We start from the raw sequence: 93,584 nt of genomic DNA, 5'->3' as shown, positions 1-93,584 counted from the left end.
CGTACACGGCCACGCTCGCGATCCCGGCGTCACGGCAGGCCCGGGCGACACGGACAGCGATTTCGCCACGGTTGGCGATCAACACCTTGCGCACGATGATTCACTCCCGATTCCGCTAGAGGTCATAAGCGTGTTCGACCACGCGTGCCGCCAGCAATGCGCACCGGTGCAGGACTGGGTCCGAATCGGTAGTCGGACGGCAACGGTTTCCGGCCCCGGAAAGCGGGAGGTCAGGAAAGCGTCAAGTAGAGGGGGGCCACCGGGCCCGGAGAGGGTGGGGCGAGTGCCTCGTCTCCGGGCCCGGGGGCGGTCGATTCAAGCCGCCGGAGTCTGTGTCCGCAGGGTCGTGCGATACCACTGCTCGGCGTGGCGGAACCCGGCGTGGAAACCGTCGCCCGGTGCCTGCCGCAGAGCGGACCACAGGGCGGCGCCCTCGAAGACGTGGTCCGTCGTCAGCAGGTCGAGCGCGGAGGCGGGGACGCCGTTCTCGGCCAGGATCGCCCTGGCCTCCTCGACGGTGAGGTCCGCCTCCCCCGGCGGGTGGATGCCCGCGCAGTCGGCGACGGTGCGCAGGACGTCGGCCACCCGGACGGGCTCCGGGTGGACGGCGTGGTGGGCGGGCGCGGGCAGGGCGGAGCGCGGCGCCAGCGAGGCCGAGACCAGCAGCCGGGCCAGGTCCGGCGCCGAGATCATCGACATCCGTGAGGTCCAGCCCGCCACCGTGCCCGGCAGGACGCGCAGGATCCGAGCGAGGCCCGCCCCCACCCACCGGTCGCCCTCCCCGTAGACCAGGTGGGGCCGCAGCACCACACCGCCGGCCGAGGTGACGGCGTCCTCGGCGGCGGCGCGGGTGCGGGAGGTGGCGGAACCGGGTCGGCGGCGGAGATCCTCGGGCCTGCTGCCGCGGAAGGTGCCCCGCCCGTACACGGACGCGGTGCTCAACTGGACGATGCGGCGCACTCCGGCGCGTTCGGCCTCGGCGACCAGGGCCCGCGTACCGCGTGCGTTCACGGCTTCGTTGGCCTCGTCGCCGCCTCCGATCCGCGACGCGCAGTGGATCAGTACGTCGATGCCGTCGCACACCCCGCGCAGGGTGTCGGGGTCGGCCAGGTCGGCGTGGACGCGGTGGGTGCCGGGGGCGGTGGCGGACGGCGGGCGTCGCAGGTGCGTCATGAGGCTGAGCTCGGCCCCGCGCTGACGGGCCTCGCGGACGACGTGTCCGCCGATGAACCCGGACGCGCCGGTGATCAGGATGGTGGGCGTGGGCACGGGGCACTCTCCCGACGGGCGGACGGCCGGCTCAACGGACGTGGGGGCGCAGGACGAGTTCACTGGTGAAGACGGTGTCCCCGCGCTGGGTTCCGCGCACCGCCACGGTCACGTCGCCCGAGGGCGAGTGCGGCAGCGTCCGGGCCTCGATGAAGCAGGGGGCGTCGAACTCGGCGTAGCGCTCGAAGCCGCTCGACAGGCTGAGCAGCAGGGCGCCGGGCAGTCCGGTGGCGGCGTGGGCGGCCTGGCGTGCCGCCTCCAGCAGGACCATGCCGGGTATGTGGTCGACGGGATGGTCGAAGTAGGTGGGGTGGGCGACGTCGACCCGCAGTTCCCAGCGGTTGTGCACGCCGGGCGCCGGTGCGCCGAGAACGACGTGCCGGGTGCTGCCGCAGCGCACGGCGGCGGGGTCGAGGGCCGGGGGCGGGGTGCGGTCGGTGGTGGTGGGGCGTTCGCCCCGCAGCCGCCGGTACACGTCCGGCTTCATGCACCGGAAGGCGGCCGTCGCCGTCGCGCGGGCCCTGCCCTCGCGCACCACGCTGACGTCGTAGCGCATCTCCTGGAGCGCGCCGCCCCGCCGGACGATGTCCCGGCAGACCGTACGCATCTCGACGTCGGTGGGGACGGTGTCCGCGACGAGCATGTCCGGCTCGGCGTGGAAGGAGATGTCCGACATCAGGAACTGGTGGCCGAAGGGCACGTCGAACTCGGCGTGGGCGAGCAGGGAGCCGATCTGGCGGACGGACTCGATCAGCAGCATGGGGTCCTGGTAGCCGTAGTCCGGGACGAACGACGCGTGGCTGCGCGGCCACTGGGCTCTGACCTCGAACTCGGGCCGCTCGTCGCCACCGGAGGCGGAGCCGGCGACATCCCGTCGGGGGCCGCCGAGGAACTCCCAGCCGGTGAGGAGGACCTCCGAGACCGCCGCGCGGTGGACGTACTCCCGCGGAACCGTGGTGGTCAGTTTGGTCGACGGTGCCGGACGCAGTGCGTGCGGAGAAGGATCCCGGTCGATGAGGTGTGGCATATGTGCTCTCCTGTCAGTTTCCGGGCAGGGGGCAGCAAGCCAGGTGTCGCCCGGCCACCCCCCGCGGCCGACGATCTGCTCCGCCACAACCTACAGACAGGTCGGTCCGCTTTTTCAAGGGGCACAACGGATTTCGCAGCTTGGCGTGGTGGACGCCCGGCGGCTCCCGGCGGAGGCCGGACCCGTGATCCCGTCGGGGCCTCGACCCGGCGGACGGGGCGGCGTTGCGGGTGCTCGGGTCGCGACCGTGGTGGCGCCGGGGCCCCGGTGTGCGGTCGGTGCAGGTCAGGCAGGCGAACCCCGCGGCCGGGCGGTGAGGTCGCGGTGGTCGCCGTTAGCGATGGCGACGCGCTCCGCGGTCCTGCCGCGCGGTCTCGGTCCGGCCCATGAAAAGGGTGTCCGTCGGGCGAGGGCAAGCCCGACACACCCTCGCCTTTGATTGCTTCGCCTGCGCCTTCTGACTGCCCCGTAACGGACGCCCACTCCGTACGTGGGCGTACAGGATGTCCAGGATTGAGTAAGGGGAGAGCGTGATCAGGCCGGAACGGGTCGGCCGCGGGGGCGGCCGGGGCCGGCCGGGGTGCGGCGTTCCCTCCGGGCACGCCGAGGCGACTTGCCCGGATTGTCCCCACCCGGGAGCGAGAAGTGGACCCACATGTATGGTTTCGCGTGGCTCGATGGTCCTCGACCGAGGGGCTCTCGGGATGCTGGTGGAGTGAGGACTCGGGGGGTGAACCCCTCAAAAAGGTTCAAAACCGACGAAGATGACACCTGACACGGGTATGACGGTGCGATTGCCGGGACGTGTCCGAGTCCGCACTCCATTGACAATCAGACAAGTCTGTTTGATACCGTCCGGGACGCGAGCCTTCAACAGTCCGAATGGCGTTGTTGTGTATCAGGGGGAGCAATGAACCGGCACCACGCAGATCTCCTCGAAAACCCGCCGGGGCGTCGACTCCCACACGCCGCCCCGGCGCGCCCCGCCGGCGCCTCACCGGGCGCGACCCCGGAGGGGGCGTTGAACGTCCTGGTCGTCGAGAACGACCAGCGGGCCGCCGAGACCCTCCTGCAGGGCCTGGCCCGACAGGGCTACCTGACCCGCAGTGTCGCCACCGGCGCCCAGGCGCTGCGCTGCCACCGCGACGTCGATCTCATACTGCTCGACCTGGACCTGCCCGACCTCGACGGCCTGGAGGTGTGCCGGGGCATCCGTGCGGTCGCCGACACGCCGATCATCACCGTCACCGCGCGCAGCTCCGAGCTCGACCGCGTGCTCGGCCTCCAGGCCGGCTCCGACGACTATCTGGTCAAGCCGTACGGCTTCCGTGAGTTGCTGGCCCGCATCGAGGCGGTGATGCGGCGGGTGCGCTCGCAGCCGGCCGTCGCCCGGGTCATCACCCACGGGGCCCTGGCCATCGACGCGGGCGCCCGGGTGGCCACCCTGGACGGGGAGCCGCTGGATCTGACCCGCAAGGAGTTCGACCTGCTGTACCTGCTGGCCTCGCAGCCCGGCACCGTCATCCCGCGGCGCCAGATCATGGCGCAGGTGTGGGACGATGCGTGGTCGCCGCGGGGCCGTACCGTCGACACGCATGTCGGCACCCTGCGCAGCAAGCTCGGCTCCGGCGAGTGGATCATCACCGTCCGCGGCATCGGCTTCCGGCTCGGGCATCCGTAGCGGCAGCGCCCGCAGAACCGGTTCCGTCGCCTTCCGCAGTACTCGCGTCACGCCCCGTCCGCGTTGTGACAACACCCCCAACTTGACGTTACGGTACAGACAAGTCTGTTGAATTCTATGGGCGGGGTACGAGCGGGCATGGCGCAGCAGGAACGCGGCAAACGGTCACGGCGGTCGATCCTGGAGGCCGCCGCCCAGGTCTTCGACGAGCGGGGCTACGACGCCGCGAGCACCAACGAGATCCTCGCGCGCACCGGCCTCACCCGGGGGTCGCTGTACCACCACTTCCCGTCCAAGGAAGCCATCGCCCTTGCCCTCGTGCAGGCACACGCCGAGGCCCTGGAGGCTCCGGAGCACCCGGTGCGCCTGCAGTCCGTGATCGACCTGACGCTGATGTTCGCCCGGCGCCTCCAGCACGACCCGGTGCTGCGCGCGAGCGTGCGCCTGAGCATCGAGCAGACCTCCTTCGCCTACCCGCCGCAGGCCGCGTACGAGCAGTCCAGCGAGACCATCCTGGCCCTGTTCCAGGAGGCCGAGAAGAGGGACGAGCTGTTGCCGGGCGTGGACGTGCACGAGGCCACGGCGACGGTCGTCGGCTCCTTCACGGGGCTGCAGATCATGTCCCAGGTGTACTCGGCGCGTGTGGACCTGCCCGAGCGCATCAGCGTCTTCTGGAAGTTCCTCCTGCCGGGTCTCGCCACGCCCGGCCTGATCAGCCGCCTGCGCACCACGCCTATGCCCGCCGAGTGAGCGCGGCCCCCTCAACAGGGGGCCGCGCGACCGCCGCCCCGTCCCGGGCAGGCCTGGGCGTCCTGCGCGAACAGGGGGCCTATCAGTTCCCACAGGCGGTGTGAGGTCTCCCCGTCCCACCAGCCGGAGGTGGAGCGGCCCAGGGACTCGATGCCCGCGGCCACCACCATGGCCAGGTCCGCGAGGTCTCCCGCCGGTCGGGCGCCCTCCTTCTGGGTGTCGCGGACGCGTTGGCGCAGCAGGGTCAGCACGTCGTCGCGCAGGCGAGGGGGGCCCGGCGATCCGTCGGCCGCCAGTTGCATGCCCGCGCGGACGACCGGTTCCGTGCGCAGGGCCTCGCCGAGGGCGAGGAGGAACCGCTCGGGCGCGTCCTGCGCCGGCCCCGCGAACGCCTCTTCGGTGAGTGCCTGGACGCGCAGCCGGGCCTGGTCGTACACGGCCGCCGTCAGGGCGGAGGTCGAGGGGAAGTGGTGGTAGAGCGCCCCGCGGCTCACTCCGGCGCGGCGGCAGATGTTGACCAGCCCCGCGTCGGAGACCCGGCCGTCCGCGATGAGTTCGGCGGTGGCACGGACGAGTGCTTGCCGGGTGTGCTCGGACCGTGCCTGCATCGGTGCGCCCCTGCCCTCTCGCTCGTCTGCGCGGCCCGCTCGTTCCTGGCCGCGTGCTCTCCGGAACCGGCCCGGAGAGGGGTCCTTCGCCTGTGCCGTGCTCTCCGGCGAGGCGCATGCGGGTGCGGGGGGCACCCTGGCCCGGGAGGGCGGCATGAATCATACAATCATGCCTGTTTTAAGGGGACCCCCGTGATCGATGATTCCTTCATGTGATCTTCGCGTGGCGGTGGATGCCGCTTCTGGCTGGGATGTTCCCCGGGAAAATGCTCGATGGACGAACGTTCGGTCGTCAAGGCAATCAGACAGGATTGTTTGATAAACCGGCTGTCCGACCGGTACGGGAACCCGTGCACCCCACGGGTTCCGGCACCGACGGCCGTCCACCGTGCCGCACTTGTCCACAGCCCCCTGACACCCCGGACCGCGCCCGCTGTACGGTCTCCGCAGTCGATGTACGTACGACCGTGAGAACGACGGGGGAGGCGGTCGCCATGACCGAGAACGACGCGGTGAACGGCCCGGGAGTGAACGGCACGACGGTGAACGGCACGACGGTGCCGGGGCAGGCGGCCAGGATCTCCGGGGTGCGGGGCTTCGGTCGCTGGCCGGTCCAGGGCTCCCCCAAGGAGGAGGGCAAGGCGCTCCGCGCACGGGTGCGGCGCCGCGCCCATGCCGAACTGCCCCTGGACACCGACCGCCCGGACGCCGTCACCGCAGTCGAGGAGTCCAGCCGGGGCCGCATCCCCGAGCTCACCCCCCTGCGCGTGGGCAGGATGGCCGCCACCCCCTTCGCGTTCCTGCGCGGCTCCGCGGGCCTCATGGCCCACGACCTCGCACGCACCCCGACCACCGGCATCGACGCGCAGATCTGCGGCGACGCCCACGCGGCCAACTTCGGCCTGTACGCCGACGCGCGAGGCGGCCTGATCATCGACCTGAACGACTTCGACGAGACCGTCCACGGCCCGTGGGAGTGGGACCTCAAGCGCCTGGCCGCGTCCCTGGTGCTCGCCGGCCGGGAGGCGGGCGCCGACGAGGACGTGTGCCGGCAGGCGGCCCACGACGCGGCCGGCGCCTACCGGCGCACGATGCGGCTGCTGGCCACACTGCCCGTCCTGGACGCGTGGAACGCGATCACCGACGAGGAACTCGTCTCCCACACCGACGCCCACGACCTCCTCGGCACGCTGGAGCGGGTCTCGGAGAAGGCACGGAACAACACCAGCGGACGGTTCGCGGCGAAGTCCACGCAGGCGCACGAGGACGGCGGCCGCCGCTTCGTGGAGGCGCACCCGGTGCTGCGCCGCATACCGGACGCCGAGGCGGCGGCCGTCGCGGCATCGCTGGAGCACTATCTGACGACCCTGTCCGAGGACTACCACCCGCTGCTCGCCCGGTACGCCGTGCACGACGTGGCGTTCCGCGTGGTCGGCACGGGAAGCGTGGGCACGCGCTCCTATGTGGTGCTGCTCCTCGACCACCGCGGCGAACCCCTGGTCCTCCAGGTCAAGGAGGCCCGCCCCTCGGCCCTGCTCCCCCACCTGGCCGCCATCGGCCGCCCGGTTCCGCAGGCCGGTCACGAGGGCCGCCGTGTCGTCCTCGGCCAGAAGCGCATGCAGGTCGTCAGCGACATCCTGCTGGGCTGGACGTCCGTGGCGGGCCGCCCCTACCAGGTGCGCCAGTTCCGCAACCGCAAGGGCAGCGTCGACCCCGCCGCGCTGGCCGCCGACCAGCTGGACGACTACGCCCGCATGACCGGCGCGCTCCTGGCCCGCGCCCACTCCCACAGCGTGGACCCCCGCCTGATCGCGGGCTACTGCGGCAAGAGCGAGGCACTGGACGAGGCCGTCGCCGCCTTCTCCCTGGCCTACGCCGACCGCACGGAGGCCGACCACGCCGACCTGGTGACGGCGGTGCGCAACGGACGGGTGGCCGCCGAGGCGGGGGTGTGAGGGCCCGGTGCACCCCGAGGAAGGCGCCGGGGGCGTGGCATACGCTGGGCCCGTGACGCCCGAAGCCGAGCAGAGTGAGTCCCAGTCCGCCGCCGAGGAACCGGTCGCCGAGCGCGCCGGGTCCCGTGACGGCGCGGACGCCGAGAAGACGGCCGAGGGCGGTCCCCGCCCCGAGGAGCGGCTGGAGCGGTCCGTACGGGCCGCCGAGCAGGCGCTCATCGAGTACGAGATCGCCGTGGAGACCTTCCGCGTCGAGGTGGAGAACTTCTCCCGGCTGCACCACCAGAGGCTGGGGCCGATGTACACGCGCCTGGACGAGCTGGAGGCGGAGATCGCCGAGCTGCGCGCCGCCCGCAGCGGGGATCCCGAGGACCTCCGCCGTGCCCACGAGGCCCGGGCCCGGGTCATGCCGATGCCGGGCGTCGAGGAGCTGTTCCACGGCTGGATGGACTCCGAGGAGGGCCTGTTCCCGGAGGCGCAGGCGATGCTGACGGACCGGCCCGTACGGACCCCGCAGCGCGTCCGCCCCAGCGAGGAGGCCCGCAAGCTCTACCGCGACCTCGCCCGCAAGGCGCACCCCGACCTCGCTCAGGACGAGAGCGAGCGACTGCGCCGCGAGGAGTTCATCACCCGGGTCAACGCCGCCTATGCCCGAGGCGACGAGAACCTGCTGCGGCAGCTGTCCGAGGAGTGGGCGGCCGGGCCCCGGCCCGAGGAGCGCGGGCCGAGCCGCAGCGAGGAGCTGTACGCCCGCCTGGAGTGGCTCGCCCAGCGCAAGGACATGCTCACCGCTCTGGCACGGGAGCTGGAGGAGAGCGCCATCGGCTCCATGCTCCGGCTCGCCCCCGACGATCCCGACCGCCTTCTGGAGGAGATCGCGGAGCAACTGCTGGCGCAGGTCTCGCAGAAGGAGGCCGAACTGGCGGAGCTGCGCGGCTGAACCGCTCCGGGCGCCGGTCGGGTAGCGTCGGGGGTATGCATTTCGGAGCTGGTGTGCCCACGGTGGAGGTCGCGGACCTCAAGGACGGCGACTTCCTGCTGGACGTCCGTGAGGACGACGAGTGGCAGGCAGGTCACGCGGAGAAGGCGCTGCACATTCCCCTCAGCGAGTTCGTGGCCCGGTACGGCGAGTTCACCGAGGCGGCGCCGCAGGACGGCCGGGTCCATGTGATCTGCCGCTCCGGTGGCCGTTCGGCCCAGGTGGCGATGTACCTCGCCCAGCAGGGCGTCGACGCGGTGAACGTCGACGGCGGCATGCAGGTCTGGGCCGCCCAGGGCCGCCCTGTCGTGGACACCACGGGCGGCCCCGGCTTCGTGCTCTAGACGCACCGCGCGGGGTGGGTCACCCCAGGGGGTGTGCCGCCAGCAGGTCGCCCAGGGCTTCCTCGTGCGCCGCCGCCGGGCCGAGCGAGAGCTCCAGGTGCTTGGCCCAGGCGTGGTAGCGGTGCAGCGGGTAGTCGGTGTCGGCGCCGAAGCCCCCGTGCAGATGCTGTGCCGTCTGCACCACGCGGCGCACGCCCTCCGACGCCCAGATCTTCGCCACGGCCACGTCCGCGGCGGCCGGCAGCGCCCCGGTGGTGCGGGAGCCGATCCGCCACGCGGCCTGCCAGAGCGTGGCCGCCATGGCCCGCAGGTCGATGTACCGGTCGGCGGCCTGGACGGCGACGGCCTGGAAGGTCGCGATGGGATGGCCGAACTGCTCCCGCTTGCCGGTGTAGTCGCTCGTCATGGCGAGCACGGCCTCGCCCAGGCCGAGCGCGAGCGCGCACGTCCCGGTGGTGAGCAGAAGGCGCGCCTGCTCCCAGGCCCCCTCGGCCTCGATCAGGCGGTGGGGCGCGACGCGCACGGACTCCAGGCGCAGCTCGCCGAGCCGCTCCCCGGCGGTGGAGAACTGCTCGGCCAGGGCCACTCCCTCCTGCGCGGGGGAGACCAGCGCGAGGACGGACCGGCCCGTGCCGCCGATGTGCGCCGGCACGAGGACGCCGTCGGCGGTGTGGGCCCAGGGCACCGCCGTCTGGGCTCCGTCCAGCACCCAGGTGCCGTCCGTGTCCTGCCGTGCGGACACCGCGAGCTCGGCCGGGTCGTGCCCGCTGCGGCCGTGCGCGGCGAAGGCCAGGACGTACTCCCCGCGCCCCGAGCGCGCGAGCAGCTCCTCCTTCAGCTCCGGGCTGCCGTGGGCCTGTACGGCGACCACCGCGGCGGTGTTCTCCAGCAGGGGCACCCGGGCGAGCACCTTCGCCGACTCCCGCAGTACCAGGCACAGGGCGATGGCGTCCAGGCCCGCGCCGCCGTACCCCTCCTCCAGCAGCAGGCTCAGCAGGTCGGCGCGCGCGAGCCGGGCCCAAAGGGGACGGTCGAAGTCGTCGGCGACGGCGCCCGTGGTCAGGGCGGGGCTGGGCACCGCGTCGGGCGCGGTCCCGGCGAACACGGCCCTCGCCGCTTCGAGCGCCGCCTGCTGCTCCTCGCTGAAGGTGAAGTCCACGGCCTGTCCTCCTGGCGGATCCACTGATCTGACGGAGCGTCAAGATAGAACAGGTTCTAGGAGAAGGGAACGGCCGCACCGTGTGCGTGTCAGCGGCCGGCCGGCCGTCCCGCTCACCGGTCGAAGTCCAGCTCCACCGCCTCGGTGACCGGATGCGACTGGCAGGCCAGCACATATCCCGCGTCCGTCTCCTCCGGTTCCAGCGCGAAGTTGCGGTCCATGCGCACCTCGCCCGATACCAGGAACGCCCGGCAGGTTCCGCACACCCCGCCCTTGCAGGCGTAGGGCGCGTCCGCACGGTTGCGCAGCACCGTCTCCAGCAGGGACTCGCCGTCCTGGACGGGCCAGGTGCCGCTGCGCCCGTCGAGCCGTGCCGTCACCGCGCTGTGCGCGGGGGCCGCGGCGGACGGTCCCGCCGCGGTGCCGTCGTCCACATGGAAGATCTCCTCGTGGATGCGGGCGCGGGACACGGCCAGGCCGCGCAACGCCCGCTCGGCGGACTGCACCAGCCCGAGCGGCCCGCACAGGAACCAGCCCGCCACGGCCTCGACCGGGAGCAGCGCCGGCAGCAGACCGGACAGCCGCTCCTCGTCCAGTCGCCCGGTCGGCAGCCCCGCCTGCTGCTCCTCCCGTGAGAGCGCCGTGACCAGCTGGAACCGCTCGGGGAAGCGGTCCTTGAGGTCGGCGACCTCCTCCAGGAACATCGTCGACGCGGTCGTCCGGTCGCTGCGGACGAGGCAGAACCGGGCCCGGGGCTCCCGCGCGAGCAACGTCGTCGCCATCGACAGCACCGGGGTGATGCCGCTGCCGCCGACGACGGCCGCGTACAGCCCGGGCGCGGGCTCCAGGGTGAAGCGGCCCGCCGGTGCCATGACGTCCAGCTCGTCCCCGACCGCTATCTCCTTGAGTGCGTACGTGGAGAACGCGCCGCCCTCGACCAGCCGCACGCCGACCCGCAGGGTGCGGGGGCCGTCCCCGTCCGGCGCGGGCGCCGGGGAGCAGATGGAGTACGTGCGCCGGACCTCCGTGCCGTCGACGGTGCGGCGCAGGGCCAGGTGCTGGCCGGGCGCGTGCCGGTAGTCCTCGCGCAGTGCGGGGGGCACGGCGAGGGTCAGGGCCACGGAGTCGTCGGTGAGCCGGTCGACCGCGGCCACCTGGAGCGGGTGGAAACGGGCCATCACAGCTCCTTGAAGTGGTCGAACGGTTCGCGGCAGGCCAGGCAGCGGCGCAGCGCCTTGCACGCGGTGGACGAGAAGCGGCTCAGCAGCTCGGTCTCGGCCGATCCGCAGTGCGGGCAGTGCACGGGATCGTCCGGCGGTGGCGAGCCGGCGGCGCGGCGGGTCGGGCCCAGGTCGACCGCGACGGGGCCGGGCGCCGGCCGGCGCTGTTCGCGTGGTGGCGCTATTCCGAACTCCCGCAGCTTGCGGCGCCCCTCGGCGGAGATGTCGTCCGTGGACCAGGCGGGGCTGAGCACGGTGCGCACGACGACGTCGCGCACGCCGTGTTCGCGCAGCACCCGCGCGATGTCCATGGACATCGCCTCGATCGCGGGGCAGCCCGTGTAGGTGGGGGTCAGCTCGACCTCCACGGCGTTCGGCCCGTGCACATGGACCGCGCGCAGCACGCCCAGTTCTTGAAGGGTGAGCACGGGCAGCTCCGGGTCGGGGACGGAGCCGGCGAGCCGGCGCAGCTCCTCCTCCAGGGCGGTGGCCCGGTCCGCGGTCGTCACCATGACGCCCCCGGGTGGCTGCGGTGCAGATGCTGCATCTCGGCGAGCATCCGGCCGAAGGGCTCGGTGTGCAGTCCCTGTCGCCCCGCGCCGGCGGTCCACGCGCCGTGCCGCGGTCCGTCGGGGACGTCCAGGGTGGCTCGGCGCAGGACGTCGCCCACCGACGCCTGCCAGGCCTCCTCCAGCGCGGTCCAGTCCACGTCCAGGCCCACGACCGGCTGGAACATCTCCCCGGTGAACCGCCACAGCGCCTCGCACCCGCGCCGCATCCGGTCATGGCTGACGTCCGTGCCGTCGCCGAGGCGGAGCGTCCACTGCTCGGCGTGGTCCTGGTGGTAGGCGACCTCCTTGACCGCCTTGGCGGCGAGGGGGGCGAACGGGCCGTCGCCGACCGCGACCCGGTCGTAGAGGAGCCGCTGGTAGGTGGAGAAGTACAGCTGGCGGGCGATGGTGTGCGCGAAGTCCCCGCCCGGCTGCTCGACCAGCTGCAGATTGCGGAAGGCGCGCTCCTCGCGCAGATAGGCGAGCTCGTCCTCGTCGCCCACCATGGACAGCAATACCCTGGCCTGACCGAGCAGGTCGAGGGCGATGTTGGCGAGGGCGACCTCCTCCTCCAGGACGGGCGCGTGGCCCGCCCACTCCCCGAGCCGGTGCGAGAGCACCAGCGCGTCGTCACCGAGGGCCAGGGCCGCCGCGGTGTGCGTGGTGACGGTCACAGGTGCTTCACCCCTTCCGGGATCTCGTAGAACGTCGGGTGCCGGTAGGGCTTGTCGGCGGCCGGTTCGAAGAACGGGTCCTTCTCGTCGGGCGAGGAGGCGGTGATCGCCGCGGACGGCACGACCCAGATCGAGACGCCCTCGCCGCGGCGGGTGTACAGATCGCGCGCGTTGCGCAGGGCGAGCTCGGCGTCCGGAGCGTGCAGGCTGCCGGCGTGGGTGTGCGAGAGGCCGCGGCGGGAGCGCACGAAGACCTCCCACAAGGGCCATTCGGTGTTCGTCATGCTGATGCCGCTCCCGTTCCACTGTGCTTCGCCGCGTGGGCCGCGGCGGCTTCCCTTACCCACGCGCCCTCTTCGTGGGCTCGTCTGCGCTGGGTGATCCGCTGCTCGTTGCAGGGGCCGTTGCCCTTGAGGACGTCCCAGAACTCCGTCCAGTCGATGGGGCCGAAGTCGTGGTGCCCCCGCTCCTCGTTCCACCGCAGTCGGGAGTCGGGAAGGGTCAGGCCCAGCGATCGGGCCTGGGGGACGCAGATGTCCACGAAGCGCTGGCGCAGCTCGTCGTTGGAGTGCCGCTTGATCTTCCAGGCCATCGACTGCGCCGAGTGCCCGGACTCGTCGTCGGGCGGGCCGAACATCATCAGAGAGGGCCACCACCAGCGGTCCACGGCGTCCTGGGCCATCGCGTGCTGCTCGGGGGTTCCCTGGCTGAGGGCGAGGAGCAGTTCGTACCCCTGGCGCTGGTGGAAGGACTCCTCCTTGCAGACGCGGACCATCGCCCGGGCGTAGGGGCCGTAGGAGCAGCGGCACAGGGGGACCTGGTTGGTGATCGCCGCACCGTCCACCAGCCAGCCGATGGCGCCGACGTCCGCCCAGGTCAGCGTGGGGTAGTTGAAGATCGAGGAGTACTTCTGGCGGCCCGTGTGCAGCTTGTCGAGCAGCTCGTCGCGGCTGGTGCCGAGCGTCTCGGCCGCGCTGTACAGATACAGCCCGTGGCCCGCCTCGTCCTGGACCTTGGCCATCAGGATGGCCTTGCGGCGCAGCGAGGGTGCGCGCGTGATCCAGTTGGCCTCCGGCTGCATGCCGATGATCTCGGAGTGCGCGTGCTGGGCGATCTGCCGGACCAGGGAGGCGCGGTAGGCGTCCGGCATCCAGTCCCGCGGTTCGATGCGCTCGTCGGCCGCCAGGGTGGCGTCGAACAGGGCCTCGTGCGCCGCTGTGTCCGCCGGTGCCGTCCCGTCCGCGCGGGCCGTGCGGTGCGCTGCTGCTGTCGCCATGCGGTCCCCCTCGATCTGACTCGGTCCTCGTCTCCCGACCGATCGTTCGGTTCGGAGGATTCAATGGTGGGGCGCGGCGCCGTAGGGTGTCAACCGCTGTGGATGACCTCCGGACCGCCGCCGGGGCCGCCGTGCCCGGTGGGGCTGTGCGGTACGGGCGGGCATGAGTACCGTTCCGGTGCACATGCGGTGCCGTGCTGCGAACGGGTGACGCGCCCGCGGCGAGGCCGGCGCACGCCGGAGCGTGCCGGGCGCGGGACGGCACCGGAGCGCGCGAAGCTCGGGAGACGGGGCGGAATGGACACATACGGCAAGGGCCCGGACGCCCGGCGTGCACAGCCGGGCGGATCCGAGGACCCGGCCTCGCGCCCGCCCGAGGGCGGCCCGGACGCGGTGGAGGAGCCGCCCCCGCCCGTCGCCGGGGCAGGAGATCCGCCGCCCCTCGCTCCCCGCGGCGGCGTGGGTGACCTCTCCCCGCGCTACCGGTTCGGCGCCGCGCTCACCCTCGCGGTGGTCGCCGTCGCCGCGTGCGCGCATCTCGCCATGGTGTTCCTGCACGTCGCCCCGGCGAACACGCTCACCAGGAAGCACGGCACGCTGATAGACGCCTGGATCTATCCCGAGTTCGAGCAGAACTGGAAGCTGTTCGCTCCCAACCCCCTGCAGCAGAACATCGACGTCGAGGTCCGCGCGGAGGTCAGCACGGCGGACGGCGGTGTGCGGACCACCGGCTGGTACGACCTCTCCGCCCTCGACGGCGCCGCCATCGACGGCAACCCGCTCCCCAGCCACACCCAGCAGAACGAACTGCGCCGCGCCTGGGACTTCTACACCGCCTGGCACGACGGCCGCAATCGCCCGACGGCCGCGCGCGGCTCCCTCGCCGAGGACTACCTGCGCCGCCTGGTCGCGCTGCGCCTGCACCGCGAGCACGCGGCGGCCGCGGGCGAGAGACTCGACCGCGTCCAGGTCCGCTCCCGTGTCACCGACGTGCCGCCTCCCGCGTGGAGCGGCCAGAAGGCGAGCACCACCCCCGTCTACCGCATGCTGCCCTGGTGGTCGCTGCGGGACGGGGACACGGGGGCGGGCGCATGAGGGGCCGCGTCGTCCCGCGCGCCGCGCACGCCGTCGCCCGTGTCACGGACGCCGCCCTCGGCCCGTACCAGACCGCGGTCGTCCGCATCGGGTTCGCCGCCACCTGGCTGCTGTTCCTGCTGCGCGAGTTCCCGCACCGCCAGGAGCTCTACGGGCCCGACGGTCCGTGGAGCTGGAGCCTGGCCCGGCGCCTCGTCACGGACAACCACGCCTTCACCGTCCTGATGTGGTCCGACAGCCAGGCGTGGTTCGAGACCGTGTACGCCCTCGCCGTGCTCTCCAGCGCTCTGCTGCTGCTGGGCTGGCGCACCCGCACCATGTCCGTGCTGTTCATGATCGGTGTGCTCTCGCTGCAGAACCGCAGCGTCTTCGTCGGCGACGGCGGGGACAACGTCGTCCACCTGATGTCGATCTACCTGGTGTTCACGCGCTGCGGACAGGTGTGGTCGCTGGACGAGCGACGCGCCGTCCGCGCCGCTCGGGCAGCCCGGGCGCCCGGCGGACCCGCGGCGGCCGACCGGTCGGGGCCCGTCCTGTGGGCCGTGCTCGGCCTGGCGCTCGCCCTGGCGACGGGCGCGGGACGGCTGGACGCCGGCTGGCTCGTGGTGTTCTGGGTGCTGTGGGCCGTGCAGGGGCTGTGGTGGTACGTCGGCAGGCGGGCCCCGCGCTCGGAGTTCCGTGTTCTGCTGGACGCGATCGCGAACGTCGTCCACAACGCGGCCCTGCTCGTGATCATGGCCGAGGCGTGCCTGATCTACTCGACCGCCGGCTGGTACAAGATCCAGGGGTCCGCCTGGCAGGACGGGACCGCGGTCTACTACCCGCTCCACCTGGACGCGTTCTCGCCCTGGCCGGCCCTGTCCGATCTGCTGTCCTCGCACGGGGTGCTGGTGCTGCTGGTGACCTATGGGACGGTCGTCGCGCAGGTCGCGTTCCCCTTCACCCTGCTCAACCGGCGTGCGAAGAACGTCCTGCTCGCGTTCATGATGGTCGAGCACGTGGTGATCGCCGTGGTCCTCGGGCTGCCCTTCTTCTCGCTCGCGATGATCGCCGCCGACTCCGTGTTCCTGCCGACGTCCTTTCTGCGGTGGACGGGCCGGTGGGCGGCCCGCGCGCGCGGACGGCTGCTTCCCGGGGGTGTCCGGCTCGCGCTGCCGGGCCCGCGCACGGAGCGGCCGCCGGCCGGCGCCGGGCAGCTCCCGCCTCCCGGCGAGGAGTCGCTCCCGCCCTTCGGCGAGGAGCACGCGGGCGAGGAACCGGCCCCGCACACGCCGGCCCGCCCTGCGGAGCCGGGGCGCCCACGCCCGTGACGGCTCGGTGGGGCCGGGGTCTCGGTGTTCGTGGCGGCCTGGTGGGGCCGGGGCGCTCACGCCCGTGATGGCTTGGTGGGGCCGGGCCCAGGGTGTTTGTGACGGCCCGGTGGGTCAGAGGTCCGGGCGTTTGTGATGGCTTGGTGGGTCAGGGGCAGAGGTTCCCGCGTCGGTGATGGCCTGGTGGGGTCAGGGGTCCCCACGTCTGGCATGGCCTGGTGGGGCAGGGTGTCCGGGCCCTGGCCGGTCGGGCGGGCACCTGGCGTCGCGGCCCACGTAGGCTGCACGACATGACGGTTCCGCCCCCCGCCGCCGACCCGCTGAGTGTCTGGCACCGGCTCGCCGGTTCCTGTGTGCTGCTCGACGGGTTCCACGCGCTCAAGCACGCGGTGCGCTTCCGGGCGTGCGTGCCGGTGGCCGTCACCACCAGCCGCCGGGCGGCGCTCGATCTGGCCGGTGAACTGGCCCCCGACGTACGGGACGCCCTGGAGGGGCTCCTGACGGAGGTGCCCGAGGAGGCCTACCGGTCCCTCGTGCCGCGCCCGCATCCCACCGGCGTCGCCGCGCTCGCCGAACGCCCCGCGCGCGAGGCCAACCTCGAGGCCCTGGGGCGCACCCCGCGCCGTGCTCCCGTGGTCGTCCTCGACAATCCGCGCAATCTGGGGAACGCCGGGGCGGTGATCCGTCTCGCGGCGGGCTTCGGCGCCACCGGAGTGGTCACGACGGGCACGCTCGACCCCTGGCACCCCACGGTGGTGCGCGGCGGGGCCGGACTGCATTTCGCGACCGCGGTGGAGCGTCTGTCCGAGGCGGAGCTGCCCGCGGGCCCGCTGTTCGCGCTGGACCCGGAGGGGGACGACATCCGCGGACTGAAGATCCCGGACGACGCCGTACTCGCGTTCGGCTCGGAGCGCACCGGGCTGTCCGCGGAGCTGCGCGCCCGCACGGACCACCTGGTGTCCCTGCCGATGCGCCCCCAGGTCTCCAGCTACAACCTCGCCACCAGTGTGGCCATGACGCTGTACCACTGGAGTGCCACCGGGGGCGCACCCGCCTGAGCCGTCCTACGCCTCCCGGCGCACTTCCACCACACGGAACCGGTTCGCCACGAACGCCCCGTCGCACAGGGCGGCGTTGGCGGCCGCGTTGCCGCCCGAGCCGTGGAAGTCGGAGAAGGCGGCCGTCTGGTTGACGTACACCCCGCCCGTCAGGTTGAGCGAGAGCTGGGCGCACTCCTCCAGGCAGGCCTCCTCCACCGCCCGCTCGACCTCCTCGCTGGTGGTGTACGCGCCGACGGTCATGGCGCCCTTGTCCCTGACGGTGCGGCGCAGCAGCTCCACCGCCTCGGACGCCGAGTCGACGGCGACGGCGAAGGAGACCGGGCCGAAGCACTCGCTCATGTAGGCGGCCTCCGCGTCCGGCTTGGCGCCGTCGAGCTTGACGATGACCGGCGTACGCACGGTCGCGCCCGGGAAGTCGGGGTTGGTGATCTCCCTGGACGCCAGGGCGACCTCGCCGAGCCCGGCGGCCGCTTCCAGCCGGGCCTTGACGTCGGGGTTCACGATCGCGCCGAGCAGCGCGTTCGCCCGGGCGTCGTCGCCGAGCAGGCCGTCGACCGCGCGCGCGAGATCGGCGACCACCTCGTCGTACGACTTCGGGCCCTCGTCGGTGGTGATGCCGTCCCGCGGGATCAGCAGGTTCTGCGGGGTGGTGCACATCTGGCCGCTGTACAGCGACAGGGAGAACGCGAGGTTGGAGAGCATCCCCTTGTAGTCGCCCGTCGACTCCACGATCACCGTGTTGACGCCGGCCTTCTCCGTGTACACCTGCGCCTGGCGGGCGTTGGTCTCCAGCCAGTCGCCGAACGCCGTGGAGCCCGTGTAGTCGATGATCCGGATCTCCGGCCGCACCGCCAGCGTCTTGGCGATGCCCTCGCCCGGGCGCTCGGCGGCCAGCGCCACCAGGTCGGGGTCGAAGCCCGCCTCGGCGAGCACCTGGCGGGCGACCTGCACCGTGAGCGCGAGCGGCAGCACGGCGCGCGGGTGGGGCTTGACCAGCACGGCGTTTCCGGTGGCCAGGGAAGCGAACAGGCCCGGGTATCCGTTCCACGTGGGGAAGGTGTTGCAGCCGATGACCAGCGCGATGCCGCGCGGGACGGGCTTGAACGTCTTGGTGAGCGCCAGCGGGTCGCGCTTGCCCTGGGGCTTGCTCCACTCCGCGGTGTCCGGGGTGCGGACCTGCTCCACGTACGCGTACGCCACCGCCTCCAGGCCGCGGTCCTGCGCGTGCGGGCCGCCGGCCTGGAACGCCATCATGAAGGCCTGGCCGCTGGTGTGCATGACGGCGTGCGCGAACTCGTGCGTGCGGTCGCTGATGCGCTTGAGGATCTCCAGGCACACCACGGCGCGCATCTCCGCGCCCGCGTCGCGCCACGCCCGCAGGCCCGCGCGCATGGCCGGCAGCAGCACGTCGAGATCGGCGTGGGGGTAGCTGACGCCCAGCTCCACGCCGTACGGCGACGTCTCGCCGCCCGTCCAGTCGTCCGTGCCGGGCTGGCCGAGGTCGAGGCGGGTGCCGAGGAGGGCGTCGAAGGCGGCCTTGCCCGCCGCGGCGTCCAGGCTTCCGTTCTCTCCGTAGGCCTTGGGGTGCTCGGGGTGCGGGGACCAGTACGCGCGCGTGCGGATCGCTTCCAGCGCCTGGTCGAGGGTGGGCCGGTGCTGGGCGATCAGCTGGTGCGCGGTGAGTTCGGCGGCCATGCGGGAACCAACTCCTCGTCTGACGAGCTCTTCGTTGAACTCATGACCTGGGCAGGAACAGGCGGACAGGGCTAGAGTAACCGAACGATCGGTCGGGACAAGGGGGCCTGCCGCATCTGTGGAAATCCCCGTGCGGGAGGATCGCGCACATGACAGCACTCGACCTCAGCAGTCCCGTGGCCGTCGTCGGCACCGGCACCATGGGCCAGGGCATCGCCCAGGTCGCGCTGGTGGCGGGACACCCCGTGCGGCTGTACGACGCCGCGCCCGGGCGCGCCCGTGAGGCGGCGACCGCGATCGGGGCCCGGCTCGACCGGCTCGTCGAGAAGGACCGGCTCACCGGCGCCGAGCGCGACGCGGCCCGCGCCCGGCTGCTGCCCGCCGAGGACCTGGCCGAGCTCGCGGACTGCTCGCTGGTCGTCGAGGCGGTCCTGGAGCGCCTGGACGTCAAGCAGCAGCTCTTCAGGGAGCTGGAGGAACTCGTCGACGACGACTGCCTCCTGGCCACCAACACCTCCTCCCTGTCCGTGACCGCCGTCGGCGGTGCCCTGCGCAACCCGGGCCGCTTCGTCGGCCTGCACTTCTTCAACCCCGCACCGCTGATGCCGCTCGTGGAGGTCGTCTCCGGGTTCGCCACCGACGTCTCGTCGGCCACGCGCGCGTACGAGACGGCCCGCGCCTGGGGCAAGACGCCGGTCGCCTGCGCGGACACCCCCGGCTTCATCGTCAACCGCATCGCACGCCCCTTCTACGCGGAGGCCCTGGCCGTCTACGAGGCGCAGGCCGCCGACCCGGCCACCCTCGACGCGATCCTGCGCGAGTGCGGCGGCTTCAGGATGGGCGCCTTCGAGCTCACCGATCTCATCGGGCAGGACGTCAACGAGTCGGTCACCCACTCCGTGTGGGAGTCCTTCTTCCGCGACGTGCGCTTCACGCCCTCGCTCGCCCAGCGGCGGCTGGTCGAGTCCGGCCGGCTCGGCCGCAAGAGCGGACAGGGCTGGTACGACTACGCGGACGGCGCCGAGCCGTCCGAGCCGCACACCGCCGAGAAGGCGCGGCCGCCCGCGTACGTCGTCGCCGAGGGCGACCTGGGGCCCGCGTGCGACCTGCTCGCGCTGATCCGCGAGGCGGGCATCACCGTCCGCGAGGACGAGGAGGACCACGGCACACGGCTGGTGCTGCCCGGCGGCGGGCAGCTGGCCCTCGCCGACGGCCAGACGGCCGTGGAACTGCGCGACGTCGTCTACTTCGACCTGGCGCTCGACTATCGCAAGGCGACCCGTGTCGCGCTGTCCACCTCCCAGGAGACCTCGCACGCGACTCTCGAGGAGGCCGTCGGTCTCTTCCAGGCGCTCGGCAAGGACGTCAGCGTCATCGGGGACGTGCCGGGCATGGTCGTGGCCCGCACGGTGGCCCGGATCATCGACCTGGCGCACGACGCGGTCGCCAAGGGCGTGGCCACCGAGGAGGACATCGACACCGCCATGCGGCTCGGCGTCAACTACCCCCTCGGCCCCTTCGAGTGGAGCCGGGTCCTCGGCCGCAACTGGGCCTACGACCTTCTGGACGACCTGCACCTGCGCGACCCGTCCGGACGGTACGCGCCGTCCCTCGCGCTCTACCGCCACGCGTACGCATCCGAGAAGCGGGAGGGCACCCCATGACCACGGCCAAGCGCGACACCTACACGCCGGAGAGCCTGCTCTCGGTCGCCGTCCGCGTCTTCAACGAGCGCGGCTACGACGGCACCTCCATGGAGCACCTCTCCAAGGCCGCCGGCATCTCCAAGTCGTCGATCTACCACCACGTCACGGGCAAGGAGGAACTGCTGCGCCGCGCCGTCAGCAGGGCACTGGACGCCCTGTTCGGCATCCTGGACGAGGCGCACGCGCGCGAGGGGCGTGCCGTGGAACGGCTGGAACACGTCGTGCGGCGCATGGTCGAGGTGCTGACCGCCGAGCTGCCCTACGTGACGCTGCTGCTGCGGGTGCGCGGCAACACCGGCACCGAACGGTGGGCGCTGGAGCGGCGCCGCGAGTTCGACCACCGGGTCGCCGACCTCCTCAAGGCGGCGGCGGCCGAGGGCGACGTGCGCCAGGACGTGGAGGTGCGGCTGGCGACGCGTCTCGTCTTCGGAATGATCAACTCGATCGTGGAGTGGTACCGACCGGACGGGCGCGGCGCGGGCGCGCCGGAGGTGGCCGACGCGGTCGTGCGGGTGGCCTTCGCGGGCCTGCGCAACGACGGCTGAGACCGCCGCTCACCCGTCCGGCTCCAGGTCCTCCTCCTCGAACACCAGCAGGGTGCGTGTGCTGAGCACCTCGGGGATCGCCTGGAGCCTGGTGAGGACCAGTTCGCGCAGCGCCCTGTTGTCCGGCGTGTGCACCAGCAGGAGCACGTCGAAGTCACCGCCCACGAGCGCGATGTGGGAGGCGCCGGGGAGCAGTCGCAGTTGTTCGCGGACCGTGCGCCAGGAGTTCTGGACGATCTTCAGGGTGACGTAGGCGGACGTGCTCTGACCGGCGCGTTCGTGGTTCACCCGGGCCCCGAAGCCGCGGATCACCCCGTCCTCGACGAGCCGGTTGATGCGCGCGTAGGCGTTGGCGCGGGAGACGTGTACGCGCTCGGCGACCGCCCGTATGGAGGCGCGGCCGTCCGACTGGAGTATCTGCAGGATGTCGCGGTCTATGGCGTCCAGGCGGCGTGGCGGCGGCGTCGCGGGGTCCTGCTCGGCCGATTCAGCCATTTGTTCAGGTGCCATGCTCCCCCGCCTCCCTACCATGGACGTACTGCGTACATCTCAGGTTGTGGAGAACCGTTTGTCCACAGCCTTGAGCCGCCTGTAGCCAAAATGTGCCGACGACCGAACAATCGGTAGGTGAGGCGCATCACTCCCGTGGCGCGTCCGAAGCCGCTCCCACGAGGAGGTGCCGTCATGACGGTCATGGAGCAGCGGGGCGCCTACCGGCCCACACCGCCGCCCGCCTGGCAACCCCGTACCGACCCCGCCCCGCTGCTGCCCGACGCACTGCCGTATCGCGTGCTCGGCACCGAGGCCGCCGCGAAGGCGGATCCCGAGCTGCTGCGCCGGCTGTACGCGCAGGTGGTGCGCGGCCGCCGGTACAACACGCAGGCGACAGCGCTCACCAAGCAGGGCCGACTGGCCGTCTACCCCTCCAGCACCGGGCAGGAGGCCTGCCAGGTCGCCGCCGCGCTCGTGCTCGAAGAACGCGACTGGCTCTTCCCCAGCTACCGGGACACGCTGGCCACCGTCGCCCGCGGAGTCGACCCGGTCCACGCCCTCACCCTGCTGCGCGGCGACTGGCACACCGGCTACGACCCGCACACCCACCGGGTGGCCCCCCTGTGCACCCCGCTCGCCACCCAGCTCCCGCACGCCGTCGGCCTCGCGCACGCGGCGCGTCTGAAGGGCGACGACGTGGTCGTGCTGGCCCTGGTCGGAGACGGCGGCACCAGCGAGGGCGACTTCCACGAGGCCATGAACTTCGCGGCCGTCTGGCAGGCGCCGGTCGTCTTCCTCGTCCAGAACAACGGCTTCGCGATCTCCGTCCCGCTCGACAAGCAGACCGCGGCGCCCTCCCTCGCCCACAAGGCCGTCGGCTACGGCATGCCGGGCCGCCTGGTCGACGGCAACGACGCGGCGGCCGTGCACGAGGTCCTCGCCGACGCCGTACGGCACGCGCGCGCGGGCGGTGGCCCCACGCTGGTGGAGGCGGTGACGTACCGCATCGAGGCACACACCAACGCCGACGACGCGACCCGGTACCGGGGCGATGCCGAGGTCGAGGCCTGGCGCGACCACGACCCGGTCCTGCTGCTCGAACGCGAGCTCACGGAGCGCGGCCTGCTGGACGAGGACGGGATGCGGGCGGTGCGCGACGACGCCGAGACGATGGCGGCCGACCTGCGGGCCCGCATGAACCAGGACCCCGAGCTCGACCCGATGGATCTCTTCGCCCACGTGTACGACCGGCCCACCACCCAGCTGCTGGAGCAGGAGACCCACCTGCAGGCGGAACTGGACGCCGAGGCGGCCGGACCGGAAGGAGCCGGCCGATGACGACCGTTGCCCTCAAGCCGGCCACCATGGCGCAGGCCCTCACCCGTGCCCTGCGCGACGCCATGGCGGCCGACCCGTCCGTGCACGTCCTGGGCGAGGACGTCGGCACGCTCGGGGGCGTCTTCCGGGTCACCGACGGGCTCGCCAAGGAGTTCGGCGACGACCGCTGCACGGACACCCCGCTGGCCGAGGCGGGCATCCTCGGCGCGGCCGTGGGCATGGCCATGTACGGCCTGCGGCCGGTGGTCGAGATGCAGTTCGACGCGTTCGCCTACCCCGCGTTCGAACAGCTGATCAGTCATGTCGCGCGCATGCGCAACCGCACCCGGGGCACGATGCCCCTGCCGATCACCGTCCGCATCCCCTACGGCGGCGGCATCGGCGGGGTCGAGCACCACAGCGACTCCTCCGAGGCGTACTACATGGCGACTCCGGGGCTCCATGTCGTCACGCCCGCGACCGTCGCCGACGCCTACGGGTTGCTGCGCGCCTCCATCGCCTCGGACGACCCGGTGGTCTTCCTGGAGCCCAAGAGGCTCTACTGGTCGAAGGACACCTGGAACCCGGAGGAGCCCGACACGGTCGACCCCATAGGCCGCGCGGTCGTACGCCGTTCCGGCCGCACCGCCACGCTTCTGACGTACGGCCCGTCGGTGCCCGTGTGCCTGGAGGCGGCCGAGGCGGCGCGCGCCGAGGGCTGGGACCTCGAAGTGGTCGACCTGCGCTCGCTGGTGCCCTTCGACGACGAGACGGTGACCGCGTCCGTGCGCCGCACGGGCCGCGCGGTCGTCGTGCACGAGTCGACCGGGTTCGGCGGCCCCGGCGGAGAGATCGCCGCGCGGGTGACCGAGCGCTGCTTCCACCATCTGGAGGCGCCGGTGCTCAGGGTGGCCGGGTTCGACACCCCGTACCCGCCGCCGATGCTGGAGCGCCACCACCTGCCGGGCGTCGACCGGATCCTGGACGCGGTCGGGCGCCTGCAGTGGGAGGCGGAGAGCTGATGGCCCAGGTACTGGAGTTCAGGCTGCCCGACCTCGGCGAGGGGCTGACCGAGGCGGAGATCGTGCGCTGGCTGGTGCAGGTGGGCGATGTCGTCGCCGTCGACCAGCCTGTCGTGGAGGTGGAGACGGCCAAGGCCATGGTCGAGGTGCCGTGCCCCTACGGAGGCGTGGTCACGGCCCGCTTCGGCGACGAGGGCACGGAACTTCCGGTGGGTGCCCCGCTTCTGACGGTCGCGGTCGGCACCCCGGAGGAACCGGCGGCCGAGTCCTCGGGGAACGTCCTGGTCGGATACGGCACATCGGCGGCCCCCGCCCGGCGCCGCCGGGTACGCGCGCCTCGATCCGGCGTGCCGGCCGCGGACGGGGTCGCGCTCGTCGCGGACGGGGTCGCGCGGACCGCTCCGGCCCCCGGCGCGGCCGGGGAACTTCCCGAGGGTCCCGTACCCGTGATCTCCCCGCTGGTCCGCCGGCTCGCCCGCGAGAACGGCGTGGATCTGCGGCGGTTGGCGGGTTCCGGGCCCGACGGTCTGATCCTCCGGGCAGACGTGGAGAGCGCCCTCAGGGACACGGTGACCGTCGCCACCGCGCCCGCCCTCACCCAGGCGCCGGGCCGCACGGACCGGGTGGCCGGGGCTTCGGCCCGGGACGGCGCGGCCGGGACGGTGTCCTCCTTCGCTCGCGGGGCGGCCGACGGAACGCGGATCCCCCTCAAAGGAGTGCGCGGTGCCGTCGCCGACAAGCTCTCCCGCAGCCGCAGGGAGATTCCCGACGCGACCTGCTGGGTGGACGCCGACGCCACGGAACTCATGCGCGCGCGAGTGGCCATGAACGCGGCCGGGGGACCGAAGATCTCCCTGATCGCGTTGCTGGCCCGGATCTGCGCCGCGGCTCTCGCCCGGTTCCCGGAACTCAACTCCACCGTGGACACGGAGGCCCGGGAGATCGTCCGGCTCGACCAGGTGCACCTCGGGTTCGCCGCCCAGACCGAACGGGGACTCGTCGTGCCCGTCGTACGGGACGCGCACGCGCGGGACGCCGAAGGGCTGAGCGCGGAGTTCGCCCGGCTGACCGAGTCCGCGCGGAACGGAACGCTCACCCCCGGGGAACTCACCGGCGGGACCTTCACGTTGAACAACTACGGGGTCTTCGGTGTCGACGGCTCCACGCCGATCATCAACCACCCCGAGGCGGCCATGCTCGGCGTCGGCCGTATCGTCCCCAGGCCCTGGGTGCACGAGGGCGAGCTGGCGGTGCGACAGGTCGTGCAGCTCTCGCTCACCTTCGACCACCGGGTGTGCGACGGCGGCACGGCGGGCGGCTTCCTGCGCTACGTGGCGGACTGCGTCGAGCAGCCGGCGGTGCTGCTGCGCACGCTGTGAGCCGGACCGCGACCGGCCGTGGGTGATCACGGCCCGTGACGACGGCTCGCGACCCGGCGGTGGCCGTCGCGGCGCCCATACTCGGGGCATGACCGAGTACGAGAGCCCCGGCGGCCCGGGCGCCGATCAGCCTGGTGCCGATCAGTACGACGCCGTCGTGCTCGCCGGAGGTACGGCCCGGCGGCTGGGCGGAGCCGACAAGCCCGGAGTGCGGGTCGGCGGACGCACCCTGCTCGACCGGGTGTTGTCCGCCTGCTCCGGCGCGGCCACCACCGTGGTCGTCGCCGACCCCCGGCCCACCGCGCGCCCGGTGCTCTGGACGCGCGAGGACCCGGTCGGCGCCGGCCCCGTCGCCGCGCTCGACGCGGGGCTGAGGCGGAGCACGGCCGGGCGGGTCGTCGTGCTCTGCGCCGACCTGCCGTTCCTGGAGGAGAAGACGGTGCGCCGGCTGCTGGGCGCCCTGGGCGCGGGCCGCGCCGAAGGAGTCGTGCTCACCGACCCCGAGGGCCGCGACCAGCCGCTCGTCGCCGCCTATCGCAGCGCGCCCCTGCGCCGCGAACTGGCACGGCTGGCGTGTGACCACGACGGTCTGACGGGCCTTCCGCTGCGGCGTCTGGTCGCCGGACTGGACCTCACCCGCGTCCCCGACCCCCTCGCGTCCTTCGACTGCGACACCTGGGAGGACATCGCCGCCGCCCGGTCACGCATCAGGGAGCATGGGCATGTGCTGGATGAATGGATTTCCGCAGTCAAGAACGAACTGGGCATCGGCCTCGACGTCGACACCGCCGCGCTTCTCGACCTCGCGCGCGACGCCGCGCACGGAGTCGCCCGCCCCGCGGCCCCCCTGACGACGTTCCTCGTCGGCTATGCCGCCGGGCAGGCGGGTGGCGGGCCCGAGGCGGTCGCCGAGGCCGCGCGCAAGGCCCTCGCGCTCGCCCTGCGCTGGGCGGACGAGGACGCCGGGAACACCGAGAACGCCGAGAGCTCCGCTGGCACCGAGCCGGGCGCCGGATGAACGGCAGAGGAACCCGGGGACACCTGGACCCCGGTCATCCGGACGTCGGCCTCTTGGACGACACCGAAGGCAGGGAGCACGACCACCCGGACGCGGACGCGAGCCACCCGGACGCGAGCCGCCCGGGCATGAGCCGCGTAGATCCGGGAAGTGCCCGTCCTGGCGGGGCCGGGACAGGCATCGTGTGCCCGGAAGCCGAGGAGCGTGAACTGGAGGAGGCGCTGGCCGTGGCCAACGACAGCGGGGACCCGCGCCATCCACGTGAGGCCGGCCCCGCCCGTCCGCCCCAGGACCAGCACGATCTCGATCTGGAAGAGGCCCTCGCCCTGGTCCGGGCCCCCGAGCACCGTGTGCCGCCGGGGTCGCAGGGCCGCTCCGGGGAGCGGGACGGCGACCAGGGGGACCGTGCGGATGACGCCCCCGGCACCGCACCCACCGCCACCGCCCCCGCGGCGGACCCTCGTGGTCACCGCGACGCCACGTCCTGGCCCCGGGCCCGCGCCCTCGCCGAACGTGCCGCTCACGATGCGCCGTACCGGCGCCCCATGGCCGTCCCCCTCGACGCCGCCCTCGGCCTGGTCCTGGCCGCCCCGCTCAAGGCCCTCTCCGACCTGCCCTCCTTCGACACCTCGGCCATGGACGGCTGGGCGGTCGCGGGCCCCGGCCCGTGGGACGTACAGGAGGACGGGGTCCTCGCCGGCCACGCCGAGCCGGCACCGCTCGCGGACGGGGAGGCGGTGCGGATCGCCACCGGCGCGCGCGTCCCGCCGGGCGCCACCGCCGTGCTGCGCAGCGAGCACGGGCGCCGTGACGACACGGGGCGACTGCACGCCGCGCCGGCCCGGACTCCCGGTTCCGCCCGTCCGGGTGGCACCCCCAGGGTCGTGCACGGACAGGACATCCGGCCGCGCGGCCAGGAGTGCCATGCCGGTGACCAGCTGCTTCCGCCCGGCACCATGGTCACCCCGGCCGTGCTCGGGCTGTCCGCAGCCGCCGGGTACGACACGCTCTCGGTCCTCCCCCGCCCGTCCGTCGACGTGCTCGTCCTGGGTGACGAGCTGCTCACCGAAGGCATGCCGAGGAACGGTCTGATCCGGGACGCGCTCGGCCCGATGCTGCCGCCCTGGCTGCGCGCCCTGGGCGCGGACGTGCGGGCCGTCCGAGGACTGGGCGACGATGCCGAGGCCCTCTTCCAGGCGGTCACGTCCTCGACGGCCGACCTGATCGTCACCACCGGCGGAACGGCCTCGGGACCGGTCGACCATGTCCACCCCACCCTGCGACGCGTGGGAGCCGAACTCCTCGTGGACGGGGTGCAGGTGCGCCCTGGACACCCGATGCTGCTCGCGCGCGTCCGGGAGGACCAGCACCTCGTCGGGCTGCCCGGCAATCCGCTCGCGGCCGTCTCCGGCCTGCTCACCCTCGCCGAGCCGCTGCTGCGGGCCCTCGCGGGCCGGTCGGCGCCGGAGCCCTGCGCGCTGCCCGTGCGGGACGCGGTGCACGGCCACCCCCACGACACCCGGCTCGTCCCCGTCGCGGTCCATGACGACCTGGTGGTGCCTCTGCACTACCACGGCCCGGCGATGCTGCGGGGCATCGCCGCCGCGGACGCCCTGGCCGTCGTACCACCGGGCGGAGCGGGGCCCGGACAGGAGCTGGAACTGCTGGATCTTCCGGGGGTGTTGGCGGGGTGAGCCGGAACGGGGTGTGTTTCACGTGAAACTTCCGCGGCGGGACGCGATCGCCCGCCAACCGGACGAGCACCTCGTCACCCAGCGCGTCCATCTTCCGAGGAGGGCCGTCCAGCGTCCGATGCGGCAGGTCGGCACACGGTTGGGACTGGCCCTCCTGGTCCTGGTCGTCACCGCCCTCGTCGTCTGGGCCGACCGCGGCGGCTACCACGACGACGCGGGGGGCGCTCTGAGCCTGCTCGGCTCCTTCTACTACGCGACCGTCACCCTCTCCACGACCGGATACGGCGACATCACCCCGGTCAGTGACTCCGCTCGGCTCACCAACATCCTCGTCGTCACGCCTCTGCGCGTGCTGTTCCTGATCATCCTGGTCGGCACCACTCTCGAGGTCCTCACCGAACGCACCCGTGAGGAGTGGCGCACACATCGCTGGAGGGCGGCTTTGAGGGATCACACCGTGGTGGTCGGTTTCGGGACCAAGGGACACTCCGCGATCCAGACCGTGTGCGCGACCGGTCTGAGAAAGGAGCAGGTCGTGGTGGTCGACGCGAGCCCCCGGGCCGTCGACGCGGCGACCGCCGAGGGATACGCGGGCATCGTCGGCGACGCGACCCGCAGCGAGGTGCTCCACCAGGCGGAGGTGCGCCGGGCCCGGCAGGTCATCATCGCCACGCAGCGCGACGACACCGCGGTGCTGGTCGCGCTGACCGCCCGCCAGCTCAACCGCACGGCCAAGATCGTGGCGGCCGTGCGGGAGGAGGAGAACGCGCCGCTGCTGCGTCAGTCCGGTGCCGACGCGGTGATCACCAGTGCCAGCGCGGCCGGACGGCTCCTGGGCCTGTCCGTGCTCAGTCCCGCCGCCGCCAAGGTGATGGAGGACCTGATCCATCAGGGCACCGGGCTCGACCTGGTCGAGCGGCCTGTCACCCGGGACGAGGCCGGCCTGGGGGTGCGGGAGACCGAGGGCCTGGTGGTGAGTGTGGTGCGGGGGCACCGGGTGCTCGGCTACGACGATCCGGCCGTCGGCCCGCTCCAGCTGACGGACCGGCTGATCACGATCGTACGATCCTCGCCGGACGGCCCGGGAACGCCGGACACCCGTCCCGTGGCCCTGGACTGACTGGGCGTACGGCCCCTGCGCGGGCGGGCTCGGTTCCCCGGCACCGGTCCCGTGAGGAGTAGCGTCGCTCCCATGTACGCGATCACAATTCCTGAACCCGGTGGGCCCGAGGCGCTGGTGTGGGCCGAGGTCCCCGATCCCGTCCCCGGCGAGGGCGAGGTGCTGGTGGACGTCGTGGCCGGTGCCGTCAACCGTGCGGACGTCCTCCAGCGGCAGGGCTTCTACAACCCGCCCGCGGGCGCGTCGCCGTACCCGGGGCTGGAGTGCTCGGGGCGGATCGCCGCGCTGGGTCCCGGTGTGTCCGGCTGGGCCGTGGGCGACGCGGTGTGCGCGCTGTTGGCGGGCGGCGGGTACGCCCAGAAGGTCGCCGTCCCGGTGGGGCAGCTGCTGCCCGTCCCCGAGGGCGTCGACCTGCGGCAGGCGGCCGGGCTTCCCGAGGTGACCTGCACGGTCTGGTCGAACGTGTTCATGGTCGCCCAGCTGCGTCCTGACGAGACACTGCTGGTGCACGGCGGCTCCAGCGGTATCGGCACGATGGCGATCCAGCTGGCCAAGGCCCTGGGGGCCAGGGTCGCGGTCACCGCCGGCAGCAAGGAGAAGCTGGACCGGTGCGCGGAACTGGGCGCGGATGTGCTGATCAACTACCGCGAGCAGGACTTCGTGGAGGAGATCCGCGAGGCCACCGCTGGGCAGGGCGCCGACGTCATCCTCGACAACATGGGTGCGAAGTACCTGGAGCGCAACATCCAGGCGCTCGCGGTGAAGGGCCGCCTCGCGATCATCGGGATGCAGGGCGGGACGAAGGGCGAGCTGGACATCAACCTGCTGCTGCGCAAGCAGGCGGCGATCACCGCGACCTCGCTGCGGGCGCGTCCCATCGAGGAAAAGGCGGTCATCGTGGCTGCGGTGCGTGAGCACGTCTGGCCGCTGGTGCCCTCCGGCGCGGTCCGCCCGGTCGTCGACCGCGAGGTCCCGATGGACGACGCGGCCACGGCCCACCGCCTGATGGAGGAGAGCGGGCACATCGGCAAGCTCCTGCTGGTGGCGCCGTAGCGCGGAGCGGGGCCTGCGAGCGGGTCACTCCCGGCGCAGGCGCAGGGCCAGCAACGCCAGAGCCAGACCGGTACCGACGAGGATCAGACCGCTGCCGAGGGGCAGGATCTCCACCATGGGCCCCGAGGCGGCGGGCTCCCGGGCGAGCTGGGCGGGGCCCCCGGAGGGGGCGGAGGACGCCGCCGGGTCGACCGCCGGCGCGGACGTGCCGCCGCTGGTGTCCGGCATCGGGGCGCCGGTCAGGGGCATCGACGGGCTGGGCGGGTCCTGGTTCGGGTAGGTCGGCTCGTCCGAGGCGTCGTCCTGTGCCTCGGGTTCGTGCCGCCCGGGCCGCAGCCGTCCCTCGCCCGCCCAGCTGCCGGCCCGTGAGGGCGGCGCCGCGTCCGGGGAGGCCGTGCGCAGGGACGCCGTAAGCAGGGACACCGTGCGCGGGAGCGTCGTCAGCCGATGAGTGGCTGTCAGCTGAGAGGCGGTCACCGGCACCGAGGCGGACACCGGCCGGGAGGCGGATGTCCGGGAAGCGGATATGGGGACGGACGCGCTGGATATGCCCGCGCCCAGGACGGCCGTCGTCGTGAGGACCGGCGGTAGAACGGCCACGCGGAGTATGCGGACCGCGGACGGCGTACACAGCCTGGGGAACATGCGCGGGACGACCTCCTCCCGTCAGCGGGCGGCAAGATCAACGGCTTCAGCCTCACACGGACCGAGGCGTCCGGCATCTCGGCGTACGGCCGGGCAGGCGCGGGTGAGCCCGACCGGTGGACCCCGGCAGGGTGGATCACGCCCTGCCGGGGGCACATGGCAGGTGTGATGGACCGGTGCGAGAGAATGGCGGCATGGAGATGCCGAGGAACGACAGGTCGTCGGAGAACGCCCAGAAGATCCTGGTCGTGGGCCAGGACGGAATGGCGCTCGGCGCCGGGGACGATGACTCCCGCGAGATCCCGGTGACGGAGCAGGTGGAGCAGCCCGCGAAGGTCATGCGCATCGGCAGCATGATCAAGCAGTTGCTGGAGGAGGTGCGGGTCGCCCCCCTGGACGAGGCGAGCCGGCAGCGCCTGAAGGAGATCCACGCCAGCTCGGTGAAGGAGCTGGAGGACGGTCTCGCCACCGAGCTCGTCGAGGAACTCGAACGGCTCTCCCTGCCCTTCACGGACGAGGCGATCCCGAGCGACGCGGAACTGCGGATCGCGCAGGCGCAGTTGGTGGGCTGGCTGGAGGGGCTCTTCCACGGCATCCAGACCACGCTGTTCGCCCAGCAGATGGCGGCGCGGGCCCAGCTGGAACAGATGCGCCGCGCCCTGCCGCCGGGCGTCGGGATGCCCGACGGCGAGGAGGACCCGCGCACGGGCGGCCGCTCGGGCGGTCCGTACCTGTAGATCGCCCCGTGGATCCGCGGAGCCCCGCGCACGGGTGGGGCCCCGAAGGCGTACGGCGACGGCCCGGCACCGCGAAGGTGCCGGGCCGTCGCCGTAGTACGTCAGACGTGTCGGGCGCGGGTCACGACGGGTTGCCCGTCGACACGTTGAGCACGATCTCCGGCATGTTCTTGGGGTCGACGTCCGTGTCGGCGGCCGGGAACTGGTCCATGACCGTGCCCTCGCCGTAGGTGTTCTCGTCGACGTACTTGATCTTCAACAGCCAACCGGCGGCCTGGAAGCACGATTTGACGGACTTGATGTACTTGAAGCTGAAGTCCGGCAGCTCGATCTTCTTGGGGTCGTTGTACGACTCCTCGGGCTCGGTGCACTTCGTCGACTCGATGGTCTTCGTCGGGTCCGGGCCCTTGTGGGCGGCGGCCGCGGCGGAGGCCGTGGTGGTCTCGGCCGCGTTCGGCCGATCGCCGCCCGAGCCGTTCAGCGACAGGGCCGTGATCAGCCCCGCGACGGCGACCAGGGCGACCACGACCGAGCCGATGACCACCGCGCGATTGCTCTTCTGCCCGCTCGCCGCGGCCGGGGCGGGCTGGGCGCCGAGGTGGTAGGGCGGCGGGGTCTGCGCCGACTGGTGCCCGTACCCGGCCGGCTGCGCCGCCGGGTAGCCGCCCTGCTGCGGGTAGCCGTACGCCTGGGGGGCGGCGGCCGGGCTCCCGTACGGACCCGGCTGGTACGGGGTCTGCACCGGGCCCGCGGGGGTCGGTGAGGACTGGCCGACCGGCGGGAAGACCGCGGAGCTCACCCCGGCACCGCTGGACGTCTGCGCGTCCGCCACGATGCTCGGCGCGGCCGGAGTGACGGACGCGGCCACGCGCAGGCACTCGTCGCGCATCGCCTCCGCACTGGGGAAGCGTTCGTTGGGGTTCTTCTTCAGCGCGCGGGCGACCAGGGCGTCGACCGCGGGCGGCAGCGCGCGGTTGACCGAGGAGGGAGCGACCGGCTCCTCCTGCACATGCGCGTACGCGATCGCGAGCGGCGAGTCCGCGTCGAACGGAAGCCGCCCGGTGACCAGTTGGAAGAGCATGATGCCGACCGAGTACAGGTCGCTGCGCGCGTCCACGCCCCGGCCGAGCGCCTGCTCCGGCGACAGGTACTGGGGCGTGCCGACCACCATGCCGGTCTGGGTCATGGACGTGACCCCGGACTGCATGGCGCGGGCGATGCCGAAGTCCATGACCTTCACGACGTCGCGCCTGGTCATCATCACGTTGCCCGGCTTGATGTCCCGGTGGACCAGGCCCATCTCGTGGCTGATCTCCAGGGCGGCCAGCACGTCCGCGGTGACCTTCAGCGCCTTGTCCACCGGCATCGCGCCGTGCTGCCGGATGTCCGCGCCGAGGACCGAGCCGAGCGGCTTGCCCTCTATGTACTCCATGACGATGTAGGGGGTCGTCAGCCCGTCGATCACGTCCTCGCCGGTGTCGAAGACCGAGACGATGTTCGTGTGCGTGAGTTTCGCCACGGACTGGGCCTCGCGACGGAACCGCTCGCGGAAGGCCTGTTCGCGACCGAGCTCGGTGTGAAGCGTCTTGATCGCGACCTGGCGGTCGAGGACGGTGTCGTACGCGAGGTACACCGAGGCCATGCCGCCCTCGCCGAGCAAGTCGCGCAGCTGGTAGCGGCCGCCGGCGACCGATCGCCCCGCAAGCCGACCCTGCGCGCCGTCCTGGCTCATGTTCTGCGTCCCCCATCGGCGCCGTGGCAGCGGCTGTTGATGCTCCGGCGGTCCGTGATCGATATGCGTGTCTACGGTGATGCTTCGGCGAGGGGAGTGCTCTGCGCGACCGCTCCGTGATCGACTGGTGCATCACCGGCCAAGTCTGCCGCAGGGCACCGACACGTCAAGCGCGGTGCCCGATCCGTGACCGTACGCGAAGGAAGCGTCGCGGAAGCGTTATCGGGGGCGTACCGGCGTTCCACGGGATTTGCACATGGAACCTGGCCCGGGGTTTGATGTCCGGTCCATCTCGATTCCATCTCGGACCGGTGGCGTGCGCGGAGCCTGTAGCGTGGCCCGAGGGAGACCGTAACAACCACCGCGCGGACCGCGGGCAGAAACGACGGCGAGGACCGATGGCACAGACGCAGAGCGCCCAGGGCCCGTCCGACCCCGAGTCGACTGGCGGCGGCGGGATGTCGGACGCTCCTGAGCTGTGGGGCAACGGCGGGTTGGTCGGCGACGGCCGGTACCGGCTGACCCACAGACTCGGCCGGGGCGGCATGGCCGAGGTCTTCGCGGCCGAGGACGTGCGCCTCGGGCGCACGGTCGCGGTCAAGCTGCTCCGCTCCGACCTCGCCGAGGACCCGGTCTCCAAGGCCCGCTTCACGCGCGAGGCCCAGTCGGTCGCCGGGCTCAACCACCACGCGATCGTCGCCGTGTACGACTCCGGCGAGGACTTCGTGGGCGGCCAGTCGGTGCCGTACATCGTGATGGAGCTGGTCGAGGGCCGCACGATCCGCGATCTGCTGCTCAACGCCGAGGCCCCCGGACCCGAGCAGGCCCTGATCATCACCTCCGGTGTCCTGGAGGCGCTCGCCTACTCGCACCAGCACGGCATCGTGCACCGCGACATCAAGCCCGCGAACGTCATCATCACCCACAACGGCGCGGTCAAGGTCATGGACTTCGGCATCGCGCGCGCCCTGCACGGGGCGTCCACGACGATGACGCAGACCGGCATGGTCATGGGCACCCCGCAGTACCTCTCGCCGGAGCAGGCGCTCGGCAAGGCCGTCGACCACCGCTCCGACCTGTACGCGACGGGCTGCCTGCTGTACGAACTGCTCGCGCTGCGGCCCCCGTTCGTCGGTGAGACGCCGCTGTCCGTCGTCTACCAGCATGTCCAGGACATTCCGGTGCCCCCGTCGGCGACCTCGGACGGGGTGGCGCCGCCGGAGCTGGACGGGCTGGTGATGCGCTCGCTCGCGAAGGAGCCCGACGACCGGTTCCAGACCGCCGAGGAGATGCGCGGGCTGGTCCAGTACGCCCTGCAGATGCTCTACGACCAGGGTGCCCACACGGGCACCTGGAACACCGGGCCGGTGCAGACGCAGAGCGGCCGCCAGGCCTCGGTGGGGGGCTTCGCGGGCACCACGGCGATGTCGCACTCCGGTGCGCTCGGCACCGCGCAGATCCCGCAGCCGATCCTGCCCCAGGGATACGGGGGCGGCGACGACGGAGGTTTCGAGGGGAACGGCAACCGGGGCAGCGGCCGGGGCAAGCTGTGGATCCTCGCGGTCCTCGCGGTGATCGCCATCGCCGCGGGCGTGGCGCTGGCGCTGAACACCACGGGCGGGCACAGCGGCGGGCCCGGCACGTCGACCTCGCCCCCGGCCAAGCAGTCCCACAAGGACACGACGCCCAGCGACACCCCGTCGGACGAGCCGAGCGACACCACGACGGACGACGGCACGGACTCGGGCAGCGGCGACCCCGCGTACTCGCCCTCGGACGAGCCGAGCCAGAGCTACAGCCAGCAGCCGCAGCCCGAGGAGTCGACGCCCTCGGACGAGCCGAGCGAGCAGCCCTCGGAGCCGACCCCGTCCGACGACGCCTCCGCCTCGGTGCCCGCCGGCGGCGGCACCTCGGACCCGTCGCCGCCCGCGGGCGGCGACGGCGGCGACAGCGCGGGCGGCACGCCGGGGCTCTGACCGGACGGCCAGCGGTGCGCGGCTCGCGCCGCGCGCCACGCCGTGCCCACCCTTGCTCGGAATCGTCCGGTTCTGCCCACTTGAGGGAGTCCGGCGACCGATCGTGGTCGGCGCTGGCCTGATCGCGGTCCATGTCCGGCGCCCTTCCGGTCCGGACATGGTCAGGTCCTGTCGCGGTCAGGTTCGGATCCGGATCGTTCCCGGCCGTTTCGGCGGCGGCTCCGGCCGTCACGGGGTCCCTCCCGCCCGCCTGCGAGCTGGGATTCCTCACAGACAGTGGCAATCCATCACATTTAGTGCACCCTTCGTCGCCCGGCATTCCCGGGGGCGCCGCAAAAGTCATGTCTTCCCGTGCTCCAGGTGAGCGGGATAACGTGCCGTTGTTCCGGCCCCCTGCAAGGCTGTGACCAGCATCTGTGCCCGACTTACTCGATTTACTTGGATATCCAAGCAAAATCCCAGGTCAGGAGGGGTTTCACAGAAATGTCGCGCACTGGGTAACGTGCTTTCTGCAGGGTGCTCGCCGGGGCACCTGTCACGTCTGTCTCGGACGAGCCGCACCCCACCCCGTGCGCCCGTGCGCTGCAGGCGAGCCGCTCTCGACGGCCCCCAGTGGGCCGAGGGACCCCCAGGCACCCGGCGAACCCGGGGGCCGGACCGACGGAGGAGCACACGTGACCGTGGAGAGCACTGCCGCGCGCAAGCCGCGACGCAGCGCCGGGAGCAAGGCCGGCAGCGCCGGCCCCAAGCGGAGCCGCACCGCGCCCACGAAGGGCGCCGAGACGGATCTCGTCCAGCTGCTGACGCCCGAGGGCGAGCGGGTCGAGAACGCCGAGTACGACCGGTACGTCGAGGCCATCACGCCCGAACGGCTGCGCGGTCTGTACCGGGACATGGTGCTGACCCGCCGCTTCGACGCCGAGGCGACCGCCCTGCAGCGCCAGGGCGAGCTGGGTCTGTGGGCCTCCCTGCTCGGTCAGGAGGCCGCCCAGATCGGCTCCGGCCGCGCCCTGCGCGACGACGACTACGTCTTCCCGACCTACCGTGAGCACGGGGTCGCCTGGTGCCGGGGCGTCGACCCCACCAACCTGCTCGGCATGTTCCGCGGCGTGAACAACGGCGGCTGGGACCCGAACAGCAACAACTTCCAGCTCTACACGATCGTCATCGGCTCCCAGACGCTGCACGCCACGGGCTACGCCATGGGCATCACCAAGGACGGCGCGGACTCGGCCGTCATCGCGTACTTCGGTGACGGCGCCTCCAGCCAGGGCGACGTGGCGGAGTCGTTCACGTTCGCCGCGGTCTACAACGCGCCCGTGGTGTTCTTCTGCCAGAACAACCAGTGGGCGATCTCCGAGCCCACCGAGAAGCAGACCCGGGTGCCGCTCTACCAGCGCGCCCAGGGCTTCGGCTTCCCCGGCGTGCGGGTCGACGGCAACGACGTGCTGGCCTGCCTCGCGGTCACCCAGCAGGCCCTGGAGCGGGCGCGCAACGGCGAGGGCCCGACCCTGGTCGAGGCGTTCACGTACCGCATGGGCGCGCACACGACCTCCGACGACCCCACCCGCTACCGCGGCGACGAGGAGCGGCAGGCCTGGGAGGCGAAGGACCCGATCCTGCGCCTGCGCCGGTACCTGGAGGCCTCGAACCACGCGGACGAGGGATTCTTCGCGGAACTCGAGGCCGAGTCCGAGACGTTGGGCAGGCGGGTGCGCGAGGCGGTCCGTGCCATGCCCGACCCGGACCACTTCGCCATCTTCGAGAACGTGTACGCGGACGGGCACGCGCTCGTCGACGAGGAGCGGGCCCAGTTCGCCGCCTACCAGGCGTCGTTCGCGGACGCTGAAGGGGGACGGTGACCATGGCCGAGAAGATGGCACTCGCCAAGGCGATCACCGAGTCGCTGCGCAAGGCCCTGGAGTCGGACCCCAAGGTCCTGATCATGGGCGAGGACGTCGGCAAGCTGGGCGGCGTCTTCCGGGTCACCGACGGACTGCAGAAGGACTTCGGTGAGGAGCGGGTCATCGACACCCCGCTCGCCGAGTCGGGCATCGTCGGCACCGCGATCGGCCTCGCCCTGCGCGGCTACCGCCCGGTCGTCGAGATCCAGTTCGACGGCTTCGTCTTCCCGGCGTACGACCAGATCGTCACGCAGCTGGCGAAGATGCACGCCCGCTCCCTGGGCAAGGTCAAGCTGCCGGTCGTCGTCCGTATCCCCTACGGCGGTGGCATCGGTGCGGTCGAGCACCACAGCGAGTCCCCCGAGGCGCTGTTCGCGCATGTCGCCGGCCTGAAGATCGTCTCCCCGTCGAACGCGTCGGACGCCTACTGGATGATGCAGCAGGCCATCCAGAGCGACGACCCGGTGATCTTCTTCGAGCCGAAGCGGCGCTACTGGGACAAGGGCGAGGTGGACGCCGAGGCGTTCCCCGGCCCCCTGCACAAGGCGCGCGTGGTGCGCGAGGGCACGGACCTGACGCTCGCCGCCTACGGCCCGATGGTGAAGCTGTGCCAGGAGGTCGCCGCCGCCGCCGAGGAGGAGGGCAAGTCCCTGGAGGTGCTCGACCTGCGGTCGGTCTCCCCGCTGGACTTCGACTCCGTCCAGGCGTCCGTGGAGAAGACCCGCCGCCTGGTGGTGGTGCACGAGGCCCCGGTGTTCTTCGGCTCGGGTGCGGAGATCGCCGCCCGGATCACGGAGCGGTGCTTCTACCACCTGGAGGCCCCCGTGCTCCGGGTCGGCGGCTACCACGCCCCGTACCCGCCGGCGCGGCTGGAGGAGGAGTACCTCCCGGGCCTCGACCGGGTGCTCGACGCCGTCGACCGCGCCCTGGCGTACTGAGGAGAGGGTCGTGACGACGATGACTGAGGCGTCCGTGCGCGAGTTCAAGATGCCCGACGTGGGCGAGGGACTCACCGAGGCCGAGATCCTCAAGTGGTACGTGCAGGTGGGCGACCGGGTCACGGACGGCCAGGTGGTCTGCGAGGTGGAGACGGCCAAGGCCGCCGTCGAGCTGCCGATCCCGTACGACGGGGTGGTCCGCGAGCTCCGCTTCCCCGAGGGCACCACGGTGGACGTCGGCACCGCGATCATCGCGGTCGACGTGGCCGGCGACGCCCCCGCGCAGGCGGACCCGGTCCCCGCCCAGGCGGCCGCAGCGCCCGCCGAGGCCGCTCCTCAGGCTCCCGAGGAGCCGAAGAACCAGGGCCGCAAGCCCGTCCTCGTCGGGTACGGCGTCGCCGAGACGTCCACCCGGCGCCGCCCCCGCAAGACCGCCGAGGCGGTCGCCGAGGACACCCGGGCGGCCGCCGCGCTCCAGAGCGAGCTGAACGGGCACGGGCCGCAGCAGCCCCGCCCGCTGGCGAAGCCTCCGGTGCGCAAGCTCGCCAAGGACCTCGGCGTCGATCTGGCGACGGTGATCCCCTCGGGCCCGGGCGGGATCATCACCCGTGAGGACGTGCACGCCGCGGTGGCGACCACGACCGCGGCGCCGTCGGCCCCCGCGGTCGCGGCCGCCGAGTCCGCCGCCGCCCCGGTGGTGGTGTACGACGGCGCGCGGGAGACGCGTGTCCCCGTCAAGGGCGTCCGCAAGGCCACCGCGCAGGCGATGGTCGGCTCGGCGTTCACCGCGCCGCATGTCACCGAGTTCGTGACGGTCGACGTGACGCGCACCATGCGGCTCGTGGAGGAGCTCAAGCAGGACAAGGACCTCCAGGGCCTGCGCGTCAATCCGCTGCTCCTGGTCGCCAAGGCGCTGCTGGTCGCGATCAAGCGGAACCCGGACGTCAACGCGTCGTGGGACGAGGCGAACCAGGAGATCGTGCGCAAGCACTACGTGAACCTGGGCATCGCGGCGGCCACCCCGCGCGGTCTGATCGTGCCGAACATCAAGGACGCGCACGACAAGACGCTGCCGCAGCTGGCCGAGTCGCTCGGCGAGCTGGTCGCCACCGCGCGCGAGGGCAGGACGTCCCCGGCGGCGATGCAGGGGGGCACGGTCACCATCACCAACGTGGGTGTGTTCGGCGTCGACACCGGTACGCCGATCCTCAACCCGGGGGAGTCGGCGATCCTCGCGGTCGGCGCGATCAAGCTCCAGCCGTGGGTCCACAAGGGCAAGGTCAAGCCCCGTCAGGTCACCACCCTGGCACTCAGCTTCGACCACCGCCTGGTCGACGGTGAGCTGGGCTCGAAGGTGCTCGCGGACGTGGCGGCCGTCCTGGAGCAGCCCAAGCGGCTGATCACCTGGGCCTGATCACACAAGTCCGCACATGACGAAGGGGCCGGCCGCCCGAGAGCGGCCGGCCCCTTCGTGCCGTGCGGGGGTTGTGCCCGCGTCAGACGGCGAAGCCGTAGTTCAGCAGCTTCTTCGCGTCGGCGGTGCGGTTGTCGACCGAGGACGAGGCCAGGACCGTACCGATGATCGTCTTGCCGTTGCGGGTCGCGGCGAAGACCAGGCAGTACTTGGCCTCCGGACCCGAGCCCGTCTTCACGCCCATCGCGCCGCTGTAGGTGCCGAGCAGCGGGTTGGTGTTGGTCCAGGTGTAGTAGCGGTAGCCGTTGCTCTTGGTGGTGACCTTCTGCTTCGTGGACCGCGTGTTCACGACCGAGCGGAAGGTGGAGCTCTTCATCGCGCTGCTGGCGATCTTCGTCAGGTCGCGCGGCGTCGAGTAGTTGCCGCCCTTGCCGATTCCGTCGAAGGAGTCGAAGTGCGTGTTCTTCAGGCCGAGGCTCTTGGCGGCGCTGTTCATCTTGCCGATGAACGACTTCACCCGGAGGTCGCGCGACGAGCCGGAACCGAACTTGTCCGCGAGCGCGTAGGCGGCGTCGCAGCCGGAGGGCAGCATCAGCCCGTACAGCAGCTGGCGGACGGTGACCTTGTCGCCCACGATCAGGTGGGCCTGGGAGGCGTTGTTGGCGACGACGTAGTCGCTGTACGCCTTCTGGATCGTGACCTTGGAGTCCAGGTTCAGGTTCGCCTGGGCCAGCACGACCTTTGCGGTCATGATCTTCGTGGTCGAGCCGGTGGACAGCCGGCCGTCCATGTTCTTGTCGAAGAGGGTCTTGCCCGTGCTGTTGTTCATCACGAACCCGCCCCTGGCGGTGATCGAGGGCTTCGTGACGGCCTGGGCGGGCGCCGCGGTGAGGGCTCCGGTGGTGAGCACGGCACCGGTGGTGACCACTGCCGCCACGGCCCTGCGAACTCGCGCGCCCTTAATGCCGGTAATCAAATTGAACGCTCCGATTGCGTATCTGATGCACGGTTATGCATCCACATGCCCCTGGAGAACGGCCTATTGGAACGGCCGCCTTCTCGTCAGACTTGTAAGTAGCACAAAAGGATGTGCTGTTGCTGAGGGGAATTTTTCCCACCGTGCGGACCGGTCCGCATGATGGACGCCCGCCCCGGTTGCGTGCGTGTTGTATCTATGATGTGCGCATGCCCTCGCCGTCATCCGCCGTGACCCTGCCCGCCGTCGCCGCCTCAGCCCGCTCCGACTCCGACCCGCAGAGGCCGCCGGGCAAGCAGCCGGCTGCCGCCGACCGCGTGTACACGCATGTCAAACAGGGTGTGCTGGAGCGCCGGTACGAGGGCGGGACGCTGCTCACCGAGGGCGAGCTGGCCGAGGCGGTCGGCGTGTCGCGGACACCTGTACGCGAGGCGCTGCTGCGGCTGGAGGTCGAGGGGCTGATCAGGCTCTACCCGAAGAAGGGCGCCCTCGTCCTGCCCGTGTCCGCCCAGGAGATCGCCGACGTGGTGGAGACGCGTCAGCTTGTCGAGGAACATGCCGCCCGTAAGGCGGTACCGGCCCCGCCCGGCCTGATCACCCGTCTCGAAGAACTGCTGCAGCGGCAGAGGGAGGAGGCGGCCGCCGGCGACCTGGCCGCGGCGGCGGTCACGGACCGCGCCTTCCACGCCGAGATCGTGCGCAGCGGCGGCAACGCCATCCTCTCCCGCCTCTACGACCAGCTGCGCGACCGCCAGCTGCGGATGGGGGTCGCGGTCATGCACTCGCACCCCGACCGGATCGCCAAGACGCTCACCGAGCACGAGGAGATCCTCCAGGCGCTGCGGTCGGGGGACGCCGAGGCGGCCGTCGCGGTCGTCCACCGGCACGTCAGCTGGTTCTCCCACCTGGCGCGGGGAGAGGTGCGATGAGTTCCCGTTCCCTGAACCCCCGCACCGTGTCGCTGCCCGGCGACCCGCCGGGAGGCCGGCGCGCGGTGGCCGTGTGGGGCATCGGAGTGTCCGTCTACTTCGTCGCCGTCATCTTCCGCACGTCCCTCGGCGTGGCCGGGCTCGACGCGGCGGAACGCTTCCACGTGGGCGCCTCCGCCCTGTCCACCTTCTCCATCCTCCAGCTCCTCGTGTACGCGGGCATGCAGATACCCGTCGGCCTGCTGGTGGACCGGCTCGGCACCAAGAAGGTGCTGGCCATGGGCGTCGTCCTGTTCACCGCCGGCCAACTCGGCTTCGCGTTCTCCACGTCCTACGCCGCGGCGCTCGCCTCGCGGGCGCTGCTCGGCTGCGGCGACGCGATGACGTTCATCAGCGTCCTCAGGCTCGGCACACGCTGGTTCCCGGCCCGGCGCGGCCCCCTGGTCGCGCAACTCGCCGGTCTGGTGGGGATGGCGGGCAACCTCATCTCGACCCTCGTGCTGTCCCGACTGCTGCACGACCTCGGCTGGACGGCCGCGTTCGCCGGCAGCGCGCTCGCCGGAGCCGTCGTCCTCGTACTGCTGCTCCTGTTCCTCAAGGACCACCCCGAGGGGTACGAGCCGGAGCTGCTCCCGCACCATGGCTCGGCCTATGTGCGGCGGCAGATCCTGGCCTCATGGCGTGAGCCGGGGACGCGGCTCGGCATGTGGGTGCACTTCACGACACAGTTCCCGGCCATGGTGTTCCTGCTGCTGTGGGGGCTTCCCTTCCTGGTCCAGGCCCAGGGCCTGACCCGGGGCACGGCCGGTGAACTGCTCACGCTGGTGGTGCTGTCGAACATGGTCGTCGGCCTGGTCTACGGGCAGGTCGTCGCCCGGCACCACGCGGCGCGGCTGCCGCTCGCGCTCGGCACGGTCGGGGCGACGGCGGCGGCGTGGGCGGCCACGGTGGCCTACCCGGGCGACCATGCGCCGATGTGGCTGCTGGTCGTGCTGTGCACGGTGCTCGGCGCCTGCGGTCCGGCCTCGATGCTCGGTTTCGACTTCGCCCGCCCGGCGAACCCGCCGGAACGCCAGGGGACCGCCTCCGGCATCACCAACATGGGCGGCTTCGTCGCCTCCATGACCACGCTGCTGGCGATCGGCGTGCTGCTGGACGCGACCGGTGACGACTACTCGATCGCGTTCTGTGCGGTGTTCGTGCTCCAGGCGCTGGGGCTGAGCCAGATCCTCCGGCTGCGCGGGCAGGCGGCGCGCAGGGAACGCGAACGGCTGGTGGCGAGCCGCGTGGAGACGGTGCACGTTCCGGCGTAGACGGGCCGGACGAAGCACCGCCCGGGGCGGGGCCCGTCCCGGGTCGGGACGGGCTTCGGCGAGGTCCGGGGTGCGGCCGCGGGGCCTAGGCGGGTCGGGACGCGGTACCGGGGCGGAGTTCGCCGGTCCGGTGGGCCGGGGCGCCGGTCCGTCCCGTTCTGGGCCGGGCCGGGTCGGGACCGGCTTCGGTGAGGCGTGGGGCGCGACAGGCGTCGGGGCCGGAACCCGCGCCTTGCCGCCGACGCGGGCCCGGCGCCGACGGGGGTCCTGTGGAGGCCGGACCGTGCGGGGCCGGGGCCCGGGTGTCAGCGGCGCGGGGGGGCCAGGCCCAGCATCCGGTCCTTGAGGGCCGGGAACTGCTCACGCGTCGCCGCGACCTTCCCCGGGTCGAACTCCACCGTGAGCACCTCCTCGCCCGCGCCGGCCTCGGCGAGGACCTCGCCCCACGGATCCACCACGATCGAGTGACCCGCCTGGGGAACCCCCGCGTGCGTCCCGGCCGTTCCACACGCAAGGACGTACGCCTGGTTCTCGACCGCCCGCGCCCGGGCCAGGAGCGTCCAGTGGGACCGGCGGCGCTCCGGCCAGCCCGCCGGGATCACGAGAGTCTGCGCCCCCGCGTCCACGAGCGAGCGGAACAACTCGGGGAAGCGGAGGTCGTAGCAGGTGGCCACGCCGATGGTCGTCTCCGGCAGACGCACGGTCACCAGCTCACCGCCCGCACCCATCAGCACGGCCTCGCCCTGGTCGAAGCCGAAGCGATGGATCTTTCGGTAGACAGCCGCCAACTCACCGGAGGGGGAGAAGACGAGAGACGTGTTGTAGAGACGGCCGTCGCCCGAGGCACCGTCACCGGACGGTGCCCGCTCGGGAATCGACCCGGCGTGCAGCCACACGCCCGCGTCGCTCGCGGCCTTGGACATCGCCTCGCACGTGGGCCCGTCGACCGGTTCCGCCTCGACCTCGAACCGCTCGTAGGCGAACGCTCCGGTCGTCCACAGCTCGGGCAGGACCACCAGATCGGCTCCGGCCTGATCCCGCACGAGCGCGGCGGCCCGACGGCGGCGTGAGGCGACCGATTCGTCGTCGTCCACCCGGAATTGAAGGAGAGAGGCGCGCACAGTACCACCGTCCTGGCATTCGAGTCGTCCCTACCGGCCTACGATCGTCACACGAAAGCACTGCCGGGGTGCCTCACAGCAGCGTAACTTGGGGGTCCCGTCACCGCTGTCACCACCGCCCGTGCACCAACCGCCCGAGGGGTCCCGTTCCGTGAGTCTCCATCCCACCCTCCAGCCCTACGCCGACGCCTGGACCCACTCGATCGACGCGATATCCGAACTGGTGCAGCCGCTCGCGGAGGGTGAGTGGAACCGGCGGACCCCCTGCCCCGGCTGGTCGGTGCGCGACGTGGTCTCCCATGTCATCGGGATGGACTGCGAGATGCTCGGTGACCCCCGGCCCATCCACACGCTGCCGCGCGACCTGTTCCACGTCACGACCGAGCACCAGCGCTACATGGAGATGCAGGTCGACGTCCGCCGCCATCACACGGCGCCGGAGATGACCTCCGAGCTGGAGTACACGGTCATCCGCCGCAACCGGCAGCTGCGGAACGAGACCCGCGACCCGGGCGCCACGATGCGCGGCCCGCTCGGCAGTGCGCCGACGCTCGAGGAGGCCATGCGCTACCGGGCGTTCGACGTGTGGGTGCACGAGCAGGACCTGCGTGCGGCGCTGGGCCGGCCGGGCGGCCTGGACGCGCCGGGCGCGCACGTGGCGCGGGACGAACTGCTCGCCGCGCTTCCCCGGGTCGTCGCCGAGGACGCGAAGGCACCCGCCGGTTCGGCCGTGGTCATCGACGTGCACGGGCCCGTCGAGTTCCTGCGGACGGTCCGCGTCGACGCCGAGGGCCACGCCACGATAGACGGCACACCGTCGCTCGGCCCGAGGGTGTCCCTCGCGCTCGACTGGGAGACCTACGTCCGCCTCGCCTGCGGCCGGGTCACTGCGGACGCCGTGGCCGACCGCGTCAAGACGGAGGGCGACCCCGACCTGACGGCGGCGATCCTGCGGGCGTTCGCGGTGACCAGATAGCGGCCTACGGCCCACGGCACCGGTCGGGCCGCGCCCGCAGGCGCTCAGTCCTCCTCCCGCTCCTTGTCCGCCAGATGGATCACGCACACCGCCACCGCGATCAGCAGGGCCGGGTCCGCCTCGTCGCGCACGATGTCGACGCCGTACGTCTCCCGGATGTGCAGCCAGCGGCGGGAGACCTGCGCGAGCAGCTCCCCGTCGAAGTCGACGGCGAACTCGCGGTCGAGGATCTTGCCGCTGACGTCGAGCTCCGTGCCGTCCACCAGGGAGACGCGGTAGTGGTTGCGCAGCAGCGAAAGCCGCTTGCGCTTGATCGTCGCCAGGGTCTCGCCGTCGCGCTCGATGATCATCGTGTCGCGCAGGGCGAACATCTTCTGGTGGATGTCGATCAGGACCCGCCCCCGGGCGTCCTTCAACTCGAAGGTGTCCCGCAGGCGCATCGCCTTGCCGTCGACCAGGAACACCTTGTTGCCGTCCTGGTCCTCGATCCAGTAGTCCTCACCGAAGCCGAGGAGCCTGTCGCGTACGAGGAATCTCATACGACGAGAGATTCCCCTCGAACCGGCCTGAAACGCCGCCGATAGGCCGACGGGCTGAGTCCCGTCTCCCGTCGGCCACGCCGGGTGGGTCTGCGGAGGGGAGGCGCGGGCGGGTCAGCGGTAGCCCTCGCGCCGGTCCCGCTCCTCCTCCCACACCGACGAGCGCCCCGAGCCGGGCTCGCGGTGGGCCCTGGGCCCCAGCCGACCGGGTTCCACCAGGTCGGGACCGTCCAGGTCGGGATCGATCGCCTCGTCGTTGAAGATCTCGCCGTGGGCGCGTGCGCGGCCCGCACCCTCGATCCGGCCGTCGGTGTCTCGTGGCATGGAACTGCTCCTCGCGATCGCCCCCCTGTACGCCTCCGATGTACGCCTCCGAGCATCTCCCCGGGACGACGCGAACGCATCCGGTGGCGACCCGCACACGCGGCGCCACGAGGTTGTCCACAGGCTCCGATGCTTCCGCGCCACGGATGGCACTCTTGAGCCATGAACGACTCCACACCGCGCCGCGTCCGTGTCCGCGCCCCCGAGCTGATCGGCAAGGGCGGCTGGCTGAACACCGGCGGACAGCAGTACAACCTGGCCGACCTGCGAGGACGCATTGTGATCCTCGATTTCTGGACGTTCTGCTGCATCAACTGCCTGCATGTGCTGGACGAGCTGCGCGAGCTGGAGGAGAAGCACCGCGACACCGTGGTGATCATCGGGGTCCACTCGCCGAAGTTCGTCCATGAGGCGGAGCACCAGGCGGTGGTCGACGCGGTGGAGCGGTACGGGGTGGAGCACCCGGTCCTGGACGACCCCGAGCTGGCCACCTGGAAGCAGTACGCCGTCCGCGCCTGGCCGACCCTCGTGGTCATCGACCCGGAGGGCTACGTGGTCGCCCAGCACGCGGGCGAGGGCCACGCGCACGCGATAGCGCGGCTGGTGGAGGAACTGGAGCAGGAGCACTCGGCGAAGGGGACGCTGCGCCGCGGCGACGGCCCGTACGTGGCGCCGGAACCGCAGCCCACGGTCCTGCGCTTCCCGGGCAAGGCGCTCCTGCTGCCGTCCGGGACCTTCCTGGTCAGCGACACCACCCGGCACCAGCTGGTGGAGCTGGCGGCGGACGGTGAGACGGTCGTACGGCGGATCGGCTCGGGCGTGCGGGGCTTCACCGACGGCCCGGCGGACACGGCGGCCTTCAGCGAACCGCAGGGCCTGGCGCTGCTGGACGAGCACACGGTGGTCGTCGCCGACACCGTGAACCACGCCCTGCGCCGCCTGGACCTGGCGACCGGTGAGGTCGGCACGCTCGCGGGCACCGGCAAGCAGTGGATGCAGGGTTCGCCGACGTCCGGCCCCGCGCGGGAGGTGGCCCTGTCCTCGCCGTGGGACGTGGCGTTGTTCGGCGGCAGGGTCTGGATCGCGATGGCGGGCGTGCACCAGCTGTGGGCCTACGACCCGCAGGCGGAGTCGGTCGCGGTGACGGCGGGCACCACCAACGAGGGTCTGGTGGACGGGCCGGGGCCCGAGGCGTGGTTCGCGCAGCCGTCCGGGCTCGCCGTGTCGGCCGACGGGGAGAGGCTGTGGCTGGCGGACTCCGAGACGAGCGCCCTGCGCCGGGTCGACCTGGACGGCGTGGTGCACACGGCGGTCGGCACGGGACTGTTCGACTTCGGGCACCGGGACGGCGAGGCCGGCCAGGCGCTCCTCCAGCACCCGCTGGGTGTGACGGCCCTGCCCGACGGCTCGGTGGCGGTCAGTGACACCTACAACCACGCCGTGCGGCGCTACGATCCGGCGACGGGCGAGGTGACCACCCTCGCCACGGACCTGCGGGAGCCGTCGGACGCGGTGCTCGTCGGCACGGACCTCGTGGTCGTGGAGTCGGCCCGCCATCGGCTGACCCGGCTGCGGCTGCCCGAGGAAGCGGTCCAGGTCACCTCGGTCGCCCACCGCACTCAGCGTGCCGCCACCGAGGTGGGTCCGGGCGGGCTCCGGCTCGACGTGATCTTCCAGGCCCCGGCCGGCCAGAAGCTGGACCTTCGCTACGGGCCCTCGACGCGCCTGCTGGTCTCCGCGACCCCGCCCGAGCTGCTTCTGCGGGGCGAGGGCGCGGGGACGGACCTCGCGCGTGAGCTGGAGCTGAACCCCTCCATACCGGAAGGCGTTCTGCATGTCTCGGCCATGGCGGCGTCCTGCGACGACGATCCGGCCAACGAGTACCCGGCGTGTCATGTGCACCAGCAGGACTGGGGCGTCCCGGTCCGCCTCGCGGAGGGTGGTGCGAGCCGCCTTCCGCTGGTGCTGGCGGGCATGGACACGGGCGCGGAGGCGGGCTCGGACGCCGAGTAGCCCGAGAGGGCCTGCCTCCACCTGCCTACAGGGCGGGCGGTCCTAGGCGCCGTAGCCGTTGTATCCGTCGCGGTGGTGGTGCCGCTCCTCCTCGACCACGGGGGTGGGCGGTACCACGACCCGCCTGCGGCGGGCGATGCTGCTGAAGGTGGCGACCCCGATCAGCCCGGCGACCATGAAGATCACGCCGACCAGATGGAGGTCGACGCCGTTCATGTGCCAGTCGGTCGCGAACGCGAGGATGGCCCCCACGGCTATGAGGATGATGCATCCACCCAGGCCCATGAGCCCTGCCCTCCCTGTGGGCCCGGTCCTTCCGGCGCCCGGGATCCGGATACCCGCAAGCACGGCGGGCATGCCGGCCCCTCGCGTCGCTCGCCCCCGGTTCAGCCCTCCAGGAACGCCGTCAGGGCGTTCGCCAGGAGGAACGGGTCGTTCGCACCGCACAGTTCACGGGCGCTGTGCATGGAGAGGATCGCCGCGCCGATGTCGACCGTCTTGATGCCGTGGCGGGCCGCCGTGATGGGGCCGATGGTGGTGCCGCAGGGCATCGAGTTGTTGGAGACGAAGGTCTGGAAGGGGACGTCGGCCTTCTCGCACGCGGCGGCGAAGATCGCGCGGCCCGAACCGTCCGTGGCGTAGCGGTTGTTGACGTTGACCTTGAGGATGGGCCCGCCGCCCGCGCGGGGGTGGTGCGTCGGGTCGTGCCGTTCCGCGTAGTTGGGGTGGACGGCGTGCCCGGTGTCGGAGGAGAGGCAGACCGAACCGGCGAAGGCGCGTGCCCGGTCCTCGTACGAGCCGCCCCGCGCGAACACCGAGCGCTCCAGTGCGGTGCCGAGGAGCGGGCCCTCGGCACCGGTGTCCGACTGGGAGCCGTTCTCCTCGTGGTCGAAGGCGGCGAGCACCGGAATGAAGGACAGGGCGCTCTCGTGGGCCGCGGCGGCGGCCAGGGCCGCGGCGGCGGCGTGCACGGACAGCAGGTTGTCCATGCGGGGGCCCGCCATGAGCTCCTTGTCCCGGCCGAGGTAGGCCGGTGCCTCGACGGAGTGGGTCATCAGGTCCCAGCCCGTCACCTCACCGGTGGCCAGGCCCAGTTCGTCCTCGAGGAAGGAGATCAGTTCGCCGTCCCGCACCTCGTCGCCCAGGCCCCAGACGGGCTGGAGGTGACGCTGCTTGTCCAGCTTCAGTCCCTCACTGGTGACCGAGCGGTCCAGGTGGATGGAGAGCTGCGGTACGCGCATCAGGGGTCTGTCGACGTTGACCAGGCGGGTCGAGCCGTCCCGCAGCGACAGCCGGCCCGCGATGCCGAGGTCGCGGTCGAGCCAGGAGTTGAGCAGGGGGCCGCCGTAGATCTCCATCGCGATCTGCCGCCAGCCGTGGGCCGCGCTGTCGGGCCGCGGCTTGACCCGCAGGTTGGGGGAGTCGGTGTGCGCGCCCACGATGCGGAAGGGGGTGTGCGCCTCGCAGCCCTCGGGGACGTACCAGGCGATGATCGCGCCCCCGCGCAGCAGGTACTTGCCGCCGCTCGTGCCGTCCCACGCGGCCGTCTCGTCGACCTGGTGGAAGCCGGCCTCCTTCAGCCGCTCCGCGACGTTCGCCGCGGCGTGGTAGGGCGAGGGGCTCGCCGCCAGGAAGGACATGAGGTCGTCGGTGTGGCCGCGGTCGAAGCGGGCGCTGATGCTCATGTGTTCACCTTAACGGCGGACGAGGGCCCGCTTCCGGGCATGGGAAACGGGCCCTCGTGGGGAGATGGTGGATCCTCGGGGCCGCCGGGGACCGGTGGGCCCTCCCGGGTGTCGTGGCCGGCCGACGCTGTCCCGAGAGCCGTCCGAAGCGTGCCCCGGGAGCCCTCGACGGAGTGCCCTCGGGACCGGCCGACCGGCTGCGGCACGCCCCCACCGGTCGTGATTCGCCCGGGCATGCCCGGAGTCCGGGGCAGGTGTCCTGGGGTCGGGCGGCTCGGCCTGAGGTGTGGTCCCGCTGGCTCGGAGCGTCCGGGAGTCGCCCGGCATGCCCTGGGCTCTCGGCAGGTGCCTCAAGGCCGGGCGACCCGGCCTCGGGTGTGGTCCCCCGGTTCGGAGTGCCCCGAGGTGGGGCGACCCGGCCCACGTGCGGTCCCGCCGATCCCACTGGTCCCACCGGTCCGTGGCGGCCGGAGTTCCCGGGAGTCGCCCGGAGCCCCCGGGCGTCCCGAGCCTGCCGGCAGTGCCGGAAAGACGGAAGGTCCCGGGTCCTCGGAGTCACTCGCGGAGTGCTCCGAGGGCCCGGGACCGGGGACCGGGGGCCGTGGGCCCGTGGAAACTCAGGACCGTGGGGGCCTGTGGGACCCGAGGGCCTCGTAGGGCCTGTGGGTCCCGCAGGACCTGTGGGTCCCGTAGGGCCGCAGGTTCTAGAACGCGGCCTCGTCGAGCTCCATGAGGTCCAGGTCGACGCCCTCGGACAGCTTGCGGGCCAGGGTCACGCCGGGCAGGACGTTGGCGGCGAAGAAGCGCGCCGCGGCGATCTTGCCCTGGTAGAACGCCTTGTCCTTGGCGGAGGCGGTCGGGAGCTTCTCGGCGGCGACGGCGGCACCCTTGAGCAGCAGGTAGCCGACGACCACGTCACCGGAGGCCAGCAGCAGGCGGGAGGTGTTCAGGCCCACCTTGTAGATGTTCTTGGTGTCCTGCTCGGTGGCGGCGAGGTCGGTCAGCATCAGGCCGACGATCGCCTCCAGCTCGACGGCGGCCTTGGCGAGCTGCTCGCGGGCCGTGGCCAGCTCCTCGCCGCCGGTGCCGATCGCGAGGAACTTCTTGATGTCCTCGGCGAGGGAGTTCAGCGCGGCGCCCTGGTTGCGGACGATCTTCCGGAAGAAGTAGTCCTGGCCCTGGATCGCGGTGGTGCCCTCGTAGAGGGTGTCGATCTTGGCGTCGCGGATGTACTGCTCGATCGGGTACTCCTGCAGGAACCCGGAGCCGCCGAAGGTCTGCAGCGACTGGGCGAGCTGCTCGTAGCCCTTCTCGGAGCCGTAGCCCTTGACGATCGGCAGGAGCAGGTCGTTGAGCGCGCTCTCGGCGGAGGCGTCCTCGCCGCTGGCCTCCTTGAACGCGATCGTGTCCTGGACGGCCGCGGTGTGCAGGACCAGGGCGCGCATGCCCTCCGCGTACGCCTTCTGCAGCATCAGCGAGCGGCGCACGTCCGGGTGGTGCGTGATGGTGACCTTGGGCGCGGTCTTGTCCATGAACTGCGCGAGGTCGGGGCCCTGGACGCGCTCCTTGGCGTACTCCAGCGCGTTCAGGTAGCCGGTGGAGAGCGTGGAGATGGCCTTCGTGCCGACCATCATGCGGGCGAACTCGATGATGCGGAACATCTGGCGGATGCCGTCGTGCTTGTCGCCGATCAGCCAGCCCTTGGCGGGGTGGCGGTCGCCGAAGGTCATCTCGCAGGTGTTGGACGCCTTCAGGCCCATCTTGTGCTCGACGTTGGTGGCGTACACGCCGTTGCGCTCGCCCAGCTCACCGGTCTCGAAGTCGAAGAGGTACTTCGGGACGAGGAAGAGGGACAGGCCCTTGGTGCCGGCGCCGGCGCCCTCGGGGCGGGCGAGGACGTAGTGGAGGATGTTCTCCTCCATGTCGTGCTCACCGGAGGTGATGAAGCGCTTGACGCCCTCGATGTGCCAGGAGCCGTCCTGCTGCTGCACGGCCTTGGTGCGGCCGGCGCCCACGTCCGAGCCGGCGTCCGGCTCGGTGAGCACCATGGTGGAGCCCCAGGTCCTGTCGACGGCTATCTTGGCGAGCTTCTGCTGCTCCTCGGTGCCCTCCTCGAAGAGGATGCGGGCGAAGGCCGGGCCGGAGGAGTACATCCAGATGGCCGGGTTGGCGCCGAGGATCAGCTCCGCGTAGGCCCAGATCAGGGACGGCGGGGCGGTGGTGCCGCCGATCTCCTCGGGCAGGCCCAGGCGCCAGTACTCGGAGTCCATGAAGGCCTTGTAGCTCTTCTTGAAGGACGCCGGGACCGGTGCGGTGTTCGTCTCGGGGTCGAAGACCGGAGGGTTGCGGTCGGCGTCGGTGAAGGACTCGGCCAGCTCGTTCTCCGAGAGGCGGGTGAGCTCCTCCAGGATGCTCTTCGCGGTGTCCGTGTCCATCTCCGCGAACGGGCCGGTGCCGTACAGCTTGTCGCGGCCGAGCACCTCGAAGAGGTTGAACTCGATGTCGCGGAGATTCGACTTGTAGTGCCCCATGGCGACGGCTCCGTAGCGGGATCGGCGAGGCACTGACTCCTCGCGTCTGGTTCACGTACCACCTGGTCGGCGCCTGGTGGTACCGACCGGTAACGACTAGTGGCTCCGATGATGCTACCCGTCGGTAATAAGAATCAACCCCTGGTGGCTCTTATGTGGCCTACTACTCTTTGGGGCATGTACGGCTACCAGGACGCGGGCGCGCAGTACACCCCGCCGCAGCAGCAGATGCCCGGGGCGATGCCGGGCGGGCAGATGCCCGGCGGGTACGGCCAGCAGGCTCCGCTCTACCCCGAGCCGTCGCCGCCGTCGCTCGCGGACGCGGTCCGCGCGTTCACCACCGGGTCGATGGCGGCCGAGGACTTCCAGCAGATCTTCGCCACCTCCAAGGTCTACTGCCCGCGCGGTGACAACCCGGGCTTCCTCGCCCTGCACAACACCCAGCAGCCGGTGATCCCGATGTTCACCACGCTCAAGGAGCTGCGGCGCTACGCGGGCAAGGAGTCCAAGTACTTCGTGATCACGGGCGCGGAGGTGATCGACCTGCTGCCGACCGGGTACGGGTTCGTCCTCGACATGGAGGGGGAGCACCGGATGGTCTTCGACGCGAAGGCCGTGGAGCAGATGGTGGAGTTCGCGATGCGCCGGATGTACGGCTGACCGCGCGCCGGTGCGACCGGATCGCGCGCACGGCGAAGGCCCGGAGGGAATGCCCTCCGGGCCTTTCGTGTTGAGGCTGGCAGAAAGTTCAATCGTCAACTAAAGTGGGACCACAAGGAGGTCACGAACATGCCTGCAGTGACTGTCGAGAACCCGCTGACCCTGCCCCGTGTGGTCGCACCCGCGGACGCGTCGGCCCGCCCCGTCCTCGGTGTCACCACGGCGCCCAGCGGCTTCGAGGGCGAGGGCTTCCCGGTCCGCCGCGCGTTCGCCGGGATCCACTACCGCCACCTCGACCCGTTCATCATGATGGACCAGATGGGCGAGGTGGAGTACGCGCCGGGCGAGCCCAAGGGCACGCCCTGGCATCCGCACCGCGGCTTCGAGACCGTGACCTACATCATCGACGGGATCTTCGACCACCAGGACTCCCACGGCGGCGGCGGCACGATCACCAACGGTGACACCCAGTGGATGACCGCGGGCTCGGGCCTGCTGCACATCGAGGCGCCGCCGGAGTCGCTCGTCCTGTCCGGCGGCCTGTTCCACGGCATCCAGCTGTGGGTCAACCTGCCGGCCAAGGACAAGATGATGGCCCCGCGCTACCAGGACATCCGCGGCGGCCAGGTCCAGCTCCTGACGACCCCCGACGGCGGCGCGCTGCTGCGTGTCATCGCCGGTGAGCTCGACGGTCACCAGGGCCCCGGTGTCACCCACACCCCGATCACCCTGGTCCACGCCACCGTGGCGCCGGGCGCGGAGGTCACCCTGCCCTGGCGGGAGGACTTCAACGGCCTCGCCTACCTCCTCGCCGGCCGCGGCAGCGTGGGCACGGAGCGGCGTCCGATCCACCTCGGCCAGACCGCCGTGTTCGGCGCGGGGTCCTCGATCACCGTCCGCGCGGACGAGCGGCAGGACGCCCACACGCCGGACCTGGAGGTCGTCCTGCTCGGCGGGCAGCCCATCCGCGAGCCGATGGCGCACTACGGCCCGTTCGTCATGAACAGCAAGGAAGAACTCCAGCAGGCGTTCGAGGACTTCCAGAAGGGCCGCCTCGGGACGGTTCCCGCGGTGCACGGCATGACGGAGAAGGGCCCCCAGGGCGCCTGACCCGGGACCCGGTCCCTCGCCCGAGGGGCCCGTCGTCCGCGGCGCCGTCGTGGCCGGTCGCGCGGTTCCCCTCGCCCCTTCGGGGGCGCCCGATCCGCAAGGGCCCCCGAGGGTCACCCGGGCGGGTTGTCCGCGCAGGACAGGCCGCCCGGCGCGTGGTCGGCTGGGAAGGTGCATCTCCTCCCCGGCCCCGTGCGCCGGCTCGCCGCCTGGTGCGTCGTGGCGCTGCTGGTCAGCGGGGTCGGCTGGGTCGTGGTCGAGCTGTGCGCCGTGCTGCGTACGGCGGTCGTGCCCGTGCTGCTCGCCCTGCTCGGCACCGCGCTGCTCGGGCCGCTGTACCGGCGGCTCGTCCAGGCCGGCATCCCCCGTTCACCGGCCGCCGTCGTCACCTGTGTGGCGGTGGTGGCCGTGGTGGGCGGGGCGGTGTACATCGTGGTCGCCGCGCTCATGGACAGCGGCGATCAGATCATCGAATCGGTGCGGCACGCGGCCCAGTCCGTCGCCCGGCACTTCGGGGCGGCCGGGACCTCGCTCGACGACCTGGCCGCCCACTCCAAGGAACTGCTCACCAAGTTCGGCGGGACCGCCGCCTCCAACGTCATCAGCGGCGTCAGCGTCGTCGGCGAGACCATCGCCATGGCCGTCCTCGCCCTGCTGCTGGTCTTCTTCTTCCTGCGCGACTCCCACCGGGCCGCGCCCCTGCTGCGCTCCCTGGCGCCGCGGGGCAGCGGCGACACCGTGGAGGCCATGGCGCGGCGCGCCTTCGAGGCGGTCGAGGGGTTCATGCGCGGGACGACGGTCATCGCGCTGATCGACGCGGTCTGCATCACCGTGGGCCTGCTGATCCTCCGCGTCCCGGGCGCGGTCGGGCTGGGGGCCCTGGTGTTCGTCGGCGCGTACATCCCCTACCTCGGGGCGTTCCTGTCCGGTGCGCTCGCGATCCTGGTCGCCTTCGCCGACCGCGGCTTCGTCATCGCGCTGTGGGCCTTCGGCGTGGTCCTCGCCGTGCAGCTGCTGGAGGGGCACGTGCTCCAGCCCCTGATCCAGAGCCGGACGGTGCGGATGCACCCGGCGGCGGTGCTGCTGGCGATCACCGCGGGGGCCTCGGTCGCCGGAATCCTGGGGATGCTGCTGGCGGTGCCGCTGACGGCGGCGGCGTTCGGCGTCGCCCATGAGCTGCGCGGACGGTACGCGGAGGGGGACGGCGGGCCGGCGTCGGGCGCCGGCCCGCGGGGCGGGGCGGACACGGGCGGGCACCCCGGGCCCTGACCCGGAGGTCACCCGCTCGCGCGCCCTCACCCGACCGGCAGGTCCTCCCGGAATGCCGCCCCGGTCGCGGGCACCCGTCGCGGGCTCTCCGTCCCGCCGGTCGCGGGCTCCTCGCGCGGCTCGAACCAGAGCGTCCTGCCCTCGCCCCGGGGACCTGCCCCCCAGGCGTCGGCCAGGAGCTCCACGAGGATCGGACCGCGGCCCCCCGACCACGAGGGGGAGGTGATCGCGGGGCGGCCGGTACCCTTGACGGGTCCGGGCCGTGCCTGCCCGGAGGCGCCGGGGCGAGCGACCACCCCGGACCGACCCCGATCCGCGAAGACTGGATGAACGACGATGCATCGGTACAGGTCCCACACCTGCGGCGAGCTCCGCGCCTCTGACGTCGGCGGCGACGTCCGGCTGAGCGGCTGGCTGCACAATCGGCGCGACCTGGGCGGCATCCTCTTCATCGATCTGCGCGACCACTACGGCATCACGCAGCTCGTGGCCCGCCCCGGCACGCCCGCCTACGAGACGCTGGACAAGCTGTCCAAGGAGACGGTGGTCCGCGCCGACGGCAAGGTCGTCTCCCGTGGCGCGGAGAACGTGAACGCGGACCTGCCGACCGGTGAGATCGAGATCGAGGTCGGCGAGGTGGAGGTGCTCGGCGAGGCCGCGCCGCTCCCCTTCACGATCAACGCCGAGGACGGGGTCAACGAGGAGCGGCGCCTGGAGTACCGCTTCCTGGACCTGCGCCGCGAGCGCATGCACCGCAACATCATGCTGCGTACGGCGGTGATCTCCGCGATCCGCCACAAGATGACCGCGCTCGGCTTCAACGAGATGGCGACGCCGATCCTGTCCGCCACCTCCCCCGAGGGCGCCCGCGACTTCGTCGTGCCCTCCCGGCTGCACCCGGGCCGGTTCTACGCCCTGCCGCAGGCCCCCCAGCAGTTCAAGCAGCTGCTGATGATCTCCGGCTTCGACCGCTACTTCCAGATCGCGCCCTGCTTCCGCGACGAGGACGCCCGCGCGGACCGCTCGCCGGGCGAGTTCTACCAGCTCGACGTCGAGATGAGCTTCGTCGAGCAGGAGGACGTCTTCCAGCCGATCGAGAAGCTCATGACGGAGCTGTTCGAGGAGTTCGGCGGCGGCCGCCATGTCACCTCGCCGTTCCCGAGGATCCCGTTCCGCGAGGCGATGCTGAAGTACGGCTCGGACAAGCCGGACCTGCGCGCCAAGCTGGAGCTGGTGGACATCTCCGACGTCTTCGCGGGCTCGGGCTTCAAGGCGTTCGCGGGCAAGCACGTGCGCGCGCTGGCCGTGCCGGACGTCTCCGCCCAGCCCCGCAGGTTCTTCGACCAGCTCGGTGAGTACGCCGTCTCGCAGGGCGCGCAGGGCCTGGCCTGGGTGCGGGTCGGCGAGGACGGTTCGCTGACCGGCCCGATCGCCAAGTTCCTGACCGAGGACGACGTCGCGGAGCTGACCAAGCGGCTCCAGCTGGCCGCCGGTCACGCCGTGTTCTTCGGCGCGGGCGAGTTCGAGGACGTCTCGAAGATCATGGGCGCGGTGCGGGTCGAGGCCGCCAAGCGTGCCGGGCACTTCGAGGAGGGCGTCTTCCGCTTCTGCTGGATCGTCGACTTCCCGATGTACGAGAAGGACGAGGAGACCGGCGCGATCGACTTCTCGCACAACCCCTTCTCGATGCCGCAGGGCGGCCTTGAGGCCCTGGAGACCCAGGACCCGCTGGACATCCTGGGCTGGCAGTACGACATCGTCTGCAACGGCGTCGAGCTGTCCTCCGGCGCCATCCGGAACCACGAGCCGGAGATCATGCTCAAGGCGTTCGAGATCGCGGGCTACGACCGCGAGACCGTCGAGGAGAAGTTCGCGGGCATGCTCCGCGCCTTCCGCTTCGGCGCCCCGCCGCACGGCGGCATCGCCCCGGGCGTGGACCGCATCGTCATGCTCCTGGCGGACGAGCCGAACATCCGCGAGACCATCGCCTTCCCGCTCAACGGGAACGCGCTGGACCTGATGATGGGCGCGCCGACGGAGCTGGACGAGAGCCGGCTGCGCGAGCTGCACCTGGACATCCGCAAGCCGCAGCCCAAGTAACGGGCGGGACCCGCGTCCACCGAACGGGGGGCGGTCGCCGACGACCACGCGACGTCGGCGACCGCCCCCCTTCGCCGTGTCCGGAGTGCGGCCCGGCGTGCCCGTGGCGCGGCACTAGGCTGGCGGGCATGTTCATCCTCGAACTCACCTACATCGCCCCCCTCGAACGCGTCGACGCCGCCCTGGCGGACCATGTCGCCTGGCTGGAGGAGCAGTACGAGGCCGGGGTCTTCATCGCCTCGGGCCGCAAGGTGCCGCGCGACGGCGGGGTGATCGTCGCCGTCGGCGAGGACCGCGCGGCCGTCGAGGCCCTCGCGGCCGGCGACCCGTTCGTGCGGGAGAAGGTCGCCGACTACCGGATCGTGGAGTTCGTCGCGACCAAGACGGCCCCGGGCCTGGCCGCCTTCCGTCAGTAGTCGTCGCCGTCCGGGTCGGGGCGGGCGCCGTCCTCCAGGAGCCGCTCCGCGATGTCGTCGCACCAGTGCTGGGCCCACGCGCGCAGCGCGCCGACCTCCAGCTCGTCCAGGCCGTACCGGGTGAAGTCCCGGTCGGCGTAGAAGTCCGTGCCGGTCAGGCGGGACTGGAGGGTGGGCAGGTCGAAGGGGTCCAGGGCGTGGCGGCGGCCCAGTTCCTCCAGGTCGGGCAGGGAGAAGCGGTGTGCCGCCGCCCGTGCGTCGATCAGGTCGACGGCCGCGCCCCGGTCGTACAGGGCGCGGATCTTCGTGCCGACGGCGTCCTGGAGGGCGAGCGTGAGGCCGTACCCGGTCAGCTCCGGGGGCTGCCAGAACGTCTCCTTGTGCAGGACGAGGGCGCAGGACTCGCCGGTCGGCGGGTCGCCGACGGTCAGCTGCGCGGTGAGCGCGGTGACGGCGCCCGCCCGCACCCCGCGCCCCCGCGTCCGCAGGGCCCGGGCGAGCGCGTCCGCGATCCGCTCCATGGGGGCGGGGCTCTCGGTGGCGAAGTCGACGTCGCCGTGCGGGCGCCGGAGCAGGCCGTGGGCGTGGAGGGCGTAGCCGCCGGCGAGGACCAGCGGGTACGGGATGCTCGCGCCGGCGACGTCCGAGACCAGCCGCCGGTGGGGGTCGGGGAACGTCACCCCCCGAGTATGGCGGCGCCCCGGGCCGCACGGGTCCGGGGCGCCGCCGTAGGGGTGAGGGGCCGTCAGGACAGCGCCCGGTAGCCGCCCCATCCCGTGGCGATCCGGGTGCGCGCGCCGAACGAGCCCTTGCCGTCGCCGTCGTTGCGGTAGAGGGAGCCGTTCGTGTCCCGGACGACGATGCCGGCCGCGGGCATGCCGCTGCCGGAGGCGAGGGTGACGGCCGCGGGGACGACCGGGAGCGCGGACACGGAGGCGATCAGGCCGCTGTCTCTTCGGGCGTGTCCGCCCACGTGTGGCCGCGGGTGCGCCGCCGCCGGGTCCGTGGACGCGAAGGAGCCCGGGAGGCGGTCCGCCTCCCGGGCTCCTCGACCGGCCGCCGCGACGGCCGGGTGCGCTGTGCCTACGCGGCGCTCTCGCCGCCGAAGCGCTCCTTGTACGTCTGCAGGTCCTCGTCCGTGAGCTTCGCGAACAGGACCGGCGGGACCGTGAACGGCGTGCCGGCCGGCACCGAGGTCAGGGACCGCGCCTCGTCGGCCGTGACCCACGCCGCCGTGTCGTCCGGGAGTGTGAAGGCGCCGCGCATCGCCGCCGCCGTGCCGGGGATGAGGGGCTCGGAGACCACCGCGTACAGGTGGATCAGGTTCATCGCCGTGCGCAGGGTGAGGGCCGCGCCGTCCTGGTCCGTCTTGATCTGGAGCCAGGGAGCCTTCTCCTCCAGGTAGGAGTTGCCCGCCGACCACAGCGCGCGCAGCGCCGCCGCCGCCTTGCGGAACTGGAGGGCCTCCATGTGCTCCTCGTACTCCGCGAGGAGACGCGCGATCTCCTCGCCCAGGCGCGCCTCCGCCTCACCCGGCTCGCCGCCTGCCGGGACGCCGTCGCCGAAGCGCTTGCGGGAGAAGGACAGCACCCGGTTGACGAAGTTGCCGAGGGTGTCGGCGAGGTCCTTGTTGACCGTGGCGGTGAAGTGCTCCCAGGTGAACGACGAGTCGTCGGACTCCGGGGCGTTGGCGATCAGGAAGTAACGCCAGTAGTCGGCGGGCAGGATCTCCAGCGCCTGGTCGGTGAAGACGCCCCGCTTCTGCGAGGTGGAGAACTTCCCGCCGTAGTACGTCAGCCAGTTGAACGCCTTGACGTAGTCGACCTTCTTCCACGGCTCGCGCACGCCCAGCTCCGTGGCCGGGAACATCACCGTGTGGAAGGGGACGTTGTCCTTCGCCATGAACTGGGTGTAGCGGACGTCCGCGTCGGCCTCGTACCACCACGACTTCCAGTCGCCGCCGGTGGCGTCGGCCCACTCCTTCGTCGCGCCGATGTACTCGATCGGGGCGTCGAACCAGACGTAGAAGACCTTGCCCTCGGCCGCCAGCTCCGGCCAGGTGTCGGCCGGCACCGGGACGCCCCAGTCCAGGTCACGGGTGATGGCGCGGTCGTGCAGGCCCTCGGTCAGCCACTTGCGGGCGATGGAGGAGGCGAGCTGCGGCCAGTCCTTCTCGTGGCGGGCCACCCACTCCTCGACCTCGTGCTGGAGCTTGGACTGGAGCAGGAACAGGTGCTTGGTCTCGCGGACCTCCAGGTCGGTGGAGCCGGAGATCGCGGAGCGCGGGTCGATCAGGTCGGTGGGGTCCAGGACCCGGGTGCAGTTCTCGCACTGGTCGCCGCGCGCCTTGTCGTAGCCGCAGTGCGGGCAGGTGCCCTCGACGTAGCGGTCCGGCAGGAAGCGGCCGTCGGCGGGCGAGTAGACCTGGCGGATCGACCGCTCCTCGATGAACCCGTTCTCGTTCAGCCGGCGCGCGAAGTGCTGGGTGATCTCCGTGTTCTCGGCGCTGGAGCTGCGGCCGAAGTGGTCGAAGGCCAGGTGGAAGCCGTCGTACACGGCCTTCTGCGCGTGGTGCGCCTGGGCGCAGAACTCGGCCACCGGGAGGCCCAGCTCCTTGGCCGCGAGTTCGGCCGGGGTGCCGTGCTCGTCGGTCGCGCAGATGTACAGGACGTCGTGACCGCGGCGGCGGAGGTACCGGGAGTACACGTCCGCCGGGAGCATGGACCCCACCATGTTGCCCAGGTGCTTGATCCCGTTGATGTACGGAAGGGCGCTGGTGATGAGGTGTCGAGCCATCGCGGGCTGCTCCCAAGTCGCTGCGTCGGGTGACGATACGTCCCTTTTCGGGCCGTCTGCATCGTCTACGAACCTTTACGAACCTTGAAATCGTAGCCGACATGGGTGGGCCGCCCGCTTCCCGTTCTGAAGGGTGGGAAGGGGCGGCCTCCGCGGGATGTCCGGGCCTACGGGCGCCAGGACGCGAGCACGCCCTCGTAGACCTCGGCGTCGGTGAGCTCGCGCGGGGTCTCGCCCGCCAGGAAGGCGGACGTGTTGTCCGTCCTGAGCTTGCGGATGTAGTCGAACGCCTTGTTCTCCGGGGTGCCGAAGGCGACGAAGGAGAAGAAGACGCCCGGGTGCTTCGCGGCGGCGTCGGTGAGCGCCTGGGTGGCGGGGGTCTTGGCGTCCGGGGCGCCGTCCGTCTGGAAGACGACCAGGGCGGGCAGGCTCGGGTCCGCCGACCGTGCGTGGTGGGCGGTCACGGCCTCCACCGCCACGTGGTAGCTCGTGCGGCCCATGCGGCCGAGCCCTGCGTGCAGGTCGTCGATCTTGTTCTCGTGCTCGGTGAGGGTCAGCTCGCCGGTGCCGTCGAGTTCGGTGGAGAAGAAGACGACGTGGACCGTGGCCTCGGGGTCCAGATGGGCCGCGAGGGCGAGGGTCTGCTCGCCGAGGGCCTGGGCGGAGCCGTCCTTGTAGTACGGGCGCATGGAGGCCGAGCGGTCCAGGACGAGGTAGACCCTGGCGCGGGTGCCGGTGAGGCCGTGCTGGTCGAGCGCGGCGGCCGCGGCGTCGTGAGCGGCCCCGAGCCCCGGCGCAAGCACGTGCAGCCCACCGTCGCCACCCGCCACCACCGAGGCAGCCTCCGGCTCGGGGTCCGGGGTGGCGTCGGCTGCGGGTTCGGGGGACGCGGTGGGCTCCGGCTGGGCGTCCGGGGTCGCCTCGGCCGTGGGCTCGGCGGTTGCCTCGGGCTCGGTCTCTGCCGGGGTGGCTTCGGCTTCCGGCTCGGGGTCCGGGGTCGCCTCGGGCGCGGGGCCGGCGGTCGCTTCGGGCTCGGGCTCGGGGTCCGGGACGGCGGCGGCTGCGGGCTCGGCGGCTGCCGCCGCCTCCGGCTCGGGCTCTGCGGTCGCCTCGGCCGCGGGCTCGGTTTCTGCTGGGGTGGATTCGGTTTCCGGCTCGGTGTCCGGGACGGCGGTGGCCTCGGGCTCGGGAGATGCGGTGGGCTCCGGCGCGGCGTCCGGGGTCACCTCGACTGCGGGTGCGGCGGTCGCCTCGGGCTCGGTCTCTGCCGGGGTGACTTCGGCCTCCGGCTCGAGGGGTGCGGTGGGCTCCGGCTGGGTGTCCGGGGTCGCCTCGGCTGCGGGCTCGGGGGCTGCTTCGGCTTCCGGCTCGGCGGTCGGGGCTGCGCCGGCCTCGGTGGTGGCCTCGGTCGTCGGCTCCGTGTGCGCCGTGGCGGCTTCAACCTCCGGCTCGGGGAGCGGGGTTACGTCGGCCTCCGGCTCGGGGGCGGGAGCTGCGACGGCTGCCTCGGCTTCCGGCTCGGGCTCGGCGGTCACCTCGGCCTCGGTGTCTGCCGTGGTGGCTTCGGCTTCCGGCTCGGGGTCCGGGGTTGCGGCGGGCTCCGGCTGGGTGTCCGGGGTCACCTCGGCCTCGGGCTCGGCGGCCGGGGTTGCGGTGGGCTCCGGGGCTGCCTCGGTCGGCCGTTCCGCTTCCGTCGGGCTCGTCGACGTCGCCTGCCTCGGTACCGTCACGTTGCTGAACGCCGCGGACACCAGGTCGTGTTCGTCGGAGCGGTCCGACGACTGCTGTGCCGGGATGCCGGCCGCCTCCGTGCCCTGCGGCGTCGCCTGTCCCGAAGCCGTCGGCGTCTCGTGCGAGGGCTCCCCCTCGGCGGAGCGACCCTTGCGTGAGCGGCCGAATGCGTTCCGCAGGAGAGTGAGAATGCCCATGTGCGCAACCCTTCGCGTGAGTTGGTGCCCGTAGATCCCTGGCCAGGACGGACACGTAAGGTTAGCGGTCACGGGTGGCGATCCTGGGCAGGGTCCAGCTGTCGCAAGCACCTCATGTCGAGACCGCAATCACGCTGTTACCAGGCGCGCCGACAAAAGGGGAATCACCCCTTCCGCCGTCCGCCAACCGGCGGACAGCCCTCAGGGCGTGCGGCCGTCGCGTTCCGTCATCACCAGGGACCAGATGACGAACAGCCCGATCGCGATGGCGATGACCGACCAGACCGGGGCGTACGGCAGGAACATGAAGTAGAGGATCACGTACAGGGCCGCGAGGGCCACGCCCACCCAGCGCGCCCAGCGCATGCCCTGGATCACGCCCCAGCCGGTGAGGGCGACCAGCGCGCCGACCACCAGGTGGATCCAGCCCCAGGCGGTGAGGCTGAACTGGTACACGTAGGCGCCGACATGGACGTACACGTCGTTGGTGGCGATGCCCGCGATGCCGTTCAGCACGCCGATGACTCCGCCGACCAGCATCAGGACCCCGGCGAACGCCGTGCCTCCGGTGGCCCACGCCGACTGCTCGGGCTGAGGGGTGCGGGTGGTCTGCTGGACCATGGGGATCGCCTCCTGGGGTCGGATCGGTGGGGGTGTCAGGCCTGGACGCGGGTCGGCTGTTCCGTGGGGGACTGGGAGGTGGCCGCGGACGCGCGCCGGCGCCGTACCCAGGCGCCGCCCAGCCACGAGGTGAGCGCGACCGTGAGGCCGAGCGCCATCAACAGCCAGGAGGCCGTGCGCAGGGTCTTGGTGAGCGCGTCGTAGACCGCGCCGGCGGCCGCGTGCGAGACGTCCGCCGGCAGGTCCTCCAGCGTCATCCGGCGCCCCACCGCGACGGCCACGACCAGCAGGGCGGCGCCCAGCGCCGTGCCGAGCCCGGTCGCGCACACGGCCCGGCGCCGGCACACGGCCACCAGGATGCCGGTCAGGGCGAACCCGACCGCGGCGACGGGCAGCCAGAAACCGGCGACTTCGAGCACGTGGAACCCCTTCCTGAGCCTCGCCAGATCCGCCGACCGCAGCAGGGTGACCTCCGTGTGCGCGACCGGGATCCGGCCCGCGAACGGCACGTGCTCGGCGGTGAGCTGCCGTTTCATGCGCTCGGCGGCGGGGGCGAGGTCGATGGTGACCGGGCGGTCCCCGTTGTCGCGCAGCGCGCGCATCACGGCGTCGTGGGCCGTGAGGTTCGCCGTGTCCCAGGCGGTGCGGAAGGCGGGGGTGCCGGTGAACGAGTGGACCGCGTCATGGACGAAGGCGTGCACCGAACCGCGCAGGGGCGGGCCGACGTGCATCTCGCGCATGATCCCGTCGGTGACCGCGGACGCGACCGCCTCCCGCACCTGGGCGTCGGACGCCAGGGGGGCGGTGGTCGCGGCGTAGCGGGCACCGTCCTCGATGCCGTACGTCGCCCACGCGGCGAGCACGCCCAGCGGCGCGAGCAGGCACGCGAGGCCGACCAGCAGCGAGGAGAGCACGCTCCTGAGACGTCGGGACACGTCCTCAAGCGAACCGCGCCCTCGCGCGGTCGGCGCGGTAAGGACGTAAGAAATACGTGCATATGAGTGGATGTGACCATCGGATGGCGCAAGGAGGTGGTGCGCGCGGTGGCGGATCCGTCCGGCGTGCGGAAGGGCGACGCGCGAGGCCCCGGCGTCGGCGCGGCCGACGACCGGGGCCTCGGGTGTGAGGGGGGCGGGGAAGGGCGCCTCGCGGCGTCAGACCATGCGCCAGTGCTCGTCGCCCGGATCCTCGTGCGTGTAGTACCGGTAGTAGTCGAACAGGAACACCGCCACGGCCACCGCCAGGGAGATGCCGCAACTGCGCAGCACGCTGTGGCCGGTCTGGCTGTAGAGGAAGCCGAAGGCGACGCCCGCGAACACGGCCCACAGCGCCGCGCGCCGCTCGCGTCGCAGGCCCGGTGTCCTTCTCAGCAGCGCGTGGCACAGCACGGCGAAGACGACCGCGCAGACGAAGCCGAACAGCAGGTTCCAGCCGGTGATGGGGCCGGCGTCGCGCCGATTGGCCGCGGCCCAGTAGCCGTAGACGAGCCCGAGGGCGACGGGGACGGCGAGCCGCGCCATCCCGTGGGTGCGGGTGCCGAGGATGTCCGGCGGGCGGTGCGGTTCGATCCCGGCGCCCCGGCGGGTGGCGGGCGCGTGGGTGGTCCTGGGCACGGGTGCCGCGTGAGCCATGGAACGCTCCTCTCTCCTCGCCCCCCGCTCCCCCCGCATCCAGCGCACACCCGGCCCGGGCACCCGGCAAGTCGGGATGCGGGGGCGTCGGGGGCGTGTTTCGCTGGGCCTCATGAGGATCGTGCTGTTCGGGGCCACGGGCATGGTGGGCCGCCGGATCGCGGCGGAGGCGGTGCGGCGCGGCCACCGGGTCACGACCGTGAGCCGCTCCGGGCAGTCGCCCGTGCCCGGTGTGACGGCCGCGGCGGCCGATGCCTCGGACCCGGCCGGCGTCGCCGCGCTGGTGGCGGGGGCGGACGCGGTGGTCAGCGCGTGCGCGCCACCGCGGGACGGCACGGAGCCGGGGGAGCCGTTCCTCGCGCTGAACCGCTCCCTGCTGCGGGGCACACGGGAGGCCGGGGTGCCTCGGATGGTCGTGGTCGGGGGCGCGGGCAGCCTGGAGGTGGCGCCCGGCCAGGAGCTGGTGGACCAGCCGGACTTCCCGGGGGAACTGCTGGCCGAGGCGCGCGCCCACCGCGACGTCCTGCGGCTCTACCGCGAGGTGGACGACCTGGACTGGACGTACGTCTCGCCCGCCGCCGAGCTCGCCCCCGGTGAGCGCACGGGGATTTTTCGCACGGACGGCGACCGGCTGCTCACCGACGAGAACGGAGCCAGCAGGATCAGCGCCGAGGACTACGCGGTCGCGTGCGTGGACGAACTGGAGCGTGACGCGCATCCACGGGCCCGCATGTCGGTGGCCTACTGAGACGGCGGCAGCCTCGGTGCCCAGGCGACCGCCCCACGACCCGCCGCCGCAGGAGGGCCGGGGAGAGCGGCACCCGCCCAGGGATCCGGGCGGCGCTCCCGCGGGCGGGCATCGCTTCCCGCGGCCGCTCCCGCGGCGCGCCCCCGGCGGCGCCCATCCCGCCCTCGGAGTCTCGCTCCCCGACCGGCAGGGCGACGACCCGCTGCCCGCCGTCTCCGTGCCCGACGAGTCGGTGCTGGACGGCCCCGCCCAGGACGCGGGGGCTCCGGCCCCGCGCGTGCGGCGCCCCGGAGCCGTGCGCGACCCCGCCGGCGCCGACGCCCTGTCGACCACCCACTCGCTGCTGCGGGTGCGCGGACGCAGCGCGGCCTGGCTGCCGCCCGTCCTGCTGCTCGCAGCCATTCCCGCGGTCGACTGGCTGACCCGCGGCGACTTCCGGACCATCTCGTGGGTCGTGCTGGTCCCCGGTATCGCCGCCGCGCTGTGCGGGCTGCGCGGCACCGTGGTCATCGCCCTGCTGGCCGTCCTCACCTACGAGTTGGAGGACCGCGCCTGGCCGCCCCAGTACCGGTCCGGGCTGCCCGACTTCATCCTGGTGGTGGTGGGCGGCGCGTTCGCGGTGGTGGCGTGCGGGGTCCGGCTGCGCGGCGAGCGGCGCATGCTGCACATGCAGGACGTCGCCGACACCACGCGGCGTGCGGTGCTGCGCCCGCTGCCCGCCGGGTTCGGCGGCCTCGACCACGCGGCCGTCTACCTTCCCGCGGACAGTGTGGCCCGGGTCGGCGGCGACTTCTACGACATCCAGCCGGGGCCGCGCGGCACCCGGGTCCTGCTCGGCGACGTGCAGGGCAAGGGGCTCGGCGCGGTCGCGGCGGCCTCGGGACTGCTGGGCACGTTCCGTGAGGCCGGGTACCACGAACCCCGCCTCGCCTCGGTGGCCGCGCGGCTGGAGGCGAGGATGCGGCGGCACGTGATGTACTGCGCGGCCATCGGCCGCGACGACGACGAACGCTTCGCCACCGCCGTCCTGGTCGGCTTCCCGCGGCGCGCGGCGCGGGAGGAGCCGCCGGGCGGGTCGGCGGCGGCGCAGCCCGGCGGATCGTCGTACGTGGAGGTCGTGAACTTCGGCCACGAGCCCCCGCTGGTGGTCTCCGCCGACGGCGTACGGGCGCTGCCCCTCGGGCAGGGGCTCCCGGTCGGCCTGGCCGCGCTGGGCGAGGGCCTGCCGCCGCCGATGCGGCTGCCCCTCGCGGACGGCGAGACGCTGCTGCTGTTCACGGACGGGGTGAGCGAGGCGCGGGACGCGGCCGGGGAGTTCTTCCCGCTGCGGGAGACGGTGGCCCGGGCCCTGGCCGAGGATCCGCGTGCGGCCGAGCCCGGGAACCTGGTCCGCCTGGTGCGGGACTGCACGCTGCGGCACAGCGGCGGGCACCTGGAGGACGACACGACGATCTTCGCCGTCCGCAGACGCCCGCCCCGCGTGCCTACGCGTAGCAGCCGTTGACGGTCGCCGCGAGGCCGTCCAGGGCGTCCTTGGTGGCGTCCGGGTCGGCCGTGGCGCCGTTCTCCACGAAGGAGAAGACCTTCCACCTGCCGTCCTTGCCCTGTGTCAGGCCGCTCAGCGCGAGAGCGCCGGTGAGCGTGCCGGTCTTCGCGCGCACCTTGCCCACGGCGCACCGGGAGTCGGCGTCGTCGAAGCGGCCGTAGTCCGGCCCGAGCGTGCCGTCCGCGTCGCCGGCCACGGGCAGGCCGTCGAGGACGGCGGCGAGGGTCTGCGCGTACTGGTGCCGCGTGGGAAGTTCGAGGACCTGGGCGAGGGTGGCGGCCGGGATGCGGTCGGACCGGGACAGTCCGCTGCCGTCGTGGAGCTCGAAGTGGGCGAGCGAGACGCCGTACACCGTGCTGAGCACATGGCGCACGGCCTCGGTGCCGCCCTCGAACGTGGCCGGGTGGCCGGCGGCCAGGGCCGTCATGCGCAGCAGGGTCTCGGCGATGTCGTTGTCGCTGTGCTTGAGCATCGTGCGGACGATGCCCGACAGCGGCCCCGACGTGTGCTGCGCCACCGGTACGTCCGTCGTGCGGGCGGTGGCGCGGGTGACGTCGCCGGTGACCGCGACCCCGCTCGCGGCGAGCTGCCGGGCGAAGACCTGGCCGGCGTCGACGGAGGTGTCCTGGACGCCGTGCCCGTCCACGACCAGCGCGCGGACCGGGGCGACGGTGTCGGGGTAGTAGCCGTCGTTCCAGCCCGTGGCCAGGGTGGGCGCCGGGAACAGGCTGTCGTCGACGGCGACCTTCACGGAGGACAGCCCGGCGGCCTTGAGCCCGGCGACCGCGGTCCTCGCCAGCTCGGTGAGGTCGGCGGTGGTCAGCGTGCGGTCGCCGCCGCCGACGAGGGTCAGGGTGCCGTCCCCGTAGACGACCTTCGTGGTGAAGCGGTGGTCGGGGCCGAGCACGGTCAGCGCGGCGGTCGACGTGACGAGCTTGGCGTTGGACGCCGGCATCAGCGCCGTGGAGGCGTTGTGGCCCCAGAGCGTCTTGCCCGAGGCGGCGTCGAGGACCACGCCGCTCACGTGGGAGCCCAGCCGCTGGTCCAGGACGCGGCTCGCCAGGTTCTTGGCCATCCGCTGGTCGGCGGGGTCCGGTCGGTCGGGCTTGGCCGTCGCGCCGGAGCCCTTGCCGGCGGCGAAGGCGGAGGGGCCGGAGACGGCCGCGGACACCACGGGCACGGCCAGGGCGACGACGAGCGCGCGGCGCAGGCCGGTTCCCGTGGCGTTCTGTCTCGGCTTGCGGTGCCGGCGCCGGCCACCCGGAAGGAAGGCGTTCTCGGCCGCCTCGGCCGTCATGTCGCTCATCAAGGGATGCGTGTTCTTTCCGGCGCGGGGGTCCTGGACGTGGGGAGATCGCCCGCACGCTATCAGCCGACTCGCGTGTGATCGGCTGAAACGAAGCAGGTCTGGCCGTAGGGGCAACCGGCCTGTCCGCAGGGGTCGATGGATCCACCCGAGGGGGGTTTGCCGGTCTTTCGTCGCGCCTTCGCACGCGCAGCGGCTACGGTGCTGGCGTAGCTGACGATCGGGGAAAGAAGACCATGCCGGGAACCGTGCTGCTGCTCGCCGCCTCACCGGTGGGCAAGGGGCGTCTGGTGGACGCGGCCTCCGTGCTCCCGGTGCTCGCCGCCGTGGCCCCGTCGGTGCTGTCCGGCACGGACACGGCCAACGTGGTGGAGCTCGCCGACCCGCTGGAACCGCAGGCGGTGCTCACCTGGTTGCGTGCGGCGGCGGCCGCGCCCGGCCCGCTGACGCTGTTCCTGACGGGGCAGCTGCACGTCGACCGCCGACAGCGGCTGCCGCACCTCGCCCTGGCCCGCACCACGCCGTCGACGATCCGGTACACCGGCCTGCCCTGGCACTGGATCCGCGAGGAGCTGCGGCTGCGGGCTCCCGGCACGACGACGGTGTTCGCCGATCTGCACGCGGACCAGGAGGCCTGGCAGCAGGTGCGCGCCGGTGCCCTGGACTGCGGTCCGGCCGTCGCGCTGTACGGCCGTGTCGCCCCGCCGCCGGCACGCCGCGGCCCGGCGTCCCCGGCGTACATGAAGGCCCTGGCCACCCTCCTGCGCAGCGGGCACCGCCCGGACCCGCACACCCTGCACGAGGCGACCCTGGCGCGCGCCCACGGGGAGCCGGGTGCGCGCGGCGACCTCACCCTCGCGCCCCCCGCCCCGCCCGCGGCCGCCTCCTTCGCCGCCCCGGACCCGCACGCGGAACTCGCCGCCGCCGTGCGGGACGGCCGGCACGCGGAGGCGGCGGAGCTGGCCGAGCGGTGGGAGCGGACGGCACTGCGGCAGCACGGTCCGGCCTCCGAGGAGGTCCTGCACTGGATGGAGGTGCGCGCCGACCTCGCGATGTTCGCCGGCGACGCGGGCCTCAGCTGCGAGATCTGGCTGGCGGTGGCCAACATCCGGCTGTCGGCGGGGCTCAGCCCGGGGGCCGCGCCGGTGGAGTCGGCCGTCGACCGGGCCCACCACCAGTGGGGCCGTATCGACGACGCGGCGCGTGCGGGCGAACTGGGGCCGGCGCTGGCCGACCTGAGGCAGCGGGTACCGGGCCGCAGGGAGGGTGCCCTCGACCATGTGCGGCAGCACCTGCGCCGCCTGCACCACGAACCCCAGGCACAGCCGCAGCCGTAGGGCCTGTCCGGCAGTTCCCCTCGGGCAACAGCGTCACCGGGGCGGGGCACGGGGTCGGTGCCGGGGTCACGGGGTCACCACGGGAAACGCGCGGTCCGGGCCGGTCACGTAGGAGAACAGGCGTTTGAGGAGGGTGCGGTCGCCGTCCGTGGCGATGCCCGCCAGGCCCTTGCCCGCCAGCAGGCCGAGCAGTTCGGCGCGGGTGAGGGTGAGGGTCAGGCCCGCGTGCGGCTTCGGGGTGTGGTGCAGGGGGAGGCCGCGGTGGGTCAGGGCGCCGTGCTCCAGGTTGATCCGGTGGCGCCGCTCCTCGTCGATCACGATGAGGTCCACGATCAGCCGCGGCTCCCGGGCCGCCCGGAGCCCGTCGACGCGGACCGCGAGGGAGTCCAGCAGCATGTCGACGGTGAGGGCCGAGGTCATCTCGGGGGTGTCCGTGGTGACGGCGGCTCCGCCGGTGTCCCCCCGCAGTTCCTGCGCGCCGGTCAGGTAGATGTTGCGCCAGGTCCCGTTCTCCGCGCCGTGCCCCAGGCGTTCGTACACCTCGGCGAGCGCGCTCCTGGCCTGGGCGTGGTCCGGGTCCGCGAACACGACGTGGTCCAGGAGCGTCGCCGCGAAGCGCAGGTCCCCCGCCTCCGCGTACCGGCGGGCCGCCGCGAGCATCGCCTCGGGGCCGCCCGCCACCTCCACGTACCGGGCGGCCAGCGCGGCCGGCGGATGCTCCCACAGGTGGGCCGGGTTGCCGTCGTACCAGCCCATGTACCGCTGGTAGACGGCCTTGGCGTTGTGGCTCAGGGAGCCGTAGTAGCCCCGCGCGTGCCAGGCGCGCTCCAGGGCCGGGGGCAGCCGGAGCTCCTCGGCGATCTCCGTGCCGGTCAGGCCGTTGTTCAGCAGCCGCAGCGTCTGGTCGTGCAGGTACGCGTACAGGTCGCGCTGCTCGCCCAGCAGCCGTACGACGTTCTCGTGCCCCCAGGTCGGCCAGTGGTGCGAGGCGAGGGCCACGTCGTAGCCGTCGCCGAAGAAGTCGATGGCCTCGTCCAGATAGCGGGACCAGACGCGGGCGTCGCGGACCTGGGCGCCGCGCAGGGTCAGGATGTTGTGCAGGGTGTGCGTGACGTTCTCGGCCATGCACAGGGCGCGCTGCTCGGTGAAGAGGAGGTTCATCTCGGCGGGGGCCTCGGTGCCCGGCGTCAGCTGGAACAGCATGCGGACGCCGTCCACGACCTCCGTCTGCCCGCTGTGCGTGATGTCGACCGTGGGCGGGACGAGCGTGACCGTGCCCGAGGACAGGGTCGTGCCCAGGCCGGTGCCGATCTGCCCGTCGGGCGCCTTCGGCAGCCGCGCGCCGTACATGAACCCGGAGCGCCGGGCCATCGCGGGCCCGGCGAACACGTTCTCGCTGACCGCGTGTTCCAGGAACCCGGTGGGCGCGAGCACCGGCACGCCCCCGTCCAGGTCGCCCGGCAGCACCCCCCGGGCACCGCCGAAGTGGTCCACGTGGCTGTGGGTGTAGACGAGGCCGGTGACGGGCCGCTCCCCCCGGTGGCGCCGGTACAGGGCCAGAGCGGCGGCGGCGCACTCGGCGGAGATCAGCGGATCCACGACCACGACGCCCTCGCGGCCCTCCACGAGCGTCATGTTGGACAGGTCGAGCCCGCGCACCTGGAACACGCCCTCGGTCACCTCGTACAGCCCCTGCCGGGCGCACAGCCGCGACTGCCGCCACAGCCCGGGGTGCGCGGTGGCGGGGCAGTCCGCGTCGAGGAACCCGTACGCGTCGGCGTCCCACACGACCCGCCCGTCCTCGCCCGCCACCGTCCCGGGTACGAGCGCGGCGACGAATCCCCGGTCGGCGTTCTCGAAGTCGGTACGGTCCTCGAAGGGCGGCTGCCCGTCGGGCGGGCCGTCCAGGGGCGCGGCGTCCATGGGGCCAGCTTCGGCGCGGGCGGTGCCCGGGGCCAGCGGTGGGGGACCGTTCAGGCGGCGCCCCCGCTGGACGCCTTCCTCGCCGACCGGGCCGACGTGAGCCGGAGCACACGTGCCGCCGAGCGCGCCGAACGGCCCTCAGGCACGCCCCGTTCATAGGATCCCGCCCATGGACATATGGATCCTCTTCCTCGTCGTCATCCTCCTTCCCGCCGGATACGCCGGTGTCGAGGCCAGGGTCAGACGCGTCGACCGCCGGCTGGTCCAGGTCGAGCGGAAACTGGACCTGGTCCTCGACCGGCTGGGCGTCACGCCCGAGGAGCCGGTCCTGGAGCAGGTAGCGGCCCTGGTGCGCGACGGCAGGAGGATCCAGGCGATCAAGGTGTACCGCGAGCTGACGGGTGCCGGTCTCAAGGAGGCGAAGGAAGCCGTGGAGCGGATGGACGGGTAGCCGGGCCCCGGGCCCCAGCCCTGTTGCGACCGTCTTGCAAATGGCGGACAGGTGCATCAGGGTGGGATCCGCAGTACCCGGAGACTGGGGATTGCGCTACCCGGCGACGAAAGGCCCCCATGTCCCCGTCCTTCCCCAGGATGCGCACGTCCCTCACACGGCAGGAGTGGGGCCGGCTCGGCGGGATGGCCGCGTTCATCCTGGCCCTGCACGTCATCGGATGGTTCACGCTCGTCGGGATCGTCGCGCCCGAGCACTACACCATCGGGGAGAAGTCCTTCGGCGTCGGCATCGGCGTGACCGCGTACACCCTGGGCATGCGGCACGCCTTCGACGCGGACCACATCGCGGCGATCGACAACACCACCCGCAAGCTGATGGGCGAGGGCCAGCGGCCCCTGTCCGTCGGGTTCTGGTTCTCGCTCGGCCACTCCAGCATCGTGTTCGGCCTGGCGCTGCTGCTCTCGCTCGGGGTGCGCACGCTGGCCGGCCCGGTCCGGGACGACAACTCCGAACTGCACGACGTGACGGGCGTCATCGGCACGACGGTCTCCGGCACGTTCCTCTACGTCATCGCCGCGATCAACCTCGTCATCCTGGCCGGCATCTGGAAGGTGTTCCGGCGGATGCGCACGGGGCAGTACGACGAGGCGGCGCTGGAGGAGCAGCTCAACAACCGCGGCTTCATGAACCGCATCCTCGGACGCGTGATGAAGTCGATCACCAAGCCCTGGCAGATGTACCCGCTCGGCCTGCTCTTCGGCCTCGGCTTCGACACCGCGACCGAGATCGCGCTGCTCGTCCTCGCCGGCTCGGGCGCCGCCTCCGGGCTGCCCTGGTACGCGATCCTGTGCCTGCCCGTGCTCTTCGCCGCCGGCATGTCGCTGCTCGACACCATCGACGGCTCGTTCATGAACTTCGCCTACGAGTGGGCCTTTTCCAAGCCGGTGCGCAAGGTCTACTACAACCTCACCATCACGGGCCTGTCCGTCGCCGTCGCGCTGATCATCGGCACCGTGGAACTGCTCGGCCTCCTGTCCGAGAAGCTCGGGCTGCACGGCGCGTTCTGGGACTGGATCGGCGGCCTCGACCTCAACACCATCGGCTTCGTGATCGTCGGGCTCTTCTTCGTCACCTGGGCGGTCGCCCTGGTGGTGTGGAAGGTCGCCCGGATCGAGGAGAAGTGGACGGCGGGGCTCGCGCCGTCGGCGGAGCAGGCCGCCGAGTAGCGGAGTAGCGGACGACGACGCCAAAGTCGTAGCGCTTTCAACGAGGTTGACACCCGCTCGGGGCTGCTCGACTATGTGTGCGAGCTGTGGCGCGAGTACCTCGTGCGACCGGCGCGACCGGTGACACGCCGCGCCTCGCCGCCTTCCCCCGGCTCGCCGCGACCATTCTCCACGGGCCCGGCGCTCATTCCCCCGGTGAGCGCCGGGCCCACCTTCGTGCGCCCGGCGGCGGCCGGGATCCTGGAGCCAGGGGCGCGGGCGGGCGGTCACGGGCCGGTCCGGAGCCCGGCCGACCGTGAACCCCTCCGTGCGTCCACGCCCGTTCCGGGCCCCGTCGCGGCCCGTGCCCGTGCCCGCGCCCACCGACGGTCGGGGGGCCGCGGGCTCAGCCCGTGGTCGGCGCCGGGGAGGGGTTCGTCGCGGGCGTCGACGGCGGCGGGGTGAAGCCCGGGGGCGGGGAGAGGACCATGGTCGGCTCGCCGGGCGCGGGCACCGGCGGGGTCGTGTCGCTCTTCGGGAGCTTCGGCGGGGTCGTCTCCTGGAACAGCACCGAGTCGAAGTTCACCAGACCCGTCTGCTCCATCACCGTGATGTGGTCGAGAACCGTGTCGTTCGCCTGGTCGGCGAGCTGCCTGACCAGGGTGTTCCTGGTGGTGGCCCGGATGTTGGCGATGACCGGGAAGATCTGGCCGTGCGTCACCCGCAGGATGTTGGCGAGGTCCTCGTCGAACTTCTTGCCCGTGTCGGCGGTCAGCGTGGACACGAACCCCTGCTGCTGGGGGCTCGCCAGGTTGGGAATCGTGATGCCCAGCTGCGCGGCCACCCTGCGGTCGGCGTCGTCGAGGTTCGAGTGCCCGTTCACCAGGTGCTGCCCCGCCGTGCGCACCGCCGGGGTCGTGCCCTTCTTCAGGGCCAGCTCACCGGCGGGGAACTCCCACAGTCCCGCGGCCCGCACCTTGACGACGAAGTCGCGGTCCGCCTCCGTCAGCGGTCCCGCCGAGGTGTTCGCGACCACGCGCGTCGGGGCGCTGGAGACGGTCTGCACCCCCAGCATCGAGGGGTAGACGAGAGCCGTGAGCGTCAGCGTCAGGGCGCCCGCCACGAAAAGGGTTCCCGCCGCGTTCCGCGAAATGCGCATGGCTCCTCCTGGTTGTTCGGACTCCCAGGGATACGGCGGGAAGGAACCCCGGAACCTTTTCCGCTGGCAAAATCCCCGGCCCACGCTGTGGCCGTGGTCACAGGCGGTGTCCAGGCGTGCGTGGCGGTGACGCGGCGGGTCGCCGCGCGCCCGCTATGTTCGATCCGAACATCCGACATTCGGAGCCGGCATGCAGAAGACAGAAGAACGGGCCGAGGGGGCCGATGCGGCCGTCGAGGACCCGGCAGCGGGGGACGGCGCCGCCGCGGACCGCGGCGGCCGTGCGCTGCCCTGGCCGCTGCTGTTCGGCGCGGCGGTCCTGGCGGGCCCGGTCCTGCTCGTCCTCGGCCGCTGGCTGGACGAGCCGGTCATGCAGGCCTGGCGGACGGTGTGCCTGGCCATCACCGTGCAGGCGCTGCCCTTCCTGCTGCTGGGCACGGCCCTGTCCGGCGCGATCAACGCGTTCGTGCCCGAAAGGGTGTTCACCCGGGTGCTGCCGAGCAGGCCCGCGCTGGCCGTGCCGGTCGCCGGGATCGCCGGGGCCGTGCTGCCCGGCTGCGAGTGCGCGTCGGTGCCGGTCGCCAACAGCCTGATCCGCCGGGGGGTCACGCCCGCCGCCGCGTTCGCCTTCCTGCTGTCGGCGCCCGCCGTCAACCCGGTCGTCCTGACCGCCACCGCCATCGCCTTCCCCGGCAACCCCGCCATGGTCCTGGCCCGGCTGCTCGCCTCGCTGGCCACCGCCACCGCGATGGGCTGGCTGTGGCTCTGGCTGGGCCGCGAGGAGTGGCTGCGCCCGACCGTGCGGCACGGCGGTCACCGCCCCGGACACAGCCGCCTGCGCGAGTTCCGCCTCGGCTTCCAGCACGACTTCCTGCACGCGGGCGGCTTCCTGGTGCTCGGCGCCATGGCGGCGGCCACCTTCAACGTGAGCGTCCCGCGCTCCGTCCTCGACGTGTTCGCGGGCTCGCCCTGGCTGTCCGTGGTGTTCATGGCCCTGCTGGCCGTCCTCCTCGCGGTGTGCTCGGAGGCGGACGCGTTCGTCGCGGCCTCGCTGACCGGGTTCTCGCCGCTCGCCCGACTGGTGTTCATCGTGGTGGGGCCGATGGTCGACCTGAAGCTGATCGCCCTCCAGGCGGGCACGTTCGGCCGGGCCTTCGCGGCCCGCTTCTCGACGGCCACGGCGCTGGTCGCGGTGCTGTGCAGCGCGCTGATCGGAGGAGTACTGCTGTGAGACGCCCCCTTCAGGTGCTCCTGCTCGTCCTCGGCGGCCTCGGTCTGCTGCGCGTCTCCCTGTTCGGCGACCTCTATCTGCGCTACGTCAAGGCGGGGCTGCGCCCGCTCCTGATCGCCTCGGGCGTGCTGCTGCTCGCGCTGGGCGTCGCGGAGGCGGTCTCGTACTGGCGGACGACCGTGCGCGCTGGCCGGGGGCGGAGCGACGAGGACGACGGCGGCGGCCACGCCCACGACGACGACCACGGTCACGACGCCGGCCACGGCCACGACCACTCCGTCGTCCCCCGCACCGCCTGGCTGCTGTTCCTGCCCGTGGTCAGCCTGCTCTGCTACGCGCCCCCGGCCCTCGGCGCGTACACCGCCTCCCGTCAGACGCCCGAGGTCGTCAGCGAACGGCGGCACTTCGACCCGCTGCCCACGACCTCGCCCGTCCCGATCACCCTCACCGACTTCACCGCACGCGTGCAGCAGGACCGGACGCGGGCCGTCGGCGGCCGCACCGTCGAGATGACCGGGTTCGTCACGCCCGCCCCGTCGGGCGGCGGCTGGTACCTGACCCGGATCGTCTACTCCTGCTGCGCGGCCGACGCCCAGACCGTCAAGGTACGGGTGTACGGGCCCTCGTCGGCGGCCGACACCTGGGTGTCCGTGACGGGCACCTGGCATCCCGGCGGCACCCTGGGCACGAGGACCGCCTCGGTCGCGCTGGACGCGCGCGGCGTCCACCGGATCACACGGCCGGTGAACGCGTACACGGACGACCTGCCCCTGGACCTCTCGCGGTGAGCCGGCCCCGGGGAGGGCGCCGGGCCGTCAGGAGTCAGGCCATCCAGAAGAAGACGGCCGTCATGCGCCGGTCCTCCAGGTCGCTGCCGCAGTAGGCGGTGGCGGTGTGCATGATGTTCGCCTTGTAGAGGAGCAGCCGGTTGTAGCGCTGCGGAACCCGGACGTCCTCGGTGAACGCGTCCGGGGTCACATACCGGGTGCCGAGCGCCTCGACCAGGTTGTTGTGCGGGGCCTGCACCATGTTGCCGCCGAGGACACCGCCGGGCAGGCTCTGCCGGTAGAAGCTCGTACCGCAGTCCTTGGGGATGTTCGGGCTCAGGTAGAGCACCGCCGCGTAGCGGCACAGGGCGCGGGAGTCGGTGTGCGGACGGGGCTCGCCCTCGTCCTTGCCGACGACCTGGACGCAGTTGTGGTTGAGGGTGCCACCGCCGGGCGCGGTCTCCTGCCAGAGCTTCTGGGCGCCCGTCTCCTTGCGCACCAGCCTCTCGATCCTGCCGAGTTCGGCCGGTTCGAGGCCCGGCATGGCGCGCATCCCGGGCCAGCTCTCCTGCGTGTACGGATGCCCCTTGGTCCACTCGTCCTCGCCCCTGGCGAGGCAGCGGGCCCTGATCTCGTCGATGGTGGGAAGGACGTCGTCGAGGATCCAGTAGTCGCGGCCACGCGTGGGCTTGCGGTACGGGAGCACGGGAAGGCGCGCGGGCGGTGGGGGCATGCGCGTGAACATACAGTCGACCGCCACCAGCGATTTCCCTGCGAGCGGTCAACCTTCTCCCAAGCCGTGTAACGAGCAGGGAAGTTGGGTCAACGAAGGGTCATGCCCACGAGCACCGCGGCCACGAACAGCGCCGCCGCGGCGAGTCCCACCACGCGCGGCCCGCGCAGCAGGTCCGCGGCCGCGCTCCGCCGGCGCGGTGCCGCCCTGCGGCCGGCGGAGCGCGGGGCGGCGGGAGCGGAGGGAAGCTTGTACGTCGTCGCGGCGCCGGCCCCGGGCGCGGCGCCCGGGCCCCCGCGCGTGCCGAGGGCGGGCGCGATGCGGTCCGGGGTGCGGGCCGGGTGGGCCGCCAGGGCCGGGGTCCGGCCCGGGGCCGGAAGCGGTCTCGGCGTGTGCGCGCTCGGCACCGGGCTCGGGACCGGGAGCGGTTCGGGGCGTCCCCGCCAGGCGTCGGACCCGAACCAGTCGGCGACCTCGCGTGCCGTGGGCCGGTCCTCGGGCCGCTTGGCGAGCAGGCCGAGCAGGTAGTTCTCGAAGGCGGGCGGCAGGACGGCGCCCGACCGGCTCGGCGGCACGGGCGTGCTGTCGAGGTGGTGGTGGAGGATCTCGATGGGGGTGCGGCCGCTGAACGGCGGTCTGCCGGTCAGGAGTTGGTAGAGGACGCAGCCGAGCGAGTAGACGTCGCTGGCACCCTGGGCGGTCTTGCCCAGGGCGCGCTCGGGGGCGAGGTACAGGCTCGTCCCCACGATCTGCCCGGTCGCGGTCAGAGCGCCGGACGGGTCGTCCAGGAAGCGGGCTATGCCGAAGTCGCCTATCTTGACCGTGCCCTTGGCGTCGATCAGCAGGTTCCCCGGCTTGATGTCGCGGTGCACGATGCCCTGTTGGTGGGCGACGGCGAGCCCGGCCGCGGCCTGCGCGGCGATGGACGCGACCCGGTCCGCGCTCAGCGGTCCGCCGTCGGAGAGCGCCTGGGACAGGCTGTCGCCTTCCACCAGCTCCATCACGAGGAACAGCTTGCCCTCGTACTCCCCGAAGTCGTGCACACCGACCACATGGGGGTGGTGGAGCCGCCCGGCGGTCTGGGCCTCCAGGCGGAAGCGGGAGTCGGCGGTCGGGTCGGTGTTCTGGGCGAGCAGCACCTTGACGGCGACGGGACGGCCCAGCATCCGGTCGTACGCCCGCCAGACCTCCCCCATCGCGCCGCGCCCGATGGTGGATTCCAGCTGGTAGCGGCCCGCGATCAGCACCTGTTGCTTCACCCTCATGCCCAAAAGACGAGTGCCGTGCGACGACTGGCACGGTCACCCGAATTTGATCACGGTTTACCCGGGGGAGGGCCGCGGTGTGACAGACCTGTGAAGTGTGATGCCTCTCAGGGGTGTTGGGCCCGCCGGCGCCTCAGGGGCGCCGGGCGGCCGGGGTCAGCCCAGGCACACCACGAGCAGGCACAGCTGGGACGGGGACGTCGCCGCGGGTGCCGGGTTCGCGGGCGGGGTTCCCGGGTCCGTGCTGGCCGTGGGGGCGGGCGCGGTGCTCGGTGCCGACGCCGGGGCCGAGGAGGGCGCGGCCGTCGGGGCGGTCGACGGGCCGGTGTGCGCGGGCGAGCCGGCCAGGCCGTTCGAGGAGGTGCGGGTGGTCCGCGGCTGCGACGCCGTGGACCGGGAGGAGGACGAGGAGGACGTGAGCGCGCGGTCGGTCGCGCCGCCGTCCGGCTGGACCGCCGAGGGGGCGGCGGACCGGTGGCGGGGGTGGCCGTGCGAGGCCGGCGGCGCGGCCCGGTCGTGCCCCGAACGGGCCTTGCCGCCCTGGGGGGAGGACGGGTCCGGGTTCTCGGGTGTCGCGTAGTCGGTGCCGCCCATGCTCGCGATGTCCGGAGCGGGCGCGGCCTGGGCCCGCTCGCCGGAGCCCCGTTCCATGGCGGCGAAGGTCAGCCCGCCGCCGACGAGCGCGAACGCGGTCGCGACCACGGCCCGGCGCCGGCTCTTCTGCCAGCGGGCCCGCTGGCGCCGCCGCGCCGCTCGCCCCTGCGGCGAGCCGGCGGTCCGCCCGGCCGGTTCCCCGCCTCGCGGTTCGTCCTCGTGCCGAAGGTCCCGGCCGTCCTGGTCCTCCGCGTCGACCCAGGCCGCCGTCTGCGTGGGAGCCGTCCCCGCGTGCACCTCCCAGGCCATCGCGGCGCCCACCGCCGTACCCGCCGGCGTCGTCGGGGCGACGGGACCCGGGAAACCGGCGCCTGGGGAGGCGGCGGTGCCCCGGGCGGCGGCGGTGCCCCGGGCGGCGGCGGTGCCGGGGAAGGCGGCGGGGCCCGGGACGGTGGTGGGACCGCTGAGGGTGATGGGGGCTATGTCCGGCGCGTAGGCGCCGCACCCCGGACACACCAGGGCGCCGTTGAGATGTCGGCGACACGAGGAGCAGTAGTCCATGGAGGTGTTCCTGGTCTTCCTGAGGCGTTCGCACGGGGGTCGAGCGGCCTGCCACGCTAACGGCGGGTTCCTGAGACCGTGTGCAGTCCCTGTGATGCTCCTGCGCGGGTTCCCGGCGGGAATCGGCAGGGGCCGAACGAGTGCCGTGGCTGCGCCGTCCGAGGCGCGGCCGGGCGAGCCGGGTTTGTTCATAATCGTCCGTACTTATTGGATTCCCTCCGTGGTCAGTGCCCCCAGGAGGAAGCCGAACCCCATGCCGTGGACCACCCGTACGCCGCCCGGACGCCCCACCCTGTCCGCCCTGCGCGGCCTGCTGCGCCGCCGTCCGCGGCAGCCGCGGCCGCTGGTGTGGGCGCTGGCGAGCCTCCTCGTCACCGCGCTCGGCTGGCTCGTCGTGACGGGCCTGTGGGCCCGCAGCGAGCTCATGGCCGCCAAGGACGACCTCACGGCCCTGCGCGGCGCGCTGACGACGTCCCCCGTTCCGGCGCAGCCGGCCGCGGCGGACGGGCTCGCCGGCAGCCGCGGGGCGCTCGCCGACGGGGCGGCCCGCTCCGCGGCGGCGCACGCCGCGCGCGCCCACCGGCTCACCTCGGGCCCCGTCTGGTGGACGGCGGCGCGGCTGCCCGGCGCGGGCGACCTCTTCACGACCGTGCGCGGCGCGGCCGGGGTGCTCGACCGGCTCACCGGTCAGGCGCTGCCGCCCGTGGTGCGCACCGTCGCCCGCCTCACCTCCGCCGCGCACGGCAGCCACCTCGACGTCTCCGAACTGAGCGGATCGGCCCCGGACCTCGACAGCGCCGCACGGCAGATGCGCCTGGCCAGGACGGAGGCGGACCGGCTGCCGCGGCACACGTGGCTGGCGTCCGTGGACCGGGTCCGGGACCGACTGGTCACCGGTGTGGACCGGCTGCAGCCGGCGATGGAGAACGCGGCGGTCGGGGCGCGCCTGCTGCCGCCGATGCTGGGCGGGAGCGGCGCCCGGCGCTACCTCGTCGTGTTCCAGAACTCGGCGGAGTCACGCGGCACCGGCGGGATGCCGGGCGCCTACGCCGTGCTCACCGCCGACCGGGGCGCGCTGGGGCTGAAGGAGTTCGGCCGGGACACGGACATGCAGACGGTGCGCCCCAAGGTGAACCTCGGCGCCGAGTTCACGGCGATGTACGAGCGCAGCGACCCGGTGAACACCTGGCCCAACTCCAACATGAGCCCGCACTTCCCCTACGCGGCGCGCATCTGGTCCGCCGCGTGGCTCGCGCGCAGCAGACGGCCCGTCGACGGCGTCGTGTCCCTGGACCCGGGCGTGCTGTCCACGCTGCTGGCCGCCGCGGGCCCGGCCCGCACGGCTGACGGCACCCTCGTCAGCGCGGCGGACGTCGTGGACCTGACCGAGCGCACCGCCTACGCGAAGTACCAGGACCCCGTGCGACGCAAGGCGTTCCTGCTGGACGTGGCCCGTGCCGCCGCCGGCCGGCTGCTGACCGCCGCCGAGGACTCCCGGCGCCGGCCCGCGCTGCTCGTCGAGCTGTACAAGGTGCTGCGCGACGGGCGGATGTCCGTGTGGAGCGCCCACGCGCCGGAGGAACGGCAACTGGCCGCCCGCCCGGTCGGCGGCTCCGTGCCCGAGGGCCCGGCGCCGTACGCGGGACTGGTGGTCAACAACGCGGCCGGCACCAAACTCGACTACTACCTCGACCGCAGCTTGGACTGGTCCGCGGGCCGCTGCACCCCGGACGGCCGGGAGATCACCGTCAGGGCGGTCCTGACCAACCGCGCCCCGGCCCGGGGCCTGCCCGCCTATGTCACCGACCGGCTGGACCAGCCCGGCTACGCGACCCGCGCCGGGGACAACCGGCTGCTGGTCTCCTACTACGCCACCGAGGGGGCGGGCCTGGTCGGTGCGACGCTCGACGGCAAGGAGGTGTCCGCCTCGCCGGGCACCGAGCGGGGGCACCCGGTGTACACCCTCGACGTCGAGGTGCCCGCGGGCCGCAGCCGCACCCTGGCCCTGAAACTGCTGGAACCGCCCTCCAGCCGGCCGCCCACCGTGCTGCGCCAGCAGCTGTCCCGCCCGCTGCGGGCCACGGTGCACACCGCGGGGGCCTGCCCGGGAAGCACGGGCGGCCGTACATGACCTCACTGATCTTCCTCAACTTCCGCACCACACCCAGGGAGGGCCGATGTGCGGCGTAGCGGGCATGGTGTCGACCTCGTCACCGGATCCGACGGCCGTCAGGCGGATGTGCGACGTCATCGCCCACCGGGGCCCGGACGGCGCGGGGTTCCACACCGGCGCCCATGTGGCGCTCGGCATGCGGCGGTTGGCCGTCATCGACGTCGACGGATCCGACCAGCCGGTCTACAACGAGGACCGTCGGGTGGTCGCGGTCTTCAACGGCGAGATCTACAACTACGCGGAGCTGCGCGAGGAGTTGCGCGGACGCGGCCACCGCTTCCGCACCGACGGCGACGGCGAGTGCCTCGTCCACCTCTACGAGGAGTACGGCGAGGACCTCGTCCGCCGGCTGCGGGGCATGTTCGCGTTCGCCCTGTGGGACGCCGCCGAGGAACGCCTGCTGCTGGCCCGCGACCGGGTCGGCAAGAAGCCCCTGTACTACCGGGACGCCGACGGCGCCCTCACCTTCGCCTCCGAGCTCAAGGCGCTCGCCGCCGTCGCCCCGGACCGCGGCGAGGTCGACCTGGAGGCGCTCCACCACTACCTGACCTACCAGTACGTGCCCGCCCCCTGGTCCATCCTGAGCGGGGTGCGCAAAGTGCCGCCCGGCTCCCTGCTCACCTGGCGGGGCGGCCGGACCCGGGTGCGTCGCTACTGGACGCTGGACTCCACCCCGGCCCCGGCCCCCCTGGGCGAGGAGGACGCGGCGCGCCGGACCCGCGAACTGCTGCTGGAGGCAACGCGGGTCCGCATGGTCTCGGATCGGCCGCTCGGCGCCTTCCTGTCCGGCGGCATCGACTCCTCCGCCGTCGTGGCGGCCATGGCCCGGATCTCCCCGCAGCCCGTGAAGACCTTCTGCGTCGGCTTCGAGGACGCCGCGTTCGACGAGCGGACCCACGCGCGGGCCGTCGCGCGGCGGTACGGCACCGACCACCACGAGTTCGTCGTGGGACCGTCCGCGCTGGACGTCCTGCCCACCCTGGCCTGGTACTTCGACGAGCCGTTCGCCGACTCGTCCGCGATCCCCTCGTTCTACGTCGCCCAGCTGAGCCGCCGGCATGTCACCGTGGCCCTCAACGGCGACGGCGGCGACGAGTCGTTCGGCGGCTACACGCGCTACGCCCGCATGGCCCGCATGGAACCCTTCCAGGTCCCCCCGGCCGTCCGCGGGCCCTTCGCCCACCTGGGCCGGTCCCTGGGCGCCACGGCTCCGGCCGGCTCGACGCGGCGCCGGGCGGCGCTCGCCCTGACCATGCTCGGGGAGAGCTCGCAGCGCCGCTACGCCCGGATGATGGCCTACTTCACCCCCGACCAGAAGCAGCACCTCTACACGCCGGCCCTGCGCGAGCGGACCGCCGGGGTCGACAGCTACGCGCTGCTGGACGAGGCGTTCCGCGCGGCCCGGGCCGACAGCAGGATCAACCAGCTGATGGACGTGGACGTCAACACCTATCTCCCCGGCGACCTGCTGGTGAAGGTGGACATCAGCACCATGGCGCACTCCCTGGAGGCCCGTTCGCCGTTCCTGGACCACCACCTGATGGAGTGGGCGGCCGGGCTGCCCGCCGGCCTCAAGGTGCGCCGGGGCACCACCAAGTACCTGCTGAAGAGGGCCCTGCGGGACTGGCTTCCGCACGACGTCCTGTACCGGCCCAAGCAGGGGTTCGGCGTGCCGCTGGCCCGCTGGCTGCGCACGGATCTGCGGGACGTGGCCTGGGACGTGCTCACCGACCGCACGGCGCGCGAGCGCGGCCTGTTCCGGCCGGAGGCGGTGCGGGGCCTGCTGCGGGAGCACGAGGCGGGGGAGAACCACGCGCGGCGCATCTGGGCGCTGATGCAGTTCGAGCTGTGGCACCGCCGGTTCGTCGACCGGCACGACGGACCGCTCTCGCCGCCGCCCGCGGTGGCCGGGCCGCCGTCACGGCACCGGAGCTGACCGGAGACCAGCCCGCCGACGACGCCGTGGAGGACGCGTTGTGCTGACCGGTAGGACCAACATCAGATCCCTGGGCGCCGCCACGGCCGGCAAGGCGGCGCTGCTGGCCGCGGGGCCGGTGGCCGTGCACCTGGCCCTGTTCCACGGCGTGGCGACCGCCGCCGCGGTGGCGGCGGCCGGTTTCGCGTGGCTGGCGTGGGCGCGGCCCGAGGCGGCGCTGCTGGCCGTGCTCGGGCTGGTCCCGGCCCTCGCCGCGCTCGGCCACGGGGCTGGGCCGCTGCCCGCGGCGGCCCTCGGCGCGGTGGCGCTGCTGCTGCCGCGGGCCGTGCTCGGCGCGCCCCGGGCCCGCCTCGACCTCCTGCTGATCCTGCTCACCGCCGTGGCCCTCACGCTGAGCTGGCTGCTGCCCGCCGTGCCGCTGCACGTCGAGCACACCTGGAAGTCGTACGGCCTGCTGCTGGTGGGGCTCGGCCTGCTCGCGGCGGCCGTCCTCACGCCCCCCGACCCCCGCCGCGTCGCGCGGACGGTGGCCGGTTCGGGCGCGCTGCTCGCGGCGCTCCTCCTGCTCCGGGGCGCGTACGCCGACGGCCGGCTGACCGGCCTCGGACTGAATCCGAACTACGTGGGCGCCGCCCTCGCGCTCCCCCTCGTCGCCGCCGCCGGACTGATCCGGACCAGCCGCTCCTGGCTGTGGGTCCCGCCGGGCGCCCTCTGCGCGTGCGCGCTCGTGGAGACCCGGTCCCGGGGCGCCTTCGTGATGGCCGCGGCGGGGCTGGCCTGCGTCCTGTTCCTCGGCCGGCCGCTGCGGCACAAGGCGCTGATCGTGCTGGCGCTGCTCACCGCCGCGGCGCTGCTCCCGGGCACGCTGGACTCGGTGGAGGACGACCTGACGGGCAGCCGGTCGCGGACCGAGCTGACCTCCAACACCGCGGTGCGCGAGAAGGCGGCCCTGCTGGCCGTGCGGGTGGCCGTGGACCATCCGCTGCGCGGCATCGGGTACGCGCTGTTCCCCGAGTACGCCCGCAACTCGCCCGGCCTCGGCGTCTACATGAACACCCACAACGACTACCTGCGGCTGGCGGCCGAGGCCGGGCCCGTGACCCTGGTCCTGCTGCTGGCCCTGCTGTGGCTCGGCCTCGCCCGCCGGTACCCGCCGGACCACGCCGTCCTCCAGGCGGTGTGCGTGGCCTACGCGGCCGGCCTGCTCTTCGCCAACGCCCTCACGGACCTGGTCATCTCCACCCCCTTCTGGATCTGCCTGGGCTGCCTGCTGGCCCGGGCGGGGCGGCGCGGGGCACTCCCGCACCGGCAGGGCCCAGAGCCCCCACGCCAGGAGACGCCGCCGCACCCGCACCGGCGGAGCCCGCCGCTCTCGACGCCTCCCCTCCTGACCCGTACGCCCGTCCACGACGTAAGGAAAGCCGAATGATCGACTGCCAGACCGAGATCAGCGAGGGCCGGCGCTTCGCCTTCGGCCAGAACTGGCTCCGCTTCGGGACCCTGATCGACGAGGAGCGCATCGCCGGCGCCCGCAGATCACTGGAGACGGCCCTCGGCACCACGGATCTGACCGGGCGTTCCTTCCTGGACATCGGCTGCGGCAGCGGGCTCTTCTCCCTGGCCGCCGTGCGCATGGGGGCCCGCGTACGGTCCTTCGACTACGACCCCGACTCGGTACGGGCGGCCGGCCGGCTGCGCCAGGAGTTCGCCCCGGACAGCGACTGGACCGTCCAGCGCGCGTCGATCCTCGACACGGAGTTCGTCCAGGGCCTGGACCGGGCCGACGTCGTCTACTCGTGGGGCGTGCTGCACCACACCGGCGACCTCTGGGCCGCCATGGAGGCCGCCCAGGGACTCGTCGCCCCGGGCGGCACCCTGTACGTGTCGATCTACAACGACCAGGGCCTGGAGTCCCGCATGTGGACGGCCGTCAAACGGCGTTACAACGAGTACGGCGCACTGGGGCGCCAACTGCTGCTCACCGGCAGCATGCTCTATCTCGGCAGGCACTACCCGCTGCGGGCCGCACGGCAGTTCGCGGACCGCGTCCAGGGCACCGGGAGCAGGTCGGTGCCCCGGCCCCGGGGCATGTCGCGCAAGCACGACCTCGTGGACTGGGTGGGCGGCTACCCCTTCCAGGTCGCCGCGCCCGAGGAGGTCTTCGCCTTCTGCCGCGAGCGCGGCTTCACCCTGCACCACCTGAAGACCTGCAAGGGCGGCATCGGCTGCAACGAGTTCGTGTTCGCCCGCGCCTGAGCACCGGGCGCCGCCCCCGCCGGGACGCCCGGCGGGGGCGGCGTCAGGACGTGCCCCCGGCGCGCAGCGCCCTGGTCCGGTGCCGCACCTCCGTGGCGAGGCGCGACCTCTCGGCGCCGGTCGGCAGCAGACACGTCCAGCGCAGCCCGCTCGTCCGGGTGAAGTAGCGCACCTGGAACGCCACCAGCGTCCCGTACGCCACCGTGGAGGCGACGGCGCAGCCCGCCGCACCCCACACCGGGATCATCGCCACGTTCAGGGCCGTGTTCACGGCCAGGGCGGTCAGCGAGGGGACGACGACCAGGCGCGAGGACCCCTGGCGCAGCAGGAAGGTGGACAGCGGCCGGGCGGTCGACAGCAGCAGGACGCCGGGGACCAGCAGGGCGACCAGGCCGGCCGCGGACGCGTACGCGTGGCCGTACAGCGGGGTGACCGCCACCGACGCCACAGCCACCGTCGTCACCGCGGAGGTGACGCCCAGCAGCACGGTGAACCGCACGAGCCGCGCTGTGACCTGTGCCGACGCGCTGCCCTCGCCGTCGAACTGGAGGGAGAGGGTGACCTGCGCGAACACGTCCACGGCCAGCCGGCTGAGCTCCGCCAGGGTCACCGCGAGGGTGTAGACACCGACGTCGCGCGGCCCGGCCAGGGCGTTGAGCAGGAAGACGTCCGAGCGCACCAGCAGATACGCGGCGGCCGAACCGGTGTGGAACCGCAGCCCCTTGGCGCAGGTCGCCGCGGCCAGCCGCACGTCGGGCCGCCCGGTCGTCACCCCGCCCGCGCCGACGAGCACGGCCAGGGACACCGCGAACGAGCCGGACCACACGGCCACCACCGTCCACACGGTGAGCAGCCCGGTCAGCCCGAGGCCGATCAGGCACAGGCACTGGACGACCGCGCTCACGACCATCGCCCAGCCCGCGACGCGCGTACGGTCGCGCAGCAGGGTGATGTTGGTCCCGTACAGCACGGCCATCCCCAGCGGCACGCCCGCACAGGCCGTCACCAGGAGCGCCGTGTCGGGAAGGTGGCCGCGCCCCTGGAACAGGGCGCTCAGCCCGAGCGCGCCCGCGCCCGCGACGGATCCGACACACAGCCCGAGCGGCACGGCCCCGCGATCGAGCCGGGACCGGTGCCCCCTGCGCGCCCACAGGGCCGTCTGGGCCTGTTCGACGGACAGATGGCCCAGTGACAGGGCGGCCGTGGCGACGCTGACGGCCATGTAGTACGTTCCCCGGCTCTGCGGGGGCAGCGCCCGGGCCACCACCACACTGGCGAGCATGCCCATGATGAGGGTGCCCGAGCGGGCCACCATCATCCAGACGAACTGCGGTCTGCGCCCAGCCACCGTCTCGCGCGTCCTCCCGTCGCCCCGTCGCCCCGTCGCCCCGTCGCCCCGTCGCGCCCCGCCGCCCCGGCGTGATCCGGGCCGGCGGCCCTACCTCCTGCCCCGCTCCGCCAACAGCCTTCGGTAGAGGGCGAGATACCGGTCCACCATGACGTCGGCCGTGAGGTTGGCCAGGGCCCACGCGCGCGCCGAGCGCCCCAGCGCGGCGGCGGCGTCCGGGTCGCCGAGCACCCGCCCGAGCGCCTCGGCCAGGGCCGCCGGGTCCGCGGGGGGCACGAGGACACCGCGGTCCCCGAGCAGCTCCGGGGTGCCGCCCACCGCCGTGGCCACCACCGGGCGGCCCGCCGCCATGGCCTCCGCGACCGCGTTGCTCGACCCCTCGGACAGGGACGGCAGGACCACCGCGTCGGCCCGGGCCAGATAGCCGGAGACATCGGTACGGGCGCCGAGGAAGCGGACGTCGAGGTCGAGCCGCCGGGCCGTCCGCCGCAGCTCGGCCCCTTCGGGACCCTCCCCGATCAGGACGAGGGTGCACGGCGTCCCGGCCTGCCGCAGTGCCGCGCAGGCATCCAGGAGGTGCCGGTGCCCCTTGTGCGCCGCGAGGTTGGCGACGCACAGCACCACGGGCAGCGCGGTGTCGACGGCGGCGGGTTCGGCGATCCGGAACTCCTCGGGCCGCATCCCGTTGGGGATGACGGAGATCTTGGCCGCCGGGACCCGTTCCTCGCGGCGCACCTCGTCCGCGATCGCGGCGGCGTTGGCGACCAGGAAGTCCGTCCACCGGGTGGCGATCCGCTCCACCGCGAGGGCCAGGGTGTTGCCCGCCTTGTAGAAACCGAGGCTGCGGCGCCCGGCGAGGAGCACCGGCACCCGCGCGAGCCGGGCGGCGGGGGCGGCCAGCACGTACGAGTGGAACAGGAACGCCTGGAGCACCTGCGGCCGCTCCGCGCGCAGAAAGGCCACCAGGCGCCCGAACGCCCGGAGGTTGGCGCGGCTGGACCACCACGCGCCCTTCCCCGTCCGGCGGGTGAAGCCCAGCTCCACGAGGCGGACGCCGGAGCCCTCCAGTTCCTTCTCCCGCGCCCCCTTTTCGAACATGACCAGCAGATGGGTGCGGACACCGCGGTCGCTCAGCCCCCGGGCGAGCAGGACGAGCTGCTTCTCCGCGCCGCCGAGACCGAGCTGACCGATCAACAGGCAGACCCGGGAAGGGAAAAGGCCGGGATGTGGTCCTCGGGAGTCCGCCGCCGCGGACGCCGCTGATTCCTCTGTCAATGACATTCCGCACAACCCATTTTTTTGCAGCGATTCACGGATGGAGTGGCATAGCATATGCGCGCATTGCGCACTGCCGCGGTTCCTGCGGCCGTGCGTCCGGGTGTCAGGGCGTGTCAGGAGAGGGAGGTGGCGAAAAGTGGGCAAGGGAATCTCCGTGAATCACCGAATGTCCCGCCTCGCTGTTCGCTGTTTCTACAAGCTGGTCGCGAAGCGTCTGCACTACCGCGTGCCGGGTGCCCGTGAACTGCGGGGCTGGTGCGCCCGGCGGATCTGTGAGGACGTACGGCTGCCGGTCACGATCAACCCCCAGGTGGACCTGCCGCCGTCCCTGCGGATGGAGCGGCACGCCGGGATCGGGCAGGGCACGCAGTTCCTGGGCCTGGGCCGGGTGACGCTGGGGGCGCATCTGACGATGGGCCCGCGCTGCCTCTTCATCACCGGGGACCACCCCATTCCCAAGGCGGGCGGCCACTTCCGCGACCACGCCCCGGTCCACGCGGACATCGTCGTGGAGGAGGACGTGTTCCTCGGGGCCCGCGTGACCGTGCTCCCCGGGGTGACCATCGGCCGCGGCGCCGCCGTCGGCGCCGGGAGCGTCGTGACGAAGGACGTCGCCGCGGAGACCGTCGTGGCGGGCAATCCGGCCCGGGTGATCCGCGCCCGCGCGAAGTGACCCCGTTGGGGTGTAATACAAGCTCGTATAAAGATCATGCGTAGGAAACGGCATGCCGCGCCTCTAGGGTGATGTGCGAACGCACTCGACGCACTCGCCGATCGGGGACAGCCGTGGTATTCCGTGACCGTCTGAGATTCCTCTTCCGTCAATGGCGTGTCATCGCTCTGGTGGCCGTTCTGGGGACGGTGTCGGGATTTCTGGACAGCGTTCTCGCCCCCGGTGTTTACCGTTCGGCGGTCACCCTGTTCGTCTCCGTGCGCGGCGGCGGCGACGCGTACCACCTCGCCCAGTCGAGCGCGTTCACCCGGGACCGGGTGCGCTCCTACGCCGCCGCCGCGACGGGCCCTCAGGTGACCGGCCCGGTGGTCGAGGCGCTGCGGCTGCCCATGACCGGGGAGCAACTCGCCCGGCGGATCACGGCCGAGGCCCCCGACGGCACGGTGCTGGTCCGGCTGACGGTGACCGACAGCCAGGCGGCCCGGGCGGCGCTGATCGGCAACGCGCTCGCCGAGCGGTTCGCCCGGGTGGTCGCGCGCATGGAGCGCAGCGGCGGCTTCGCCGACTCCCCGGTGCGGCTCACGGTCCTGCAGCCCGCGACGGTCCCCTCCGCGCCCGTGTCACCGGACCTCGCGGTGAACACCGCCCTCGCGCTGGCGGTGAGCCTGCTCGTCGGCGCGGCACTGGCCCTGGTGCGGGAGCGGCTGCGGTCACCGCTGCGCGACACCGAGGCCCTCGCCACCTGCCTGGCGGCGTCCGGCGGTCCCGCCGTGCTGGCGGGGATCGCTTCGGGCCCGGGCGCGGGCCGTCGTCCGGCCGGCCCGGACGGCGACCCGCACGGTCCGCGCGCGGACGGCTTTCGCCGACTGCGGGTCAACCTGCGGTTCGTGACGGGGCCGGCGGCCGCGCACGGGCCGGGGAACGGCGCGGGTGCCACGGCGGCCCGGCGGCCGAGGGTCATCGCCGTCACCAGCCCCCTGCCCCGCGAGGGCCGCAGCGGTGTGGCCCTCGGCCTGGCGGCCGCGCTGGCCGAGGAGGGCGCCCGGGTGTGCCTGGTCGACGGCGACCTGCGCCGCCCCTCCCTCGCCCGGACACTCGGCCTGGCCGGGGAGGCCGGCCTCACCGACGCCCTGCTGGGGGGCGGCGCACCGCGTGAACTGCCGCGCCCCACCGGCTCGTTCGCCGTGCTCACCAGCGGTGCCCTTCCCCCCGATCCGGCGCGGCTCCTCGGCGGCGCCGGACTCCGGTCCCTGCTGCGTGAACTCGCCGAGGAGTTCGAGCACGTCATCGTGGACACCTCGCCCGTGCTTCCCTACGCCGACACCGCGGCCCTGGCGGGAGCCGTCGACGGCTGCCTCCTCGTGGCCCGCGCCGGGCACACCGGGGAAGGCCGGCTCACCGAGGCGCTGGCCGTCCTCGGCCGCATGGACGTGCCCGTCCTCGGCGCGGTCCTGAACGGGGTCCCGACCCGCCATGTGCCGTACGGGCACCAGCGGGGCCGGGCCGCCCGGCGCGCGCCGCTGAGCCCGGCCCGGGCCTGGTGACCGGGCACGCCGTCAGCGCTGGCGGACCTCGATCAGCCGGGGTGCCTCGGCGGTCATGCCCTCGCGTACCGCTTCCGTGAGGTCGTCCAGGGTCTCCGCGCGGTGCGCCCGCATGCCGTAGCCCCGGGCCAGGTGCAGCACGTCGATGCCCGGGATGTCGAGATAGCCGCCCTCGGGGACGTGCAGCACCTCGGAGAACTCCTGGAGGGCGTGGTACTTGGTGTTCACGCAGACCACGAAGGTCACCGGCACCCGGTGGCGGACGGCGCTCCACAGGGCGGCCGGGGTGTACTGCATCGCGCCGTCCCCGATCAGCGCGACGACGGGCCGCTCGGGGCAGCCCAGGCGCAGTCCGACGGCGGCGGGCAGACCCCAGCCGAGGCCTCCGGCGGCGGGGTAGTACAGCGAACGGGGCCGGGTGAGCGTGAGACGGTCGCGCAGCATGTCCACCGACGTCCACTCCAGCGCGATCACGGCGTCGTCGCTCTTGCCCCGGTCGATCGCGTCGAGGATCGCCTCCGCGCTGAACGCGGGCCCGCCGGTGTCCGCCTCGGGAAGGACGCGCGGCGTGGGCCGGGGGCGGCTGGTGTGGGGGACCGCCTTGGCGACGCGGACGAGCGCGTCGGACGGATCCGCGACGACGATGCGTCCGAACGGGGCGCGGGCGGCCTCGTCCGGATCGTCGGTCACCCCGTACAGGGCCACCCCGGGCGGCAGGAAGTCGGCGGAGCTGGGCGCGTGGTAGCGGAAGACGGGAGCGCCGAAGACCATCACGACGTCGTGTCCGGCGAGGGCCTCGCCGACCGCCCCCGCGGCGGAGGGGAGCTGGCCCCGGTAGCAGGGATGGCGGGTGGGGAAGGGCGCGCGCGGGGCGCTCGGCGCGAGCCAGACGGGCAGGTGGGCGTGCTCCGCCAGGGTGACGGCGGCCCGGTGCCCGGCCTCGGTGTCCGTGCCCGGGCCGAGGACGAGGGCCGGTGCGGCGGCGTGCTCCAACGCGTCGACCATCACGTCCAGCGCGTGCTGCGGCGCCACGGGTGCCGCCTCGGTCCTGCGGCCCAGGAGGTGGGCGAGGGCGGCCTCGTCGGCGGGCTCGTCCCAGTCGTCCAGCGGGACGGACAGGTACACGACGCCGGCGGGTGCGGCGGAGGCCAGCATCAGGCCCTTGGACAGCAGCGCGGGCCCGTCCTCGGGGCGCAGCGGTTCGCCGGACCACTTCACCAGCGGGTCGCACAGTCTGACCGGGTCGACGTTGGTGAGCATGGCCTGGACGGGCACGTAGCGGCGCGCCTGCTGGCCCGCCATGACGACCATCGGGGTGTGGCCGCTCGCCGCGTTGGTCATGCAGCCCATCGCGTTCCCGGTCCCGGACGCGGCGTGCAGGTTCACGAACCCGGTGCTCCCGGACGCCTGCGCGTAGCCGTCCGCCATGGCGATGGCGGCCCCCTCCTGGAGGGCCATGTAGTAGGGGATGTCCTTCGGCAGCCCGGTCAGGAACGGCAGCTCGTTGGACCCCGGGTTCCCGAAGACGGCGGTGACGCGGTGGTGGCGCAGGACGCGGTAGAAAGCCTCACTGACAGTGACCATGAGCTGCTGAGCCCCTCACGAGAGCCGTCGTGCCGTGCTCACGACCGTAGGAGCATCACCAGGGGGCGGCAACCGCTCCAGGGCCCCGCGACCGACGGTGCGACCGGCGCGGGTCCGCCGCCCGCGACGGCGTGACCCGGATCACGTGCCGAGGGTGCAGCGTGGGCCGGCTCCCGACGCCTTGTACAGGGTGGAGGCAATCGGCGAGAACAGGGGCGGGTGGATGGAGCAGGGGCGCGCCCGTGAGTTCGACGCGTTCGTGGCCGCTCGCTGGTCGGCGCTCCTCCATCTGGCGCGTCTGCTGGTCGGGGGCGATCGGCATCAGGCCGAGGACCTGGTGCAGGAGTCCCTGGTCAAGCTCTGGTTCGTCTGGCCGAAGGTCGCGGACGAGGCGCCCGAGCCGTACGTCCGCACGGTGATGGTGCGCGCGGCGGCACGCTCCCGGCAGCGGCGCTGGTGGGGGGAGCGACCCGTCGAGCAGCTGCCCGAGAGGGCGGCGGCCGGCGACGTGTCCGCGGACGTGGCGGAACGCTCCCGGTTGGAGGCCGCGCTGACCCTGCTGTCGCCGAAGCAGCGGGTGGCGGTGGTGCTGCGCTACTACCAGGACCTGCCCGAGGGGCAGGTGGCCCAGGCGCTCGGGTGCCCGGTGGGCACGGCCCGGTCCCATGCGGCACGCGGGGTGGCGCGGCTGCGGCGGCTCCTGGCCGGGACGAACGAGCCGGTGCGGTGAAGGAGAGCCCCATGGACCACTTCGAGCGGCAGCTGGCCCGGATGATGCGTGACACCGACGCGGTTCCCGCGCCGTTCGAGCCGAGGCACCGGGAGCGGCTGCGGACGCGGGTGCGCGTCCGCCGCCGCACACGGGCCGCGCGCAGGGCCGTCGGCTCCGCCCTGGCCGTCACCGGACTCGGCGTGGGGCTGCTCCTGCTGCACGGCCAGCCGACCCGGGTCGAGCCCGGCGGGCCGAGCCCTCGGCCCGCCACCAGCCCGTCGCTCTCGACCCCGCCCACGACCGGCGACTCCCCGACGACCGGTGACTCCCCGACGGCCACCGAGCGCCCGTCGGGGGGCCCGTCCAGCAGTGCCACCGCGACCCCGCCGGGAAATGACGCGGGCCCGCCGCCCCCGCCCTCGGACACCGTGACCGCGACCCCGCCTCCGTAACGCTCTTCACATCTCGCATCCCGCCCCGCAACCCTCGTCGACCGGTCACACTCTTCTTTCGCGTAACGCCCGAGCACATCCCCGCCCCGAGCGTCTTCGGCCTGCGCACGTAAGGCCACAAACAAGGACAGAACATGAGAAACCAAGAGTCTCTTGAACTGAAGGACCTGAGCGGACTCCCCCGCCGGGCACCGGTGGCGACGCACCACCCGAAGCCGGTCCTTGACGTGGTCGTCCCCGTGTTCAACGAGGAGACGGACCTGGAGCCGAGCGTGCGCAGGCTCCACGCACATCTCAGCGAGACCTTCCCCTACCCGTTCCGCATCACCGTCGCGGACAACGCCAGCACGGACTCCACGCCCGACATAGCCGCCCGGCTGGCGGACGAGCTGCCCGGCACGACCTGGGTCAGGCTGCCGGAGAAGGGGCGGGGGCGGGCGTTGGGGGTGGTGTGGTCGGCGTCGGATGCTCCGGTGTTGGCGTATATGGATGTGGATCTGTCGACGGATCTGAAT

84 protein-coding genes are annotated in these 93,584 nt (G+C 72.8%); 47 read left to right on the top strand and 37 right to left on the bottom strand.

The annotated features are described in order from the left end of the window. The 3 genes from AB0C59_RS28655 to AB0C59_RS28645 form a co-directional block, all read right to left on the bottom strand. Nucleotides 1–94: biotin carboxylase N-terminal domain-containing protein (locus AB0C59_RS28655; RefSeq protein ID WP_280842533.1), on the bottom strand; the 94-nt coding region annotated here is incomplete at its 3' end. A gap of 221 nt (nt 95–315) precedes the next feature. Continuing rightward, on the bottom strand, nt 316–1,269 hold the full coding sequence (locus tag AB0C59_RS28650; protein WP_363009614.1) for an NAD-dependent epimerase/dehydratase family protein: 954 nt from the start codon (nt 1,267–1,269) through the stop codon (nt 316–318). A 31-nt stretch (nt 1,270–1,300) separates the two neighbouring features. Next, nucleotides 1,301–2,296, bottom strand: coding sequence for a ScbA/BarX family gamma-butyrolactone biosynthesis protein (locus AB0C59_RS28645; RefSeq protein ID WP_363009612.1), 996 nt, complete (start codon nt 2,294–2,296; stop codon nt 1,301–1,303). A gap of 1,021 nt (nt 2,297–3,317) precedes the next feature. On the opposite strand from AB0C59_RS28645, the gene AB0C59_RS28640 reads away from it, so the two are divergent. Both AB0C59_RS28640 and AB0C59_RS28635 read left to right on the top strand, forming a co-directional pair. Then, the gene (locus AB0C59_RS28640) at nt 3,318–3,977 is read left to right on the top strand and encodes a response regulator transcription factor (protein WP_363009610.1); all 660 of its coding nucleotides are present in this window, start codon (nt 3,318–3,320) and stop codon (nt 3,975–3,977) included. A gap of 138 nt (nt 3,978–4,115) precedes the next feature. Next, nucleotides 4,116–4,727 carry a ScbR family autoregulator-binding transcription factor gene (locus AB0C59_RS28635; protein WP_363009608.1) on the top strand — a complete coding sequence of 204 codons (612 nt, stop codon included), beginning with the start codon at nt 4,116–4,118 and terminating at the stop codon, nt 4,725–4,727. Between the two features lie 11 nt (nt 4,728–4,738). Here AB0C59_RS28635 and AB0C59_RS28630 read toward each other — a convergent pair whose 3' ends face one another. Continuing rightward, nucleotides 4,739–5,335, bottom strand: a complete 597-nt coding sequence (locus AB0C59_RS28630; RefSeq protein WP_363009606.1) for a TetR/AcrR family transcriptional regulator — start codon at nt 5,333–5,335, stop codon at nt 4,739–4,741. A gap of 494 nt (nt 5,336–5,829) precedes the next feature. Here AB0C59_RS28630 and AB0C59_RS28625 point away from each other — a divergent pair, with 494 nt between their 5' ends. From AB0C59_RS28625 to AB0C59_RS28615, 3 genes are read left to right on the top strand one after another with little or no spacing between them, the layout of a single operon-like run. After that, on the top strand, nt 5,830–7,290 hold the full coding sequence (locus tag AB0C59_RS28625) for a DUF2252 domain-containing protein (RefSeq protein WP_363009604.1): 1,461 nt from the start codon (nt 5,830–5,832) through the stop codon (nt 7,288–7,290). Between the two features lie 52 nt (nt 7,291–7,342). Further along, the gene (locus tag AB0C59_RS28620) at nt 7,343–8,230 is read left to right on the top strand and encodes a J domain-containing protein (RefSeq protein ID WP_363009602.1); all 888 of its coding nucleotides are present in this window, start codon (nt 7,343–7,345) and stop codon (nt 8,228–8,230) included. Between the two features lie 53 nt (nt 8,231–8,283). Beyond that, nucleotides 8,284–8,613: a rhodanese-like domain-containing protein gene (locus AB0C59_RS28615; protein WP_363009622.1), complete on the top strand. Its 330-nt coding sequence runs from the start codon at nt 8,284–8,286 to the stop codon at nt 8,611–8,613. Between the two features lie 19 nt (nt 8,614–8,632). Here the strand turns inward: AB0C59_RS28615 and AB0C59_RS28610 are convergent, their stop codons facing one another. The 6 genes from AB0C59_RS28610 to paaA form a co-directional block, all read right to left on the bottom strand. Then, on the bottom strand, nt 8,633–9,772 hold the full coding sequence (locus AB0C59_RS28610; RefSeq protein WP_363009600.1) for an acyl-CoA dehydrogenase family protein: 1,140 nt from the start codon (nt 9,770–9,772) through the stop codon (nt 8,633–8,635). 113 nt (nt 9,773–9,885) lie between these two features. Beyond that, nucleotides 9,886–10,950 (bottom strand): 2Fe-2S iron-sulfur cluster-binding protein, encoded by a 1,065-nt coding sequence (locus AB0C59_RS28605; protein WP_363009598.1) that lies wholly within the window; start codon nt 10,948–10,950, stop codon nt 9,886–9,888. Then, nucleotides 10,950–11,504, bottom strand: a complete 555-nt coding sequence (gene paaD, locus AB0C59_RS28600; RefSeq protein ID WP_363009596.1) for a 1,2-phenylacetyl-CoA epoxidase subunit PaaD — start codon at nt 11,502–11,504, stop codon at nt 10,950–10,952. Before paaD ends, AB0C59_RS28605 begins: the two co-directional genes overlap by 1 nt. After that, a complete protein-coding gene (gene paaC / locus AB0C59_RS28595) occupies nt 11,498–12,217 on the bottom strand; it encodes a 1,2-phenylacetyl-CoA epoxidase subunit PaaC (protein WP_363009594.1) in 720 nt (239 codons plus the stop codon). Before paaC ends, paaD begins: the two co-directional genes overlap by 7 nt. Next, nucleotides 12,214–12,501: a 1,2-phenylacetyl-CoA epoxidase subunit PaaB gene (paaB, locus tag AB0C59_RS28590; RefSeq protein ID WP_363009592.1), complete on the bottom strand. Its 288-nt coding sequence runs from the start codon at nt 12,499–12,501 to the stop codon at nt 12,214–12,216. The genes paaC and paaB overlap by 4 nt, the downstream gene beginning before the upstream one ends. Further along, complete coding sequence (gene paaA, locus AB0C59_RS28585; RefSeq protein ID WP_363009590.1) at nt 12,498–13,493, bottom strand: 1,2-phenylacetyl-CoA epoxidase subunit PaaA; 996 nt, start codon at nt 13,491–13,493, stop codon at nt 12,498–12,500. The genes paaB and paaA overlap by 4 nt, the downstream gene beginning before the upstream one ends. A gap of 297 nt (nt 13,494–13,790) precedes the next feature. On the opposite strand from paaA, the gene AB0C59_RS28580 reads away from it, so the two are divergent. The 3 genes from AB0C59_RS28580 to AB0C59_RS28570 all read left to right on the top strand — a co-directional run bounded on the left by AB0C59_RS28580 (nt 13,791) and on the right by AB0C59_RS28570 (nt 16,956). Then, the gene (locus tag AB0C59_RS28580; RefSeq protein WP_363009588.1) at nt 13,791–14,588 is read left to right on the top strand and encodes a DUF5819 family protein; all 798 of its coding nucleotides are present in this window, start codon (nt 13,791–13,793) and stop codon (nt 14,586–14,588) included. After that, the gene (locus AB0C59_RS28575) at nt 14,585–15,898 is read left to right on the top strand and encodes an HTTM domain-containing protein (RefSeq protein WP_363009586.1); all 1,314 of its coding nucleotides are present in this window, start codon (nt 14,585–14,587) and stop codon (nt 15,896–15,898) included. Before AB0C59_RS28580 ends, AB0C59_RS28575 begins: the two co-directional genes overlap by 4 nt. Nucleotides 15,899–16,188: 290 nt before the next feature. Continuing rightward, nucleotides 16,189–16,956, top strand: a complete 768-nt coding sequence (locus AB0C59_RS28570) for a TrmH family RNA methyltransferase (RefSeq protein WP_363009584.1) — start codon at nt 16,189–16,191, stop codon at nt 16,954–16,956. A 6-nt stretch (nt 16,957–16,962) separates the two neighbouring features. Here the strand turns inward: AB0C59_RS28570 and paaN are convergent, their stop codons facing one another. Further along, nucleotides 16,963–18,654: a phenylacetic acid degradation protein PaaN gene (gene paaN, locus AB0C59_RS28565; protein ID WP_363009582.1), complete on the bottom strand. Its 1,692-nt coding sequence runs from the start codon at nt 18,652–18,654 to the stop codon at nt 16,963–16,965. A 149-nt stretch (nt 18,655–18,803) separates the two neighbouring features. Between paaN and AB0C59_RS28560 the strand changes: the two genes are divergently transcribed. Together AB0C59_RS28560 and AB0C59_RS28555 are read left to right on the top strand one after the other, a co-directional pair. After that, nucleotides 18,804–20,318, top strand: a complete 1,515-nt coding sequence (locus AB0C59_RS28560; RefSeq protein ID WP_363009580.1) for a 3-hydroxyacyl-CoA dehydrogenase — start codon at nt 18,804–18,806, stop codon at nt 20,316–20,318. Then, entirely contained in the window at nt 20,315–20,905 is a 591-nt protein-coding gene (locus tag AB0C59_RS28555; protein WP_363009578.1) for a TetR/AcrR family transcriptional regulator, read from the top strand. Before AB0C59_RS28560 ends, AB0C59_RS28555 begins: the two co-directional genes overlap by 4 nt. A 9-nt stretch (nt 20,906–20,914) precedes the next feature. On the opposite strand, the gene AB0C59_RS28550 is transcribed toward AB0C59_RS28555, so the two are convergent. Next, a complete protein-coding gene (locus AB0C59_RS28550; protein WP_363009576.1) occupies nt 20,915–21,415 on the bottom strand; it encodes an Lrp/AsnC family transcriptional regulator in 501 nt (166 codons plus the stop codon). 174 nt (nt 21,416–21,589) lie between these two features. On the opposite strand from AB0C59_RS28550, the gene pdhA (AB0C59_RS28545) reads away from it, so the two are divergent. The 7 genes from pdhA (AB0C59_RS28545) (at nt 21,590) to AB0C59_RS28515 (ending at nt 30,000) form a co-directional block, all read left to right on the top strand. Beyond that, nucleotides 21,590–22,735, top strand: a complete 1,146-nt coding sequence (pdhA, locus tag AB0C59_RS28545; RefSeq protein ID WP_363009574.1) for a pyruvate dehydrogenase (acetyl-transferring) E1 component subunit alpha — start codon at nt 21,590–21,592, stop codon at nt 22,733–22,735. Further along, the gene (locus tag AB0C59_RS28540; RefSeq protein WP_363009572.1) at nt 22,732–23,736 is read left to right on the top strand and encodes an alpha-ketoacid dehydrogenase subunit beta; all 1,005 of its coding nucleotides are present in this window, start codon (nt 22,732–22,734) and stop codon (nt 23,734–23,736) included. The genes pdhA (AB0C59_RS28545) and AB0C59_RS28540 overlap by 4 nt, the downstream gene beginning before the upstream one ends. After that, the gene (locus AB0C59_RS28535; RefSeq protein ID WP_363009571.1) at nt 23,736–25,115 is read left to right on the top strand and encodes a dihydrolipoamide acetyltransferase family protein; all 1,380 of its coding nucleotides are present in this window, start codon (nt 23,736–23,738) and stop codon (nt 25,113–25,115) included. Before AB0C59_RS28540 ends, AB0C59_RS28535 begins: the two co-directional genes overlap by 1 nt. Before the next feature lie 88 nt (nt 25,116–25,203). Further along, nucleotides 25,204–26,133 (top strand): NTP transferase domain-containing protein, encoded by a 930-nt coding sequence (locus AB0C59_RS28530; RefSeq protein ID WP_363009569.1) that lies wholly within the window; start codon nt 25,204–25,206, stop codon nt 26,131–26,133. A gap of 128 nt (nt 26,134–26,261) precedes the next feature. After that, on the top strand, nt 26,262–27,827 hold the full coding sequence (locus AB0C59_RS28525; RefSeq protein ID WP_363009620.1) for a molybdopterin molybdotransferase MoeA: 1,566 nt from the start codon (nt 26,262–26,264) through the stop codon (nt 27,825–27,827). Between the two features lie 22 nt (nt 27,828–27,849). Further along, nucleotides 27,850–28,947 (top strand): potassium channel family protein, encoded by a 1,098-nt coding sequence (locus AB0C59_RS28520; RefSeq protein ID WP_363009567.1) that lies wholly within the window; start codon nt 27,850–27,852, stop codon nt 28,945–28,947. A gap of 72 nt (nt 28,948–29,019) precedes the next feature. Beyond that, nucleotides 29,020–30,000, top strand: coding sequence for an NAD(P)H-quinone oxidoreductase (locus tag AB0C59_RS28515; protein ID WP_363009565.1), 981 nt, complete (start codon nt 29,020–29,022; stop codon nt 29,998–30,000). A gap of 24 nt (nt 30,001–30,024) precedes the next feature. Here the strand turns inward: AB0C59_RS28515 and AB0C59_RS28510 are convergent, their stop codons facing one another. Next, nucleotides 30,025–30,600, bottom strand: coding sequence for a hypothetical protein (locus AB0C59_RS28510; protein WP_363009564.1), 576 nt, complete (start codon nt 30,598–30,600; stop codon nt 30,025–30,027). 239 nt (nt 30,601–30,839) lie between these two features. Between AB0C59_RS28510 and AB0C59_RS28505 the strand changes: the two genes are divergently transcribed. Then, nucleotides 30,840–31,382, top strand: a complete 543-nt coding sequence (locus AB0C59_RS28505) for a bacterial proteasome activator family protein (RefSeq protein WP_363009562.1) — start codon at nt 30,840–30,842, stop codon at nt 31,380–31,382. Between the two features lie 121 nt (nt 31,383–31,503). Here AB0C59_RS28505 and AB0C59_RS28500 read toward each other — a convergent pair whose 3' ends face one another. Continuing rightward, entirely contained in the window at nt 31,504–33,114 is a 1,611-nt protein-coding gene (locus tag AB0C59_RS28500; RefSeq protein WP_363009560.1) for a protein kinase, read from the bottom strand. A gap of 398 nt (nt 33,115–33,512) precedes the next feature. Between AB0C59_RS28500 and AB0C59_RS28495 the strand changes: the two genes are divergently transcribed. From AB0C59_RS28495 to AB0C59_RS28480, 4 genes are all read left to right on the top strand, one after another. Then, nucleotides 33,513–35,090 (top strand): protein kinase, encoded by a 1,578-nt coding sequence (locus AB0C59_RS28495; protein ID WP_363009558.1) that lies wholly within the window; start codon nt 33,513–33,515, stop codon nt 35,088–35,090. A 674-nt stretch (nt 35,091–35,764) separates the two neighbouring features. Further along, nucleotides 35,765–36,952 (top strand): pyruvate dehydrogenase (acetyl-transferring) E1 component subunit alpha, encoded by a 1,188-nt coding sequence (gene pdhA, locus AB0C59_RS28490; protein WP_363009556.1) that lies wholly within the window; start codon nt 35,765–35,767, stop codon nt 36,950–36,952. Nucleotides 36,953–36,954: 2 nt separating this feature from the next. Then, nucleotides 36,955–37,932 (top strand): alpha-ketoacid dehydrogenase subunit beta, encoded by a 978-nt coding sequence (locus tag AB0C59_RS28485; RefSeq protein WP_363009554.1) that lies wholly within the window; start codon nt 36,955–36,957, stop codon nt 37,930–37,932. Nucleotides 37,933–37,942: 10 nt separating this feature from the next. After that, nucleotides 37,943–39,346, top strand: a complete 1,404-nt coding sequence (locus AB0C59_RS28480; RefSeq protein ID WP_363009552.1) for a dihydrolipoamide acetyltransferase family protein — start codon at nt 37,943–37,945, stop codon at nt 39,344–39,346. Between the two features lie 82 nt (nt 39,347–39,428). On the opposite strand, the gene AB0C59_RS28475 is transcribed toward AB0C59_RS28480, so the two are convergent. Further along, nucleotides 39,429–40,322 (bottom strand): serine hydrolase, encoded by an 894-nt coding sequence (locus AB0C59_RS28475; protein ID WP_363009550.1) that lies wholly within the window; start codon nt 40,320–40,322, stop codon nt 39,429–39,431. A gap of 209 nt (nt 40,323–40,531) precedes the next feature. Here AB0C59_RS28475 and AB0C59_RS28470 point away from each other — a divergent pair, with 209 nt between their 5' ends. Together AB0C59_RS28470 and AB0C59_RS28465 are read left to right on the top strand one after the other, a co-directional pair. Next, nucleotides 40,532–41,251 carry a GntR family transcriptional regulator gene (locus AB0C59_RS28470; protein WP_363009548.1) on the top strand — a complete coding sequence of 240 codons (720 nt, stop codon included), beginning with the start codon at nt 40,532–40,534 and terminating at the stop codon, nt 41,249–41,251. After that, nucleotides 41,248–42,564 (top strand): MFS transporter, encoded by a 1,317-nt coding sequence (locus tag AB0C59_RS28465; protein ID WP_363009546.1) that lies wholly within the window; start codon nt 41,248–41,250, stop codon nt 42,562–42,564. Before AB0C59_RS28470 ends, AB0C59_RS28465 begins: the two co-directional genes overlap by 4 nt. 305 nt (nt 42,565–42,869) lie before the next feature. Here AB0C59_RS28465 and AB0C59_RS28460 read toward each other — a convergent pair whose 3' ends face one another. Further along, entirely contained in the window at nt 42,870–43,685 is an 816-nt protein-coding gene (locus tag AB0C59_RS28460; RefSeq protein ID WP_363009544.1) for a carbon-nitrogen family hydrolase, read from the bottom strand. Between the two features lie 151 nt (nt 43,686–43,836). On the opposite strand from AB0C59_RS28460, the gene AB0C59_RS28455 reads away from it, so the two are divergent. Beyond that, nucleotides 43,837–44,661 (top strand): maleylpyruvate isomerase family mycothiol-dependent enzyme, encoded by an 825-nt coding sequence (locus AB0C59_RS28455; RefSeq protein WP_363009542.1) that lies wholly within the window; start codon nt 43,837–43,839, stop codon nt 44,659–44,661. 44 nt (nt 44,662–44,705) lie between these two features. Here the strand turns inward: AB0C59_RS28455 and AB0C59_RS28450 are convergent, their stop codons facing one another. Together AB0C59_RS28450 and AB0C59_RS28445 are read right to left on the bottom strand one after the other, a co-directional pair. Beyond that, entirely contained in the window at nt 44,706–45,200 is a 495-nt protein-coding gene (locus AB0C59_RS28450; RefSeq protein WP_363009540.1) for an LURP-one-related family protein, read from the bottom strand. A gap of 114 nt (nt 45,201–45,314) precedes the next feature. After that, nucleotides 45,315–45,524: a hypothetical protein gene (locus AB0C59_RS28445; RefSeq protein ID WP_363009538.1), complete on the bottom strand. Its 210-nt coding sequence runs from the start codon at nt 45,522–45,524 to the stop codon at nt 45,315–45,317. A gap of 162 nt (nt 45,525–45,686) precedes the next feature. On the opposite strand from AB0C59_RS28445, the gene AB0C59_RS28440 reads away from it, so the two are divergent. Next, nucleotides 45,687–47,537, top strand: a complete 1,851-nt coding sequence (locus AB0C59_RS28440) for an NHL domain-containing thioredoxin family protein (RefSeq protein WP_363009536.1) — start codon at nt 45,687–45,689, stop codon at nt 47,535–47,537. 42 nt (nt 47,538–47,579) lie between these two features. On the opposite strand, the gene AB0C59_RS28435 is transcribed toward AB0C59_RS28440, so the two are convergent. The 3 genes from AB0C59_RS28435 to AB0C59_RS28425 form a co-directional block, all read right to left on the bottom strand. Beyond that, nucleotides 47,580–47,822 (bottom strand): DUF6458 family protein, encoded by a 243-nt coding sequence (locus AB0C59_RS28435; RefSeq protein WP_363009534.1) that lies wholly within the window; start codon nt 47,820–47,822, stop codon nt 47,580–47,582. 101 nt (nt 47,823–47,923) lie between these two features. Continuing rightward, complete coding sequence (locus tag AB0C59_RS28430; RefSeq protein ID WP_363009532.1) at nt 47,924–49,222, bottom strand: M18 family aminopeptidase; 1,299 nt, start codon at nt 49,220–49,222, stop codon at nt 47,924–47,926. A 704-nt stretch (nt 49,223–49,926) separates the two neighbouring features. Next, the gene (locus AB0C59_RS28425; protein WP_363009618.1) at nt 49,927–51,753 is read right to left on the bottom strand and encodes an acyl-CoA dehydrogenase; all 1,827 of its coding nucleotides are present in this window, start codon (nt 51,751–51,753) and stop codon (nt 49,927–49,929) included. A gap of 177 nt (nt 51,754–51,930) precedes the next feature. Between AB0C59_RS28425 and AB0C59_RS28420 the strand changes: the two genes are divergently transcribed. From AB0C59_RS28420 to AB0C59_RS28400, 5 genes are all read left to right on the top strand, one after another. Beyond that, complete coding sequence (locus tag AB0C59_RS28420; protein WP_363009530.1) at nt 51,931–52,413, top strand: SseB family protein; 483 nt, start codon at nt 51,931–51,933, stop codon at nt 52,411–52,413. 129 nt (nt 52,414–52,542) lie between these two features. Beyond that, complete coding sequence (locus tag AB0C59_RS28415; RefSeq protein WP_363009528.1) at nt 52,543–53,523, top strand: pirin family protein; 981 nt, start codon at nt 52,543–52,545, stop codon at nt 53,521–53,523. Nucleotides 53,524–53,694: 171 nt separating this feature from the next. Beyond that, nucleotides 53,695–54,792 (top strand): AI-2E family transporter, encoded by a 1,098-nt coding sequence (locus AB0C59_RS28410; RefSeq protein ID WP_363009526.1) that lies wholly within the window; start codon nt 53,695–53,697, stop codon nt 54,790–54,792. A 336-nt stretch (nt 54,793–55,128) separates the two neighbouring features. Next, nucleotides 55,129–56,892 (top strand): aspartate--tRNA ligase, encoded by a 1,764-nt coding sequence (gene aspS / locus AB0C59_RS28405; protein WP_363009524.1) that lies wholly within the window; start codon nt 55,129–55,131, stop codon nt 56,890–56,892. 128 nt (nt 56,893–57,020) lie between these two features. After that, on the top strand, nt 57,021–57,308 hold the full coding sequence (locus AB0C59_RS28400) for a YciI family protein (RefSeq protein WP_363009522.1): 288 nt from the start codon (nt 57,021–57,023) through the stop codon (nt 57,306–57,308). Here AB0C59_RS28400 and AB0C59_RS28395 read toward each other — a convergent pair. The 7 genes from AB0C59_RS28395 to AB0C59_RS28365 form a co-directional block, all read right to left on the bottom strand. After that, nucleotides 57,302–57,988 (bottom strand): hypothetical protein, encoded by a 687-nt coding sequence (locus AB0C59_RS28395; protein ID WP_363009520.1) that lies wholly within the window; start codon nt 57,986–57,988, stop codon nt 57,302–57,304. The genes AB0C59_RS28400 and AB0C59_RS28395 overlap by 7 nt on opposite strands. 65 nt (nt 57,989–58,053) lie before the next feature. Continuing rightward, nucleotides 58,054–58,239 (bottom strand): hypothetical protein, encoded by a 186-nt coding sequence (locus AB0C59_RS28390; RefSeq protein ID WP_363009518.1) that lies wholly within the window; start codon nt 58,237–58,239, stop codon nt 58,054–58,056. Between the two features lie 152 nt (nt 58,240–58,391). Then, complete coding sequence (gene metG, locus AB0C59_RS28385) at nt 58,392–60,104, bottom strand: methionine--tRNA ligase (RefSeq protein WP_363009516.1); 1,713 nt, start codon at nt 60,102–60,104, stop codon at nt 58,392–58,394. 167 nt (nt 60,105–60,271) lie between these two features. Further along, on the bottom strand, nt 60,272–62,032 hold the full coding sequence (locus AB0C59_RS28380) for a VWA domain-containing protein (protein WP_363009514.1): 1,761 nt from the start codon (nt 62,030–62,032) through the stop codon (nt 60,272–60,274). A gap of 201 nt (nt 62,033–62,233) precedes the next feature. Continuing rightward, on the bottom strand, nt 62,234–62,653 hold the full coding sequence (locus tag AB0C59_RS28375; protein WP_363009512.1) for a hypothetical protein: 420 nt from the start codon (nt 62,651–62,653) through the stop codon (nt 62,234–62,236). Between the two features lie 35 nt (nt 62,654–62,688). Beyond that, complete coding sequence (locus AB0C59_RS28370) at nt 62,689–63,588, bottom strand: hypothetical protein (protein WP_363009510.1); 900 nt, start codon at nt 63,586–63,588, stop codon at nt 62,689–62,691. A gap of 219 nt (nt 63,589–63,807) precedes the next feature. Then, nucleotides 63,808–64,284, bottom strand: coding sequence for a hypothetical protein (locus AB0C59_RS28365; RefSeq protein ID WP_363009508.1), 477 nt, complete (start codon nt 64,282–64,284; stop codon nt 63,808–63,810). Between the two features lie 112 nt (nt 64,285–64,396). On the opposite strand from AB0C59_RS28365, the gene AB0C59_RS28360 reads away from it, so the two are divergent. Together AB0C59_RS28360 and AB0C59_RS28355 are read left to right on the top strand one after the other, a co-directional pair. Further along, nucleotides 64,397–65,032 carry an NAD(P)H-binding protein gene (locus AB0C59_RS28360; protein WP_363009507.1) on the top strand — a complete coding sequence of 212 codons (636 nt, stop codon included), beginning with the start codon at nt 64,397–64,399 and terminating at the stop codon, nt 65,030–65,032. A gap of 322 nt (nt 65,033–65,354) precedes the next feature. Further along, nucleotides 65,355–66,536: a PP2C family protein-serine/threonine phosphatase gene (locus tag AB0C59_RS28355; RefSeq protein WP_363009616.1), complete on the top strand. Its 1,182-nt coding sequence runs from the start codon at nt 65,355–65,357 to the stop codon at nt 66,534–66,536. Here AB0C59_RS28355 and dacB read toward each other — a convergent pair. Further along, on the bottom strand, nt 66,517–67,884 hold the full coding sequence (gene dacB, locus AB0C59_RS28350; RefSeq protein WP_363009505.1) for a D-alanyl-D-alanine carboxypeptidase/D-alanyl-D-alanine-endopeptidase: 1,368 nt from the start codon (nt 67,882–67,884) through the stop codon (nt 66,517–66,519). The two genes, AB0C59_RS28355 and dacB, sit on opposite strands and share 20 nt — an antisense overlap. A gap of 236 nt (nt 67,885–68,120) precedes the next feature. Between dacB and AB0C59_RS28345 the strand changes: the two genes are divergently transcribed. Next, nucleotides 68,121–69,221 (top strand): hypothetical protein, encoded by a 1,101-nt coding sequence (locus tag AB0C59_RS28345; protein WP_363009503.1) that lies wholly within the window; start codon nt 68,121–68,123, stop codon nt 69,219–69,221. A gap of 66 nt (nt 69,222–69,287) precedes the next feature. Here AB0C59_RS28345 and AB0C59_RS28340 read toward each other — a convergent pair whose 3' ends face one another. Further along, nucleotides 69,288–71,144, bottom strand: a complete 1,857-nt coding sequence (locus tag AB0C59_RS28340; RefSeq protein WP_363009501.1) for an alkyl sulfatase dimerization domain-containing protein — start codon at nt 71,142–71,144, stop codon at nt 69,288–69,290. Between the two features lie 169 nt (nt 71,145–71,313). Between AB0C59_RS28340 and AB0C59_RS28335 the strand changes: the two genes are divergently transcribed. Together AB0C59_RS28335 and AB0C59_RS28330 are read left to right on the top strand one after the other, a co-directional pair. Beyond that, a complete protein-coding gene (locus tag AB0C59_RS28335; protein ID WP_363009499.1) occupies nt 71,314–71,595 on the top strand; it encodes a ribosomal protein L7/L12 in 282 nt (93 codons plus the stop codon). Nucleotides 71,596–71,714: 119 nt separating this feature from the next. Beyond that, entirely contained in the window at nt 71,715–72,824 is a 1,110-nt protein-coding gene (locus AB0C59_RS28330; RefSeq protein WP_363009497.1) for a HoxN/HupN/NixA family nickel/cobalt transporter, read from the top strand. A gap of 385 nt (nt 72,825–73,209) precedes the next feature. Here the strand turns inward: AB0C59_RS28330 and AB0C59_RS28325 are convergent, their stop codons facing one another. Beyond that, complete coding sequence (locus AB0C59_RS28325; RefSeq protein WP_363009495.1) at nt 73,210–73,962, bottom strand: DUF4142 domain-containing protein; 753 nt, start codon at nt 73,960–73,962, stop codon at nt 73,210–73,212. Between the two features lie 190 nt (nt 73,963–74,152). Here AB0C59_RS28325 and AB0C59_RS28320 point away from each other — a divergent pair, with 190 nt between their 5' ends. Both AB0C59_RS28320 and AB0C59_RS28315 read left to right on the top strand, forming a co-directional pair. Then, nucleotides 74,153–75,193 (top strand): permease, encoded by a 1,041-nt coding sequence (locus AB0C59_RS28320; RefSeq protein WP_363009493.1) that lies wholly within the window; start codon nt 74,153–74,155, stop codon nt 75,191–75,193. Next, nucleotides 75,190–75,981 carry a TIGR03943 family protein gene (locus tag AB0C59_RS28315; RefSeq protein ID WP_363009491.1) on the top strand — a complete coding sequence of 264 codons (792 nt, stop codon included), beginning with the start codon at nt 75,190–75,192 and terminating at the stop codon, nt 75,979–75,981. The genes AB0C59_RS28320 and AB0C59_RS28315 overlap by 4 nt, the downstream gene beginning before the upstream one ends. Nucleotides 75,982–76,015: 34 nt before the next feature. Here AB0C59_RS28315 and AB0C59_RS28310 read toward each other — a convergent pair whose 3' ends face one another. The 3 genes from AB0C59_RS28310 to AB0C59_RS28300 form a co-directional block, all read right to left on the bottom strand. After that, a complete protein-coding gene (locus AB0C59_RS28310; protein WP_363009489.1) occupies nt 76,016–76,693 on the bottom strand; it encodes a DUF6445 family protein in 678 nt (225 codons plus the stop codon). 89 nt (nt 76,694–76,782) lie between these two features. Continuing rightward, a complete protein-coding gene (locus AB0C59_RS28305; RefSeq protein ID WP_363009487.1) occupies nt 76,783–77,958 on the bottom strand; it encodes a serine/threonine-protein kinase in 1,176 nt (391 codons plus the stop codon). A 156-nt stretch (nt 77,959–78,114) separates the two neighbouring features. Then, nucleotides 78,115–79,113 carry a hypothetical protein gene (locus AB0C59_RS28300; protein WP_363009485.1) on the bottom strand — a complete coding sequence of 333 codons (999 nt, stop codon included), beginning with the start codon at nt 79,111–79,113 and terminating at the stop codon, nt 78,115–78,117. Between the two features lie 253 nt (nt 79,114–79,366). Here AB0C59_RS28300 and AB0C59_RS28295 point away from each other — a divergent pair, with 253 nt between their 5' ends. From AB0C59_RS28295 to AB0C59_RS28280, 4 genes are read left to right on the top strand one after another with little or no spacing between them, the layout of a single operon-like run. Continuing rightward, nucleotides 79,367–81,244: a DUF4012 domain-containing protein gene (locus AB0C59_RS28295; RefSeq protein ID WP_363009483.1), complete on the top strand. Its 1,878-nt coding sequence runs from the start codon at nt 79,367–79,369 to the stop codon at nt 81,242–81,244. 46 nt (nt 81,245–81,290) lie between these two features. Next, nucleotides 81,291–83,222, top strand: coding sequence for an asparagine synthase (glutamine-hydrolyzing) (gene asnB, locus AB0C59_RS28290; protein WP_363009481.1), 1,932 nt, complete (start codon nt 81,291–81,293; stop codon nt 83,220–83,222). 40 nt (nt 83,223–83,262) lie between these two features. Then, a complete protein-coding gene (locus tag AB0C59_RS28285; protein WP_363009479.1) occupies nt 83,263–84,651 on the top strand; it encodes an O-antigen ligase family protein in 1,389 nt (462 codons plus the stop codon). After that, nucleotides 84,648–85,478 (top strand): class I SAM-dependent methyltransferase, encoded by an 831-nt coding sequence (locus tag AB0C59_RS28280; protein WP_363009477.1) that lies wholly within the window; start codon nt 84,648–84,650, stop codon nt 85,476–85,478. The genes AB0C59_RS28285 and AB0C59_RS28280 overlap by 4 nt, the downstream gene beginning before the upstream one ends. Before the next feature lie 43 nt (nt 85,479–85,521). Here AB0C59_RS28280 and AB0C59_RS28275 read toward each other — a convergent pair whose 3' ends face one another. Beyond that, nucleotides 85,522–86,826: a lipopolysaccharide biosynthesis protein gene (locus AB0C59_RS28275; RefSeq protein ID WP_363009475.1), complete on the bottom strand. Its 1,305-nt coding sequence runs from the start codon at nt 86,824–86,826 to the stop codon at nt 85,522–85,524. A gap of 90 nt (nt 86,827–86,916) precedes the next feature. Next, on the bottom strand, nt 86,917–88,020 hold the full coding sequence (locus tag AB0C59_RS28270) for a glycosyltransferase (RefSeq protein ID WP_363009473.1): 1,104 nt from the start codon (nt 88,018–88,020) through the stop codon (nt 86,917–86,919). 238 nt (nt 88,021–88,258) lie between these two features. Between AB0C59_RS28270 and AB0C59_RS28265 the strand changes: the two genes are divergently transcribed. Together AB0C59_RS28265 and AB0C59_RS28260 are read left to right on the top strand one after the other, a co-directional pair. After that, a complete protein-coding gene (locus AB0C59_RS28265) occupies nt 88,259–88,777 on the top strand; it encodes an acyltransferase (protein ID WP_363009471.1) in 519 nt (172 codons plus the stop codon). Between the two features lie 170 nt (nt 88,778–88,947). Then, on the top strand, nt 88,948–90,321 hold the full coding sequence (locus AB0C59_RS28260; RefSeq protein WP_363009469.1) for a hypothetical protein: 1,374 nt from the start codon (nt 88,948–88,950) through the stop codon (nt 90,319–90,321). Between the two features lie 12 nt (nt 90,322–90,333). On the opposite strand, the gene mdlC is transcribed toward AB0C59_RS28260, so the two are convergent. Beyond that, nucleotides 90,334–91,905 carry a benzoylformate decarboxylase gene (gene mdlC / locus AB0C59_RS28255; protein WP_363009467.1) on the bottom strand — a complete coding sequence of 524 codons (1,572 nt, stop codon included), beginning with the start codon at nt 91,903–91,905 and terminating at the stop codon, nt 90,334–90,336. 223 nt (nt 91,906–92,128) lie between these two features. On the opposite strand from mdlC, the gene AB0C59_RS28250 reads away from it, so the two are divergent. The 3 genes from AB0C59_RS28250 to AB0C59_RS28240 all read left to right on the top strand — a co-directional run. Next, a complete protein-coding gene (locus AB0C59_RS28250; RefSeq protein WP_363009465.1) occupies nt 92,129–92,635 on the top strand; it encodes a SigE family RNA polymerase sigma factor in 507 nt (168 codons plus the stop codon). Between the two features lie 11 nt (nt 92,636–92,646). Further along, nucleotides 92,647–93,069, top strand: a complete 423-nt coding sequence (locus AB0C59_RS28245; protein ID WP_363009463.1) for a cellulase — start codon at nt 92,647–92,649, stop codon at nt 93,067–93,069. 134 nt (nt 93,070–93,203) lie between these two features. After that, on the top strand, nt 93,204–93,584 hold a 381-nt coding region (locus AB0C59_RS28240; RefSeq protein WP_363009461.1), incomplete at its 3' end, for a glycosyltransferase.

Origin of the sequence: Streptomyces sp. NPDC048664, assembly GCF_040650555.1 — a bacterium.
Lineage (GTDB): Bacteria > Actinomycetota > Actinomycetes > Streptomycetales > Streptomycetaceae > Streptomyces.
The sequence above is the reverse complement of the archived record's forward strand: the minus strand, read 5'-3'. Positions and strand labels throughout refer to the sequence as shown.

Excerpts from the sequence above, each read along its gene's own strand:
- AB0C59_RS28645 (WP_363009612.1), bottom strand. The coding sequence starts at position 2,296 with ATGCCACACCTCATCGACCGGGATCCTTCTCCGCACGCACTGCGTCCG.
- AB0C59_RS28635 (WP_363009608.1), top strand. The coding sequence starts at position 4,116 with ATGGCGCAGCAGGAACGCGGCAAACGGTCACGGCGGTCGATCCTGGAG.
- AB0C59_RS28630 (WP_363009606.1), bottom strand. The coding sequence starts at position 5,335 with ATGCAGGCACGGTCCGAGCACACCCGGCAAGCACTCGTCCGTGCCACC.
- AB0C59_RS28625 (WP_363009604.1), top strand. The coding sequence starts at position 5,830 with ATGACCGAGAACGACGCGGTGAACGGCCCGGGAGTGAACGGCACGACG.
- AB0C59_RS28605 (WP_363009598.1), bottom strand. The coding sequence starts at position 10,950 with ATGGCCCGTTTCCACCCGCTCCAGGTGGCCGCGGTCGACCGGCTCACC.
- paaD (WP_363009596.1), bottom strand. The coding sequence starts at position 11,504 with ATGGTGACGACCGCGGACCGGGCCACCGCCCTGGAGGAGGAGCTGCGC.
- paaB (WP_363009592.1), bottom strand. The coding sequence starts at position 12,501 with ATGACGAACACCGAATGGCCCTTGTGGGAGGTCTTCGTGCGCTCCCGC.
- paaA (WP_363009590.1), bottom strand. The coding sequence starts at position 13,493 with ATGGCGACAGCAGCAGCGCACCGCACGGCCCGCGCGGACGGGACGGCA.
- AB0C59_RS28580 (WP_363009588.1), top strand. The coding sequence starts at position 13,791 with ATGGACACATACGGCAAGGGCCCGGACGCCCGGCGTGCACAGCCGGGC.
- AB0C59_RS28575 (WP_363009586.1), top strand. The coding sequence starts at position 14,585 with ATGAGGGGCCGCGTCGTCCCGCGCGCCGCGCACGCCGTCGCCCGTGTC.
- AB0C59_RS28570 (WP_363009584.1), top strand. The coding sequence starts at position 16,189 with ATGACGGTTCCGCCCCCCGCCGCCGACCCGCTGAGTGTCTGGCACCGG.
- paaN (WP_363009582.1), bottom strand. The coding sequence starts at position 18,654 with ATGGCCGCCGAACTCACCGCGCACCAGCTGATCGCCCAGCACCGGCCC.
- AB0C59_RS28560 (WP_363009580.1), top strand. The coding sequence starts at position 18,804 with ATGACAGCACTCGACCTCAGCAGTCCCGTGGCCGTCGTCGGCACCGGC.
- AB0C59_RS28555 (WP_363009578.1), top strand. The coding sequence starts at position 20,315 with ATGACCACGGCCAAGCGCGACACCTACACGCCGGAGAGCCTGCTCTCG.
- AB0C59_RS28550 (WP_363009576.1), bottom strand. The coding sequence starts at position 21,415 with ATGGCACCTGAACAAATGGCTGAATCGGCCGAGCAGGACCCCGCGACG.
- pdhA (WP_363009574.1), top strand. The coding sequence starts at position 21,590 with ATGACGGTCATGGAGCAGCGGGGCGCCTACCGGCCCACACCGCCGCCC.
- AB0C59_RS28540 (WP_363009572.1), top strand. The coding sequence starts at position 22,732 with ATGACGACCGTTGCCCTCAAGCCGGCCACCATGGCGCAGGCCCTCACC.
- AB0C59_RS28535 (WP_363009571.1), top strand. The coding sequence starts at position 23,736 with ATGGCCCAGGTACTGGAGTTCAGGCTGCCCGACCTCGGCGAGGGGCTG.
- AB0C59_RS28530 (WP_363009569.1), top strand. The coding sequence starts at position 25,204 with ATGACCGAGTACGAGAGCCCCGGCGGCCCGGGCGCCGATCAGCCTGGT.
- AB0C59_RS28525 (WP_363009620.1), top strand. The coding sequence starts at position 26,262 with ATGAGCCGCGTAGATCCGGGAAGTGCCCGTCCTGGCGGGGCCGGGACA.
- AB0C59_RS28515 (WP_363009565.1), top strand. The coding sequence starts at position 29,020 with ATGTACGCGATCACAATTCCTGAACCCGGTGGGCCCGAGGCGCTGGTG.
- AB0C59_RS28505 (WP_363009562.1), top strand. The coding sequence starts at position 30,840 with ATGGAGATGCCGAGGAACGACAGGTCGTCGGAGAACGCCCAGAAGATC.
- AB0C59_RS28500 (WP_363009560.1), bottom strand. The coding sequence starts at position 33,114 with ATGAGCCAGGACGGCGCGCAGGGTCGGCTTGCGGGGCGATCGGTCGCC.
- AB0C59_RS28495 (WP_363009558.1), top strand. The coding sequence starts at position 33,513 with ATGGCACAGACGCAGAGCGCCCAGGGCCCGTCCGACCCCGAGTCGACT.
- AB0C59_RS28485 (WP_363009554.1), top strand. The coding sequence starts at position 36,955 with ATGGCCGAGAAGATGGCACTCGCCAAGGCGATCACCGAGTCGCTGCGC.
- AB0C59_RS28470 (WP_363009548.1), top strand. The coding sequence starts at position 40,532 with ATGCCCTCGCCGTCATCCGCCGTGACCCTGCCCGCCGTCGCCGCCTCA.
- AB0C59_RS28465 (WP_363009546.1), top strand. The coding sequence starts at position 41,248 with ATGAGTTCCCGTTCCCTGAACCCCCGCACCGTGTCGCTGCCCGGCGAC.
- AB0C59_RS28450 (WP_363009540.1), bottom strand. The coding sequence starts at position 45,200 with ATGAGATTCCTCGTACGCGACAGGCTCCTCGGCTTCGGTGAGGACTAC.
- AB0C59_RS28445 (WP_363009538.1), bottom strand. The coding sequence starts at position 45,524 with ATGCCACGAGACACCGACGGCCGGATCGAGGGTGCGGGCCGCGCACGC.
- AB0C59_RS28440 (WP_363009536.1), top strand. The coding sequence starts at position 45,687 with ATGAACGACTCCACACCGCGCCGCGTCCGTGTCCGCGCCCCCGAGCTG.
- AB0C59_RS28435 (WP_363009534.1), bottom strand. The coding sequence starts at position 47,822 with ATGGGCCTGGGTGGATGCATCATCCTCATAGCCGTGGGGGCCATCCTC.
- AB0C59_RS28430 (WP_363009532.1), bottom strand. The coding sequence starts at position 49,222 with ATGAGCATCAGCGCCCGCTTCGACCGCGGCCACACCGACGACCTCATG.
- AB0C59_RS28425 (WP_363009618.1), bottom strand. The coding sequence starts at position 51,753 with ATGGGGCACTACAAGTCGAATCTCCGCGACATCGAGTTCAACCTCTTC.
- AB0C59_RS28420 (WP_363009530.1), top strand. The coding sequence starts at position 51,931 with ATGTACGGCTACCAGGACGCGGGCGCGCAGTACACCCCGCCGCAGCAG.
- AB0C59_RS28415 (WP_363009528.1), top strand. The coding sequence starts at position 52,543 with ATGCCTGCAGTGACTGTCGAGAACCCGCTGACCCTGCCCCGTGTGGTC.
- aspS (WP_363009524.1), top strand. The coding sequence starts at position 55,129 with ATGCATCGGTACAGGTCCCACACCTGCGGCGAGCTCCGCGCCTCTGAC.
- AB0C59_RS28400 (WP_363009522.1), top strand. The coding sequence starts at position 57,021 with ATGTTCATCCTCGAACTCACCTACATCGCCCCCCTCGAACGCGTCGAC.
- metG (WP_363009516.1), bottom strand. The coding sequence starts at position 60,104 with ATGGCTCGACACCTCATCACCAGCGCCCTTCCGTACATCAACGGGATC.
- AB0C59_RS28380 (WP_363009514.1), bottom strand. The coding sequence starts at position 62,032 with ATGGGCATTCTCACTCTCCTGCGGAACGCATTCGGCCGCTCACGCAAG.
- AB0C59_RS28375 (WP_363009512.1), bottom strand. The coding sequence starts at position 62,653 with ATGGTCCAGCAGACCACCCGCACCCCTCAGCCCGAGCAGTCGGCGTGG.
- AB0C59_RS28365 (WP_363009508.1), bottom strand. The coding sequence starts at position 64,284 with ATGGCTCACGCGGCACCCGTGCCCAGGACCACCCACGCGCCCGCCACC.
- AB0C59_RS28360 (WP_363009507.1), top strand. The coding sequence starts at position 64,397 with ATGAGGATCGTGCTGTTCGGGGCCACGGGCATGGTGGGCCGCCGGATC.
- dacB (WP_363009505.1), bottom strand. The coding sequence starts at position 67,884 with ATGAGCGACATGACGGCCGAGGCGGCCGAGAACGCCTTCCTTCCGGGT.
- AB0C59_RS28345 (WP_363009503.1), top strand. The coding sequence starts at position 68,121 with ATGCCGGGAACCGTGCTGCTGCTCGCCGCCTCACCGGTGGGCAAGGGG.
- AB0C59_RS28340 (WP_363009501.1), bottom strand. The coding sequence starts at position 71,144 with ATGGACGCCGCGCCCCTGGACGGCCCGCCCGACGGGCAGCCGCCCTTC.
- AB0C59_RS28335 (WP_363009499.1), top strand. The coding sequence starts at position 71,314 with ATGGACATATGGATCCTCTTCCTCGTCGTCATCCTCCTTCCCGCCGGA.
- AB0C59_RS28330 (WP_363009497.1), top strand. The coding sequence starts at position 71,715 with ATGTCCCCGTCCTTCCCCAGGATGCGCACGTCCCTCACACGGCAGGAG.
- AB0C59_RS28325 (WP_363009495.1), bottom strand. The coding sequence starts at position 73,962 with ATGCGCATTTCGCGGAACGCGGCGGGAACCCTTTTCGTGGCGGGCGCC.
- AB0C59_RS28320 (WP_363009493.1), top strand. The coding sequence starts at position 74,153 with ATGCAGAAGACAGAAGAACGGGCCGAGGGGGCCGATGCGGCCGTCGAG.
- AB0C59_RS28310 (WP_363009489.1), bottom strand. The coding sequence starts at position 76,693 with ATGCCCCCACCGCCCGCGCGCCTTCCCGTGCTCCCGTACCGCAAGCCC.
- AB0C59_RS28305 (WP_363009487.1), bottom strand. The coding sequence starts at position 77,958 with ATGAGGGTGAAGCAACAGGTGCTGATCGCGGGCCGCTACCAGCTGGAA.
- AB0C59_RS28300 (WP_363009485.1), bottom strand. The coding sequence starts at position 79,113 with ATGGACTACTGCTCCTCGTGTCGCCGACATCTCAACGGCGCCCTGGTG.
- AB0C59_RS28295 (WP_363009483.1), top strand. The coding sequence starts at position 79,367 with ATGCCGTGGACCACCCGTACGCCGCCCGGACGCCCCACCCTGTCCGCC.
- asnB (WP_363009481.1), top strand. The coding sequence starts at position 81,291 with ATGTGCGGCGTAGCGGGCATGGTGTCGACCTCGTCACCGGATCCGACG.
- AB0C59_RS28280 (WP_363009477.1), top strand. The coding sequence starts at position 84,648 with ATGATCGACTGCCAGACCGAGATCAGCGAGGGCCGGCGCTTCGCCTTC.
- mdlC (WP_363009467.1), bottom strand. The coding sequence starts at position 91,905 with ATGGTCACTGTCAGTGAGGCTTTCTACCGCGTCCTGCGCCACCACCGC.
- AB0C59_RS28250 (WP_363009465.1), top strand. The coding sequence starts at position 92,129 with ATGGAGCAGGGGCGCGCCCGTGAGTTCGACGCGTTCGTGGCCGCTCGC.
- AB0C59_RS28245 (WP_363009463.1), top strand. The coding sequence starts at position 92,647 with ATGGACCACTTCGAGCGGCAGCTGGCCCGGATGATGCGTGACACCGAC.